An 88,506-nucleotide genomic window follows, 5' to 3' on the forward strand; every position below is an offset into this window, starting at 1 on the left:
CGAATCGCTACGATCTGCTCGTCGTCGGCGGCGGCATCAACGGCGCGGGCATCGCGCGCGATGCGGCCGGCCGCGGCCTGTCGGTTTTGCTCTGCGAGCAGGACGATCTCGCATCGCACACGTCGTCGGCCAGCACGAAGCTGATTCACGGCGGTCTGCGCTATCTCGAGTACAAGGAATTCGGGCTCGTGCGCAAGGCGTTGCAGGAGCGCGAGACGCTGCTGCGCGCGGCGCCGCACATCATGTGGCCGCTGCGCTTCGTGATGCCGCACATGCCGAACCTGCGTCCGGCCTGGCTGATCCGCATCGGCCTGTTCCTCTACGATCACCTCGCGAAACGCGAGCTGCTGCCCGGCTCGCGCGGCATCGACATGCGCCGCCATGCGGCCGGCGCGCCGCTCGTCGATTCGATCCGGCGCGGCTTCGTCTATTCGGACGGCTGGGTCGACGATGCGCGCCTCGTCGTGCTGAACGCGCTCGACGCGAAAGAGCGCGGCGCCGAGATCCTCACGCGCACGAAGCTCGTGTCGGCCGAGCGCCGCAGCGACGAATGGGAAGCGCGGCTGCAGCGGCCGGACGGCGCGATCCGCGTCGTGCGTGCGCGTGCGATCGCGAACGCGGCCGGCCCGTGGGTCGGCGACGTGCTGCACGGCGCGCTCGGCCGCGGCGCGCATCACAGCGTGCGGCTCGTGAAGGGCAGCCACATCGTGACGCGCCGGCTGTTCGATCACGACCACGCCTACATCTTCCAGAACCCCGACAAGCGGATCATCTTCGCGATCCCGTACGAGCGCGACTTCACGCTGATCGGCACGACCGACGTCGAATACACGAGCGATCCGGCGCGCGTCGCGATTGATCGCGACGAAACGCAGTATCTGTGCGATTCGATCAACCGCTACTTCAAGCGCAAGATCTCGCCGGCCGACGTGCACTGGACCTATTCGGGCGTGCGGCCGCTGCTCGAAGACGAAAACGCCGCGAACGCGTCGGCCGTCACGCGCGACTACCGGCTCGAGATGGACGACGGCGAAGGCGCACCGCTGCTGTCGGTGTTCGGCGGCAAGATCACGACGTTCCGCAAGCTCGCCGAAGAAGCCGGCGACATGCTGTGCCGCGCGCTCGGCCGCGACGCACCGGCATGGACGGCCGGCGCCCCGCTGCCGGGCGGCGACATCGCGAACGCCAAATTCGATGCGTTCGCCGACGCATTCGCGAAGCGCCATCGCTGGCTGCCCGCGCCGCTCGCGCGCCGGTATGCGCGCGCTTACGGCACGCGTGCCGCGCGCGTCGTCGGCGATGCGCAGTCGCTGGCCGATCTCGGCGCCGAGATCGTGCCCGGCCTGTTCGAGGCCGAGCTGCGCTACCTGCGCGATACCGAATGGGCGACCTGCGCACAGGACGTGCTGTGGCGCCGCTCGAAGCTCGGGCTGCACGTCGCGCCGGGCACGCTCGACGCGGCGAGCGCCGCGCTCGATGCGTGGTTCGCGGCCGCGCACGCGCCGCACGCGTGAGCAATCGCCCGTGCAATTTGCTTGACCGACGTTGATTCACCGACGCGCCGCGGCATACGGCGCGCATCACAACTAATCCACGGATGGAGATGAGAGACATGCAGGACCAGTACATCCTCGCGCTCGACCAGGGCACGACGAGCTCCCGCGCGATGCTGTTCGATCGCCAGGGCAACATCGTGTCGATCGCCCAGAAAGAGTTCGAACAGATCTACCCGCAGCCCGGCTGGGTCGAGCACGACCCGCAGGAAATCTGGTCGACGCAGGCGGGCGTCGCCGCCGAAGCCGTTACGCGCACCGGCCTGAACGGCACGTCGATCGCCGCGATCGGCATCACGAACCAGCGCGAGACGACGATCGTCTGGGATCGCGAAACGGGCCAGCCCGTCTACAACGCGATCGTCTGGCAGGACCGCCGCACCGCCGACTTCTGCGATTCGCTGAAAAAGCAGGGGCTCGAAGCGAAGGTGCGCGCGAAAACGGGCCTGCCGATCGACTCGTACTTCTCCGCGACGAAGATCCGCTGGATCCTCGACAACGTGCCGGGCGCGCGCGACAAGGCGCGTCAGGGCAAGCTCGCGTTCGGCACGGTCGACAGCTGGCTCGTGTGGAACTTCACGAAGCACGAGCTGCACGTGACCGACGTGACGAACGCGTCGCGCACGATGCTGTTCAACATCCATACGCGCCAGTGGGACGACGAGCTGCTCGAACTGCTCGACATCCCGCGCAGCATGCTGCCGGAAGTGAAGGCGTCGTCGGAGATCTACGGCCATACGAAAACCACCGTGTTCGCGTCGAAGATTCCGCTCGCGGGCATCGCGGGCGACCAGCACGCGGCGCTGTTCGGCCAGATGTGCACGACGTCCGGGATGGTGAAGAACACGTACGGCACCGGCTGCTTCCTGATGATGAACACCGGCGACAAGCCGATCGAGTCGAAGAACAACCTCGTGACGACGATCGCCTGGCAGATCGGCGACGACGTGCAGTACGCGCTCGAAGGCAGCATCTTCATCGCGGGCGCGGTCGTGCAGTGGCTGCGCGACGGCCTCGGCATCATCAAGACGGCCGCCGAGATCGAAGCGCTCGCCGCGAGCGTGCCGCACAGCGACGGCGTCTATCTGGTGCCCGCGTTCGCCGGCCTCGGCGCGCCGCACTGGAACGCGCGCGCACGCGGCTCGCTGTTCGGCGTCACGCGCGGCACGCGCGACGCGCATCTCGCGCGCGCGGCGCTCGACGCGATCGCGTATCAGTCGCTCGACGTGCTGGCCGCGATGGAAGCCGATTCGGGCATCAGCATCGGCGAGCTGCGCGTCGACGGCGGCGCGAGCGCGAACAACCTGCTGATGCAGTTCCAGGCCGACCTGCTCGGCGTCGATGCGGTGCGTCCGCAGATCACCGAGACGACGGCGCTCGGCGCCGCGTATCTCGCGGGCCTCGCGATCGGCTATTGGAAGAACCTCGACGAAGTGCGCAGCCAGTGGCAGCTCGATCGCCGCTTCGCGCCGTCGATGCCCAAGCAGCAGGTCGAGCGCTGCATGGCCGGCTGGCAGCGCGCGGTGCGTGCGGCAAAGGCCTGGGCCGACGACGCGCAGTAAGCGCCGCGTCGCGAACGACACAACAACAACGCCGGCGGACCGCGCACTGCGCGAGTCCGCCGCGATCTACGAGAGACAAACATGTCACCCTATATCGCAGAATTCATCGGCACGGCGATCCTCGTGCTGCTCGGCAACGGCGCGGTCGCGAACGTCCTGCTCGCGAAGACCAAAGGCAAAGGCGCCGATCTGATCGTGATCGTGATGGGATGGGCGATGGCCGTATTCGTCGCCGTCTACGTGACCGCGTCGTTCAGCGGCGCGCATCTGAACCCGATCGTCACGATCAGTCTCGCGCTCGCCGGCAAGTTCCCGTGGGCGAAAGTCGGCGGCTACGTGCTCGCGCAGATGCTCGGCGGGATGGCCGGCGCGCTGCTCGTCTGGCTCGCGTATCGTCAGCACTTCGCGAAGGAAGCCGATGCGGACCTGAAGCTCGCGGTGTTCTGCACCGCGCCCGCGATCCGCAGCGTCACGCATAACGTGCTGACCGAAGCGATCTGTACCTTCGTGCTGATCCTCGGCGTGCTCTATCTCGCGTCCCCGCAGGTCGGGCTCGGTGCGCTCGACGCGCTGCCGGTCGGCCTGCTCGTGCTCGGCATCGGCATCTCGCTCGGCGGCCCGACCGGCTATGCGATGAGCCCCGCGCGCGACCTGTCGCCGCGCATCATGCACGCGCTGCTGCCGATCCCCGGCAAGCGCGACAGCGACTGGCGCTACGCATGGGTGCCGGTGATCGGCCCGCTGCTCGGCGGCGCCGCGGCCGCCGCACTGTATCTGCATCTGCACGCGACGGTCTGAGCGACGTCGTACGTGCGTCGAAGCGCGCGGCGCCCAGTGTGCCGCGCGCTTCGGCCACCCACGCTCCCTTCTCCGCGGCCGGCGCCGCACGCGCCGCCGCTCGTTCACCTCAGCGCAGCAGCGATTTCAGCTTCACGCCGGTGTCCGCGACGTCGGCGGGCGTCACGTCCGCCGCGCGCTCGACCAGCATCCTCGCGACCCGCATCTCCTTCACCCACGCGGACGCGCAGCCGAACCCGCTCGCCGCGACGAGCCGCGCCTGCGCGTCGAAATGGAAGCGGATTTCCGCGTCGTCGTCGAGCACGCGCGCGACGGTCCGCTCGCCGAGCGCGGGCTCGCCGACGACCTGCAGCTGCGCGTCGTACTGATCGGACCAGAACCAGCGCACGTCGCGATACGGTTCGCCGGCGCCCAGCATGTTGCGCGCGGCGACGCGCGCCTGCGTCTCGGCGCCGTGCCACGTCTCCTGTCGCACGCGACGTGCCGACGGGCCGCCAGGAAACACCGCGACGTCGCCGGCCGCGTAAATGCCGCGCGCCGACGTCTCGAGCCTCTCGTCGACGACGATCCCGCGGTCGACCGCGAGCCCCGCGTCGCGGGCAAGTTCGTCGGCCGGCTCGATGCCGATCCCGACGACGACCGTATCGGCGATCAGCATGTCGCCGTCGTCGAGCACGACCGCGAGCGCGCCGCCCGCCGTGCGCTCGATCGCGACCGGCGCGCGATTGAGCCGGATCGCGACGCCGTGCCGAACGTGCAGCGCATGCACGCGCGCCGCGATCGTGTCCGGCACCGCGCGGCCGAGCACGCGCGCCGCGGCGTCGAGCACGGTCACGCGACAGCCGCGCCGGCGCGCCGACGCCGCGACTTCCAGCCCGATGAAGCCGCCGCCGATCAGCACGATGCGTGCATCGCGCACGAGCCGCGCGCCGAGCGCCGCGGCGTCGTCGAGCGTGCGCAAGGCGAGCACGCCGTCGAGATCGGCACCGGGAATCGCGAGGCGCCGCGCGCGGGCGCCGGTCGCCAGCAGCAGCGCGTCGTACGCGAACGCGCGGCCGTCCGACACGCGTATTTCGCGCGCCGCCGGATCGATCCGCTCGACGGTTGCGACGATCGGCTCGATCGCGTCCGCACGCCAGGCGTCGCGATCGCGCAACGCGCATTGCGCGGCACTGCGCTCGCCGGTCAGCACGCCTTTCGACAGCGGCGGCCGTTCGTACGGCAGATGCGGCTCCGCACCGATCAGCACGATGCGCCCGCGCCAGCCGTGTTCGCGCAGCACCTGCGCCGCACGGCCGCCCGCGTGGCCCGCGCCGACGATCGCCATCACGCGGTCGTTCGTCATGCCGTCATACCTCGATCAGCACACGGCCGTCCTCGACCCGCGCGCGATACGTGCGCAAGCGCTCACATGCGGGCGCCGACAATGCGCGGCCGTCGCGCACGTCGAAGCGGCCGTTGTGCTTCGGACATTCGATCACGTGGTCGATCACGAGGCCGTCCGCGAGATGCACGCGTTCGTGCGTGCACATCCCGTCGCTCGCGTACACGTGTCCGTCGATCCGGTAGATCGCGTACGTGCGGCCGTCATGGTCGAAGCGCACGACGTCCTCGTCGTCGATGTCGTCGAAGCCGACGGCGTCGATCCATTGCGTCATGATGCGTGTCTCCTTCGTTGGTAGTTGAATGAACGTCACGCGCGCGCCGCATCGGGCACCGGCCGCACGACGTGATGGGACGGGTCGCGCGTCTGCCGGATCAGCGCCGGCACGATCTCCGCGTAGGCCGCGAGCGTGCTCGGATACGGCGGCGGCATGTCGGCCTTCACGGCGTCGTGCAGCTTCGGCAGCGCGTGGAACGGCACCATCGGAAACATGTGATGTTCGACGTGGTAGTTCATGTTCCAGTACAGAAAACGGAACACCGGATTCATCATCACCGTCCGGCAATTGCGCCGATGATCGAGCACGTTCTCGGGCATGCCCGCGTGCTGCGTGAGCCCGAAGTACAGGTACAGCCACGCGCCGTACAGGCTCGGCAAGCCGACATACAGCAGCGGCAGGATCGTTCGCGCATACAGCGCCGCGCCGATCGCGAGCGCATGGATCGCGAGGTGGATGCGCGCCTCGCGCACGACCTTCGGCCATTCCGATTCGCGCACGTAGGTCTGCTCCTCGGCGTCGAGCCGGCCCTTGAGCGCGGCCGCGATCATCTTGCGCAGCTCGCTCGCGACATGCTTGAGCGCTATCACGTTCAGCGCGAGCGCAAGCCAGTCGGTCGGCTTCGGTGCGGCGATTTCCGGATCGCGGCCGACGACGAGCGTGTCCGTGTGATGGCGTGCATGGCTCCAGCGCCACACGGTTGCGCGGCGAAATACCTGGAACGACGCGACCTGATAGAGCACGTCGTTCATCCAGCGCGTGCGAAATGCGGTGCCGTGCCCGCACTCGTGCCAGCGCGAATCGGCCGGGCTGCAGTAGAGCGTGCCGTACAGGAAGAACGCCGGAATCGCCCACGCCGAATGCGCGCGCCACGCGAACCATGCGAGCACGCCGCTCGCGACGATCGACGCGTACCAGATCAGCGTGTCGCGTATCGCGCGTGCATCGCTGCGCTGCATCAGCTGCTTCATCAGCGGCCGCGGCACCGCGCACCGGTACCACTCGGCATTGGCGAGCCCGGCGGCACGCGCGCGCTCGCCCGCGCCGCCGATCATGCGGTATGCGTGACGGCGTGCCGCCGCGGGGTGCCGGTGCAGGTCGTCGTCGGTATGGGTCACGCGTGTCTCCCGATTCTCGTTCGCCGGCATGCGCACCTTGCGCACCGGCATGGAAGCGAAATTAGGCGACCGCCCTGCCCCGCTCAATCGAAACGTTGACGAAATTTCGCCATCGCTTTAGCGTTGGCGCACAACGCCACGCCATGCTGGCGACGACAACGATGGAGACGACCATGGCCGAACCTTCCGGTCCGCGCTGGCGCAAGCGCACCGCGCGCTTCGACGAGATCGCCGCGCTCGCGGGCGTCAGCACGACGACCGTCGACCGCGTGCTGAACGAGCGCGGCAGCGTGTCGGCCCGCGCGCGCGAACGCGTGGTGGCGGCCGCGCGCCAGCTCGGCGTGCCGCGCCAGCTGCCCGACACGCGGCACGGGCTCATCCACGTCGACGTGCTGTTGCCCGACACCGACGCGCCGTTCTTCCACCGGCTGCAGCAGGCGCTGCAGCGCTCGCTGCAGATGCTCGACCGGCGCGTCGTCGTGCACCGGACCATCGTCGCCGCCGCCGACGACGCGCGCGCCGCCGCGCTGATCGAACGTCCCGCATACCGGCGCGCGGCGCTGATCGTCACCGCGCATGACACGCCGCGCGTGCGCGACGCGCTGACCGCCGCGATCGCGCGCGGCGAGCACGTCGTGACGATGGTGACGGACATCGGCGGCATTGCGCGCGTCCACTATGCGGGCATCGACAACTACCGCGCCGGACGCACGGCCGGCTACTACATCGGCCGGCTCGCCGCGCGGCCCGGACGCGTGCTGCTGCTCGGCGGCCGCATGGCTTACCGCGCGCACGCGCAGCGCATGGCCGGCTGCATGGATCAGCTCGGCGAAGCGTTCGGCGCGTTGCGCTGCGATGCGCCGATCGAAACGCTCGACGACGACGACCGCTGCTACCGCGCGGTCACGAACGCGTTGCGCGCGGGCGACGAGGTCGCCGCGATCTACAACAGCGGTGCCGGGTCGGCCGGCATCGAAGCCGCGCTGCGCAACGCGGGCGCGGCCGGCCGCGTCGTCTGGATCGGGCACGAGATGCTCGATCAGCACCGCGCGTATATCGAGGCCGGTTCGATGGACATCGCAATCGACCAGGACCCGGACGGTCAGGCGATCTCCGCGCTGCAGCACGTGCTGCATGCGTGCGGCATCGTCGAGCAGCGGCCGCCCGCCGACCCCGTCGAATTCCGCGTGTTCTGCGCCGCGAACGTGCGCACGAGCGCGTATCTGCAGGCCTGACGCGGCCGTGCCGCGCGCGTGATGCCGCGCGCGAAAAAATCGACGGCCGCGTTGGCGATTTTTCGTCAACGTTCGTCATGCAATGCGCGCCGCGCGGCCGTACAGTTGGCAGCCATCCAGTTCAACACGGTTCGACACCGGCTCAACGACGGACGGCAGACGATGGCTGACACGATCCTCATCGGCGTGAATCTCGACGGCGTGCTCGAGCACGACGGCCTGCCGCCGCCGACGCCGGCCGAGCGGTTCCGGATGATCGCCGACGCGCGCGTGTTCGACTACGTCGAGAAGAACCCGGTGCGCGGCGAAGATCTGACGCCGTACTTCGCGCTCGTCGAGCGCCATGCGCTGCCGATTCGCGTGATCGGCGGCATCTGGCGCGCGGGCCGCGACGATGCGCACGTGGCCGAGATCGTCGATGCCGGCGCGCGCTTCGGCAGCACGGTGCTCAACTGCCAGCTGCATGCGCATCACGCCGACGGCCATCCGCTGTCGGACCGCGAAGTCGCCGACTTCTACCTGCGCACGTACGAACGCGGCGAGCGCGTCGGCTGCCTGCCGTGCCTCGAAGTGCACGTCGACATGTGGAGCGAACGCTTCATGCGGATCGCACGCGTCGCACGGCACGTCGAGCAGGCCGGCGTGCCGTTCCGGCTCACGCTCGACCATTCGCACCTGCTGTTCAAGATCGGCAATCGCGCGGAACTCGATGCATCGGGATTGCACGGCACGGCCGAGCGCATGCGCGAGAGGCTGGACCCCGCGTCGCCGTCGGCCGTCTACACCGAATGGCTCGCACGCGGCTGGGTCCGGCATGCGCATGCGCGCAGCGTGATCCCGAACAATCCGGACAACCGCTCGATGCGCCGTGCGGACGGCCGGCCGGGACGCGGCATCCAGTATCCGTTCGTCGCACCCGCGCCCGGCACCTATCACGATGCCTGGCATGCGGGTGCGCTCGACACGTGGAAGGCCGCGCTACGCGCGCTGCTGCAGTCGCAGGTGCACGCACGGCCCGCGCAGGTCGAGCAGATCAGCTGCGAATTCATTCCGTTTCCCGACTACGGCGGCGGCGCGCGCTATTCGATCTTCGACAACAACGTCGCGTGCGCGCAGTGGCTGCGCGACACGTGGCACGCACTCGCCGCGACGCCGGCCGATACGCACGGCGATGCGGCCGCGCACGACGTCACCCGTTTCGCTCACGCTTCCGTTCGACACCCGAGGACCGCACGATGACGCAAGCCTTCCATTTCTCGCTGAACCGGATCTGCGCGCCGCACATCCCGTTCGATCGCTATGTCGCGCTGTGCCGGCAGCTCGGCATCGACGCGATCGAGATCCGCAACGATCTCGACGGCGCGGAGCTCGCCGACGGCACGCCGGCCGCCGCGATCCGTGCGACGGCCGAAGCCGCCGGCGTGACGATCCTGACGATCAACGCACTGCAGCGCTTCGACCAGTGGAGCGCAGCGCGCGCGGACGAAGCGACGCAGCTCGCCGACTACGCCGCGCAATGCGGCGCACGCGCGCTGGTGCTGTGCCCGACCAACAGCCGCGACGATGCGCGCGATGCCGCGACGCGACATGCCGATCTCGTGAACGCGCTGCGCGCATTGAAGCCGATCCTCGAAGCGCGCGGGTTGCTCGGCTTCATCGAGCCGCTCGGCTTCGAAGAATGCGCGCTGCGCCGCAAGTCGGACGCGGTCAAGGCGATCTACGCGGCGGCCGGCGAACCGGTGTTCCGTCTCGTGCACGACACGTTCCATCATCACCTCGCCGGCGAGGCGATCTTCTTCCCGAATCTGACGGGACTCGTTCATCTGTCGGGCGTCGAGGACGACGACTTGCCGGTCGAGCGGATGCGAGACGGCCATCGTGTGCTCGTCGGCCGCGCGGACCGGCTCGGCAACGTGCGGCAAGTGCGTGAGCTGCTGGCGCGCGGCTATCGCGGCGCGCTGTCGTTCGAGCCGTTCGCCACCGAGATCGCGCAAGCCGACGATCTCGACGCGCGGCTGCGCGCGAGCATCGACTACGTGCAGGGCGAACTCGAACGCCGCTGAGCGTGCGCCCATGCGCGCAACCGACAAGACAAGACACGACAGGAGAACACGATGATCGAATTCGCACTGTTCGGCGCCGGCCGAATCGGCAAGATCCACGCAGCGAACCTCGCGCGCCATCCCGGCGCGACGCTGAAGTACGTGGTCGACCGGCACGCGCCGTCGGCCGACGCGCTCGCACGTGCGCACGGCGCGCAAGTCGTCGACGTCGAACGCGCGCTCGGCGACGTGTCGGTCGGCGCGGTCGTCATCGCGTCGAGCACCGACACGCATGCGGATCTGATCGTCGCGGCCGCGAACGCCGGCAAGGCGGTGTTCTGCGAGAAGCCGGTCGACCTCGGCGTCGAACGCGCGCGCGAATGCGCGCACCGCGTTCGGCACAGCGGCATCACCTGCATGATCGGGTTCCAGCGCCGCTTCGATCCGACCTTCGCCGCGCTGAAGGCGCGCGTCGAACGTGGCGAGATCGGCGATCCGGAAATGCTGATCGTCACGAGCCGCGATCCCGGCGCACCGCCGGCCGACTACATCCGCAGCTCGGGCGGCATCTTCAAGGACATGCTGATCCACGACTTCGACGTGTTCCGCTGGATGCTCGGCGACGAAGCGCAAACGCTGCATGCGACCGGCAGCTGCCTGACCGATCCTGCGGTGCGCGATGCGGGCGACATCGATTCGACGGCCGTGACGATCCGCACACGGCGCGGGCTGCTGTGTCAGATCAACACCTCGCGTCGCGCCGCGTACGGCTACGATCAGCGCTTCGAACTGCTCGGCAGCCGCGGGATGCTGCAGGCCGGCAACGTGCGGCCGACCGAAGTGAGCGCGTGGTCCGCGCAGGGCATCGCGACGGACGTGCCCGAGCCGTTCTTCCTCGAACGCTATCGGCATGCCTACGCGGCTGAACTCGCGCATTTCGTCGACGCGCTGCGCGACGGCACGCCGGTGCGGACGACGATCGACGACGGGCTCGCGGCGCTCGAACTCGCCGAAGCGGCAACGACGTCGTGGCGCACGGGGCGCGCGATCGACCTGTGATGTGTGCAGTGCGGGCGCCCCGTCGCGGATCGGTCGCGCATTGCATGCAGTGCGGGGCACCGCTCACGGCGCGTCGGCGAAAGCACGTATCATGTGCGGGACGATCGGCGCCGCCGACTCCCCCGCTTCTTCACCATCATGCTCGATCACCTCATCTGCGACTGCGACGGCGTGCTCGTCGACAGCGAAGTCATTGCCGACCGCGTACTGCTCGACACGCTGTCCGCCACGGTTCCCCATCTCGATTTCGAAGCCGCCGCGAAGACCGCGTTCGGCCAGCAGACGTCGCGCTTCCTCGCCGGGCTCGAAGCGCGCTTCGCGATCCGGATGCCGGAGAACTTCCTCGAAACGATCGAGCACAACATCGAAGTCGCGCTCGCGCAATCGCTCGCGCCGATCGCGGGTGTCCGCGATGCGCTGCTGAAGGTCACGCTGCCGGCCGCCGTCGTGTCGAACAGCCGGCTCGCGCGCGTGCGCAATTCGCTGAAGCGCGCGTCGCTCACCGAGATCTTCGGCGATCGCGTGTTCAGCTCCGAACAGGTCGCACGGCCGAAACCCTATCCCGACGTGTATCTGTATGCGGCGCAGACGCTCGGCGTCGCGCCCGAGCGCTGCATCGTCGTCGAGGACAGCGTGTCGGGGCTGAATGCCGCACGTGCGGCCGGGATGAAGACGATCGCGTTCGTCGGCGCGAGCCACATCCCCGACAACTACGCGGACGTGCTGCGCGGCATGGGCATGACGCGGATCATGCGCGACATGCGCGAGCTGCCGGCGCTCGTGGAGGCCGGGATGCGCGGCGAATTCGGCGACGTGCAGTCCTGAACGGACGCGCGCCGGCCGGCGCCGGGGTTGGCCGGCCGCCGTCGGCGCAGGCACGCTGTTTCGATGGGCGCGCGCCGACGCGCGCGCCGTTCCCGCTTCAGGCCGGTTCGCAGCAGCGTTCGCGTGCGGCCGCGAGCGCCGACCGGAATTCGACGAGTTCCGCGATGGTCAGCATCGGCAATCCATGCTGCCTGGCGAAGCGCTCGACGTCGTCGCCGCGCGTCATCGTGCCGTCCGGATTCATCAGCTCGCAGAGCACGCCGGCCGGCTTCAGCCCCGCGAGGATCGCGAGGTCGACGGTCCCTTCGGTATGGCCGCGGCGCGCGAGCACGCCACCCGGTTGCGCGCGCAACGGAAAGACGTGGCCGGGGCGCACGATGTCGTGCGGCCTGGCGTCGTCGGCGATCGCGGCGCGGATCGTCGTCACGCGATCGGCGGCCGACACGCCCGTATGCACGCCTTCGCGCGCCTCGATCGATACGGTAAACGCCGTTCCGTTGCGGCTCTCGTTGGTCTGCACCATCGGCGGCAGCTCGAGCGCGCGCACCTTGTCGTCGGTCAGGCAGAGGCAGACGATCCCGCTGCATTCGCGGATCAGCAGCGCCATCGTTTCGGGCGTGATGCGCTCGGCCGCGACGATCAGATCGGCCTCGTTCTCGCGGTCGTGGTCGTCCTGCAGCACGACGGCGCGGCCTGCGCGCAACGCGTCGAGCGCAGCGGCGATGCGCGGCGGCACCGGTTCGGCATCGAGCAACGGGAGATCGGCAAAGGCGTCGGCCGGTGCCGACGAAAGGGACATCAAGGACATGTGAAACGCTCCTCGCAAATACGATTTGGGCGAAAAACGTTTCAGGGCATTGCAAACAGACAGAACGACAACCCGCTTCGCATGCGACGCGAAGCGGCCCTGACGGACGTGACTATCTGCACATCTTCTCTCATCCGGACTGTGACCGTCGGCTCTGGCATTCGACCAGATCTGCTGACCCCGCGCGGTTGCGCGGGCGCTCGCGGGCTCGTCGGCTGGCGCCGACCTACCGCCGGTGGGGAATTTCGCCCCGCCCTGAAGACGCACTGATTGCCGGCTGCGGCCCGCGATCGAACAAGGCGGGGCGGCCGGCGGGGCCAAGCATACAACAGCCGCGCGCACCGCGCAGCGAATCGCGGACAAAACCCTACCGACGACGACGTCTAACCGCGTCGCCCGATCGATCGAGCCTCGTTCCGCGCAACGACATTCAAACGGCAGCGTGCGCGGCGTCCGGCACGAGCCAGCGCGGCGGCACCTCGGGGCTCACCGTCACGCGGAAGGCGCGCGCATCGCTGTCGCCGGGATTGCGCAGGCTGTACGGCTGATCGGCGTCGAACACGATCGCGTCGCCGGTCGCGAGCAGCTGGCGCCGGTCGTGCACGACGACTTCGAGCGTCCCCTCGCTGACGACGAGGTTCACTATCGTGCCGGGCGCGCGACGCACGCCGGGCTCGGTATGCAGCGGCGCGATCCGCAGTTCGTGGAATTCGGCCGCAACGGGCTCGCCTTCCGGATAGAGCGCACGCGCCGAAAAGCGGCCGTTCGAGCTGACCACGCGCGACGCACGCTCGGCCGGCAGATGCTCGAAGCCGTTCACGGCGTGACGGCGCAGGAACGCGGCGACCGACACTTTCAGCGCGGCCGCGACTTTGCACAGCACCTTGATCGACGGCACGCTGCGCGCCGACTCGATTTGCGCGAGCATCGCGCGCGACACGCCGGACAGCCGCGCGAGCGCGTCGAGCGACAGTTGCCGCTCCGCGCGCAGCCGCGCGAGATTCACGCCGACGATCCGCTCGAGCGCGTCGAACGACGCGGACGTCTGCGCGTCGGCCGCCGCGCCGGACTCGAAGGAAGACACATCGCGCACGAGCGCCAGGGGTGAAGACATAACGTTGCCTCCGGGCCGCGGCGCGGCCCTGCGAATGGGTAAGCCGGAATCGACATGGCGCCCGTCAGGACGCGTATCGACACGCTATCACCGCGCTTCGCACGGCCAAACGAAGTTATCTTCACACCGTTATCAGCATCGCGGAGGAATGCGTTTCGGCGGCGTCGGTTTGCCTGCGAAACGGGCGCGAGGCGAGCGGGCCCCGCTTGGCCGGCCGCACCTCGCCGCCTGCACCTCGCCAACCGCACCTCGCCGGCCACACCTCGCCGGCCGCACCGCGCCACCTCCGCCGGCCGCCCTATTGCGCCGTTGCCGCGCAGTCGCGTGCCGGCCCGCGCGCGTCGAGCCGCATCGCGAGCCACGTGACGACGAGCGCCGAGAAGGTCACCGCGACGGCGACCCACGGCAGCGCATCGAGCGCGAGCCCGTGATCGAGCGCCAGCCCGCCGAGCCACGCGCCGCCCGCATTGCCGACGTTGAACGCGCCGATATTCAGCGTCGACGCGAGATGCGGCGCGCTCGCCGCCTTCTCGACGACGCGCGCCTGCAGCGGCGGCACCGTCGCGAACGCGGCGATTCCCCACACGAATACGGTGACGGCGGCCGCGACGGGCAGATGGCTCGTCTTCGCGAACACCGCCATCACGGCCATCAGCGCGACGAGGATCGCGATCAGCGACGGCATCAGCGCGCGATCGGCGAGCCGGCCGCCGAGCGTGTTGCCGACCGTGAGCCCCGCGCCGAACAGCACGAGGATCAGCGCGACCGCGCGCGGCGAATAGCCGGACACGCTCTCGAGGATCGGCGCGATATACGTGAACACGACGAACACGCCGCCGAAGCCGAGCACCGTCATCAGCAGCGCGAGCCACACCTGCGGCTCCTTCAGCACGCGCACTTCGTGGCCGAGCCCGACGGGCCCGCTATCGTGCCGGTTCGGCACGAGCGCCGCGATGCCGGCCAGCGACAGCACGCCGAGCGCGGCGACGATCCAGAACGACGCGCGCCAGCCGAGCAGCTGCCCGACGAACGTACCGAACGGCACGCCGAGCACGTTCGACAGCGTGAGGCCCGTGAACATCAGCGCGATCGCGCTGGCCCGCTTGTCGGCCGGCACGAGCGATGCGGCGACCACGGCGCCGATCCCGAAGAACGAGCCGTGCGCGAACGAGGTGACGACGCGCGCGACCATCAGCATCGCGTAGCCGGACGCGGTCGCGCACAGCACGTTGCCGACGATGAAGATCGCCATCAGCAGCTGCAGCGCGGCCTTGCGCGGCATGCGGCTCGTCAGCACGGCCAGCAGCGGCGCGCCGACCGCGACGCCGAGCGCGTAGCCCGTCACGAGCAGGCCCGCCGAGGGCAGCGACACGGCCAGATCGTGCGCGACTTCGGGCAGGAGGCCCATGATGATGAATTCGGTGGTGCCGATGGCAAAGGCGCTGATCGCGAGCGCCAGCAACGGAATGGGCATGAGGGTTCTCCGGTAAGGGGCGGACGCGGCACCGGGGCCGATGCCGCATCGCACAAGTTCGTGCGCGCATTGTCCCGAACGCGCCGATATTTGATAATTGGCGCGACGTTTGAACCATTTTCAAAAGATTCTGGAAAATCGCATGGATCGACTCGGCGACATCCGGCTGTTCGTGGAAGCGGCCGAACTCGGCAGCCTGTCGGCGGCCGGACGCAAGCTGAACCTGACGCCGGCGGCGGCCAGCGCGCGACTCGCGAAGCTCGAGGCGAAAATCGCGACGCGGCTGTTCGAGCGTTCGACGCGGCAGTTGCGGCTCACCGACGAAGGGCGGCTGTACCTCAACTGCTGCCGGCAGGCGCTGCAGGCGCTCGACGACGCCGACGCGATGCTGCAGGAGGGCCGCAACGTCGTCGGCGGCAAGGTGCGGCTGTCGTCGACGTCCGATTTCGGCCGCAACCAGTTGCTCGACTGGCTCGACGAATTCACCGCGCGGCATCCCGACGTCACGTTCTCGCTGACGGCGTCCGATTCGTCGTCGAATCTCTGGCAGGACGAGATCGACCTCGCGATCCGCTTCGCGGCGCCGCCCGACGGCGCGCTGATCGCGCGGCGGCTCGCCGCGAACCGGCGCGTGCTGTGCGCGGCGCCGTCGTTCATCGAACGCTATGGAACGCCCGTCGACCCGAACGATCTGGCCCGCTTTCCTTGCAACGTGATCACGATCGCATCCGGGCCGATGAACACCTGGCGCTTCACGCGCGGCGACGAGGTGCAGACCTACACGGTGCCGATGTCGAACGCGTTCGAGACCAACGACGGCGGCCTCACGCGCGAATGGACGCTGCGCGGGCACGGCATCGCGCTGAAGTCGCTGTGGGACATCGCCGACGACGTGCGCGCGGGCCGCCTGCGCGTGCTGCTGCCCGAGTGGCGCCATCAGGACGCGCCGCTGCACGCGATCTATCACAGCAAGCGCTACATGGCGCCGCGCGTGCGCGTGCTGCTCGACTTTCTCGCCGAGCGCTTTGCGCGCGAGGAAGCGGCGCTCGAGGATCTGCTGAACGCATGCCGGTGATGGCCCTGCGTGCGGATGCGCGAAGGGTCGGAACGCCAATCCGGGTGTCGCGCGGCCACCACCGGGCGGCCGCCTCGGCCCGCGCGAAAAGCTATAATGGAAGGCTTTCCCGACGGCTTTTCCTGCGCCCCGCGCGACCTGCGCAACGGGCGCCGCGACGCGCTGCCGTCCCGATTCACCTTTGACACGCCCCCAGGTCAACCACTGCGAACGGCGAACCCCATGACGAAGAAAGTTTACGTAAAGACCTTCGGCTGCCAGATGAACGAGTACGACTCGGACAAGATGGTGGACGTACTGAATGCGGCCGAAGGCCTCGAGAAGACCGACTCCCCGGAAGACGCGGACATCATCCTGTTCAACACCTGCTCGGTGCGCGAAAAGGCGCAGGAGAAGGTGTTCTCCGATCTCGGCCGCGTGCGCGAGCTGAAGGAAGCGAAGCCCGATCTGCTGATCGGCGTCGGCGGCTGCGTCGCGAGCCAGGAAGGCGCGTCGATCGTGTCGCGCGCGCCGTACGTCGACCTCGTGTTCGGCCCGCAAACGCTGCACCGCCTGCCGCAGATGATCGACGCACGCCGCACGAGCGGCCGCGCGCAGGTCGACATCACGTTCCCCGAAATCGAGAAGTTCGATCACCTGCCGCCCGCGCGCGTCGAAGGGCCGACCGCGTTCGTCTCGATCATGGAAGGCTGCTCGAAGTACTGCAGCTACTGCGTCGTGCCGTACACGCGCGGCGACGAAGTCTCGCGCCCGCTCGACGACGTGCTGACCGAAGTCGCGGGCCTCGCCGATCAGGGCGTGCGCGAAGTCACGCTGCTCGGCCAGAACGTGAACGCATATCGCGGCGCGCTGACGGCCGGCTCGTCGGAGGTCGCCGATTTCGCGACGCTGATCGAATACGTCGCCGACATTCCGGGCATCGAACGGATCCGCTACACCACGTCGCATCCGAAGGAATTCACGCAGCGGCTGATCGACACGTACGCGAAGGTGCCGAAGCTCGTGAACCATCTGCACCTGCCGGTGCAGCACGGCTCGGACCGCATCCTGATGGCGATGAAGCGCGGCTACACGGTGCTCGAATACAAGTCGGTGATCCGCAAGCTGCGCGCGATCCGTCCCGACCTGTCGCTGTCGACCGACCTGATCGTCGGCTTCCCCGGCGAAACGGAAGAGGATTTCGACAAGATGATGGCGCTCGTGCACGACATGCGCTACGACACGAGCTTCTCGTTCATCTACAGCCCGCGCCCCGGCACGCCGGCCGCGAACCTGCACGACGACACGCCGCGCGACGTGAAGCTCAAGCGGCTGCAGCTCGTGCAGGCGACGATCGAGGAAAACGTCGCGCGCATCAGCCAGTCGATGGTCGGCAAGGTCGAGCGTATCCTCGTCGAAGGTCCGTCGCGCAAGGATCCGAACGAACTCGCGGGCCGCACCGAGAACAACCGGGTCGTGAACTTCCCGGCGCCGCTCGCCGCGCATCCGCGCCTGATCGGCCAGATGATCGACGTGAAGATCAACCACGCGTATCCGCACTCGCTGCGCGGCGAACTCGTGCTCGTCAGCGACGACGCGAGCGCAGCCACGCACTAGGCCCGGTGCGCGGAAACGCATGCGTTTCCGCGCCGCCGGCCGCCAGCCCAACAGGAGCCCGACGCCACTTTGAAGCCCGCTCAAGCACTGGAATTCACCGCGCCGCGCGACGACAACGCGCGCCTCGCGAATCTCTGCGGCCCGCTCGACGAAAACCTGCGGCAGATCGAACAGGCGCTCGATGTCACGCTCGCGCGACGCGGGCACCGGATCGCGATCCGCGGGCGCGGCGCCAAGCTCGCACTCGCCGCGCTCGAAAACTTCTACAACCGCGCGCGCGATCCGCTGTCGGTCGACGACATCCAGCTCGCGCTCGTCGAAGTGCGCCACACGAGCGGCAACGGCCGCCAGGACACGCTCGACGTGCGCTTTCGCGGCGACCCCGATCATCCGTTCGACGAGCCGACCGTCCAGCTCGACGACGATGAGGCGCTCGAGGAGCCGGCGCCGAAGCTCTACACGCGGCGCGCCGATCTGCGCGGCCGCACGCCGGCGCAGCGCGAGTATCTGAAGCAGATCCTGTCGCACGACGTGACGTTCGGCATCGGGCCGGCCGGTACCGGCAAGACCTATCTCGCGGTCGCATGCGCGGTCGACGCGCTCGAGCGCGATCAGGTCAAGCGCATCGTGCTGACGCGCCCGGCCGTCGAGGCCGGCGAGCGGCTCGGCTTCCTGCCGGGCGATCTCGCGCAGAAGGTCGATCCGTATCTGCGCCCGCTGTACGACGCGCTGTACGACCTGCTCGGCTTCGACAAGACCGCGAAGATGTTCGAGCGCCAGATGATCGAGATCGCGCCGCTCGCGTACATGCGCGGCCGCACGCTGAACCATGCGTTCATCATCCTCGACGAAGCGCAGAACACGACGCCCGAGCAGATGAAGATGTTCCTCACGCGGATCGGCTTCGGCTCGAAGGCCGTCGTGACCGGCGACACGAGCCAGGTCGACCTGCCGCGCGGGCACAAGAGCGGCCTCGTCGAGGCGCAGCAGGTGCTTGGCGGCGTGCGCGGCATCGCGCTCACGCGCTTCACGAGCGCGGACGTCGTGCGCCACCCGCTCGTCGCGCGCATCGTCGAGGCGTACGACGACTTCCACGCGCAGCACAAGGACGCCTGACGAGGCGCGCCGAACGCGTCGAACGCGCGAAGCCCGACCGGACCCGGCCCGCTGGTGCGCGCCGGGTCTTTTTTCGTCGACGCAGGGGCCGCCGGAATTCGGGCGCAATCGACCGTTTGGTGTATCCTCATCGCGTTCCAATCGCCGTACGCGTCATGAAATCCACCCGTTCTCGCAAGTCGGGGCGCGCCGAGTCCGCCGCGTCCGAATCCACCCGCGTGTCGCTGTTCGATGCGAAGGGCAAGGCCCGCACCGTGAAGGCGCAGGGGCTGCGAATCGACTTTCCGGACGGCCGCAGCCTGATGTTCGACCTGTCGGGCAGCTCAGGCGACGCCGCCGTCGCGATCGTCGCGCAGCACAACGATCCGGCGATGCGCGCGAAGCTCGCGCTGCAGCCCGAGCATTACGACAGCCTCACGCTGCACGTCGGCGCCGAGCCGGCGCCGCGCGACGAAGACGACGATGGCGAGCAGCGCGAGCAGGAGCTCGACCTGTCGGTGCAATACGGCGACGAAATCACGAGCGAGGTGCGCAAGACGCTGCCGAAGCGCAAGCTGATCGCCGAATGGCTCGAGCCGGCGCTGTTCGCGAACGCGCAGATCACCGTGCGCTTCGTCGGCGAAACGGAAGGCCGCACGCTGAACGCCGGCTATCGCCACAAGGACTATCCGACCAACGTGCTGACGTTCGCCTACGATCCGGCGCCGGACGGCACCGTGATCGGCGATCTCGTGCTGTGCTGCCCCGTCGTCGAGAAGGAAGCGCGCGAGCAGGACAAGCCGCTCGCTGCCCACTACGCGCACCTGCTCGTGCACGGCGCGCTGCATGCGCAGGGCTACGATCACGAGACGAGCGACGAGGACGCCGCCGAGATGGAAGCGCTCGAAGTCGACATCCTCGCGAAACTGGGCTTTCCGAACCCGTACCGGTAATCCGGCCGAACGATGCAGAACGCCGCGACGCTCCCGCCCGCCTACCCGCCGTCGATCGGCGAAGGCCGTCTGCTGACGGAAGAGGAGCTTGCGGCATCGCTCGCGCAGACGATGCGCGACTGGGACGGCCGGCAGGATCTCTGGCTGTTCGGCTATGGCTCGCTGATCTGGAATCCCGGCCTGCCGACCGTCGCGGCCGTGCGCGCCAAGGTGCATGGCTATCATCGCGGGCTCTATCTGTGGTCGCGCGTGAACCGCGGCACGCCCGAGCGGCCGGGCCTCGTGCTCGCACTCGATCGCGGCGGCTCGTGCGCCGGCATCGCGTTCCGCCTCGCGGGCGCGACCGCGCAACCGCATCTCGAAACCCTGTGGAAACGCGAAATGCCGATGGGCTCGTACCGGCCCGCGTGGCTGCCGTGCTCGCTCGAAACCGGCGAACGCGTGACGGCGCTCGCGTTCGTGATGCGTCGCGACGCGCCGACGTACACGGGCAAGCTGCCCGATGCGGTCGTGAAGGAAGTGTTCGGCTGCGCGGCCGGCCGCTACGGCACCACGCTCGATTACGTGAGCCGCACCGTCGAAGCGCTGCGCGCGAGCGGCATTCCGGACCGCGCGCTCGAAAGCCTGCTCGCGCGATGCCGATGATGCGCCGCGCTGCCCGTCCCGCCTGTCCCGTCCCCACGGCCCGCACTGCCGCGCCGCTGCGCGCGGACGGCCGCCGTGCGGGGTCGACCGATGTTGCGGCCCTCAATTCGAGGCGAGTGCGCGCCGGTTTCGCTTTTCGTCTGCGCACGGTCGCGCTGATCGCCGCCGCCAGCGTCGCGCTGTCGGGCTGCGGCGTGTTCGGCTGCGGCGGCGCCGCGACCAACGGCGCGGCGCTCGGCGGCTGCTCGGCCGGCATGCGGTTCTGAACGGTGCGCGGCACGGCACCGCGCGCGCGTGCGGCGGAATGTCGCCGACGGGAGCCGATCGGCATCCGGCGCGGCACTTCGGCCGCCGCCCTGCGGCTTTGGCCGGCCTCTCCCGTTCCGCGGCCGCACGTCGCCGCATGGCGCCGCGGCTACGCGGGCGCACTTTTCTGAGATAGGATGGGAAGCAGGCCGACGCCCCGCCCGGCGCGGCCGTTTCCCGAGCGGGGCTGCGCGGCCGCGCGCATCGGCCGGACGGCCGGTGCGACACGGACGTGCCATCCCCTTGGTGTATCCTTGCCTACTCCGTGACAGCGCGCCCCGGCACGACCCGGGCGCACCACCATGAACGATTCGTATCCCAGTCGAAAGCCAACCGACAAACCGCAAGAAAAGCGCTCGCTGCTCGAGCGCCTGACCGACTTCATCTCGCCCGAGCCCGAATCCCGCGGCGAGCTGCTCGAAATCCTCCAGGACGCGCACGAACGCAACCTGATCGACGCCGATTCGCTGTCGATGATCGAAGGCGTATTCCAGGTATCCGACCTGTGCGCACGCGACATCATGGTGCCGCGCGCCCAGATGGACGCGATCAACATCGCCGACAAGCCCGAGGATTTCATCCCGTTCGTCCTCGAAAAGGCGCACTCGCGCTACCCCGTGTACGAGGAGAACCGCGACAACGTGATCGGCGTGCTGCTCGCGAAGGACCTGCTGCGCTTCTATGCGGAAGAGGAATTCGACGTGCGCGGGATGCTGCGCCCGGCCGTGTTCATTCCCGAATCGAAGCGCCTGAACGTGCTGCTGCACGACTTCCGCGTGAACCGCAACCACCTTGCGATCGTCGTCGACGAATACGGCGGCGTCGCGGGCCTGATCACGATCGAGGACGTGCTCGAGCAGATCGTCGGCGACATCGAGGACGAATACGACTTCGACGAGGAAGCCGGCAACATCATCTCGGGGCCGGACGGCCGCTACCGCGTGCGCGCGCTGACCGAGATCGAGCAGTTCAACGAGGTGTTCGGCACCGATTTCTCCGACGAGGAGGTCGACACGATCGGCGGGCTGATCACCCATCATTTCGGCCGCGTGCCGCACCGCGGCGAAAAGCTGCAGCTCGGCAACCTCGTATTCGAGATCCAGCGCGGCGACGCGCGCCAGATTCACGTGCTGCTGGTGCGCCGCAACCCGCTCGCGAGCCGCCGCGCCGAAACCTCGCACGAGGACTGATCCGACCGTCGCGCATCGGCCGCGCCCTTTCCAACCGCTTCGCCCACTTCCGCTTCACATGGACGACCCGATCCCGTCCCGCCCGGCTGGCGGCATTCCCGCGTCGGCGCCCGGCCGTGCGTTGCCGCGCTGGCACTATCCGGCCGCGCTGCTCGCCGGCGCGGCGAACACGCTGTGCTTCGCACCGACGCCGCACGGCGGCTGGCTGCAGCTCGTCGTCTTCGTGTGGTTCTTCGCGCAGCTCACGCGCACGGCGAGCTGGCGCAGCGCCGCGCTGACCGGCGGCGCGTTCGGCTTCGGCAACTTCATCAGCGGCATCTGGTGGCTCTACATCAGCATGCACGTGTACGGCGAGATGGCTGCGGCGCTCGCGGGCTGCGCGCTCGTGCTGTTCTCGCTGTATCTGTCGCTGTATCCGGCGTTCTCGGCCGGGTTGTGGTCGTTCTGCGCCGGTCATGCATGGCATCGCCGCGCGCCCGATCCGCGGCCGTTCTCGCCGAGCTGGCACGGCGCGTTCGCGTTCGCCGGCGCGTGGGCGCTCGGCGAGTGGCTGCGTGGCACCGTGTTTACCGGCTTCCCGTGGCTTGCGAGCGGCTATCCGCAGGTCGACGGGCCGTTCGCGGGCTTCGCGCCGGTCGTCGGCGTATACGGTATCGGCTGGGTGCTCGCGCTGTTCGCCGCGCTGATCGTGCAGGCGCTCGCGGCCGCGCGGCCGGCGCAGTCGCCGGCGGCCGGCGCCGCACCGCGCGCGCGCGTGCGGGTCGTCGCGCCGGCTGCCGTCGCGATCGCGCTGGTCGCGGTCGGCGTCGCGCTGTCGCAGGCGACGTGGACGGTACCGGCGAACGCGCCGCTCACCGTGCGGCTGCTGCAGGGCAACGTGAAGCAGGACATCAAGTTCGAGCAGGCCGGTATCGACGCGGCGATCAAGATGTATCAGCAGATGATCACCGAGAAGCCGGCCGACCTGATCGTCACGCCGGAGACCGCGATCGCGGTGATGATCCAGGAACTGCCCGAACCGTTCGCCGTCGCGATCCGCAAGTTCAGCGACACGACGGGCTCGGCGGTACTGTTCGGCGCGGTCGGCGCGTCGGTGACGGAGGACGGCCGCTACGTCGACTACACGAACAGCCTGTACGGCGTGACGCCGAATTCGCGCGACATCTATCACTACGACAAGCATCACCTCGTGCCTTTCGGCGAATTCATTCCGTGGGGCTTCCGCTGGTTCGTCGATCTGATGAAGATGCCGCTCGGCGATTTCGCGCGCGGCGCGCCGGTGCAGAAGCCGTTCCTCGTGCGCAATCAGCCCGTGATGGCCGACATCTGCTACGAGGACATCTTCGGCGAGGAAATCGCCGCGACGATCCGCGACAATCCGCAGCCGCCCGGCGTGCTCGTCAACGTGACGAATCTCGCCTGGTTCGGCGACACGATCGCGCTCGACCAGCATCTGCAGATCGCGCGGATGCGTGCGCTCGAAACGGGCCGGCCGATGCTGCGCGCGACCAATACGGGGATGACGGCCGCGATCGACGCGCACGGTCGTGTGCTCGGGCAGTTGAAGCCGTTCACGATCGGCTCGCTCGACGTGCGCATCGAAGGCACGAGCGGTTTCACGCCGTACGTGACGAGCGGCAACGTCACCGTGCTCGTGGTATCGCTCGTGCTGCTCGCGTTCGGCTTCACGTTCGGGCCCGGGTTGCGGCGACGCAAGTAGGCCGCAACGAAGCCGCGCAATCGGCCGACGCGTGGCGGCCCACGCGCAAGTGTCAGCGCGCGGGCGAGGTAGCGTGCCGCTGCGTCGCAGCCAGCTGTTGCAAGTCGCCCGCCACCGCGTCCATCACCGGTTGCCAGTCGCCGAACGTGCGCTGCCGATACAGCGTCGCAGTCGGATACCACGGACTGTCGCTGCGCTCGAGCAGCCACGGCCAATGCGGATTCACGTCGAGCAGCACCCAGGTCCGTGCGCCGAGCGCACCGGCCAGATGCGCAACCGACGTGCAAACGGTAATCACGAGATCCAGCGCGCCGATGAACGCGGCCGTGTCGTCGAAACTCTTCAGCTCGGACGTGCAGTCCTCGATCGCGAAACCGCTCGCGCGCGCGGCCGCGACGTCCGCATCCGCGCCCGGCTGCAGCGAATAGAACGCGACGCCGTCGATCCCGCGAAACGCATGCGCATATCGTTCGATGCCGACGCGCCGGAACGGATTGCGCTGATGCCCGGCACTGCCCGTCCACACGAGGCCGACTTTCAGCCGCTGCTCGCGCGCGAGGCGGGCGCGCCACGCACCGATGGCGCGCGCATCGGCCCGCAGGTACGGGACCGACGACGCGAGCGTGTCCTCTTCCATTCCGAGCATCAGCGGCAGTCCGATCAGCGGCACTTCGTAGTCGAACGCCGGCAGCGCCGCGATGTCGCCGCCCGCGCCGAATTCGTCGGCATGCGCGCCGAGGCTGCGCTGCAGCAGCGTGCCGAGCGGCGGGAAGGTATTCCACACGAGCCGGCCGCCCTCGCGGTGCACACGTTCGGCAAGCGGCGCGACGAAGCGGCAGAACTGCAGCACGTCGCCGAGGCCCTGCTCACCCCACAGCAACAGCGTCTTGTCCTTGAGCGGCTCACCCTGCCAGCGCGGGCCGGGCAGCGCCGGCCGCCGGCCGCGCAGTTCGCCCGCGCCGTCCCATCGCGCTTCGTGCCCGCGCCAGCCGGCCGCGTAATTGCCGCGCACGAGCTGGACGATCGCGAGGTTGAAACGGTACGACGGATCCTCGGGCGCCAGTTCACTGGCGCGCGCCGCGTAGCGCTCGGCGTCGTCCCAGCGCTGCGCCTCCTTCATCGCCATCGCGACGTTGTTCATCGCGAGCGCATTGTCCGGCGCCAGTTCGACGAGCCGTGCCGCGCAGACGAGCGCGCGGTCGAGATTGCGCATCGCGAGCTGCGCGACGACGAGATTGATCCACGCCTGCACGTCGCGCGCATCGGCGTGCACAGCCGCTTCGAGCAGCGCGATTTCTTCCGCGCGAGCGCCGCCCGACAGCCGCACCGCGATGGCGAGGTTGTTGCGCAGCGACGGCCAGTCGGGATCGAGCGCGAGCGCGGCGCGGTACGGCGCGACGGCGTCCGCATGGCGGCCCGCCATCTGCAGCGCATAGCCGTGATTGAAGTGCGCCGCGGCATCCGCGTGCACGCGCGCCGCGCATGCGGCCAGCGCGATCGCATCGCCGATGCGCTGCCGCGCGACGAGCGCCGACGTCAGTTGCGACAGCGCGGCCGCGTCGACCGGATGAAGGTGCGCCGCAGCGGCGAGCCACAGCGCGCGCGCGTCGTGCTCGCCGCGCGACTGCGCGTCGGCGGCCCGTTCGAGCAGGGCCGTCAGCGGCGGGAGCAGCGGAATCAGGAGGTCGTTCGAATCGTTCATGCAGTCGGAATCGGCAGTCGGATGCGCGATGCGCGCCCCGCAATACGCGCATCTTAACGTCCGCGCGGCACGACGCCGCGACTGCCGCGCAACGCACGCGTACGATCGCGAACGACGCGCGCCGTACCGCATGTACGGGCCGCCCGACCCGCTCGGGCAGCGTTCCGGCCGCATCTGCGCGCCGATCCGGTAAAATTGCGCGTTTCAGCACACTAACAAGCCGCGCCGCCGCGCGAGCCGCCCCTCCGGGCCCTGCCCGGAACGCCGCCCGCAACGGAGCGCCAGCGCCACGAAGGCTCTTCATGCTTACGTTTCAGCAAATCATCCTGACGCTGCAGTCCTACTGGGACCAGCAGGGTTGCGCTCTGCTCCAGCCCATCGACATGGAAGTCGGCGCGGGCACGTCGCACGTCCACACGTTCCTGCGCGCGGTCGGCCCCGAGCCGTGGCGCGCCGCTTACGTGCAGCCGTCGCGCCGCCCGAAGGACGGCCGCTACGGCGAGAATCCGAACCGGCTGCAGCACTACTACCAGTACCAGGTCGTGCTCAAGCCGGCGCCGGAGAACATCCTCGACCTGTACCTCGGCTCGCTGGAAGCGCTCGGCTTCGATCTGAAGCAGAACGACGTCCGCTTCGTCGAGGACGACTGGGAAAACCCGACGCTCGGCGCGTGGGGCCTCGGCTGGGAAGTGTGGCTGAACGGGATGGAAGTCACGCAGTTCACGTACTTCCAGCAGGTCGGCGGCCTCGACTGCAAGCCGGTGCTCGGCGAGATCACGTACGGCCTCGAGCGCCTCGCGATGTACCTGCAGAAGGTCGAGAACGTATACGACCTGATCTGGACCGAGTGGGAGGAACAGGGTCCGAACGGCCCCGAGATCCGCCGCCTTACGTACGGCGACGTCTATCACCAGAACGAAGTCGAGCAGTCGACGTACAACTTCGAGTACGCGAACGTCGATCTGCTGTTCACGTTCTTCAACAGCTACGAAGCGGAAGCGAAGCGGATGATCGAAGCGCAGCTCGCGCTGCCCGCGTACGAGCTCGTGCTGAAGGCCGGCCACACGTTCAACCTGCTCGATGCGCGCGGCGCGATCTCGGTCACCGAGCGTGCGGCGTACATCGGCCGCATCCGCGCGCTGTCGCGTCTCGTCGCGCAGGCGTACTACGACTCGCGCGAGAAGCTCGGCTTCCCGATGCTCGGCAACCCGCCGGGCGTGCCGGGCCTCACCACCGATGCCCAGGATGCCGCGCAGCCGGCGTGGGCGCCGCCGCTGAAGGTCGAACGCAAGATCGATCAGGACTGACGAGACGAGATTTCTTCACACCATGACGCACAATCATCCCGCCCCCCTCCTCGTCGAGCTGCTGACCGAAGAGCTGCCGCCGAAGGCCCTCGCGCGCCTCGGCGACGCATTTGCCGAAGGCCTCGCGCAACGCCTCGCCGCGCGCGATCTCGTCGAAGGCGAGCTCGTGTTCGAACGCTATGCGACGCCGCGCCGCCTCGCGGTCGTCGTGCAGAACGTGCGCGCGGTCGCACCGGACCGCCAGGTGCGCGAAAAGGTGCTGCCGGTATCGGTCGCACTCGACGCGCAAGGCAATCCGACCGCCCCGCTCGCGAAGAAGCTCGCGGCGCTCGGCCATCCGAACCTGACGATCGCCGAGCTCGAACGCGCGCAGGACGGCAAGGCCGAAGCGTTCTTCATCAACTATTCGGCCGCCGGCGCGACGCTCGCCGACGGGCTGCAGGCCGCGCTCGACGAGACGCTCGCGAAGCTGCCGATCCCGAAGGTCATGACCTATCAGCGCCCGGACGGCAGCGACGTGCAGTTCGTGCGTCCCGTGCATCGGCTGACGGTGCTGCACGACGATCGCGTCGTTCCCGTCACCGCGTTCGGCATCGACGCCGGCGACACGACGCTCGGCCATCGCTTCCTGTCCGACGGGCTCGTCGCGATCCGGCATGCGAGCGCGTACGCCGAGACGCTGCGCGACAAGGGCCGCGTGATCGCGCATTTCGGCGATCGCAAGGAAACGATCCGCACGCAGCTGAACGAGCATGCGAACGGCGACACGGTCGTGATGCCCGATGCGCTGCTCGATGAGGTGACGTCGCTCGTCGAATGGCCGGTCGTCTATCCGTGCCGCTTCGAGGACGAATTCCTGCAGGTGCCGCAGGAATGCCTGATCCTCACGATGCAGACGAACCAGAAGTATTTCGCGCTGACCGACATCGGCGGCAAGCTGCGCTCGCGCTTCCTGATCGTGTCGAACATCGAGACGAAGACGCCCGGCGAAATCGTCGAGGGCAACGAGCGCGTCGTGCGTCCGCGCCTCGCCGATGCGAAGTTCTTCTTCGAGCAGGACAAGAAGAAGCCGCTCGCCGCGCGCGTGCCGCTGCTCGCAAACGTCGTCTATCACAACAAGCTCGGCTCGGCGCTGGCGCGCGTCGAGCGCCTCGAAGCGCTGGCCGGCGAGATCGCGCCCGCGATCGGCGCCGACGTCGCGCATGCGAAGCGCGCCGCACGCCTCGCGAAGGCCGACCTGCTGACCGACATGGTCGGCGAGTTCCCGGAACTGCAGGGCACGATGGGCACGTATTACGCGCGCCACGACGGCGAGCCCGACGATGTCGCGCTCGCGTGCGCCGAGCACTACCAGCCGCGCTTCTCGGGCGACACGCTGCCGACCACGCCGGTGTCGACGGCCGTCGCGCTCGCGGACAAGCTCGAAACGATCGTCGGCATCTGGGGCATCGGCCTCGCGCCGACCGGCGAGAAGGATCCGTTCGCGCTGCGCCGCCACGCGCTCGGCGTGCTGCGCCTGCTGATCGAGAAGCAGCTGCCGCTCGATCTGGTGTCGCTGCTGCGCACCGCGTACGCGCGCTTCGAAGGCGTGCCGGGCGTCGCGGAATCGACCGACGCGATCGTCGCGTTCTTCATGGACCGCCTGCGCGGCCTGCTGCGCGAGCGCGGCTACTCGGCCGGCGAAGTCGACGCGGTGCTGAGCCTGAACCCGACGCGCCTCGACGATCTCGTCGCGCGCCTCGACGCGGTGCGCGAATTCACGCGTCTCGCGGAAGCCGAAGCGCTCGCGGCCGCGAACAAGCGGATCTCGAACATCCTGAAGAAATCGGAAGGCGGCGCGAACGGCGCCGTGCAGCCGACGCTGCTCGTCGAGGCGGCCGAGAAGGCGCTGCACGAACAGCTCGCGGCCGTGACGCCGCACGTGCAGTCGCAGCTCGAGGCACGCGCGTACACGGGCGCGCTGTCGGCGCTCGCCGCGCTGCGTGCGCCGGTCGATACGTTCTTCAACGACGTGATGGTCAACGCCGACGATCCGGCGCTGCGCGCGAACCGTCTGGCGCTGCTGTCCGCCCTGCATCAGCAGATGAACTGCGTCGCCGACATCTCGAAGCTCGCCGCATAAGGGCCGCACGATGCCGACCAGCCCCAACCGCAAGCTCGTCGTCCTCGATCGCGACGGCGTGATCAACGTCGATTCGGACGCGTTCATCAAGACGCCCGACGAGTGGATCGCGCTGCCCGGCGCGTTCGAGGCGATCGCACGGCTGAACCATGCCGGCTATCGCGTGGTCGTCGCGACCAACCAGTCCGGCATCGGCCGCGGGCTGTTCGACATGGCCGCGCTCAACGCGATGCATTTGAAGATGCATCGCGCGGCGGCCGCGGTCGGCGCGCGCATCGACGCGGTGTTCTTCTGCCCGCACACGTCCGAGGATCACTGCGAGTGCCGCAAGCCGAAGCCCGGCATGATGCAGATGATCGCCGAGCGTTTCGAGATCGATCCCGATCACACGCCCGTCGTCGGTGATACGCTGCGCGACCTGCTGGCCGGCGTCGCGGTCGGCTTCCAGCCGCACCTCGTGCTGACCGGCAAGGGCAAGAAGACGCTCGCCGCGGGCGGGCTGCCGCCGGGCACGAAGGTCCACGACGACCTGCGTGCGTTCGCGCTCGATTTCCTTTCACACGATTACGAGTGATGCGGCCGCCGCGCGCATCCTCCCCAACGCTACACTCACGCCGATGCGCTTCGTCCGTTCGCTGCTGCTGCTGATCTATTTCATCGTGTACACGGTGCCGTATGCGACCGCATGCTTCATCGCGTTTCCGTTCCTGCGCCCCGACGCGCGCTACTGGATGGCGGCCGGCTGGTGCAAGTCGACGCTCTGGGTCGTGCGCTGGCTGAACGGCATCCGCTACCGGATCGAAGGGTTGGAGAACCTGCCGGACGGTCCGGCCGTGCTGCTGTCCAAGCACCAGTCGGCGTGGGAGACGCTCGCGTTTCCGGCGCTGATGCCCAAGCCGCTTTGCTACGTGTTCAAGCGCGAGTTGCTGTACGTGCCGTTCTTCGGCTGGGCGCTCGGCATGCTGCACATGGTCCACATCAACCGCAAGGAAGGCAAACACGCGTTCGACTCGGTGATCCGGCAGGGCAAGAAGCGTCTCGCCGAAGGCGCGTGGGTGATCATGTTCCCCGAAGGCACGCGCACGCCGGTCGGCAAGCAGGGCAAGTACAAGACGGGCGGCGCGCGCTTCGCGATCGAAACCGGCACCGCCGTCGTGCCGATCGCGCACAATGCCGGTCATGTATGGCCGCGCAACTCGTTCACGAAGTATCCGGGCGTCGTCACGGTATCGATCGGCAAGCCGATCGACGTGACCGGCCTCACGCCCGACGTATTGAACTCGCGCGTCGAAGCGTGGATCGAAGCGGAAATGCGCCGCATCGATCCCGATGCCTATCGACAGGCGGGCAACGCCGACACGCGCGACGCGGCACGTGTCTGATTCGTCCGGACAGCCGCCGTTGCGTACGACAAAACGAAGCGAACTGATGAAGAAGCGTCCGCGGCCACGACCCGCCGTCGTGGCACTCGATCATCGCCAGCTCGACCTGCCGCTCTTCGACGGGCCGGCCGCTGCGCCTTCGGCACCCGTGTCGCCGCCGGCGCCGCCCGACGCTGCGCCCGCGTCGCCGATCGCCCCGCTCGCGCCGCCCGACACGGCGCCCGCGCCCGACCGCTCGCGCATCCGCACGCTCGCGCTCGACAGCCGCGTCCTCGAATACCGGCTGAAGCGTTCCGCACGGCGCACGATCGGCTTCACGATCGACGGCAGCGGCTTGTCGATCACCGCGCCGCGCTGGGTCACGCTCGCCGACATCGAGGCCGCGATCGCGGAGAAGCAGCGCTGGATTTTCGCGAAGCTCGCGGAATGGAAAACGCGCACCGAACAGCGCGCGCTGCCGCAGATCGACTGGCGCGACGGCGCGCAGCTGCCGTATCTCGGCAAGACGATCACGATCGCACTCGGTGCGGGCGCCGTCGCGTTCGACGCGCTCGCGCAGCGGCTGTCGCTGCCGCTGCCCGCGCAGGCCGACGCGCAGCAGATCAAGGATCGCGTGCAGGGCTGGCTGCAGGGCGAAGCGAAACGGATCTTCGTCGAACGCCTCGCGGTGTATGCGGAAAAGCTCGGCGTCACGTATTCGATGGTCGCGCTGTCGTCGGCCGCGACGCGCTGGGGCAGTTGCTCGAGCGACGGCAAGATCCGCCTGAACTGGCGGCTGATCCATTTCCCGATGTCGATCATCGACTACGTCGTCGCGCACGAGCTCTCGCATCTGCGCGAGATGAATCACAGCCCGGCATTCTGGCAGACGGTCGAATCGATCTTCCCCGAGTTCCGCGAAGCGCGGCATACGCTCAAGCATCACCCGCCGGAGTTGCTGCCGTCGCTGTGATGCGGCGCGGCGCGCGATGCAAAACGGGCGATGCAGGTCGCCCTGCACCGCCCGTTCGCGTGCCGCGACACGCGTCGCGGCCCGTCCGACGCTCAGTGCGTCTTCTTCTGGATGAACTCGATCTTGTAGCCGTCCGGATCCTCGACGAACGCGATCACGGTCGTGCCGTGCTTCATCGGGCCCGCTTCGCGCGTGACCTTGCCGCCTTGCGCCTTGATCTTCTCGCAGGCCGCGTATGCATCGTCGACTTCGATGGCCAGATGGCCGAAACCGTTGCCGAGATCGTAGGACGGCGTGTCCCAGTTGTGGGTCAGCTCGATCACGGTGCCGGTGCTTTCCGCTTCATAGCCGACGAACGCGAGCGTGAACTTGCCTTCCGGATAGTCCTCGCGACGCAGCAGCTTCATGCCGAGCAATTCGGTGTAGAACTTGATCGAACGGTCGAGATCGCCGACTCGCAGCATCGTGTGCAACAAACGCATGGGGTGTACTCCTGTGGGGACTTTCCTGAACCGGAAACTCTACCAGAGTCGTGGGAAATGCGTTGGGCGTGGCCGGCGAGGTGCGGCCGGCCAGGCGCGGCCGGCGAGGTGCGGCCGGCGAGGTGCGGCCGGCGAGGCACGCACGACAAGGACCGCCCCCATCCGCCGCTTCATCGGGAAAGCGCCCCTGCCTGCCGGCGCACCGATCGGGTAACATCGCAGCACCGCGCACCAAAAGCGGGCACGGCCTCCGATACCGAAACATCCAGGCCGCGCCCTTACCGCGCGATCATCCCCACTCCGCTCACACCGCCGTGCGATACCGTCGATTCGAGCGCGCACGACGCGCCGCCCGCCCTGCCTGTCCCGAGCCGCGCATGCGCGGCGCCGAGGTACGCCGATGAACGCGCTTGCCGCCGCACCCGCGCGTCGCGCGCTCGATGCGCGCGCCGTCGGTCTGATGCTGCTGCTGTGCGCGATCTGGGGTTTTCAGCAAGTCGCGATCAAGAGCACGAACGCGGCGATCCCGCCGATCTTCCAGGCCGGGCTGCGCTCGGTGATCGCCGCATTGCTGCTGTGGGCCTGGGCGCGCTCGCGCGGCACACCGCTGTTCCGCGCGGACGGCACGTTCGGCGCCGGTCTCGCAGCCGGCGCGCTGTTCGCCGGCGAATTCATCTGCGTGTTCTTCGGGCTCACGCTGACGAGCGCGTCGCATATGGCGATCTTCCTCTACACCGCACCGTGCTTCACCGCACTCGGCCTGCATCTGTTCGCGCCCGGCGAGCGGCTGCAGCGCGTGCAGTGGGCGGGTGTCGGCATCGCGTTCGCCGGCATCGCGCTCGCATTCGCGGACGGCTTCCTGAAACCGCTCGCGCCCGGCGCATCGGTGCTGGCCGGGCTTGCCGGCGATGCGCTCGGCATCCTCGGCGGCGCGATGTGGGCCGCGACGACGGTGGTCGTGCGCTCGACGTCGCTCGCCCGCGCGAGCGCGAGCAAGACGCTGTTCTACCAGCTCGCGGTGTCGGCGGTCGTGCTCGTCGCGCTCGCCGTGCTGCTCGGCCAGGCATCGTTCGCGCATGTGACGCCGGTCGCCGTGGCAAGCCTCGCGTATCAATCGGTGATCGTCGCGTTCGTCAGCTACCTGTCGTGGTTCTGGCTGCTCACGCGCTACAGCGCATCGCGGCTGTCGGTGTTCACGTTCCTGTCGCCGCTGTTCGGCGTCGCGTTCGGCGTGCTGCTGCTCGGCGAATCGGTAGGCTGGCGCTTCATGTCGGCGGCCGCGCTCGTGCTGACCGGCATCGCGCTCGTCAATGCGCCGACGCGCCGGCGCATGTAATCAGCCCCAACGCCGCGATCGAAGCACGCGCGCCGTTCGATGCGGTGCGGGAACACCGCACGCGCATCGCCGCGCGTCACGGCATCACCGCATCACTGCGCGTTGCGCGCGGCCGCGAGCGCCTGCGCGACGCCGACGTATTCGGCAACGCTGACGTCCTCCGCGCGTCGCGCGAGATCGAAGCCGAGCGCGTCGAAATCGATCGTCTCGCGATAATCGCCGAGCGTATTGCGCAGCATCTTGCGGCGCTGCGAGAACGCGGCCGTCACGATTTCGCCGAGCAGCACCGGATCGACGTCCGGCAACTCGTGCGGCGCGTACGGAATCATCCGGACGATCGCCGAATCGACCTTCGGCGGCGGCTGGAACGACTCGGGCGGCACGTCGATCAGCTTGTCCATCACGTAGCGATACTGCAGCATCACCGACAGCCGCGAAAACGCCTTCGTGCCGGGCTCCGCGACCATCCGCTCGACGACTTCGTTCTGCAGCATGAAGTGCTGATCGACGACGACGTCCGCGAACGTCATCAGATGAAACAGCAGCGGGCTCGAGATGTTGTACGGCAGATTGCCGACGATCCGCAGCGACGGCGCATCGCCGGGCGCGGCGAGCGAGCGGAAGTCGAACGCCAGCGCATCGCCCGCATGCAGTTCGAGCAAGGCGCCGAAGCGCTGCTTCAGACGCGCGATCAGGTCGCGATCGAGCTCGACTGCATGCAGCGGCGTTTCGGGCGTCGCGAGCCGCGCGATCAGCGGCTCGGTCAGCGCGCCGAGCCCGGGGCCGATCTCGACCATCCGCTGGCCGCGCGCGGGGGCGATCGTCGCGACGATCGAGTCGATCACGCCATGATCGACGAGGAAGTTCTGCCCGAAGCGCTTGCGCGCGAAATGGCCTTGATGCTGTCTGCTGTTCGACATCGGCTGAAGAAAAAACCAAAAATGCGATGAGTAAGGAAGCGGCGGCCGCGAGCGACACTGGCCGCGCCAGGCCGGGCCGGGTCAGGCATGCCGCGTCAGGCCGCGCGCCGATGCCGCGCCATCGTCACGGCCGTATCGAGCGCCGCGATCATGCTGCCGGGATCGGCGCGGCCGGTGCCGGCGAGGTCGAGCGCGGTGCCGTGGTCGACCGACGTGCGGATGATCGGCAGCCCGAGCGTCACGTTGATGCCTTCGCCGAACGTCGCGTATTTCAGTACCGGCAGCCCCTGATCGTGGAACATCGCGAGCACGCAGTCGGCGTCGGCGAGATAGCGCGGCTGGAACAGCGTGTCGGCCGGATACGGGCCGCGCGCGTCGATCTGCTGCGCCCGGGCGCGCGCGAGCGCCGGTGCGATCACGTCGATTTCCTCGCGGCCGAGATAACCGTTTTCGCCCGCATGCGGATTGAGGCCCGTCACGAGGATCCGCGGCCTGGCGAGCCCGAAGTCGCGCCGCAGGTCGCGGTCGATGATCGCGAGCGTCTCGACGAGCCCGTCGATCGTCAGCGCGGCCGACACGTCCTTCAGCGGCAGATGCGTCGTGGCGAGCGCGACGCGCAGCGGCGTCGCGCCGGTGCCCGCGAGCATCATCACGACGCGCGCCGTATGCGTGCGCTCGGCCAGATATTCGGTATGGCCGGTGAACGGCACGCCGGCATCGTTGATCGTGCTCTTCTGCAGCGGCGCGGTGACGATCGCGTCGTAGCGGCCGGCCACGGCGCCATCGATCGCCGCATCGAGCAGCGCCAGCACGTAGCGGCCGTTCGCCGCGTCGAGCCGGCCCGCATGCGCGGGCGCCGCGAGCGCATGATGCGCGATCGACACGCGCGAACCGCCGACCAGCGCGGCCCAGTCGGCGCCGACGGCCGCCGCGCGCGCTTCGAGCAGCGCGGCGTCGCCAAGCACCGTGAACTGCGCATCGGGCCAGCGCTCGCCGGCGTCGCGCAGCGCCTGCACGGTCAGCTCCGGACCGACGCCGGCCGGCTCGCCGGTCGTGATCGCGATCTGCAAGGCGCGCGCGCTCATCGTCGGCTCAGTTCGACGGCAGGCCGCCGATCTTGTACTGCACGTAGGACGAATCGCGCAGTTCGCGCAGCCAGTCCGCGTACGCCTGCTCGGCCTTGCGCTGGCCGATCGCCTGACGCGCGATGTCCATCTGCTGCTGCACTGAGCCTTCCGCTTCGCGGCGGCCGACGACCTGGATCAGGTGATAGCCGTACTCGGTACGAATGGGCTGGCTGATCTGGCCGTCCTGCAGCGCGTTCATCGCGCGCTCGAATTCGGGCACCGTCTCGCCGGGGCTGATCCAGCCGAGATCGCCGCCCTGCGACGCGGAACCGTCCTGCGAATAGGTACGCGCGAACTTCTCGAAGTCGCCGCCGGCCTCGATCTGCCGGCGGATGTCGATCAGTTGCTGGCGCGCCTGCCCTTCGGACTTGCCTTCGCCGACGCGCAGCAGGATGTGGCGCACGTGCGTCTGCACGATCTTCGGCGCCGCGGCCGTCGCACCCTGGCTCTGCCGGCGATCGACGAGGCGGATGATCTCGAAGCCGTCCGGCACGCGGATCAGCGTCGGGTTGACCTGCCCCGGACGCAGCTTCGCCGCGGCGTCGACGACGTCGGCCGGCAGCGCGCTCGGCGACTTGAAGCCGAGATCGCCGCCCTTCTTCGCATCGTCGGCTTCCGAATTGTTCTTCGCGAGCTTCTCGAAATCGGCACCCGACGTCGCCTGCTGCAGCAGCGCCTCGGCCTTCTTCTGCGCGGCTTCGATCTGCGTCTGCGGCGCGTTGGTCGGCGCCTTGATGAAGATGTGCTGGAAGCGCAGGTCCTGCTGCTGCGAGGCGTTCGGCCCGCGCTGGCTCGCGATGTAGCTTGCGACTTCGGCGTCCGACACGGTGATCTTGCTGTCGACCTCGCGCTCGCGCAGCTTCGACAGCATCAGTTCGGTACGCGCATCGGCCGTGAAGATGCTCCAGGGCACGCCTTGCGCTTCGAGACGCGAGCGATACTGGTCGAGCGTCATCCCGTTCGCCTGCGCGAGGCGCTGCAGCGTGGCCTGCACCGTCGCGTCGTCGACGCGGATCCCGTCGTCCTTCGCCTTCTGCACCTGGATGCGCTCGAGCACCATCTGGTTCAGCACCTGCGCGCGCAACTGGTCGATCGGCGGCACGGGCGCGTTCTGCTGCTGCAGCCGACGCGAGATCAGGCCGACGCGCTGGTCGAGTTCGCGGCCCGTGATGACGTCGTTGTTGACGACCGCGACGACTTCGTCGGCGAGCTGCGCGCCTTGCGAACCGAGCGCCTGCGCCGCGGCCGGCGCGGCGGCGAGCAGCGCGGCGGACGCGGCGAGGCTGGACACGACTGCCGCGAAACGAAGGGTTTTCTTCATTGCCACTGATACTCCATTGAAATCGGCTGACCGGTCAGACAGGCCGCGTTACTCGTAGTTGCTGAAGCGGGACATCGGCGGCGGTGCCGACGGCAGCGGCGTGTAGCCCGGCACGCCGGCGCGGAACGCCGCGACGAGGCCGTTGTCGACGGTCGACAGCCCCTTGAGCGTGAGCTGCATCATGAAGCGCGTCGACGAGTTCCGCTGTCCGGACGAATTCACGCCGTTGGCGAACCGCTGCACGCCGACGCCGAGCGCCCAGCAATCCGCGTCGTATTGTAAGCCGAGCAGACCGTCGACAAGCCGGTCGCCGGCCAGATCGTAGTTGAAGCGGCCGACCGCGTACAGGCGCCGCGTGAGCGGCCATTGCGCGGACACCAGGAACTGGTTGATCGGCTGTCCGTCGAGCGTCGTGCTGGCGCGCGTGTAGCGGTACGCGGCGTTGATGACCTTGCGCTCGCCGGGACTGAAGCCGAAACCGATGCTCGACTTCACGAGCTGGTTGTTGTTCTGGTTGTACTGGAACGCCGTTTCCGACATGAAGCCCGAACCGAGCTTCAGCGCAGCGCCGACGATCAGGTCGGAGTGGCGCGCCTGCGCGGCGGACTGCCCGGTGTTCAGCGTCACGCGCTGATCGGCGAAGTAGTACTGCTGCGCGATGACGAAGCGCGCGCGCTCGTCGCCGGTGCGCGGATCGATGAAGCGCGAGGTCAGGCCGGCCGTGATCCGGTTCGCGTCCGCGACGCGGTCGTTGCCGACGAACGTGTTCGGCTGGTAGATCTCCGCGAGGCCGAAGTCGGATTCCGCGGTATCGAACAGCGGCGCGTTCGACTGGTCGCGGTACGGCGTATACACGTAGTAGAGCCGCGGCTCGAGCGTCTGGATGAAGTCCTGGCCGAACAGGCGCACCGAGCGGTCGAAGATCAGCCCGGTGTCGAAGCTGACGGTCGGAATCGATTCGGTGAAGCGCTTCGGGCTGTTCGGCGTGCTCGACGACAGGTAGTTCAGGTCGTACGACGCGAAGTGGTACTGCACCTTCGGCACGACGAAGTAGCCGGGGCCGTACACGCCGTACGCGATGTACGGGTTGAAGACGATCCGGTCGCCCTGCGTCGAGTCGGCGGTCGTGATGCGGAACCGCGAGTAGTCGGCTTCCGCGCCGAAGTCGAAGCCGCCGACGTTGTACTTCGTGTACTTCACATTCAACTGCGGCTCGCGGCTGTACGGCGCGATCGACGGCGGCAGCGTCTGCCAGTGCTGGTAGCGCGCGAGCACCGACCACGGGCCCTTGTTGTACGTGAGGCCCGCTTCCTGCTGATAGAGCGTCTGCGTCCCGTTGATGAACTGGTTCATCGACCCAAGGTCTTCGGGATAGGTATTGTCCGAGACCTTGTTGTAGTAGACGTAGCCGCCGAAGCCGCCGCCGAAGTTCTGCTGGTGCTGCCAGTAGATCGCGTAGCGGTTGCGGTGCGCGAGCCGGTCGTCCGGCAGGTAGTTCGCGGTGAACGTGCCCGAGTACGTCGGCGACAGATAGCGGAACGTCGCTTCGGTCTGCACGCCGCGCCGCGAGATGATGCGCGGCGTGATCGTCAGGTCGCGGTTCGGCGCGATGTTGAAGTAGTACGGCAGCGACAGCTCGAACCCGTTGTTCGAGTTCATCGAGAACGTCGGCGGCAGCAGGCCGCTTCTGCGATCGCCCGACAGCGGGAACGTCATCCACGGGCTCGCGAAGATCGGCACGCCCTGGAAGAACAGCACGCCGTTGCGCGCGGTACCTTCGTCGGCGCCCGTGTCGAAGTCGAAGCGGCTGCCCTTGATGTACCACGCGGGATGCGTGGCGCACGCGCACGCGGTGTACGTGCCGTTCACGAACACCGAGCGCTCGCTGTCGAGCATGTCGACGCGCTCGGCGCTGCCGGAGCCGCCCGTCACGTTGAAGTGATACTTCGGCGCCGCCATGAAGCCCTGGCTCGCCTCGATCTTCAGGTGCGCTTCGGGGCCCGCGAACGACGTGCCGCCGTTGATCACCCTGACCTGGCCGTATGCATCGGCCATGTCGGTATCCTGATCGTAGTGGATCGCGTCGGCTTTCACGACCGCGTCGCCGCGCCGCAGTTCGGCCGAGCCTTTCGCGGCCATGTCCTGCTCGGCCGTGCCGCTCGTGTGGTCGGCGATCACGAACGCGGCGGGCTTCGCGCCGTCCTTCAGCGGATGTTCCTCGAGCTGCGGCGCGAGACGCAGATCCCACGGCGAATCGAGCGGCTGCGGCTGCGCGGCCGCGCCCGTCAGCTGCGCGTGCGACACGGCCGGCACGAGGCCGGGCACGGCCAGCAGTGCAAGCGCGAGCCGCCGTTTGCGCGGCGCCCCGTCAGCGGGGAAGACATTCGGGAATAGCGGTTTGGGCGGCATCTATCGTTTGGCGAATCGCCCCTTGTCAACGGCGCCTTCGACGCACGGCTGCCTGCGCCGTCGAACCGCGACTGCGGCTGAGCGCAAACCGGGGAGGCGATCGGGCGGACGGCGCGACAGGCGACGGGCCTGCACGGCGGAAGCTGACGCGGGGCGCGTCAAAAAAGTCGTGGGGTATTATATGGCAAGACGTTCCCCCCTCCGCCGAGTTTCATGACGCCCCCATCCACCGCCGCTCATCCCGACGCCCGCCTCGACGCGCTCGCCGCCTGGCTGCGCCCGCTCGCCGATCGCTACGCACTCGATCTCTCCACGCTCGCGCCGGCATCGTCCGACGCCAGTTTCCGCCGCTATTTCCGCGTCGCGTCGGCCGCGAGCGCCGGCGGCTCGCTGATCGCCGTCGACGCGCCGCCGCCCGAGAAATGCCGCGAGTTCGTGCAGGTCGCGCAGCTGCTCGCGGCGGCCGGCGACCATGTGCCCGAGGTGCTGGCGCACGATTTCGACGCCGGTTTCATGCTCGTGACCGACCTCGGCCGCACGTCGTACATCTCGGTGCTCGACCCGGCCGATCCGGTCGCCGCGCGGCCGCTGATGCGCGATGCGTTCGACGCGCTGATCCGCTTCCAGCTCACGTCGAAGCCCGACGTGCTGCCGCCGTTCGACGAAGCGTTCCTGCGCCGCGAAATGGAGCTGATGCCCGAGTGGTTCATCGGCCGCCATCTCGGCAAGCCCGTCACCGACGCGATGCGCGGCACGCTCAAGCGCACCTTCGCGCTGCTGGTCGCGAGCGCGCACGCGCAGCCGCAGGGCTTCATGCTGCGCGACTTCATGCCGCGCAACCTGATGGTCTGCGAGCCGAATCCGGGCATCCTCGACTTCCAGGACGCCGTTTACGGGCCGCTGACCTACGACGTCGTGTCGCTGCTGCGCGACGCGTTCATCAGCTGGGACGAGGAATTCGAGCTCGACTGCTTCGCCTACTACTGGGAAAAGGCGAAGAAGGCCGGCCTGCCCGTCGATCCCGATTTCGGCGAGTTCTACCGCCAGCTCGAATGGATCGGCCTGCAGCGCCATATCAAGGTGCTCGGGCTGTTCGCGCGCATCAACTATCGCGACGGCAAGCCGCACTACCTGAACGACCTGCCGCGCTTCCTCGGCTACGCGCGCAAGGTCGCGCTGCGCTACCGTCCGCTCGCGCCGTTCGCGAAGCTGCTCGACGAGCTCGAGGGCCGCACCGACGACGTCGCCTATACGTTCTGACCGCCCGACCACCACGCTGCCGAACATGAGCACCTTTCTGACCACGGCGATGATCTTCGCCGCCGGACGCGGCGAACGCATGCGCCCGTTGACCGACACCTGCCCGAAACCGCTGCTCGAAGCGGGCGGCAAGCCGCTGATCGTCTGGCAGATCGAGCGGCTCGCGCAGGCCGGCATCGAGACGATCGTGATCAACCATGCATGGCTCGGCGCGCAGATCGAGCAGGCGCTCGGCGACGGCGCGCGCTGGGGCGTGCGGCTCGTGTACTCGGCCGAAGGCGAAGCGCTCGAGACGGCCGGCGGCATCGCACAGGCGCTGCCGCTGCTCGAGCGCGACGGCCGGCCGACGGTGTTCGTCGCCGTCAGCGGCGACGTGTTCTGCGCGTTCGATTACCGCACGCTCGCGCCGCGCGCCGCGCGGATGGCCGAACTCGACGCGCCCGCGCTGCACCTCGTGATGGTGCCGAACCCGCCGTTCCACCCGGCCGGCGATTTCGCGCTCGGCGACGACGGGCGCCTGACGCTCGACGGCGCCGCGCGCCTCACATTCGGCAACATCGGGCTGTACGACACGCGGATGTTCCGCGATCTCGCGCGCGGCACGCGCCGCGCGCTGACGCCGTACTACCGCGCGGCCATCGAGGCCGGCCGCGCGAGCGGCGAACTGTACGAGGGAATCTGGGAGAACGTCGGCACGCCCGCGCAGCTGCACGAACTCGACGCACGGCTGCGCGCCGCGGGCCGCTAAGCAAGCACGGGCACGGCGCTGCGCTTCACCGCCCACGCACGGCGGCAATCACGCCGCTTCGGCCGCCTCGTCGCCGGCGGCCGCGCGCTGCTGCTGCAGCGCCCACATCTGCGCATAGAGCCCGTCCGCGCGCACGAGTTCGTCGTGCGTGCCGCGCTCGACGATCCGGCCGTGATCCATGACGAGAATCTGCTGCGCATGCACGACCGTCGACAGCCGGTGCGCGATCACGAGCGTCGTCCGATGCCGCGCGATCTGGTCGAGCTCGTGCTGGATCGCGCGCTCCGAACGCGAATCGAGCGCCGACGTCGCCTCGTCGAACAGCAGGATCGGCGGATTCTTCAGCAGCGTGCGCGCGATCGCGACACGCTGCTTCTCGCCGCCCGACAACTTCAGCCCGCGCTCGCCGACCGGCGTGTCATAGCCGTTCGGCAAGCTTTCGATGAAGTCGTGGATATGCGCGGCGCGCGCGGCCGCGATCACCTCGTCGCGCGTCGCGCTCGGCCGGCCGTATGCGATGTTGTAGTAGATCGAGTCGTTGAACAGCACGGTGTCCTGCGGCACGATCCCGATCGACGCGCGCAACGAGTCCTGCGTGACGTCGCGGATATCCTGCCCGTCGATCCGGATCGCACCGCCCGACGCGCGATCGAGATCGTAGAAGCGGAACAGCAGACGCGACAGCGTCGACTTGCCCGACCCGCTGTGCCCGACCACCGCGGTCGTCGTGCCGGCCTCGATCGTGAACGTCACGTCGTGCAGGATCGGCCGCGCCGGCTCGTAGGCGAAATTCACGTGCTCGAAGCGCACCTGCGCGCCGGCCACCGCGAGCGGCCGCGCATCGGGACGATCGGCGACTTCCTTCGCGGCCGACAGCAGGCCGAACATGCGATCCATGTCGGTGAGGCTCTGCTTCAGCTCGCGGTACACGACGCCGAGGAAGTTCAGCGGAATGTACAGCTGCAGCATGAACGTGTTGATCAGCACGAGATCGCCGAGCGTCAGCTTGCCGGCGAGCACGCCTTGCGTCGCGCGCCAGAGGATGAACACGAGCCCCGTGCCGATGATCGCCTGCTGACCGAAGTTCAGCAGCGACAGCGAGTTCTGCGAACGGATCGCGGCCTGGCGGTAGCGCTTGAGGTTCTCGTCGTAGCGCTGCGCCTCCCACTCCTCGTTGCCGAAATACTTGACCGTTTCGTAGTTGATCAGCGAATCGATCGCGCGCGAGTTGGCCCGCGAATCGAGCTCGTTCATCGTGCGGCGAAAGTGCGTGCGCCAGTTCGTGACCTTCACGGTGAACACGATGTAGGCGATCAGCGCCGCGAACGTCACGTACGCGTAATACGCGTCGTACTTGACGACGAAGAAGCCGAGCACGAGCCCGACCTCGACGAGCGTCGGCAAGATGCTGTACAGCGAATACGAGATCAGTTGCTGGATGCCGCGCGTGCCGCGCTCGATATCGCGCGACATGCCGCCCGTCTGCCGCTCGAGGTGAAAGCGCAGCGACAGTCCATGCAGATGGCGAAACACCTGCAGCGCGAGCCGACGCACCGCGCTTTCGGTGACTTTCGAGAACAGGATTTCGCGCAGCTCGGTGAACAGCGACGTCGACAGCCGCACGAGCGCATACGCGATCACGAGCAGCCCGACGCCGCCCGCGAGCACGATGCCGGCCGACTGCTCGGCGCGGCCGAGCGCGGTCAGCTGCTGCACGGACGCGAGATGATCGACGATGCGCTTCATCACGATCGGCACGCCGAGGTTCGCGACTTTCGCGCCGATCAGGCACGCGAGCGCGAGCGCGACGCGTAGCTTGTAGGTCGCGAGATACGGCAGCAGTGAACGGATCGTCTGCCAGTCGTTGCGGGGCCCGGTCGGAGCCGGCGCGGGCTCGCCGGAAGCGGAATATCGGCGCATGGGGGAAGGAACGGGCGGCGGTGCCGGGCGCCGAGCGACGGCCGGATCGCGCACTTTCTCGTACAATTTGCGGACGTCGTATTGTCGCAGAAGCCGCTTCGCGCCGCTGCCGGCGGCCTCGCAGGCCGGCGGCGCGCGGGCGGCCTATTTCTTACAGGATGAAAGCCCCGCCATGACCGAACCGACCCTCGAACTCCCGCAGAAGCAGCCGGCGCTGCGTGTCGTCCCGCAACCGCACGACGCGAACGTCCACGGCGACGTGTTCGGCGGCTGGATCATGTCGCAGGTCGACATCGCCGGATCGATTCCGGCCAGCCAGCGCGCAAACGGGCGCGTCGCGACGGTCGCGGTCAATTCGTTCGTGTTCAAGCAGCCGGTGTTCGTCGGCGATCTGCTGAGCTTCTACGCGACGATCACGCGCACCGGCAACACCTCGGTCACGGTGGACGTCGAGGTGTACGCGCAGCGCATGCGCCTGATGGGCGAAGTCGTGAAGGTCACGGAAGCGACGCTCACGTACGTCGCGACGGGCCCGGACCGCAAGCCGCGGCCGCTGCCCGCGCTGTAACGCGCGCGCGGGCCGGCACGCCGGCGCCGGGCGCGACCGCTCAGTGCGTGGCGGTCAGCCCGAACTCGCGCATCGCCGGCACGAAGTCGTGATTGAGCGTCGGCTTGCGCGACAGCTTCATCAGCACGTAGCGCTGGAACGGCGCGAGCTGCTGCCATTGCGCGACGGCCGGCACCGGCAGCCCGGCCAGTGCGCACTGCTGCGCGAGCGCATCGGGCACCGCGTCGGTCGTGCGCCACGCCGGCTGCTCTTCCGGCTGAAACCACGACGGCTCGAGATTCGCGTGCGTGCGCAGCATCTCGAACAGCGCATGGTCGAAGTTCGGTTCGATCGCCGTGTCGTCGTCGGCCGGAAAGCGCGCGAGCAGCCGGCGATCCTCGAGCGGCAGCAGCTGCCACTGCTCGAGCGAGATCCGCAAGCCGAAGCGGTCGAGATTGAAACGCACGATCATCGGAATGTAGGTGAGATTTTCCGACGATTCGTGTTCGAAATTGAATAGCAACGGTGCGTCGCTGAGTCCCATGGTCGTTACCCGAGTGGCGAACGCCGGCGCGGCCGGCCTGCCTGGGGTATTTTAGAACCTCTGCGCGCGGCCGGCGGCGACGATCGCCGCCGCCGCTGCCTCGAATCAACGGGAGTGCTCGTGAATCCGACCGAAACAGCCGAACCGCGCGGCGCGATCGAACTGTCCGTACGCCGCATGCGCGGCGGCGTCGCCGAAACGGCCCAGGACTACGTCGGCCAGGAATGGCCGGTCGCGCTCGTGTTCAACGGCATCTCGCACGCGGTGATGATGTGCACGCCGCGCGACCTCGAAGCGTTCGCGGTCGGCTTTGCGATGTCGGAAGGGATCGTCGCGCGCGGCAGCGACATCAAGGACATCGACGTGATCCTGCATGCGGACGCGCCGCTGCCGCACGCGGAAGTGCACCTCGACGTCGTCCAGCAGGCGTTCGCCGCGCTGAAGGACCGCCGCCGCGCGCTTGCCGGCCGCACCGGCTGCGGCGTCTGCGGCATCGAAAGCATCGATCTGCTCGATCTCGCGCCCGAACGCGTGCCCGACACCGGCTTTCTCGCACGGCTTGCACCCGACGCGCTCGCGCGCGCCGCGCACGCGCTGCCGGCTCACCAGACGCTCACGCAGCTGACCGGCGGCCTGCACGCGGCCGCCTGGTGCGATGCAACAGGCGCGATCCGCATGGCGTTCGAGGATGTCGGCCGTCACAATGCGCTCGACAAGCTGATCGGCTCGCTCGTGCTGTCGCGCGCGGAGCCGACCGACGGCTTCGTGTTCCTGTCCAGCCGCGCGAGCTACGAGCTCGTGCGCAAGGCTGCGCGCGTCGGCATCCCGATGGTCGCGACGATCTCCGCGCCCTCTTCGCTCGCGATCGAGATCGCGAAGGCCGCCGGGCTGCGGCTCGTCAGCTTCTGCCGCGAAACCGGCTACGTCGACTACGGCACCGCATGACCGCCGGCGGCGGCCCGACCGCGGCGCGGTCGCCAGGCCGGCACGCGCGGCGCGTCAGTCGAACTGGCGGAAATCGGGCTTGCGCTTCTCGAAGAATGCCGTCATCGCCTCGCGCGCTTCGGGCGCGCGCAGCATCGCCGAGAAATGGCCGGCCTCTTCGGCCATCCGTGCGGCCACCGTCACGCCGCCCGTATCCTTGAGCAGCGCTTTCGTCACACGCAGCGACGAGGCCGGCAGCGCCGCGAGCTTCGCGGCCTGCTTCGCGGCGAACGCGTCGAGCTCCGCGGCCGGCAGCACGCGATTGACGATCCCGATGCGGTGCGCTTCGAGTGCGTCGAACGGTTCGCCGAGCAGCAGCTTCTCCGCAGCGATCTGATGGCCGGTGAGCCGCGGCAGCAGCATGCTCGACGCGGCCTCGGGACACAGCCCGAGCTGCACGAACGGCAGCGAGAACGTCGCGGTGTCGGCCGCGTAGACGAGATCGCAGTGCAGCAGCATCGTCACGCCGACGCCGACCGCGATGCCCGGCACCGCGGCGACGATCGGCTTGCTCGCGCCGCTGATGCGCGCGAGAAACTGAAACACCGGCGCGTTCTCGTCCTTCGGCGGCGCCTTCAGGAAATCCTCGAGATCGTTGCCCGCGCTGAAATTGCCGTCGCTGCCGCGCAGCAGGATCGCGCGGACCGCGCTGTCTTCCTGCGCATCGGCGAGCGCATCGGCCATCGCCTGATACATCGCCGCCGTCAGCGCGTTCTTCTTCGCCGGCCGCGCGATCGTGATCGTCAGTACACCGTCGGCGCGTTCCACTTGAATGTCGGCCACCATCGTCTCCTTTGATTTGCCCCTACCGGAATGAAAAACGGTGCGCGAGCTCGCCGCCCGCGCACCGTCGTGGCGTTTCGTCGCGTCCCGCTTACAGGCGTTCGATGATGCCCGCCGCGCCCATGCCGGTGCCGACGCACATCGTGACCATCCCGTACTTCAGGTTGCGGCGACGCAGCCCGTGCACAACGGTCGCCGCGCGAATCGCGCCGGTCGCGCCGAGCGGGTGGCCGAGCGCGATCGCGCCGCCGAGCGGGTTCACCTTCGACGGATCGAGGCCGAGATCGCGGATCACGGCGAGCGACTGCGCGGCAAATGCCTCGTTCAGCTCGATCCAGTCGAGATCGTCCTGCTTCAGGCCCGCGGCCTTCAGCGCGGCCGGAATCGCTTCCTTCGGCCCGATGCCCATGATTTCCGGCGGCACGCCGCGCACCGCGAAGCTCGCGAAGCGCGCGAGCGGCGTCAGGTTGAATTGCTTGAGCACCTTCTCCGAGACGACGAGCAGCGCGCCCGCGCCGTCCGACGTCTGCGAGCTGTTGCCGGCCGTGACCGAACCCTTGTTCGCGAACACCGCGCGCAGCTTCGCGAGGCCTTCGAGCGACGTATCGGCACGCGGGCCTTCGTCGAGCGCGATCTCGCGCGTCTTCACGTCGATCTCGCCGCTCGCGAGATTCGGGAAGCGCTCGGTGATCGTGTACGGCGCGATTTCGTCCGCGAACTCGCCGGCCTGCTGCGCAGCGAGCGCCTTGCGGTGCGACTCGACCGAGAACGCGTCCTGGTCTTCGCGGCTTACCTTCCACTGGTCGGCCACGCGTTCGGCCGTCAGACCCATCCCGTACGCGATGCCGATGTCTTCGTTGCGATCGAAGATGTGCGGCGACATCGACGGCTTGTTGCCCATCATCGGCACCATGCTCATCGATTCGCAGCCGCCGGCGAGCAGCGCGTCCGATTCGCCGACGCGAATGCGGTCGGCCGCCATCGCCAGTGCGGTGATGCCCGATGCGCAGAAGCGGTTGACCGTGACGCCGCCGACCGTTTGCGGCAGGCCCGCGAGCAGCGCGCCCATGCGCGCGACGTTCAGGCCCTGCTCCGCTTCCGGAATCGCGCAACCGATGATCGCGTCCTCGATCAGCTTCGTGTCGAAGCCCGGCACCTGTGCGACCGTCGACTTGATCGCGTGCACCAGCAGCTCGTCCGGACGCGTGTTCTTGAAGACGCCGCGCGGGGCCTTGCCGATCGGCGTGCGGCTGGCGGCGACGATGTATGCGTCTTGCAGTTGTTTGCTCATTTGAAACTCCTTGCCTTATCGCTCGCTCAGTTACGCACCGGCTTGCCGGTCTGCAACATGCCCATGATCCGTTCCTGCGTCTTCTGCGTGCCGAGCAGCTCGACGAACGCACGACGCTCGAGCGCCAGCAGCCATTCCTCGTCGACGAGGCTGCCCACCTCGACGTCGCCGCCGCACACCGCTTCCGCGATGCGGCTCGCGATCAGGAAGTCGTGGTCGCTGATGAAGCGCCCGTCGCGCATGTTCACGAGCTGCGCCTTGATCGTCGCGATCGCCGAGCGGCCCGCGACCGGCACGTCCTTCGCACGCAGCGGCGCACGATAGCCGGTGTCGGCGAGCGCACGCGCTTCCTTCTTCGCGGTGTCGAGCAGTTCGAACACGTTGAAGACGATCGTGTCGGACGGCTTCACGTAGCCCATCGCGCGTGCATCGTGCGCGGACGACGACACCTTCGCCATCGCGGCGTTCTCGAACGACTTCGTCACGAACTTCAGCAGGTCGGTGGTGGCGTTCGCGGCCGCGGCGGCGTCCGCCGCGCGCAGTGCCGCTTCCTTCAGCCCGCCGCCGGCCGGCACGAGGCCGACGCCCACTTCGACGAGGCCGATGTAGCTCTCGACGTGCACGACGCGCTTCGCGCTGTGCAGCATCAGCTCGCACCCGCCGCCGAGCGCGATGCCCGACACGGCCGCGACGACCGGCACGTTCGCGTACTTCACGCGCAGCATGCCTTCCTGGAACTTCTTCACGAACGGCTCGATGCCCTTCGCACCGCCCATCATGAAGGCGGGCATCGCCTCTTCGAGGTTCGCGCCGGCCGAGAACGGGCCGCCCGGCGTACCGAGCTTCAGCGAGGTCGGCTGCCAGATCACGACGCCCTTGTAGTCCTTCTCGGCGAGTTCGATCGCCTGCACGAGGCCGTCGATCACGCCCGGGCCGATCGTGTTCATCTTCGACTTGAACGAGACGATCACGACGTCGTCCTCGCCCGCGCGATCGTCGACCCACGCACGCACCGAGTCGGTCTCGAACAGCGTCTTGCCGTACGTCTTCGGATCGGCGCCGGCTTCGCCAAGCAGCGGCGCGCGGAACACCTGCTTGCGATACACCGGCAGATCCGAACGCGGCACGAAGCGCTTCAACGCCGGCACCCACGAGCCTTCGGCCGTGTGCACGCCGCCCTTCTCCGCGACCGGCCCTTCGAGCACCCATGCGGGCAGCGGCACGTTGGCGAGCGCCTTGCCGGCCGCGATGTCGTCCTGCACCCACTCGGCCACCTGCTTCCAGCCGGCCGCCTGCCAGCCTTCGAACGGGCCTTCGTTCCAGCCGAAGCCCCAGCGGATCGCGAGGTCGACGTCGCGCGCGTTGTCGGCGATCGACTCGAGATGCACGCCGATGTAGTGGAACACGTCGCGGAAGATCGACCAGAGGAACTGCGCATGCGGATGGTTCGTTTCGCGCAGCAGCTTCAGCCGCTCGGCCGGCGGACGCTTCAGGATGCGCGCGACCGTTTCGTCGGCCTTCGCGCCCGAATCGACGTAGCTGCCCGTCTTCGCGTCGAGCACCTTGATCGCCTTGCCTTCCTTCTTGTAGAAGCCGGCGCCCGTCTTCTGGCCGAGCGCGCCCTGCTTCACGAGCTCGGCGAGTACGGCCGGCGTCTGGTAGACCGGGAAGAACGGATCGTCGGCGAGGTTGTCCTGCATCGTCTTGATTACGTGCGCCATCGTGTCGAGGCCGACCACGTCCGCGGTGCGGAACGTCGCCGACTTCGCGCGACCGAGGCGGCTGCCCGTCAGATCGTCGACTTCGTCGAAACGCAGGCCGAACTTCGCGGCTTCCGTGATCACGGCGAGGATCGAGAAGATGCCGACGCGGTTCGCGATGAAGTTCGGCGTATCCTTCGCGCGCACGACGCCCTTGCCGACGACGCTCGTCAGGAACGTCTCGAGCTGGTCGAGAATCTCCGGACGCGTATGCGCGGTCGGGATCAGCTCGACGAGGTGCATGTAGCGCGGCGGATTGAAGAAGTGCACGCCGCAGAAGCGCGCCTTCAGTTCGTCCGAAAACCCTTCGGACAGCTTCGTGATCGACAGGCCCGAGGTGTTCGTCGCGAAGATCGCGTTCGGGCCGATGTGCGGCGCGACCTTCTTGTAGAGGTCGTGCTTCCAGTCCATCCGCTCGGCGATCGCCTCGATCACGACGTCGCACTCGGCGAGCTTCGCGATGTCGTCGTCGTAGTTCGCGGCTTCGAGGTATTTCGCGTCGTCCTTCACGCCGAACGGCGCGGGCGACAGCTTCTTCAGATTCTCGATCGCCTTCAGCGCGATCGCGTTTTTCGGGCCTTCCTTGGCCGGCAGGTCGAACAGCAGCACGGGCACGCGCGCGTTGACGAGATGCGCGGCGATCTGCGCGCCCATCACGCCGGCGCCCAGCACGGCCACCTTGCGAATCAGGAAATTGCTCACGGGATGTCTCCGATAGTGTCGTGCAGCGCGAATCGGAACGGCTGCACGGCGAAACGAGTACCAGGAACCGTTGCGGCCGGGCGGCGCAGGTCGCGCGCCGCCCGGCGTCGCGTCAGAACAGCGATTCGTCGACTTCCATCAGCGTCTTCGAACCGGCGCGCGCAGCGCGGATCGTCGCGGCCGTTTCAGGCAGCAGGCGCGCGAAGTAGAAGCGTGCCGTCGCCAGCTTCGACTTGTAGAACGGATCGCCGGACGCTTCATTGTCGAGCGCGATGCGCGCCATGCGCGCCCAGAAGTACGAGAACACCAGATGGCCGACCGTGCGCAGGTACGGCACGGCCGCGGCGCCGACTTCGTCCGGGTTCTGCATCGCCTTCATGCCGATTTCCATCGTCAGCTTCTGCACCTTCTCGCCGATGTCCGCGAGCGGGTTGACGAACTCGGCCATCTCCGGCTTCACGCCTTCGGCTTCGACGAAGTCCGACACGATCTTGCCGAACTTCTTCAGCTTCGCGCCCATGTCGCCGAGCACCTTGCGGCCGAGCAGGTCGAGCGACTGGATCGAGTTCGTGCCCTCGTAGATCATGTTGATCCGCGCATCGCGCACGTACTGCTCCATGCCCCACTCGGAGATGAAGCCGTGGCCGCCGTAGATCTGCATCGCATGGTTGGTCGACTCGAACGCGTTGTCGGTCAGGAACGCCTTGATGATCGGCGTGAGCAGCGCGACGAGATCGGCCGCTTCCTTGCGCACCGCTTCGTCGGCGTGCGACAGCTCCTTGTCGATCTGCAGCGCCGACCAGTACGTGAACGCGCGCGCGCCTTCCGCATAGGCCTTCTGCGTCAGCAGCATGCGGCGCACGTCCGGATGCACGATGATCGGATCGGCCGGCTTGTCCGGTGCCTTCGGGCCCGTCAGCGAGCGCATCTGCAGACGCTCCTTCGCGTAGGCGAGCGAGTTCTGGTAAGCGACTTCGGTCAGGCCGAGACCCTGCATGCCGACGCCGAGACGCGCGGCGTTCATCATCACGAACATCGCGTTGAGGCCCTTGTTCGGCTCGCCGACCATCCAGCCCTTCGCGTTGTCGAGGTTCATCACGCAGGTCGCGTTGCCGTGGATGCCCATCTTGTGCTCGATCGAGCCGCACTTGATGCCGTTGCGCTCGCCCGGCTCGCCCGATGCATCGGGGATGAACTTCGGGACGATGAACAGCGAGATCCCCTTCGTGCCCTGCGGTGCGTCCGGCAGGCGCGCGAGCACGAGGTGGACGATGTTCGACGCCATGTCGTGCTCGCCGCTCGAGATGAAGATCTTCGTGCCGGTGATCGAATACGAGCCGTCGCCGTTCGGTTCGGCCTTCGTGCGCAGAATGCCGAGGTCGGTGCCGCAGTGCGGCTCGGTCAGGCACATCGTGCCGGTCCATTCGCCCGACACGAGCTTCGGCAGATAGGCCTGCTGCAGTTCCGGCGAGCCGTGCGCGTGCAGGCATTCGTAGGCGCCGTGCGACAGGCCCGGATACATGGTCCATGCCTGGTTCGCCGAGTTCAGCATTTCGTACAGCGCGTTGTTCACGAACGCGGGCAGCCCCTGGCCGCCGTACTCGGGGTCGCAGCCGAGCGCCGGCCAGCCGGCCTCGACGTACTGGCGATAGGCTTCCTTGAAGCCGGTCGGCGTCGTCACGACGCCGTCGCCGACGTACTTGCAGCCCTCACGGTCGCCGACCTGGTTCAGCGGGAACAGCACCTCGGCGCAGAACTTGCCCGCCTCTTCGAGGACCTGGTTGATCGTGTCGGCATCGAGATCCGCATGCTTGGGCATCTGCTTGAGCTCGGCCTCGACGTTCAGAAGCTCGTGCAACACGAATTGCATGTCGCGCAGCGGCGCGGCGTACTGTCCCATGACTCTCTCCAAATGTGGGCAAACGGCTCGAGCGCCGGGCGGGCGGATCGCGCGCCGCTAGCGACTCTCGCTCTGATACGAAACGATCGTCTTTTCCAGCGCGGCCCACGTGAGACGCACCGCGTCCGGCAAATGCAGGAAGCGCGCGTCGTGATGCAGGCCGAGCGTGAAGCTGTACAACTCGAAGAGCATCAGGTCCGGATCGGAATCCGCACGCAGATGGCCTTCTTCCTTCGCCTGCGAAATGGCACGCAGCAACGCGGCACGCCAGGCCGTCACGCTCGCGATCAACTGCTCGCGCACCGGGCTGTCCGGCCGGTCGTCATATTCGACGGCGCCGCTGATGTAGATGCATCCCGTCGTCACCTCCTGGATGCGCTTCTCGATCCAGCGCGCCAGCATCGCCCGCAGACGCGGCAGACCGCGCGGTTCGCGCAGGCTCGGAAAGAACACCTCGTTCTCGAAACGATGGTGATACTCGCGCACGACCTCGACCTGCAGGTCCTCGCGCGATCCGAAGTGCGCAAACACGCCGCTCTTGCTCATCTGCATGCGCTCGGCCAGCAGGCCGATCGTCAGCCCTTCCAGCCCGTCACGGCTGGCAAGATCCAAAGCAGCTTCGAGTATCGCGGCACGCGTCTGTTCGCCTTTTCGCATAGCTTTTTCAGTAACCGTTCGGGGTTCAAATAAAATCGAACGGCCGTACTATTATTGAGTGCGACCGCCCGCGGAAACAAGGAAATTATTAGAAACCGGTGTCTAACCGAGCCGCTATTTTGCGCGATTCCGGCGGCGCCGGAGCGGCTTTTCCGCACGAACGTGCGGACGTTTTGAAATGGTATGCGCGTGCACGACGCGTGCCGAGCGGCGACCGACGCGTCGCGGCGCCGGCACCGCGCCGCGCCCGCCTAGTCGTAACCGCCGACCGTCAGCGCCTTCATGACGATCCGGTAGGTCGTATAGGCGAGCCAGCTCAGCAAGCGTTCGCCGAGCGGCCGCGCCGCGTACCACGCGGGATCGATCTCGCGGCCGTCCGCGAATGCCGCCTCGATCGCATCGCGCAGCTCGTTCGTGACCGCGTCGTAGCGCACGAGCACCACGTTGGCCTCATTGTTCAGCATCAGGCTCAGCGCGTCCAGATTCGACGAACCGACCGTCGCCCAGTTGTCGTCGATCACCGCCACCTTGCCGTGCAGGATCGTCTTGTCGTATTCGGCGACGCGCACGCCGGCGCGCAGCAGCGCGCGGTAAAGGAACGGCACGGCCGTGTCGAGCGCCGCGAATTCCTTGCGGCCGACCAGAATCCGCACGTCGACGCCGCGCCGCGCGGCGCCCGTCAGCGCGCGGCGCAGCTTGCGGCCCGGCATGAAATACGGATTGGCGAGCCGGATCTGATGGCGCGCGCGGCCGATTGCCGCGAGATACGCCTTCTCGATCGTGCGCCGGTTCACGACGTTGTCGCGCGCGACGAACGCGACGCTCGGCTCGGTCACGACGCGCAGCGCGCCGGCCTTGATCCAGCGGTGGCTGCGAATCCAGCGCCGGAACATCTCGGGGAACGGCTCGCCGCCGTGCAGCCCGGCCGCGTACTGCGCGTACGGCTTGTGACCGAACTGGATGCGGTGCCACTGCAGCTCGAATGCCGCGCGTACGTCGGCGACGGCCGGCCCCGCGAGCTCGAGCGCGAAGTCCCAGCGCGGATACTGCAGCGGCGCACCGTTCTGCTCGTAATCGTCGACGATGTTGATGCCGCCGCAGAACGCGGCCGACCGGTCGATCACGGCAAGCTTGCGATGCGTGCGCGAAAAACCGAAACGGCCGAACAGATAGCGGTTGTAGATGCAGTGCTCGATGCCGGCCTCGGTCCACGCATCGAACAGCGGCAGGCGCGCGGTGCCGACGCCGTCGGTGATCACGCGCACGCGCACGCCGCGCAGCGCGGCGCGGATCAACGCGTCGGACACCGGCCGGCCGGCCGCGTCGTCGCAGAAGATGTAGGTTTCGAGCATGACCTGCTCGCGCGCGGCGTCGATGCGGTCGATCAGCGCGCGGAAGAACTCGCCGCCGCCTTCGCACAAGCGCACCGTGTTGCCGGTCGTGAACGCGAGCCGCGACGCGGAGCCGCGCTCCTGCAGGAACATCTGCCGCAAGTGCGCGAAGCGCTTGCGGGTTTCCGCATTCATGCGGACGAGCCGTGCGGCAGGTGCACGAGCGACGCGCGCACCGGAAGCTGCAGGATCGCGTCGGCGTTCGACGGCGAGAAGCAGCGCGCGGCCGCGTCGCGATACGGCAGCCACGCATAGTCGACGTGCTCGCGCGGCGACAGCGTGACGTCGACGCGGCGCGGTACGCAAAGCCCGAACCAGTGCTCGGTGTTGCGCGTGACGCCCGGCGCATAGCGGTGCAGGTATTGCGGATAGATGGTGTATTCGATCCGGTGCTGCCAGTCGACGAGCGCCGCGGCCGGCACGTCGGCCGTGCCGATCACGATACCCGTCTCTTCCGCGACCTCGCGCGCGGCCGTGACGGCGAGCGGTTCGTCGAGCGTGTCCTTCGACCCGGTCACCGATTGCCAGAAATCGGGCTGATCGGCACGTTTGATCACCAGCACGTCGAGTTCGGGCGTGTAGATCACGACGAGAACGGATTCGGGAATTTTCGGCGGCTTCGTCATCTTTGTTTCATACGGCGCGAGGCGGCCGCGCGTCGGGCGAGCATCGTCGCCGAGCACGCAGCAGGTGCTGCGACTGTACCGCAAAAAACGAAAAAGGCGCACGATGGCGCCTTTTTCTTCAGACGGCGTGCGCGTGGCCGCACACGCCGCGATGCAGTTCGCGCATTACGATGCCGGCTGCTCCGGCTGACGCAGACGGATGTGCAGTTCGCGCAGCTGACGCTCGTCGACCGGGCTCGGCGCCTGCGTGAGCAGATCCTGCGCACGCTGCGTCTTCGGGAACGCGATCACGTCGCGGATCGAATCGGCGCCGGCCATCATCGTGACGATGCGGTCGAGACCGAACGCGATACCGCCGTGCGGCGGCGCGCCGTATTGCAGCGCGTCCAGCAGGAAGCCGAACTTCGCCTGCGCTTCTTCCGCGCCGATCTTCAGCGCACGGAACACCTTGCTCTGCACGTCCTCGCGGTGGATACGCACCGAGCCGCCGCCGATTTCCCAGCCGTTCAGCACCATGTCGTATGCCTTCGCGAGGCAGCGGCCCGGATCGCTCTCGAGATACTCGAGGTGCTCGTCCTTCGGGCTCGTGAACGGGTGGTGCGCGGCCACGTAGCGTGCGTCTTCGTCGTCGTATTCGAACATCGGGAAGTCGACGACCCACAGCGGCTTCCAGCCCGCCTCGACGAGGCCGTTCGCCTTGCCGAACTCCGAATGACCGATCTTCAGGCGCAACGCGCCGAGGCTGTCGTTGACGACCTTCGCGCGATCGGCCGCGAAGAAGATGATGTCGCCGTCTTCCGCGCCCGTGCGCTCGAGGATCGCGGCGATCGACGCGTCGTGCAGGTTCTTGACGATCGGGCTCTGCAGGCCGTCGCGACCCTTCGCCTTCTCGTTGACCTTGATCCACGCGAGACCCTTCGCGCCGTAGATGCGCACGAATTCCGTGTAGCCGTCGATGTCGCCGCGCGACAGCTCGGCGCCCTTCGGCACGCGCAGCGCCGCGACGCGGCCGTCCTTCGCGTTGGCCGGCGTGCTGAACACCTTGAAGTCGACGTCCTTCATCGCATCGGTCAGCTCGGTGAATTCGAGCTTCACGCGCAGGTCCGGCTTGTCGGAGCCGAAGCGCGCCATCGCTTCCGAGTACGGCATCACCGGGAATTTCGCATCGAGCTCGACGTCGATCGTCGTCTTGAAGATGTGACGGATCATGTCCTCGAACAGGTCGCGGATTTCCTGCTCGCCGAGGAACGACGTCTCGCAGTCGATCTGCGTGAATTCCGGCTGGCGATCGGCGCGCAGATCTTCGTCACGGAAGCACTTCGTGATCTGGTAGTAGCGGTCGAAGTTCGCGACCATCAGCAGCTGCTTGAACAGCTGCGGCGACTGCGGCAGCGCGAAGAACTGGCCCGCGTTCACGCGCGACGGCACGAGGTAGTCGCGCGCGCCTTCCGGCGTGCTCTTCGTCAGCATCGGCGTTTCGATGTCGATGAAGCCCTGCTCGTCGAGGTACTTGCGCGCTTCGATCGCGACGCGGTAGCGCAGGCGCAGGTTGTGCTGCATCTGCGGGCGGCGCAGGTCGAGCACGCGGTGCGTGAGGCGCGTCGTTTCCGACAGGTTGTCGTCGTCGAGCTGGAACGGCGGCGTGATCGACGGGTTCAGCACGTTCAGCTCGTGGCAGAGCACCTCGATCTTGCCGCTCTTCAGGCCCGCGTTCACCGTGCCTTCCGGACGGTTGCGCACGAGGCCCTTCACCTGCACGCAGAATTCGTTGCGCACGCCTTCGGCGGTCGCGAACATCTCGGCGCGATCCGGGTCGCACACGACCTGCACCAGGCCTTCACGATCGCGCAGGTCGATGAAGATCACACCGCCGTGATCGCGGCGGCGCTGCACCCAGCCGCACAGCGACACGGTTTGGCCCAGCAGGTGTTCGGTCACGAGACCGCAGTATTCAGTACGCATCGACATGATGTTTGCTTTCGTTCGGTTTGATCAACGGGCGCCGCAACGCGCGGCCCGGGCGATGATTCTTGGCTTACAGCGGCGGCTCGACGGGACGGCGGGCGGGCACCGGAACCGGCGCCGGCGGCGCCACGACACCCATCGAGACGATGTACTTGAGCGCGGCATCGACCGACATGTCGAGTTCGATGACTTCGCTCTTCGGCAGCATCAGGAAGAAGCCCGACGTCGGGTTCGGCGTCGTGGGCACGTACACGCTCACGTACTCTTCCGTCAGATGGTTGACCACGTCGCCGCCGGGCGTGCCGGTCAGAAACGCGATCGTATATGAGCCGCGGCGCGGGTATTCGATCAAGAGCGCCTTGCGGAATGCGTTGCCGCTGCTCGACAGCAGCGTGTCCGACACCTGCTTGACGCTCGTGTAGATCGGCCCGACGACCGGGATGTGCCGCACGACGGCGTTCCACCACGTGACGAGCTTCTGGCCGATGAAGTTCTGCGTCGCGAGCCCGACGACGAACACGAACGCGAGCGTCAGCACCGCGCCGATCCCCGGCAGGTGGAAGCCGAGCATGCGCTCGGGCTGCCACGATTCCGGCAGCAGCAGCAGCGTCTGGTCCATCGTGCCGATGATGAGGCCGAGCACCCACAGCGTAATCGCGAGCGGGACGAGAACCAGCAGGCCGGTCAGAAACACCGATTTCAGGGTCGTCTTTTTCATCATCTGCCGTCAATGAACCGCGCCGGCGGCGCGGAGTGAGCGCGGCCCGGCCGGGCCGCGGCGGTCAACTGCCGGCGGCGGGCGCCGCGGCCGGGGCGGCGGCGCTCGTCGTCGTGCTTTCGGCGGCCGGCGCGGCCGCAGCGGGTGCGGCCGGCGCCGCGTCGCCCGACGACGCGGCCGTCGCCGGCGCGCTGGCGCCGCCCGAGCCGCCGCGAAAATCGGTGACATACCAGCCCGAGCCCTTCAGCTGGAAGCCCGCGGCGGTCACCTGCTTGCGGAAAGCATCCTTCCCGCATTCCGGACACTGCGACAGCGGCGCGTCGCTCATCTTCTGGAGCACGTCCTTCGCGAAACCGCACGCTTCGCATCGATAGGCGTAGATCGGCATGATATTTTTCCCGCAGAAACTGGAAACGGCTTGCAAAACCTTGAATTATAGCCGAAACCCCGGCGCGCTCCGGCAACCGCCGCGACGCATGCGCGTCAGCGGCGGCGCCATGCGAGCCAGCGCTCGTGCCCTTCGAACACCGGCAGCGAATCGCTCACCGGCGCGTCGTCGATCAGCTCGAAATGCGCGCCGAGCAACGCGTCCAGTTCGCCGCGCGTGATGCCGAACGGCGGGCCCTTCTGCTTGTCGGCCACGAAGAAGTAGCCGGCGAGCAATCCTTGCGCGGGCAGCAGCGCGGCCATGGTCGCCGCATAGTCGGCGCGACGCGCGGGCGGCAACGCGCACAGGAACGCGCGCTCGTAGATCCACTGGACGTCGAACGGCGGCCGGTACGCGAAGAAATCGGCCTGCTCGACGACGTCCGCATGCGCGCCGAGCTGCGCCTTCGCAGCGGCCACCGCCTGCGCGGAGAAATCGAGCGCACGCACCGGCCAGCCGGCCTGCGCAAGCCAGCCGGCTTCGCGGGCGCTGCCGCAGCCCGGAATCAGCACCGCGCACGGCGGCCGCGCGCTTGCGAATGCGCGAAAGCCGGCCGGCACGCCGCCGAATTCCCACGGCGTCATCCCGCGCGCGAAACGCTCGTCCCAGAACGACGCGTCGCCCGGATCGCGCGTTTCGAACGAGGCGGCAGCCGGCGCGGCAGCGTGTTTCGGATCGGACATCGCGTCGCTCCTGTCGGTCACGCGCCGTACGCGAGCGCGAGCAGCACGCGGGCGACGAGCGCGCCGACGCCGACCGCGAGACCGAAGATCAGCAGCGCCTGCAGCAGCCGGTTGGTCCGCTTCTGCTCGATCAGGATCTGCCGCATCAGGTCTTCGCTGGCCGCGCGCGGCGCATCGTGCCGGGCCGCGAGCGCGTGGTGAATGAGACGCGGCAGTTGCGGCATCGTCTTGCTCCACTGCGGCGCTTCGACCTTGAAGCGCTCGTACCAGCCGCGCAGACCGATCTGCTCGGTCATCCAGCGCTCCAGGTACGGCTTCGCCGTTTTCCACAGATCGAGCTCGGGGTCGAGCGAACGGCCGAGCCCTTCGACGTTCAGCATCGTCTTCTGCAGCAGCACGAGCTGCGGCTGGATTTCGACGTTGAAGCGGCGCGACGTCGAGAACAGCCGCATCAGCACCTGGCCGAGAGAAATGTCCTTCAGCGCGCGGTCGAAATACGGCTCGCAGACCGCGCGGATCGCGCTTTCGAGTTCCTCGACGCGCGTTTCGGGCGGCACCCAGCCGGACTCGAGGTGCAGCGTCGCGACGCGATGATAGTCGCGCTTGAAGAACGCGAGGAAGTTCTGCGCGAGATAGTTCTTGTCGAAGTCGGACAGTGCGCCGACGATCCCGAAGTCGAGCGCGATATAGCGGCCGAACGTGTTCGGATCGAGGCTCACCTGAATGTTGCCGGGATGCATGTCCGCATGGAAGAAGCCGTCGCGGAACACCTGCGTGAAGAAAATCTCGACGCCTTCGCGCGCGAGCTTCTTGATGTCGACGCCGGCCGCGCGCAGCGTCTCGACCTGGCTGATCGGCACGCCCGACATGCGCTCCATCACGAGCACGTGCGACGTCGAGAAATCCCAGAACATTTCCGGCACGAGCAGCAGATCGAGGCCCGCAAAGTTGCGGCGCAGCTGGCTGCCGTTCGCGGCCTCGCGCATCAGGTCGAGCTCGTCGTGCAGATACTTGTCGAATTCGGCCACGACCTCGCGCGGCTTCAGCCGGCGTCCGTCGGCCCACATCCGCTCGGTCCACGTCGCGATGTCGCGCATCAGCGCGAGATCCGAATCGATCACCGGCAGCATGTTCGGACGCAGCACCTTGACCGCCACGGCCTTGCCGGCGTGCACGCCCTGCTTCAGTTTCGCGAAGTGCACCTGCGCGATCGAGGCGCTCGCGACGGGCTCGCGCTCGAATTCGTCGAACAGTTCGTCGACCGGCGCGCCGAGCGACTTCTCGATGATCGCGATCGCAACCGACGAATCGAACGGCGGCACCTGGTCCTGCAGTTTGGCGAGCTCGTTCGCGAAGTCGACCGACAGCAGATCGCGCCGTGTCGACAGCACCTGGCCGAACTTCACGAAAATCGGACCGAGGCTTTCGAGCGCATGACGCAGCCGCACGGCGGGTGGATCGGAATAGCGGCGGCCGATCGTCGTGATCCGCAGCAGCAGTTTCACGCGGCGGTCGTCGATCCGGGACAGCATGACCTCGTCGAGCCCGAAGCGGATGACGGTATAGACAATCTTGATGAAACGGAAAATGCGCATGCGCTGCGGCCCTCAGTGCGCGCCGCGCGGGCCGGAACCCGTGCGCGCGCCGATTTTTTGTTCGAGTCGCTCGACCCGCTTCTCCACACGTGCGAGCGCGTCGCGTGCGCGCGCCAGTTCGGCGTCGAATCCCCCGAGCGACGCGCGCCGGACGACTTGCGGGTTCTCGTCAAGCCAGTACTCGGCGATCGAGTCGAGCACGTTGCGGCCGGTACGGCGTGCGCGCGCGCCGGCGTCGCGCACGATCGTCGCGATCCGGTGCGCCGCGGCATCGCCGACCAGCTTTGCGAGATCTTCTTCCGGCTCCCAGCGCAGATGCTCGGCGAGCTTGGCGATCTGCGTCGCGAACTCCGCGTCGCCGTCGATCTTCACGTGCTTCATCACGGCCGCCTGGCCGCCCTGAAGGAACGCGGCGACCGTGTCGCCGGCCAGCGCGATCGATACGTCGACCTGTCGCGCATCGTGCTCGTCGACGGCCGACAGATAACCGTCCGGCTGCACGAGCAGCACAAGCGTGACGGGCGGCACGTCGAGACGGGCGGTCTTGCCCGCATAGGGAATCAGGCGATCGCGCGCCCACGATTCGCGTGCGAGCAGGTGATTGACGGCAGCAGCAAAAGGCTTGGCAGCAAAGGTCATCGGCTGGGAAAGAAAAAACCCGCGCAGGCCGGGCGCCCGCGCGGGTTCCTATTGTAACGTCGGATCGTCGGCAGACCGCGCCCGACCGCACGCCTCGGCGGCAAGCGGTCGCAGTGCGACCGCCGCCGGCGCTCAGTGCGCGTTCTGTTGCTGAATGCCCGCGAGCAACCAGCCCTGACCGCCCGACTTCGACAGGTTCCACACCTCGTCGAACGGTTCGGCCGCGGCGTTCGCCGACTCGCGGATCAGCCCGTGGAAGCGCACGCTCGCCGACTGCTCGATGCCGCGATCCTCGAGCGCGACCAGTTCGGCATCCAGCTGCACGACGTCGGTCTGGTTCGGCTCGTTGCCGCGCGAATCGAGGTCGATCTTGATCTCGGCGAACATCTCGGGCGTCGTGAATTCGCGGATGTCGGCCAGGTTGCCCTGGTCCCACGCGGCCTGCAGCCGCACGAACGACACCTTCGCGCTGCGCAGGAACGCATCGGTATCGAAGCCGGCCGGCACCTGAACCGGTGCGGCCGCCGCTGCGCCCGCGGCCGGTGCGCCGCCGTTGAACACGCGCTGCGCTTCGTTCGCATAGTTGCTGCCGCTACCCGAGTACTGGCTCGTGCTGCCCGGCTGGAACGACGGGCTCTGCGCGTAGCCGCCCGACGACGACGGCGCGCTGCCGACCGAGTACGCCGGCTCCTGCGGACGACGGCGATTCATGAACTTGCGGACCAGCCAGATGCCGATCATCGCGAGCAGGGCGATCACGATGAGGTTCGACATCATCCCGGCGAACGCCTCGCCGAGGCCGAAGTGCGACAGCAGCGCCGCGATGCCGAGACCGGCCGCGAGGCCGGCGATCGGCCCGAGCCAGCGCGAGCGGTTCGGCTGCGCGGCCGGCGCCGGCGCCGCCGGGTTCGCGCGCTGTGCCTGCGCCGGTGCGGCCTGCTGCATCGGCTGCTGCGCGGGCGGCGTGGCCTGCCGCTGCGTGACGGTGGAGTTCTGGCGCCCGAAGCTGCGCCCGCCGCCCATGCGCTTCGCTTCCGCATCGAGCGATGCGAACGTGCCTGCCGTGAGCAGGCCGACCATCAGCAGCGTGCCGACCCGTCGAGCCCACGGCTTCGACGGCTTGCTACGGTTGAACAACGATCGCGATTCGGACATCAGCTTCTCCAGATGTAAGACAAATGTATGGAAAGAACCCCTTAGTACTTGGTTCCGAGGTGTAAAGCTACCACGCCACCTGACAAATTGTAATATTTGACGGCATCGAGGCCCGCTTGTTCCATCATCGTCTTCAGCGTGTCCTGATCCGGGTGCATCCGGATAGATTCGGCAAGATACCTGTAACTGTCGGCATCTTTCGCGAACTTGTCACCAAGCCACGGTAATACTTTGAAAGAATACAAATCGTACGCTTTTTTCAGCGGTTCCCACACTTTCGAGAATTCCAGCACCATCACGCGGCCGCCCGGCTTCGCGACGCGGCGCATCTCGGCCAGCGCGACGTCCTTGTGCGTCATGTTGCGCAGCCCGAACGCGACGGTGACGACGTCGAAGTAGTTGTCCGGAAAGGGAATTTTCTCCGCGTCGCAAAGCAGCGACGGCGTCACGATGCCCTTGTCGAGCAGCCGGTCGCGGCCGACGCGCAGCATCGATTCGTTGATGTCCGTGTGCCAGACTTCGCCCGTCGGGCCGGCCGCCTTCGCGAACGCCTTCGTCAGGTCGCCGGTGCCGGCCGCGATGTCGAGCACCTTGTAGCCGGGCCGCACGTTCGCCTGCGCGATCGTGAACGCCTTCCACGCGCGGTGCATGCCGGCCGACATCAGATCGTTCATCAGGTCGTAGTTGTTCGCGACCGAATGGAACACGCCCGCCACTTTCTTCGCTTTATCGGTTTCCTCGACGGTTTCGAAGCCGAAGTGGGTTTTGCTCATCGCGTTGATCCTCAGTAAATGGCAAGACGGCGCCGAACGGGCGCCGTCGATTTCAGTGGCAGTGGCCGTGCGGCGCGCTCGCCGCCGGCATCGGCGCATCGCGATCGACGCCCGCCGCCTTCAGTTTGTCGAAATAGTCGCGCCACAGCGCATCCTGCTGCGTCGCCAGTTCGTACAGCAGATCCCAGGAATAGATGCCGGTCGAATGGCCGTCGGAGAAGGTCGGCTGCAGCGCGTAGTTGCCCACGCCCTCCAGCGCGGTGATCGTCACCTCGCGCTTGCCGGTCTGCAGCGTTTCCTGGCCGGGCCCGTGGCCGCGCACCTCGGCCGACGGCGAACAGACGCGCATCAGCTCGAACGGAATCCGGTAGCTCTCTCCGTTCGGGTACTGCAATTCGAGCACGCGCGACACCGCGTGCACGACGACGCCGGACGGAATCGGCGTCGTGGAAGTCAAACCGCTCATGGTTGCCTCGGATCGTTCGTTCGTTGGATTTCCTCGCGCACCGCATTGTGCAGCAGCGAGGCCTGCGCGGCGCGCGTGCGCAGCAGCGCCTCGGACACGCTGCGCTGGCGCGGCGCCCAGACCGGCTGCGGAAAATGCGCGTCGTTCGAGAAGCGCGGGATCACGTGCCAGTGCACGTGCGGCACCATGTTGCCGAGGCTCGCGAGATTCACCTTGTTCGGCTGCATCACGCGGCGCACCGCGCGCTCGACCGCGTAGACGACGCGCATCAGATGTGCCCGCTCCTCGTCGCCGAGATCCGAGAACTCGGCGACGTGCGCGCCCCAGATCACCCGGCAGAAGCCCGGGTAGTCGTGCTCGCCCGTCGCGAGGACGACGCGCAGCCGGTCGTCCTGCCACAGCACTTCGCCGCCGTCTTCACGGCAAAACACGCATTCCATCGTCGCTCCCATGTGGGCGAGCGCCGGCACGATCGTGCCGGCGCCCGCTCATCCCAAGCCCGGTCGGGCGGTCGTCATCCCCGCATTAGACCAGTACGCGCTCGATCCCGCCATTGTTCGCGCGTGCGACATAGTCGACCATCCAGTTCTCGCCGAGCACCTGGCGCGCGATCTCGACGACGATGTAATCGGCTTCGAGGTTCGCGTCCTCGCTGTAGCGCGACAGCCCCTGCAGGCAGGACGGGCAGCTCGTCAGGATCTTCACGTCCGGGCCGTTCGCCGGCGCGGCGACGGCGGCGGCCGCCGGTTCCGCCGCGCTCGCGACGACCGGAATGCTGCGCAGCTTCGCGGCGCCCTTGCGGATTTCCTCTTCCTTGCGGAAGCGGACCTGCGTCGACACGTCGGGGCGCGTGACCGCGAGCGTGCCGGACTCGCCGCAGCAGCGGTCGTTCTTCTCGATCTTGTAGCCGTCCTTCTCCGAGCCCATCAGCTCGTTGACGAGCTTCACCGGGTCCATCGTCTTGATCGGCGTGTGGCACGGATCGTGATACATGTAGCGCGTGCCCGTCACGCCGTCGAGCTTCATGCCCTTCTCGAGCAGGAACTCGTGGATGTCGATGATGCGGCAGCCCGGAAAGATCTTGTCGAATTCGTAGCCCGCGAGCTGGTCGTAGCAGGTGCCGCACGACACGACCACCGTCTTGATGTCGAGGTAGTTCAGCGTGTTCGCGACGCGGTGGAACAGCACGCGGTTGTCGGTGACGATCTTTTCGGCCTTGTCGTACTGGCCCGCGCCGCGCTGCGGATAGCCGCAGCACAGGTAGCCCGGCGGCAGCACCGTCTGCACGCCGGCTTCCCACAGCATCGCCTGCGTCGCGAGACCGACCTGCGAGAACAGGCGCTCGGAGCCGCAGCCCGGGAAGTAGAACACCGCTTCCGAATCGACGGTCGTCGTCTTCGGGTTGCGGATGATCGGCACGATCTTGTTGTCCTCGATGTCGAGCAGCGCGCGCGCCGTCTTCTTCGGCAGGTTGCCCGGCATCTTCTTGTTGACGAAGTGGATCACCTGCTCGACCGCGGGCGGCTTGCCGGTCGTCGCGGGCGGATGCTGCGTCTGCTTCGTCACGACCTTCTTCAGCATGTCGTTCGCGAAGCGCTGCACCTTGTAGCCGACGCCCATCATCACGGTGCGCGCCGCGTTGATCGTCTGCGGATTCGTCGCGTTCAGGAAGAACATGCCCGCGGCCTGGCCCGGATTGAACTTCTTCTTGCCCATCTTGCGCAGCAGATTGCGCATGTTCATCGTGACGTCGCCGAAGTCGATCTTCACCGGGCACGGCGTCGCGCACTTGTGGCAGACCGTGCAGTGATCGGCCACGTCGTTGAACTCGTCCCAGTGCTTGATCGAGACGCCGCGGCGCGTCTGCTCTTCGTACAGGAACGCCTCGACGAGCAGCGAGGTCGCGAGGATCTTGTTGCGCGGGCTGTACAGCAGGTTCGCGCGCGGCACGTGCGTCGCACACACCGGCTTGCACTTGCCGCAGCGCAGGCAGTCCTTCACCGAATCGGCGATCGCACCGATGTCGGACTGCTGCATGATTAGCGATTCATAGCCCATCAGCCCGAAGCTCGGCGTATAGGCGTTGCGCAGATCGGCGCCGTCGAGCAGCTTGCCCTTGTTGAAGCGGCCGTTCGGATCGACGCGCTGCTTGTACGCGCGGAATTCGGCGATCTCGTCGTCGGTGAGGAACTCGAGCTTCGTGATGCCGATCCCGTGCTCGCCGGAAATCACGCCATCGAGCGAACGCGCGAGCGTCATGATGCGCGCGACCGCGGCGTGCGCGTCCTGCAGCATCTCGTAGTTGTCGGAGTTGACCGGGATGTTCGTGTGGACGTTGCCGTCGCCCGCGTGCATGTGCAGCGCGACGAACACGCGGCCGCGCAGCACGCGCTTGTGGATCGCCTGCGCTTCGTCGAGGATCGGCTTGAACGCGCCGCCGTTGAAGATCGCACGCAGTTCCGCGCGGATCTCCTGCTTCCACGAGATGCGCACGGTGCGGTCCTGCGTGACGTGGAACAGCGTCGCGCCCGGCTGCTCGTCCGCGCGATCGGCGAATTTCTCCGCGAGCGCTTCGTAGCCGAGCTGCACGAGATAGTGCTGCGCCTCGCGCAGCGGCTGGTCGAGCCGGTCGCGCACGAACTCCCAGCGCGCACGCACGCGCTTGAGCAGCTCGAGCGCCTGCTGCACGCGGTCTTCCAGCAGCTCCGCGCTCGGGATCTCGTTCGCGTCGTCGGTCTTGCCGAGCGGCAAATTGCCGCCGCGGAAGAACGCTTCGAGCGCGTCGACGAGCTGCAGCTTGTTCTTCAGCGAGAGCTCGATGTTGATCCGCTCGATGCCGTCGGTGTACTCGCCCATCCGATTCAGCGGGATCACGACGTCTTCGTTGATCTTGAACGCGTTCGTGTGCTTCGCGATCGCGGCCGTGCGGCTACGGTCGAGCCAGAAGCGCTTGCGCGCCTCCGCGCTGACCGCGACGAAACCCTCGCCGCTCTTGCCGTTGGCCATCCGGATCACTTCGGACGTCGCCTGCGCGACTGCATCGGCATCGTCGCCGACGATGTCGCCGATCAGCACCATCTTCGGGAACGCGTTGCGCTTGCTCTTGGTCGCATAGCCGACCGCGCGCAGATAGCGCTCGTCGAGGTGCTCGAGGCCGGCGAGGATCGCGCCGCCCTGCTTCGACGTCTCGAACAGGTAGTCCTTGATCTCGACGATGCTCGGGATCGCCTCGCGCGCCTGGCCGAAGAACTCGAGGCAGACGGTGCGCGTATGCGCGGGCATCTTGTGCAGCACCCAGCGCGCGGACGTGATGAGCCCGTCGCAGCCTTCCTTCTGCACGCCCGGCAGACCGGCGAGGAACTTGTCGGTCACGTCCTTGCCGAGCCCTTCCTTGCGGAAGCGGCGCCCTTCGATCTCGAGCATTTCGGTGCGCAGCAGCTTCTCGCCCGGCGCGTACGCGCCGTCGAACCACTTCAGCTCGAAGCGCGCGACCGCGATGTCGTGGATCTTGCCCTGGTTGTGCTCGAGACGCGTGACTTCGAGCCAGTTGCCGTCCGGGTCGACCATCCGCCACCACGCGAGGTTGTCGAGCGCGGTGCCCCACAGCACGGCCTTCTTGCCGCCCGCGTTCATCGCGACGTTGCCGCCGATGCACGATGCGTCGAGCGAGGTCGGATCGACCGCGAACACATAGCCGGCCGCCTCGGCCGCCTCGGTCACGCGGCGCGTGACGACGCCCGCGCCGGAGAAGATCGTCGGCACCTTGTGCGGCACGCCCGGCAGCTCGGTGAGCTCGACCGCGCCGAGCTGCTCGAGCTTCTCGGTGTTGATCACGGCGGAAAACGGCGTGAGCGGCACCGCGCCGCCCGTATAGCCCGTGCCGCCGCCGCGCGGAATCACGGTCAGGCCGAGCTCGAAGCAGGCCTTCACGAGGCCGGCGATTTCGGCTTCGGTGTCGGGCGTCAGCACGACGAACGGATATTCGACGCGCCAGTCGGTCGCGTCGGTCACGTGCGACACGCGCGAGAGCCCGTCGAAGCGGATGTTGTCCTTCTGCGTGCAGCGGCCGAGCGCCTTCGTCGCGCGGCGGCGCAGGTCGGCCATCTTGTCGAATTCGTCTGCAAATTCGTCGACGGCGCGCTGCGCGGCGGCTTCGAGCATCTCGACGCGCGCCGCGCGTTCGCGGCCCGCTTCGTCGTGATGCTCGGTCAGATCGGCGCGGCGGCGTTTGCCGATTTCGGTCAGACGGTGGTTCAGCGCCTCGATCAGCAGCGCGCGGCGCTTCGGATTGTCGAGCAGGTCGTCCTGCAGGTACGGGTTGCGGCGCACGACCCAGATGTCGCCGAGCACTTCGTAGAGCATGCGCGCCGAGCGGCCGGTGCGGCGTTCCGCACGCAGCTCGTCGAGCACCGCCCACGCCTCTTCGCCGAGCAGGCGGATCACGATCTCGCGATCCGAGAACGACGTGTAGTTATAGGGAATCTCGCGCAGACGGGGCGCGGGGTCGGCGGCGACGGCGACGGCCGCGCCATGCGGATCGAAAACTTGTGGTGCGTTCATGTTCGGACGACTCGGAGGGCCGATACACCGTGCACGGGCGTCGGCAAGCGCGTGGGCGCAATCTTGGGGAAATCTGTTCTATTGCCAGGCGCGCGACGATCTCGCTGCGGGCCGGAACGGGTCGGGACTCGCCGCCCCGGGCCGGCACCCTGCGTCGGACCGGTGCCCGCGCAAATGCGCGGCGCCGGATCGACCGGGCCTGGCGGCACTCGGAGCCATCAGCACGATCGCGCGCGGCGCGCATGCCGTTCCGCCGCGGGGCTGGCTGCGCGCGGCGTCGGCTTCAACGGGGCGATCCGAGGGTGCCTCTGCATCTTCCGATCCTTGATTCAAAACGGAATTCTAACCCATGATCGCGCGACGCGTGGCACGCCGGACAGCGCGTGGGGATATCGCGGCAACCCGCGCCGGACGTGGCTCGCCGCGATTTCGCACGCCCATTCGCCGCCCGGCCGGTCGGTAACCGCCCGGTTAAATCGGTAAAAACGACGGTCGCGCCGAAAAACCGCGCGGCCCACGCGCGCCGATCGGGCCCGCGCGGCGCCGCGTTTGCGTGCAGGCAGACCCTTGGCGCTATCATTGACCCTTTACCGTCCGCTTCCGCACCGCACGCGAGCATCCATGGCCTCCCACGATTACCTGAAGAAAATCCTGACCGCGCGCGTCTACGACGTCGCGTTCGAGACCGAACTCGAACCGGCCCGCAATCTGTCCGCGCGACTGCGCAACCCCGTGTACCTGAAGCGCGAGGACAACCAGCCGGTGTTCTCGTTCAAGCTGCGCGGCGCATACAACAAGATGGCGCACATTCCCGCCGATGCGCTCGCGCGCGGCGTGATTACCGCATCGGCCGGCAATCACGCGCAAGGCGTCGCGTTCTCGGCGGCCCGGATGGGCGTGAAGGCCGTGATCGTCGTGCCCGTCACGACGCCGCAGGTGAAGGTCGACGCGGTGCGCGCGCACGGCGGCCCGGGCGTCGAGGTGATTCAGGCCGGCGAATCGTACAGCGACGCGTACGCGCACGCGCTCAAGGTGCAGGAAGAGCGCGGCCTCACGTTCGTGCATCCGTTCGACGATCCGTACGTGATCGCCGGTCAGGGCACGATCGCGATGGAGATCCTGCGCCAGCACCAGGGTCCGATCCACGCGATCTTCGTGCCGATCGGCGGCGGTGGGCTCGCCGCGGGCGTCGCCGCGTACGTGAAGGCCGTGCGTCCGGAGATCAAGGTGATCGGCGTGCAGGCCGAGGATTCGTGCGCGATGGCCCAGTCGCTGCAGGCCGGCAAGCGCGTCGAGCTCGCCGAGGTCGGCCTGTTCGCGGACGGCACCGCGGTGAAGCTCGTCGGCGAGGAAACTTTCCGGCTCTGCAAGGAATATCTCGACGGCGTCGCGACCGTCGATACCGACGCGCTCTGTGCGGCGATCAAGGACGTGTTCCAGGACACGCGCAGCGTGCTCGAGCCGTCGGGCGCGCTCGCGGTGGCCGGCGCGAAGCTCTATGCGGAACGCGAAGGCATCGAGAACCAGACGCTCGTCGCCGTCACGTCGGGCGCGAACATGAACTTCGACCGGATGCGCTTCGTCGCCGAACGCGCGGAGGTCGGCGAGGCGCGCGAGGCCGTGTTCGCCGTCACGATTCCCGAGGAGCGCGGCAGCTTCAAGCGCTTCTGCTCGCTCGTCGGCGACCGCAACGTGACCGAGTTCAACTACCGGATCGCCGATGCGCAGTCCGCGCACATCTTCGTCGGCGTGCAGATCCGTCGCCGCGGCGAATCGGCCGACATCGCCGCGAACTTCGAGTCGCACGGCTTCAAGACGGCCGACCTCACGCACGACGAGCTGTCGAAGGAGCATATCCGCTACATGGTCGGCGGCCGCTCGCCGCTCGCGCTCGACGAGCGCCTGTTCCGCTTCGAATTCCCCGAACGGCCGGGCGCGCTGATGAAGTTCCTGTCGTCGATGGCGCCGGACTGGAACATCAGCCTATTCCACTACCGCAACCAGGGTGCGGACTACAGCTCGATCCTCGTCGGGCTGCAGGTGCCGCAGGCCGATCATGCCGAGTTCGAACGCTTCCTCGCGGCGCTCGGCTATCCGTATGTCGAAGAGAGCGCCAATCCGGCGTATCGCCTCTTCCTGTCGTAAAGGCACTGCCATGAATCCCGAACATTCCCCGCTCGGCAAGGCGACCGTCTACGCATCGCAGTACGACGCGTCGCTGCTGTTCCCGATCCCGCGCGCGGGCGCGCGCGAGCAGATCGGCATTACGTCCGCGCTGCCGTTCTTCGGCACCGACATCTGGAACGCGTACGAACTGTCGTGGCTGAACGCGCGCGGCAAGCCGCAGGTCGCGGTCGCGACGTTCTACGTGCCGGCCGAATCGCCGAACATCGTCGAGTCGAAATCGTTCAAGCTCTATCTCGGCTCGTTCGCGCAGTCGAAGTTCGACTCGGTCGACGCGGTGCGCGACGTGCTCAAGCGCGACGTGTCGGCCGCGTGCGGCGCGAGCGTGTCGGTGCAGCTCGTGTCGCCGCACGACTTCGGCAAGCTCGAGATGGACGAGCTCGACGGCTTGTCGCTCGACCGGCTCGATCTCGATGCCGACGTGTACGAGCCCGATCCGTCGCTGCTGTCGGCGGCGGAGGACGAAGCGCCGGTCGAAGAGACGCTCGTGTCGGATCTGCTGAAGTCGAACTGCCCGGTCACCGGCCAGCCGGACTGGGGCAGCGTGCAGATCCACTACGTCGGCCCGCAGATCGACCACGCGGGGCTGCTGCGCTACATCATCTCGTTTCGCAATCACACGGGCTTTCACGAGCAGTGCGTCGAGCGGATCTTTCTCGACATCCTGCATCGCTGCAAGCCGGTGAAGCTGGCCGTGTATGCGCGGTATACGCGCCGCGGCGGGCTCGACATCAATCCGTTCCGGACCAACTACAACCAGCCGATGCCGGACAACGCGCGGACGGCGCGGCAGTAAGGGCCGGTGAAGGGCCAAACGAAACAGCCCGGTCGAATCGACCGGGCTGTTTTCATTTCACCGCGACGAATTTCACCGCGACAACCGCGCGCCGCCTTACTTCGCCGGTGCCTTGTACGCGATGCAGTCGACCTCGACCTTGCAATCGATGACCATGCTCGACTGCACGCACGCGCGTGCCGGCGGATGCTCGCCGAAGTACGAGATGAACACCTTGTTGAACGACGCGAAATCGCGCGCGTCGTCGAGCCACACGCCGCAGCGCACGACGTGCTCGAGGCCGTAGCCGGCTTCCTTCAGGATCGCGATCATGTTCTCGATCGCCTGCTTCGATTGCGTGACGATCCCGCCTTCGACGACTTCGCCGTTCACCATCGGCGTCTGGCCCGACACGTACAGCCAGCCGTCGGCCTCGACCGCGCGCGCGAACGGCATCACCTGACCGCCCGTCCCCTTCGCCTCGCCTACGCCATATCGCTTCATCGTTTCACTCCTGTTTCAGTTCCGTTTCGGTTGCGAATGCGCGCGCTGCAAGCAGTGCGCGCGGAATATCGGCAAATCGGCCGCGCTCAGAACGCGGCATCCGCGCTCGCCTGCGCGCGTTCGCCGCGCGCGACGAAGCCGCCCGCGCGTTCGCCGGTCGGCCGCCCGTTTTCATAGGTCAGCACGCCGTTCACCCAGACCGCGTCGATCCCGTGCGCGGGCTGCTGCGGCTTGTCGAACGTCGCGGCGTCGATCACGCGCGCCGGATCGAACAGCACGAGATCCGCGTGGTAGCCGACGTGCACCTCGCCGCGACGCGCAAGCCCGAAGCGGCGCGCGGACAGCGACGTCATCTTGCGGATCGCCTCCTCGAGCGGCAGCAGGTTCGTGTCGCGCACGTAATGGCCGAGCACGCGCGGGAACGCGCCCCACAGCCGCGGATGCGGCAGCGGATCGTTCGGCAGCCCGTCCGAGCCGACCATCGTCGCCGGATGCGAGAGGATCCGGCGCACGTCGTCTTCGGACATGTTGTGGTACACGGCGCCCGCCGGGCGGATCCGCTGCGCGGCCTCCTGCTCGGTGACGCCCCAGTCGGCCGCGATCGCCTTCAGCAGCTTGCCGGCGACTTCCGGATGCGGCTCCGACCAGGTGATCGTGATGTCGATGTCGCCCGTCACCTGCTTCAGGTCGAGCGTCGACGAGCTGCGGCTGTACGGATAGCAGTCGCAGCCGACCGGCTGATAGCGGCGTGCGCCTTCGAGCGACGCGAGCACTTCGGTGCTGCGCCCCCAGTTCGACGGGCCCGCACATTTCAGATGCGAGATCACGACCGGCACGCGTGCATGGCGGCCTACCTGGTAGGCCTCGTCCATCGCGTCGAGGATCGCGTCGAACTCGGTGCGCATGTGCGTCGTATACAGCGCGCCCGCATTCGCGAGCGGCTCGGCGAGCGCCATCACTTCCTCGGTCGGCGCCGCAAACGCGGAGCCGTACGCGAGGCCCGACGACAATCCGAGCGCGCCGTTCGCGAGCGCTTCCTCGAGCTGCGTGCGCATCGCGGCAATCTCGGTCTCGGTCGCCGCGCGATCGAGGCGGTCCATCTGGTTGTTGCGCAGCGCCGTATGCCCGATCAGCGCCGCGACGTTCACCGCCGGCCGTGCGTCGTTGACGGCCGCGACATAGTCGGCGAAGGTCGGATAGCGAAACGCGTCGCGATCGCCGAGCAGGTTCATCGGATCGGGCGGGTCGCCCGCGAGCGTCACCGGCGACGCGCTGATCCCGCAGTTGCCGACGATCACGGTCGTCACGCCCTGCGAAATCTTCGGCAGCATCTCCGGCGCGCGGATCACGTGCGTGTCGTCGTGCGTGTGAACGTCGACGAAGCCCGGCGCGAGCGCGCGGCCGTTCGCATCGACGACGGTTTCGGCGAGCCAGTTCGACAGGTTGCCGATCGCCGCGATCATGCCGTTGCGGATCGCGACGTCGCGCGTGACGGGCGGCGCGCCGGTCCCGTCGTACAGTTGCGCGCCGACGATCAGCGTATCGGCAGCTTCGGGATGCGAATGCATGGTCAGTCTCCTACCGGTTGACGGTCGCCGCCGCCGCGATGCGCGTCGAGCGCATGCTTGATACGGCGCAGCGATTCCCGGCCCGCATCGCCGAGCCGCAGCGCGACCCCCGTCACGAGCACGTCGATCGCCATCATCATCGCGTAGCGCGACGTCGACGGCTTGTAAATGAAATCGGTCTCGAAGGCGACGACCGGAATCAGGTGGTCGGCCAGCTTCGCGAGCGGCGACGCGGGCGCCGTGATCGCAATCAGCGTCGCGCCGTAGCGTTTCGCGAGCCGGCAGTTCTCGAGCAGCTCGGGCACGCGGCCGCTCACTGACAACGCGACGACGACCGCGTCGCGCGACAGCGTGGCCGACACCATCCGCTGCAGCAGGCTGTCCTGATACGTCGCGACCGGCCGCCCGAAACGCACGAGCCGAAAGCGCAGCTCGTCGGCCAGCGCGGTCGAGCCGCCGCCCTGCCCGTACACGTAGATCATTTTCGCGCCGACGAGCAGGTCGGCCGCCGCGTCGAACGACGCGTTGCGCAGCAGCTGATGGTTGTGCGCGAGCGCGACGCGGATCTCGTCGTAGACGACCGTCGCCGGGTTCGCGTCTTCTTCGGCAGGCACCTGCTCGGCCGGCACGAGAAAGCGACGACCGACGGCCGCCGCCTGCGCGACGAGCAGCTTCAGTTCGCGCACGTCGCGACAGCCGACCGCCTTCGCGAAGCGCGTGACCGTCGCGACGCTCACGCCGGTGTCGCGCGCGAGCGCGCCGATGCTCGCATGCGCGGCGCGGGCGAGATCGGCGAGGATGAATTCGGCGACCTTGCGCTCGGCATCGCGCAGCTCGGGCGCGCATTCGGCGATGCGCGCGACGATGTCGAGGACGGGCTGCGCGACCGACGCCGATTCCGGCGTGGCCGCGCGCGACGCGGAACGGACAGCGCGCGTATTCATCTGCGGAAACGGGGATAAGGGTTCATGTTACTAAATAACATCACCGCGCCGATGCTACTTTCTGTACCATCTGACTGTCAACTTCAGTGCAATGCATAGTGATGATGGAGCCGGATGACATGAAAGTTACAAACTATCAGGAACCGACGATCGATCCTTTCGGCAAGGGCCTCGGCAACCTGCCGGGCGCGAGCGTGCCGCTCGACGAGGCCGGCCGCCTCGAATGGAATCTGCTCGCGGAAGACATCAGCCTGCCGGCGGCGGTGCTGTACGAGGAGCGCATCGAGCACAACCTGAACTGGATGCAGGCATTCGTCCAGCAGTATGGCGTGCAGTTCGCGCCGCACGGCAAGACGACGATGGCGCCGCAACTGTTCCGCCGCCAGCTCGCCGCGGGCGCATGGGGCATCACGCTCGCGACCGCGCACCAGACGCAGGCCGCCTATCACGGCGGCGTGCGCCGCGTGCTGCTCGCCAACCAGCTGGTTGGCCGCCAGAACATGACCATCATCGCGGCGCTGTTGTCCGACCCCGACTTCGAATTCTTCTGCTGCGTCGATTCGGCCGACAACGTCGATCAGCTCGGCCGCTTCTTCGGCGCCGCGAACAAGTCGCTGAACGTGCTGCTCGAGCTCGGCGTGCCGGGCGGTCGCACCGGCGTGCGCGATGCCGCGCAGCGCAAGGCCGTGCTCGACGCGCTCGCGCGCTATCCCGATACGTTGAAGCTCGCCGGCATCGAACTGTACGAAGGCGTGCTGAAGGAGGAAGGCGAGATCCGCGCGTTCCTGCAGGACGCGGTCGCGCTGACGCGCGAGCTCGCGGCCGCCGGCCGCTTCGCGCGCACGCCGGCGATCCTGTCCGGCGCGGGCTCGGCGTGGTACGACGTGGTCGCCGAGGAATTCGCGAAGGCCTCCGATGCAGGCTTCGCGGAAGTCGTGCTGCGGCCCGGCTGCTACCTCACGCACGACGTCGGCATCTACAAGAAGGCGCAGACGGACGTCTTCGCGCGCAACCCGATCGCGCGCAGGATGGGCGAAGGGCTGCTTCCGGCGCTGCAGCTGTGGGCATACGTGCAGTCGGTGCCGGAACCCGATCGCGCGATCGTCGCGCTCGGCAAGCGCGACGCCGCGTTCGACGCGGGGCTGCCCGAGCCGGCGCGCCACTTCCGCCCGGGCCGCGACAGCGCACCGCGCGAGGTCGCCGCGAGCGAAGGCTGGGCCGTCACGGGCATGATGGATCAGCACGCCTACCTGCAGATTCCGCCCGGCGCAGACGTGAAGGTCGGCGACATGGTCGCGTTCGACATCTCGCACCCGTGTCTGACGTTCGACAAGTGGCGCCAGCTGCTCGTCCTCGATCCGCAATTCCGCGTGACGGGCGTGATCGAAACGTTCTTCTGACGCACCGCGCGATGCGCCCCGCCGCGATGCGGGGCGTACCGACGCCCGACGTACCGACGCCCGGCGTATCGACGCGCGCCCGCTTGTCACGCGCGCGTCGAGCTGCCGGAGTACACTGCGCTTTCGCCCTCGCGGCCGCTTGCGGCTGCGCGAGCGCGCCTCGACGTTTCTTCAATGGAGAAAGCCATGGCAGCGAAGAAGATCCTGTTCCTGACCGGCGATTTCGCCGAAGACTACGAAACGATGGTGCCGTTCCAGGCGCTGCAGGCGGTCGGCCATCACGTCGACGCCGTATGCCCGGGCAAGCGCGCCGGCGACAAGGTCAAGACCGCGATCCACGATTTCGAGGGCGACCAGACCTACACCGAGAAGCCCGGCCACCAGTTCACGCTGAATGCGACGTTCGACGACGTCGATGCGTCGCGCTACGACGCGCTCGCGATCGCGGGCGGCCGCGCGCCGGAATATCTGCGCCTCGACCCGAACGTGATCGCGCTCGTGCGGGCCTTCGCCGAAGCCGGCAAGCCGATCGCGGCGATCTGTCACGCCGCGCAGCTGCTCGCGGCCGCCGACGTGATTCGCGGCAAGCGCATCTCGGCCTATCCGGCCTGCGCACCCGAGGTGAAGCTCGCAGGCGGCGAATATGCGGACATTCCGGTCGATGCGGCCGTCACCGACGCTCCGTTCGTCACCGCGCCCGCATGGCCAGCGCATCCGGCCTGGCTGTCGCAGTTCCTTGCGCTGCTCGGCACGCGCATCGAGTTGTAAGCGGTCGCGCAGTGCGATAGATCCGATGAAATGAAGCGCCGCCGGCGGCGGCGCGCGACGGGATGCCGGCGTGGCGTGCGGGCCTGTCCAGGCTAGCGACAGCGCCGCTAGAGCGCGCGCGTTCAGCGCTCCACGACCGTCGAACCGACGTCCGCGATCTTCGACTCGAGCATGGCCAGCGCACCCGACAGCGCATTGAGCACGTCGTCCGGCACCTGCGCCATCGTCCGCTCGAGAAACGCCTTGCGGCGCGGCAGGCACGCGTCGAACGCCGCGCGGCCGGCCTCGGTCAGCGTCACGTTGGTCACGCGGTTGTCGCGCGCGTCGGCTTCGCGTTCGATCCAGCCGAGCGCATCGAGCGACTTCAGCTGACGCGTCAGCGCGCCCGGATCGATGCGCAGCACTTCGACGAGCCGCTTCTGCGACGAATGCCCGCCCATCGTGTGCAGCGCGACCATGATCCGCCAGCGCGGCATCGGCTGCCCGACGTGCGTTTCGAATGCGGTCATGAACGCGCGATACGTGCGTCCGAATTGCTGCAAGATCGCGACGCGGTCCTGTTCTTCCATGCGCTGAATTCGTTTCCGGTCAATCGGTCAATCGGTCAATCGGCCGCGACATGCGGCTCGATCTTGCGCCGCAACGCGATGGGCGGCACGCGGCGGCACTGCCACACCGAATACACGGCGACGACGGCCGCCATCGCGACGCCCAGATGAATCGCACCGACGAGCGATTCGCGGGCCGCTTCCAGCAGCAGCGCGCCATTATGCCCGGCGCGCGTCAGTTCCGCGACCAGCCCGCCCTGCGCGGCGCGATCGATCAGGATCTGCGGATCGGCGAGCCGCGCATGCCACTGCAGCGCGTGATCGGCGGCGAGCGCATCGTGCACGCCGCTCGAATACATCTGGTTGACGAGCGTGCCCGTCAGCGCCGTGCCGATCATCCCGCCGACCATGCGCAGCGACTGCAGCAGCGCGGTCGCGATCCCGAGATGCTGGCGGCCGGCCGTCTGCTGCGCGAATACAGTGAGGTTCGGCAGCACGAAACCGAGGCCGATGCCGCCGGCCACCATCAGCGCCATCAGCACCCACGTCGGCGTGGTGTGCGTCGAGACGACGATGCCCGCGCACGCGATCGCGAACAGCACGAAGCCGACGTGCAGCATCGCGTTCGGCTGGCGGATGCGCGTGACGACGCGCCCGTTCATGATGCTGCCGATCGTGATGAACACGACGAGCGGCGTGATCACGAGCCCCGCCTCCTTCGGCGACATCCCGAATCCGCCCTGGAACAGCAGCGGCGCATAGAACAGCAGCGAGAACATCGCGAAGCCCGCGAGGATGGCGAGCACGAACAGCGCCGACAACGCACGGTTCGCGAACATGTCGAACGGCAAAATCGGCTGCGCGCAGCGCTTTTCCCAATGCCAGAGGCCCGCACCGGCCGCCACCGCGACGACGAGCAGCAGCGTCGCCCAGCTCGCGATTCCGTATTTCGGCAGCCATTCGACGAACAGCTGCAGCGCGCCGAGCGACGCCGCGATCAGCAGCGCGCCGGGCCAGTCGAGCCGCATCTTGCTCTCGTGCTCGACCTGGCGCAGATGCGGCAGGTAGCGCCACACGAAGACCAGTGACAGCAGGCCGACCGGCAGATTCACGTAGAACACCGAGCGCCAGCCGAAGGTCTGCGTCAGCACGCCGCCGAGCGACGGCCCGACCGCGTTCGCGATCCCGAATGCGGAGCTCATCAGCACCTGCCAGCGCAGCCGCACGACGGAATCGGGAAACAAGTCCGGAATGCATGCGAACGCGGTGCCGACCAGCATCCCGCCGCCGATGCCCTGCAGCCCGCGCGCGAGCACGAGGTAGAGCATGTCGTTGGCCATGCCGCACAGCACGGAGGCGCCGGTGAACACGACGATCGACGCGATGACGAACGGCTTGCGGCCGTAGTAGTCGCCGAGGCGGCCGAAGATCGGCACGGTGATCACGGAACTGAGCAGATACGAGGTGGCGACCCACGCATAGAGGTCGAACCCTCTGAGTTCGGCGACGATGGTCGGCAGCGCGGTGCCGACGACGGTCTGGTCGAGTGCGACCAGCATCGTGACGAACGAGATTCCGAGCATCGCCAGCAGCGACTCGCGAAACGGCAGGACTTGCCCGCTCGAATGGTGGGCGGCAGTATGGACGGCCATTTTTTGTTGGTGCAACGTTTGACGGGTCAAACAATCTCGAAATTGTAGCACGCAGGAGTACCCTAGGCCGACGACGGTCGCCCTTCCGCCGGCCGCCAAGGAGAATGATGGAACCGATTTCAATCACGCCCGACGCGGCGCCGCTCTCACCGCAGGATCGCGACGCGCTGCGGCGCGCGAAACAGGTGCTGGAAAGTCCGTCGCTGACGATGAAGCTGACCGGCGTGCTCGGCGCGCCGGTCGAGAAGATGATCGCCAGATTGCCGGATTTCGCGACCGGCAAGATCAACGACGCGACGCAGCTCGCGCTGCGCAAATGTCTGAACATCGCGCTGCGCACGCTCGGCAAGCCGCCGGCGCCGGACGCCGAGCCCGACAAGCCGAGCAACCTGCTGCACAAGCTCGCGGTCGCGACGACGGGCGCGGCGGGCGGCGCGTTCGGCTTTCTCGCGCTGCCGGTCGAACTGCCGGTGACGACCACGCTGATCTTCCGCTCGGTCTGCGACATCGCACGCAGCGAGGGCGAGGACCTGACGTCCGTCGATACGCAGCTGCAGTGCCTCGCGGTGCTCGGAATGGGCGGCAATCCGGACAAGGACGCCGAAGACGCCGATCTCGGCTACTTCGTGCTGCGCGGCGCGCTCGCGCAGGCGATCTCGAAGGCGTCGCAGGACATCGCGACGAAGGGGCTCGCCGCGCATAGCTCGGCGGCCGTGTTCAAGCTCGTGCAGGCCGTCGCGTCGCGCTTTTCGGTTCAGGTGACCGAGCAGATGGCCGCGAAATCGGTGCCGGCGATCGGCGCGGTGCTCGGCGCGACCGTCAACACGCTGTTCATCGATCACTTCCAGCAGATGGCGCACGGCCACTTCACCGTGCGCCGGCTCGAACGCAAGTACGGGACCGAGGCCGTGCAGGCCGCCTATCAGGCGATCGACGGCTCGCCGACGCGCTGAACCGCGCGCTCGACCGCCACGCGACGCAGGAACGCGGCCGCGCGATCGAGCGCCTGGCGCGACTCCGGCAGCATCGGCGTGTACAGCTGCCACACGTGCGGCATGCCGGGCCAGATCTCGATCTCGACCGGCACGCCGGCGGCCCTCGCCTTGTCGGCGACGCGGCGCGAGTCGTCGAGCAGCACCTCGGTACTGCCGACCTGGATGTAGAGCGGCGGCAAGCCCGAGAAATCCGCGTAGAGCGGCGATGCGTACGGATGCGTCGCGGGCGTATCGCCGAGATAGAGCTTCGCGGCCTTCGGCAGCGCCGCGCCGGCGAACATCGGGTCGATGCCGTCGTGCGTGCGCAGCGTGTCGCCGCTGCCCGCGAGGTCGGTCCACGGCGAAAACAGGATCGCGCCGGCCGGCAGCGGTTCGCCTGCATCGCGCAGCGCGACGAGCGTCGCGAGCGCGAGGCCGCCGCCGGCCGAATCGCCGCCGAGCACGATCGACTCGGGCCGCGTGCCGAGCGCAACCAGCCGACGGTATGCGGCGAGCGCATCGTCGAGCGCGGCCGGAAAGCGGTTCTCGGGCGCGAGCCGATAGTCGAGCGAGAACGAACGCACGCGCGCCCGCTTCGTCAGCCCGAACACGAGCGCGCGATGCGTCTTCGTCGAACAGAAGTAGTAACCGCCGCCGTGGAAGTACAGCAGCGTCGGCCCCGTCGCGCGACCGGCCGGCACGTCCGCGCGCTCGAGCCATTCGCCGCGCAGCGGCGCATCGCCGGCGCCGTAGCATTCGCGCAGCCGATAGCCGGACGGCGCACGGCGCGGCACGATCGTCCGCATCCGCAGATCGGTGAAACGCCGCGCGCGGGCCGGGTCGAGCACCGGGCGCAGCGTCTCGGGACGGAACTGCCAGCGCAACAACCAGCACGCGACTCTGCTTTGCCAACTCATCGGACACACTCCGCAATCGTAGTGTGACGATGGTACGTGCGATCGTTCGCGCGTCGCTGGACAGGAGGCTCTATATCAAACGGCGGCGCTCAGTTCGCCGGCAGCATCTGCCCGCGGATCTCGCCCGACGGATGCGCGCTCGTATGAACGTTGAAATACCATTTGCCGCCCATCAGGTCGGTGACCTGCGCGTCGGTGAGCTCGGCCGAACCCTTGATCGGGCTCGCGAGCGCGTCCTTCGGAATCGGCACCTGCACGCCCGCGTTCTGCCCGACCGGCGCCGGCCCGTGAAAGTGGGCGGCCGTCGCGGGGCCCGTCAGGTTCGCGTAGGTGACCGTCCAGCGCAGCGTATGGGACACCGTGTCGTAGCGCGCGTCGACCGTGCCCGAGCCGTGGCTCGTCGTCGGCGGCACCTCGCTCGACGGCTGGAGATTGGCGGACAGACGCACCGTTTCGGCAGCCGCGCCGCCGGCGACGAACGCGCCCGCGAGTAACGCGACCTGGAGCAAACGCAGCTTCGGCATGGAACCTCCTCGAACGACGTTGCGCACCGCGCGGCCGCGGCGCTCCGTGATGGTAGTCGATTGCCGACGATTCGGCAGCCGTCTCGGCGCGACGCGGTGCGAGCCTGCCGCAACGAGGAACAGACCTTTGCAGCGCCGCACCTGAATCCGCACGCGGCCTTTCGCTACACTTCGTTCCACAGTTGCTTGTTTCCTTCGTCCGAAGGAGTCTGCGAGTATTCACGCGGCCGCCCGGCCGCGTTTTTTTTCGTCATCGCGTCGCCGCGCGGACGTCTGCGCAGCGGGCCGTTTCATGTGACCTGAAACGTATGCCGAATCGCACAGCGCACGCCGCGTGCACGGCCGCCGCACCAAAGACCGGAACGATACTGTGCGCGCGCTCGCAGACGGTCGTCGTCACGATCGGTAATAGCCTGTTGTGCAAAGCCGCGTCGACATGCGGCGCGTCGCGCGGGACAATGGCGCGTTGTCGTCGTGACCTGAAAGAACCGTGCCGGCCCGTCTCCCGATGTCCCTCCCGCACCGATCTGTCCGTGTCCGCCCGATGCTGGCAGGCCTCTGTTCCGTCGCCGCGCTCTACGGCGCGCCTGCCGATGCGCAGGAATTCTCGCTGTTCGCCGGCTCGCTATGGGGCGCCGGCAACCGCTCGTACGCGTGGGCGTTCGACTATCAGGAAGGACTGAGCCCGCATACCGCGCTCGGCTTCACGTGGTACAACGAAGGCCACATTCCCGACCATCACCGCGACGGCCAGGCGATCCAGTTCTGGGGCCGCGTGCCGCTCGAGGATCGGCGCTTCGTGCTGTCCGCCGGCGTCGGTCCCTATCGCTACTTCGATACGGTGCCGGCCGCCGCCGGACGCGGCTATTCGAACTCGCACGGCTGGGGCGTGCTGATGAGCGTGCGCGCCGCGTACTACACGTCGCATCGCTGGATTGCGCAGCTTCAGCTCAATCGTGCGCAGGTGTTCAGCGGCCCCGACACGACGTCGGTGATGTTCGGCGTCGGCTATCAACTCGATGCACCCGACACGCCGGGCCCGCGCGACACCGCGCTGCCGCGCACGCGCAAGGTCACGAACAACGAGATCACCGCGATGCTCGGCGAAACGATCCTGAACAGCCGTTCTTCGCCGTCATCGCTCGGCGGCAGTCTCGAATACCGGCGCGGCCTCACGCGCACGGTCGACTGGACCGCGACGTGGATGTACGAAGGCGCGAAGCAGGCGATCCGCCGCAACGGGATCGCGTCGCAACTGTGGCTCACGCGCGCGTTTCTGAACGACAAGGTCACGCTGGCGGCCGGCGCGGGCGCGTACCTCACGGTCAACCAGCGCAACCGCGACGGTCAGCCGGGGCCCGGCGACGGCCGCCTGTCGGGAATCGTCTCGATCTCCGCGAGCTACCGCCTGTCGGACCGCTGGCTCACGCGCCTGACCTGGAACCGCGTGGTCACGCGCTACAACCGCGACACCGACGTGATCCAGGCCGGCCTCGGCTACCGTTTCTGAGCGCCGCGCTGAGCCTACGCGCGGTAGCCGGGATCGATCCGATCGACGATGCGCTGCAGCGCGTCGAACGCATCCTGCCCCGCGCCGTGCCTCGGATCGAAATTCAGCGAGTCGCGCACGCAGGCTTCGAGCACCGGCGGCGCGATCGGCAGCGCGTCGCCGATTGCATGCGTCGCGATCTGCACCTCGCACGCGCGGTTGAGCAGCCACATCAGCGAAAACGTCTGCGCGAGCGTCGCGCCGATCGTCACGGGGCCATGATTGCGCAGCAGCAGCACGGGCCGCCCGCCCGCGCTCTCGACGATCCGGCGCCCCTCGTCGAGATGCACGGTGATCCCTTCGAAGTCGTGATACGCGATCTTTCCGTACAGCTGCGCCGAATAGAAATTCGAGAACGACAGGCCGTCGCGCGAGCAGCACACGGCCATCGTCGGCGTCGTATGCACGTGCATCACGCAATGCGCGTCGGGCAGCGCCGCATGGATCGCCGCGTGGAACGTGAAGCCGGCCGGATTGATCGGCCAGTCCGAATGCCCGATCACGTTGCCGTCGATGTCGATCTTCACGAGATTCGACGCGCAGACCTCGCGGTAATGGAGCCCGAACGGATTGATCAGGAAATGGCCGTCCTCGCCCGGCACGCGCAGCGAGATATGGTTGTAGATCAGCTCGGTCCAGCCGAGATGATCGAAGATCCGGTAAGCGGCCGCGAGCTGCACGCGCGCTTGCCATTCGGCTTCGGAGAAACGGGCGGGACGCGTAAACGGCTGGTTCGGTACACGTTGCATGGGAAGCTCCGGTTGCATGCGCGAGCGCCGCGCGTGCGGCTTCGCGGCTGTCGAACGAGGCCGCCGCCGCGGCGCCCGTATCGTTGCGCACACAACCATAGCACCGATTGCCGCGCGCCGGTATCGCGGTTTTCGCCGACACGCTCGCGCCCCTTTAAAGCTGGTCGTCGACCGGCAGCAGCGTGAAGATGCCCGTCATGATGTTGCGCAGCAGCCCTGCGTGCGGATCGATGTGATAGGTGCTCGGCTGCCCGTTGTCGACGCCCGTCCATTCGAGCGACGGCGGCCCGCCGCCGGCCGATTTCACGAGCGTCACGCGGTAGCTTTCGTCCGGCTGCGTCGCGCGCGTGAACAGTGCGGCGGTCTGCTGCGCGAGCGCCGGGCTGTGGATCACGAGCGCCAGTTCGGTGTTCAGATGTGCGGAGCGCGGATCGAGATTCAGCGAGCCGATCACGAGGATCTTGCGGTCGATCACGTACGCCTTCGCATGCAGGCTCGCGCGTGAACGCGAGCCGAACAGGCGCGCCCGCGGCTGATCCGGCTGCGCCTTGAACTCGTACAGCTCGATGCCGCGCTGCAGCAGCGGCACGCGATACGGCGCGTAGCCGGCCTGCACGGCCACCGCGTCGGTCGCGGCGAGCGAATTCGTCAGGATCGCGACGCGTACGCCGCGCGCGGCCGTATCGCCGAGAATCTTCACGCCCGCATCGTGCGGCACGAAGTACGGCGAGAACGCGAGGAATTCCTGCTGCGCGGCGCGCGTGAGTTCGACGAGACGCTGCATCGGCGGGCTCACATACTGATCGTTCGGCCGCGCGATCTTGTCCGGCGCGTCGACCTTGAACTCGGCCGGCGCCCATACGAGCCCGAGCTCGTCGCGCGCGATCTGCTGCGACAGCGGCGTCGCGTTCAGCGGCTTCGCGTTGTATGGATCGGCGTTCTTGCGCCAGTGCTCGCGCAGCTCGTCGCGCATCGCGTCGAGCTCCTTCGGCTTGAACGTCTGGTGATTCAGCACGCGCAGCGGATAGCTGCTCGCGCTCGCCCAGTACGTGTCGAAGCTGTGCGAGATGTCGCCGGTCACGGGGCCGGCCGCGAGCACGTCGAGATCGCGGAACTGCAGCGTCGCGCTCGCGCTGAAATACTCGTCGCCGAGGTTGCGGCCGCCGACGATCGCGATCTGGTTGTCGGCGATCATCGCCTTGTTGTGCATGCGGCGCGTGAAGCTGTCGATGCGCGTGAGGAAGTCGGTCGTGCGCTGCATGACGCCCTGCCGCGACGCGCCGAACGGATTGAACACGCGGATCTCGATGTTGTCGTGCGTGTTCAGCGCGGCCATCACGCGGTCGATGTCGTGGAAGTTCAGATCGTCGACGAGCATCCGCACGCGCACGCCGCGGTCGGCCGCGTAGAGCGCCGCGCCGAGCAGCAGCTTGCCGGTCGTGTCCTCGGTCGCGATGTAGTACTGCATGTCGAGCGTCTTCGTCGCCGCGCGCGCGAGCGCGATGCGCATCTGCAGCGCCTCGGCGCCGTCGGCGAGGAGCCGGAAGCCCGACTGGCCCGGATGCGCGGCCTCCGGCGCGACGAGCGCGTCGCGCAGCGGCGTCGCGGTGCTCTGCGGCAGCGCGTGCGACACCGTACGTTCGAGCGAAGTGGCAGGCGGATGCGTCGCGCATGCAGCGACGAGCGGCAGCAGCGCGAACAAGGTCAGCAGACGCGCGATGCGCGTGCGCACGCAACGGACGGCCGGCGATGCACCGACGGGCGAACCGGCGGCCGGTGCGCGCCGGATAAGGGAGATGAGCACGAGCTTCCTCGACGGGCTGATCAATGGGTCGCACTCGCCGCGGCGCGCGGCTGACGGGCGGTTTCGGCCGATTCTAGTGGGCGCCCGGCGAAGCGGTCAATGTCGCACGCCCGGTGCCGCGAGGCGACGGCGCGCGGGCGCACCGTCCGCGGCGTGCTGGCGGTGGCCCGCGGCCAAAAAGAAAACCCCGCGTTCCGGAGAACGCGGGGTGTGCGCATGATCGCTGTGCCGGCACGCATGCGGCCGGCGCGCGACTGCGATCGATCAGTTGCCCTTCGCGATGCGCTGCTCGATATGCTGCGCACGGCTCGCCGACGACGGATGCGAGCTCAGCATCGAGCTCTTGCCGCCGTCGAGCTGCGCGAGCTTCTGGAACGCGGTGACGAGGCCCTTCTGGCTCATCCCCTTCTGCTTCAGCAGATCGAACGAATAGTCGTCGGCCGCGCTTTCCTGCGATTGCGAGAACTGCGCGTTGATGAACTTCTCGGTGATGTCGCCGAGCTGCGAGCTCGTCAGCGCCGCGACGCCCGGCGATGCCGCGCCGGCCGCGCTGCGCGCCGCGCTGACCGCGTAGGCCGCCTGCATCGCCTTCTTCGAATGACCGAGGGCGACGTGGCCCATTTCATGGCCGATGACGCCGCGCAGCTCGTCGTCGTTCATCATGTCCATCAGGCCGCTGTACACGCGCACGCAGCCGTTGCCCATCGCCCACGCGTTGACGTCCTTCGTCTGGTAGACCTTGTAGTCAATCTTGCGGCCGTTCAGCGTCATGTCGCCGAAGCCCTTCATCACCTTCGCCAGGCGCTTCGCGTACGCGCTGTTCGGCGCGGCGATCTTCGATTCGGCGTCGCTCGCCTTGCACGCGTCGTTCGACAGCGCGGCGATGTCCGCGTCCGACAGCGTGGCGGCCTTGAACAGGTTCGTGCCGGCCGACGTCAGGCCGTTCGCGTCGAGATTCTGTACTCCGCCGCACGCGCTCAGCAAAAACGCGACGCCGCACGCCGCCACCGCTTTGTTCAATTGCATCCCGGATCCCTCGTTCGTTGTAATTGGGACCGGCGATTGTGCAGAATCCGGGCAAAAATTACCAGACGTTTACGTCAAATGACGTTTTCCTTACCGATCGCGTGAAACGAACGGGGCGATTGGTGACGAGCGCGTCGTCAATCGCGCGATCGCGGCCGGTGCGCGCCCGCGCCGCACGCGCGTGGCCGGCCGGCGCACGATGCATTTGCCGTACGCGACGAGCCAGCAGTCGTGATGATCGAAGTCCCGCAGCCGCCGCGCACGGCGCCGCTCGAGCCAGTGAAGTGCGATCGCGACCGTCAGCGCGACGGTCAGCGCCGATCCGCCGATCGCGAGTCCCATCCAGGTTTCACTCATGCGTCCTCCGGAACACGACGCCGGCGCCGACGAACGGCGCCGGCACGGGATACAGCACGAACGCGGCCCGCGCGGCGGGCCGTTATGCGTCAGTGCATGTGCTGGCCGCCGTTGATCGCGATGTTCGACCCCGTCACGAAGCCCGCTTCCTCCGAGCACAGATACGCGACGAGCGCCGCGACTTCCTCGGGCTTGCCGAGCCGCCCGGCCGGAATCTGCGGGAGGACCTTCGTGTCGAGGATGTCCTGCGGGATCGCCATCACCATCTTCGTCGCGAGATAGCCGGGCGAGACCGTGTTGACGGTCACGCCCTTGCGCGCGACTTCGAGCGCGAGCGACTTCGTGAAGCCGTGCATGCCGGCCTTCGCGGCCGCATAGTTGGTCTGGCCGACCGATCCCTTCGAACCGTTGACCGACGAGATGTTGACGATGCGTCCCCAGCCGCGCTCGATCATCCCTTCGCAGATCGGCTTCGTCATGTTGAACACCGAGTCGAGGTTCGTGCGGATCACTGCGTCCCAGTTGACCTTGTCGAGCTTGCGCAACGTCATGTCGCGCGTGATGCCCGCGTTGTTCACCAGGATGTCGATCGGGCCGACGTCGCGCACGATCTTCTCGACGCATTGCTGGCACGAGTCGTGATCGGCCACGTCGACGGGATAGGCGTCGAACTCGCGGCCGGCCGCCTGCATTTCGGTCAGCCAGCGATCCGCGCCCGTGTTGTTCGGCGAATACGTGACGACAACGCGGTGGCCCGCTTCGTGCAACCTGATGCTGATCGCCTCGCCGAGACCGCCCATCCCACCTGTCACAACTGCAATTCGCTTAGTCATCCTATTATTTACCAACAAAAAAAGTAATCGATGAGGCGGGACCGCGACGTGGCACACGCCGCCGCCCGCCGCCTCGGCACGCCGCCGCCCGATGATCGGGCGGCGGGCGCGCCGGAATGCGCGCCTGTTGTTCTGTATTGGTCAGACGCGCGAAGCCGTTGCCTGCATTCGCGACGCGCTATCGCGCCGCGCACGCAGGACGGCGCCTGGTCTCCTGCTAATCTCGTTCGACCGCCAGCGCGACGCCCATCCCGCCGCCGATGCAGAGCGACGCGAGTCCGCGCTTCGCATCGCGCTTGACCATCTCGTGCAGCAGCGTCACCAGGATCCGGCAGCCCGATGCGCCGATCGGGTGACCGATCGCGATCGCCCCGCCGTTCACGTTCACCTTCGACGTGTCCCAGCCCATCTGCTTGTGCACCGCCAGCGCCTGCGCCGCAAACGCCTCGTTGATCTCCATCAGATCCAGATCGCCCGGCGTCCAGCCCGCACGCTCCAGGCATCGACGCGACGCCGGCACCGGGCCCATCCCCATCACGCTCGGATCCACGCCCGCGTTCGCATACGCCTTGATCCGCGCGAGCGGCGTCAGGCCCAGCGCCTGGGCCTTCTGCGCCGACATCACGAGCACCGCCGCCGCGCCGTCGTTGATGCCCGACGCGTTGGCCGCCGTCACCGTGCCGTCCTTCGCGAACGCCGGCTTCAGCCCCGCGAGCGACTCCGCCGTCACGCCGTGACGCACGAACTCGTCGGTCGCGAACTGCAGCGGCTCGCCCTTGCGCTGCGGAATCGACACCGGCACGATCTCGTCATTGAAGCGCCCCGCCTTCTGCGCCGCTTCGGCCTTGTTCTGCGACAGCGCCGCGAACGCGTCCTGCTCTTCGCGCGTGATGCCGTATTCCTTCGCGACGTTCTCCGCCGTGATGCCCATGTGGTACTGGTTGTACACGTCCCACAGGCCGTCGACGATCATCGTGTCGACCAGCTTCGCGTCGCCCATCCGGAACCCGTCGCGCGAGCCCGGCAGCACGTGCGGCGCCGCGCTCATGTTCTCCTGCCCGCCCGCCACGACGATCTCCGCGTCGCCCGCGACGATCGCGTTCGCAGCCAGCATCACGGCCTTCAGCCCCGAGCCGCACACCTTGTTGATCGTCATCCCCGGCACCGCGCTCGGCAATCCGGCCTTGATCAGCGACTGGCGTGCCGGATTCTGGCCCGAACCCGCGGTCAGCACCTGCCCCATGATCACTTCGCTGACCTGGTCCGGCTTCACGCCCGCGCGCTCCAGCACCGCGCGGATCACCGTCGCGCCCAGTTCGGGCGCCGCCACCTTCGCCAGCGCGCCGCCGAATTTGCCGACCGCGGTCCGCGCGGCCGATACGATTACTACGTCCGTCATGTTCAATCCCTGCATCAAATCGTTTGGTCCGGCGCCGGCACGAGCGATCGGCGAACGATGCAAACTGCACACGCTCGCCGCCTCGCGTCGCGATACGCCACGTACGGATGCGCGCCGACACACCGCAGCGCGAGCGCGCGCGATTCCCGGCACGGTCGCGCCGTGCGCCAGCGTCATTGAGGCAGCCGGACGGTTGGCACCCGCGTGGCACACGCGGGGCTTCAATCGTCCGGCGCCGTTTCGGTTGCGTCGCGCGAACGCGCGACGCGGGCTCAGGCCGCCGTTTCGCGCCCGCTCGCTTCCTTGCGAGCGGTCGCGGCAACCTGCTTGCCGGTGCGGGCGGCCGTCTCGCCGGCCGTCTCGAAGCTGCTCTGGGCGGCCTCCATCGCCTGCCCGGCGGCGGCGCGCACCGACTCCGCGGCCGCGCTCGCTGCGGACAGCGCCGAATTCAGCACGGCCACGACCGGTGCCGAACCGGCCGGTGCATGCTTGGTCAGTTCGCCGATCACGTCCTTCATCCGAAGGTCGGCCTGTTCGTATTGTTCATGCGCGACCTTCGTCCATTCGACCTGCGTCGACACCGCGATGTCGAACAGATGGCGGCCGTACGCGACCGCCTTGCCGGCCGCTTCCTGCGGCGCGGCGACGCGCTGCGCGAAGCCCGCGATCGGGTTCGTCGTGTTGAGCGCGTCCTTCAGCTTGTCCTCGTATTCCGCGAGCGCCGTCTTGGTCGCCTGCAGATTCAGTTCGACGACGGCCTCGAAACCGCGGATCGCCGGGCGGGCAATCGCAAACCAGGCGGCGACACCGGATTGATAATCGGCAACGAGTTTTTCGGGGGCAAATACAGACATCGGACACGCTCCTGTTGGCAATGCGAGAGGCGAGGAAAAGAAAATGGAAGCCAGATCAAGGGCCGGCTCCTTTATTTAACCACCGCTGCTAATTGGGCACCGGAAGTTCGAGAAGGCATTCTAAATCGATTAATTGTCGATTAAGGGAAACGCTGATCAATGGACCAACTTCCGAAGTTGCAGGCGAGATGGCT

78 protein-coding genes, 1 pseudogene and 1 riboswitch (1 of these 80 cut by a window edge) are annotated in these 88,506 nt (G+C 67.9%); of the genes and pseudogenes, 33 read left to right on the forward strand and 46 right to left on the reverse strand.

Translation table 11 applies throughout. The annotated features are described in order from the left end of the window. From glpD to ACSHSS_RS02790, 3 genes are all read left to right on the forward strand, one after another. Positions 1 to 1,514 carry the 3' portion of a glycerol-3-phosphate dehydrogenase gene (gene glpD, locus ACSHSS_RS02780; RefSeq protein WP_445544544.1) on the forward strand. 10 nt of this gene lie to the left of the window's left edge, so 1,514 of the gene's 1,524 nt are visible here — the last part of the coding sequence; its start codon lies off the left edge, out of view; it ends in the stop codon at positions 1,512 to 1,514. Between the two features lie 98 nt (positions 1,515 to 1,612). Then, positions 1,613 to 3,115, forward strand: a complete 1,503-nt coding sequence (gene glpK, locus ACSHSS_RS02785; protein WP_006406533.1) for a glycerol kinase GlpK — start codon at positions 1,613 to 1,615, stop codon at positions 3,113 to 3,115. Between the two features lie 81 nt (positions 3,116 to 3,196). Continuing rightward, positions 3,197 to 3,913: an MIP/aquaporin family protein gene (locus ACSHSS_RS02790; RefSeq protein ID WP_445544545.1), complete on the forward strand. Its 717-nt coding sequence runs from the start codon at positions 3,197 to 3,199 to the stop codon at positions 3,911 to 3,913. Between the two features lie 109 nt (positions 3,914 to 4,022). Here the strand turns inward: ACSHSS_RS02790 and ACSHSS_RS02795 are convergent, their stop codons facing one another. The 3 genes from ACSHSS_RS02795 to ACSHSS_RS02805 are packed head-to-tail and all read right to left on the reverse strand — an operon-like array spanning position 4,023 to position 6,722. Then, positions 4,023 to 5,258 carry an NAD(P)/FAD-dependent oxidoreductase gene (locus tag ACSHSS_RS02795; RefSeq protein ID WP_445544546.1) on the reverse strand — a complete coding sequence of 412 codons (1,236 nt, stop codon included), beginning with the start codon at positions 5,256 to 5,258 and terminating at the stop codon, positions 4,023 to 4,025. A gap of 4 nt (positions 5,259 to 5,262) precedes the next feature. Further along, on the reverse strand, positions 5,263 to 5,571 hold the full coding sequence (locus tag ACSHSS_RS02800; RefSeq protein WP_006398353.1) for a non-heme iron oxygenase ferredoxin subunit: 309 nt from the start codon (positions 5,569 to 5,571) through the stop codon (positions 5,263 to 5,265). Positions 5,572 to 5,606: 35 nt separating this feature from the next. Beyond that, a complete protein-coding gene (locus ACSHSS_RS02805) occupies positions 5,607 to 6,722 on the reverse strand; it encodes a fatty acid desaturase family protein (protein WP_371441571.1) in 1,116 nt (371 codons plus the stop codon). Between the two features lie 143 nt (positions 6,723 to 6,865). Here ACSHSS_RS02805 and ACSHSS_RS02810 point away from each other — a divergent pair, with 143 nt between their 5' ends. From ACSHSS_RS02810 to ACSHSS_RS02830, 5 genes are all read left to right on the forward strand, one after another. Then, a complete protein-coding gene (locus tag ACSHSS_RS02810; RefSeq protein WP_445544547.1) occupies positions 6,866 to 7,927 on the forward strand; it encodes a LacI family DNA-binding transcriptional regulator in 1,062 nt (353 codons plus the stop codon). Positions 7,928 to 8,089: 162 nt separating this feature from the next. Continuing rightward, positions 8,090 to 9,166, forward strand: coding sequence for a xylose isomerase (locus tag ACSHSS_RS02815; RefSeq protein WP_445544548.1), 1,077 nt, complete (start codon positions 8,090 to 8,092; stop codon positions 9,164 to 9,166). Continuing rightward, positions 9,163 to 9,990 (forward strand): TIM barrel protein, encoded by an 828-nt coding sequence (locus ACSHSS_RS02820; RefSeq protein ID WP_445544549.1) that lies wholly within the window; start codon positions 9,163 to 9,165, stop codon positions 9,988 to 9,990. The genes ACSHSS_RS02815 and ACSHSS_RS02820 overlap by 4 nt, the downstream gene beginning before the upstream one ends. 51 nt (positions 9,991 to 10,041) lie before the next feature. After that, positions 10,042 to 11,028: an inositol 2-dehydrogenase gene (iolG, locus tag ACSHSS_RS02825; protein WP_445544550.1), complete on the forward strand. Its 987-nt coding sequence runs from the start codon at positions 10,042 to 10,044 to the stop codon at positions 11,026 to 11,028. A gap of 138 nt (positions 11,029 to 11,166) precedes the next feature. Next, on the forward strand, positions 11,167 to 11,853 hold the full coding sequence (locus ACSHSS_RS02830) for an HAD family hydrolase (protein ID WP_445544551.1): 687 nt from the start codon (positions 11,167 to 11,169) through the stop codon (positions 11,851 to 11,853). Positions 11,854 to 11,950: 97 nt separating this feature from the next. Here ACSHSS_RS02830 and ribB read toward each other — a convergent pair whose 3' ends face one another. The 3 genes from ribB to ACSHSS_RS02845 all read right to left on the reverse strand — a co-directional run bounded on the left by ribB (position 11,951) and on the right by ACSHSS_RS02845 (position 15,249). Further along, positions 11,951 to 12,661 carry a 3,4-dihydroxy-2-butanone-4-phosphate synthase gene (gene ribB / locus ACSHSS_RS02835; protein WP_105853763.1) on the reverse strand — a complete coding sequence of 237 codons (711 nt, stop codon included), beginning with the start codon at positions 12,659 to 12,661 and terminating at the stop codon, positions 11,951 to 11,953. A 118-nt stretch (positions 12,662 to 12,779) separates the two neighbouring features. Next, positions 12,780 to 12,928: riboswitch (FMN riboswitch) on the reverse strand. A 163-nt stretch (positions 12,929 to 13,091) separates the two neighbouring features. Next, positions 13,092 to 13,775 carry a helix-turn-helix domain-containing protein gene (locus ACSHSS_RS02840; RefSeq protein ID WP_006412517.1) on the reverse strand — a complete coding sequence of 228 codons (684 nt, stop codon included), beginning with the start codon at positions 13,773 to 13,775 and terminating at the stop codon, positions 13,092 to 13,094. A 298-nt stretch (positions 13,776 to 14,073) separates the two neighbouring features. After that, the gene (locus tag ACSHSS_RS02845) at positions 14,074 to 15,249 is read right to left on the reverse strand and encodes an MFS transporter (protein WP_006398343.1); all 1,176 of its coding nucleotides are present in this window, start codon (positions 15,247 to 15,249) and stop codon (positions 14,074 to 14,076) included. A gap of 142 nt (positions 15,250 to 15,391) precedes the next feature. On the opposite strand from ACSHSS_RS02845, the gene ACSHSS_RS02850 reads away from it, so the two are divergent. From ACSHSS_RS02850 to lnt, 8 genes are all read left to right on the forward strand, one after another. After that, entirely contained in the window at positions 15,392 to 16,324 is a 933-nt protein-coding gene (locus ACSHSS_RS02850; RefSeq protein WP_012212750.1) for a LysR family transcriptional regulator, read from the forward strand. 222 nt (positions 16,325 to 16,546) lie between these two features. Then, positions 16,547 to 17,920: a tRNA (N6-isopentenyl adenosine(37)-C2)-methylthiotransferase MiaB gene (miaB, locus tag ACSHSS_RS02855; RefSeq protein ID WP_006406545.1), complete on the forward strand. Its 1,374-nt coding sequence runs from the start codon at positions 16,547 to 16,549 to the stop codon at positions 17,918 to 17,920. 69 nt (positions 17,921 to 17,989) lie between these two features. Next, positions 17,990 to 19,036, forward strand: a complete 1,047-nt coding sequence (locus ACSHSS_RS02860) for a PhoH family protein (protein WP_006398340.1) — start codon at positions 17,990 to 17,992, stop codon at positions 19,034 to 19,036. A gap of 155 nt (positions 19,037 to 19,191) precedes the next feature. Further along, entirely contained in the window at positions 19,192 to 19,968 is a 777-nt protein-coding gene (ybeY, locus tag ACSHSS_RS02865; RefSeq protein WP_012467705.1) for an rRNA maturation RNase YbeY, read from the forward strand. A 12-nt stretch (positions 19,969 to 19,980) separates the two neighbouring features. After that, positions 19,981 to 20,613 carry a gamma-glutamylcyclotransferase gene (locus ACSHSS_RS02870; RefSeq protein ID WP_006398338.1) on the forward strand — a complete coding sequence of 211 codons (633 nt, stop codon included), beginning with the start codon at positions 19,981 to 19,983 and terminating at the stop codon, positions 20,611 to 20,613. Further along, positions 20,604 to 20,879, forward strand: a complete 276-nt coding sequence (locus tag ACSHSS_RS02875) for a hypothetical protein (protein WP_181146470.1) — start codon at positions 20,604 to 20,606, stop codon at positions 20,877 to 20,879. The genes ACSHSS_RS02870 and ACSHSS_RS02875 overlap by 10 nt, the downstream gene beginning before the upstream one ends. Before the next feature lie 342 nt (positions 20,880 to 21,221). Next, the gene (locus ACSHSS_RS02880) at positions 21,222 to 22,109 is read left to right on the forward strand and encodes an HlyC/CorC family transporter (protein ID WP_006398336.1); all 888 of its coding nucleotides are present in this window, start codon (positions 21,222 to 21,224) and stop codon (positions 22,107 to 22,109) included. Positions 22,110 to 22,167: 58 nt separating this feature from the next. Then, entirely contained in the window at positions 22,168 to 23,829 is a 1,662-nt protein-coding gene (gene lnt / locus ACSHSS_RS02885; protein ID WP_445544552.1) for an apolipoprotein N-acyltransferase, read from the forward strand. Positions 23,830 to 23,881: 52 nt separating this feature from the next. Here lnt and ACSHSS_RS02890 read toward each other — a convergent pair whose 3' ends face one another. Beyond that, positions 23,882 to 25,531 carry a tetratricopeptide repeat protein gene (locus tag ACSHSS_RS02890; RefSeq protein ID WP_369714270.1) on the reverse strand — a complete coding sequence of 550 codons (1,650 nt, stop codon included), beginning with the start codon at positions 25,529 to 25,531 and terminating at the stop codon, positions 23,882 to 23,884. Between the two features lie 302 nt (positions 25,532 to 25,833). On the opposite strand from ACSHSS_RS02890, the gene glyQ reads away from it, so the two are divergent. The 5 genes from glyQ to ACSHSS_RS02915 are packed head-to-tail and all read left to right on the forward strand — an operon-like array spanning position 25,834 to position 31,294. Continuing rightward, the gene (glyQ, locus tag ACSHSS_RS02895; RefSeq protein ID WP_445544553.1) at positions 25,834 to 26,838 is read left to right on the forward strand and encodes a glycine--tRNA ligase subunit alpha; all 1,005 of its coding nucleotides are present in this window, start codon (positions 25,834 to 25,836) and stop codon (positions 26,836 to 26,838) included. A 22-nt stretch (positions 26,839 to 26,860) separates the two neighbouring features. Continuing rightward, positions 26,861 to 28,960, forward strand: a complete 2,100-nt coding sequence (gene glyS, locus ACSHSS_RS02900) for a glycine--tRNA ligase subunit beta (RefSeq protein WP_006398331.1) — start codon at positions 26,861 to 26,863, stop codon at positions 28,958 to 28,960. Positions 28,961 to 28,970: 10 nt separating this feature from the next. Further along, positions 28,971 to 29,534, forward strand: coding sequence for a D-glycero-beta-D-manno-heptose 1,7-bisphosphate 7-phosphatase (gene gmhB / locus ACSHSS_RS02905; protein ID WP_006398330.1), 564 nt, complete (start codon positions 28,971 to 28,973; stop codon positions 29,532 to 29,534). A 43-nt stretch (positions 29,535 to 29,577) separates the two neighbouring features. After that, complete coding sequence (locus ACSHSS_RS02910; RefSeq protein WP_105798821.1) at positions 29,578 to 30,342, forward strand: lysophospholipid acyltransferase family protein; 765 nt, start codon at positions 29,578 to 29,580, stop codon at positions 30,340 to 30,342. A 46-nt stretch (positions 30,343 to 30,388) separates the two neighbouring features. Further along, entirely contained in the window at positions 30,389 to 31,294 is a 906-nt protein-coding gene (locus tag ACSHSS_RS02915) for a M48 family metallopeptidase (RefSeq protein ID WP_006406552.1), read from the forward strand. A gap of 92 nt (positions 31,295 to 31,386) precedes the next feature. Here ACSHSS_RS02915 and gloA read toward each other — a convergent pair whose 3' ends face one another. After that, positions 31,387 to 31,776, reverse strand: a complete 390-nt coding sequence (gene gloA / locus ACSHSS_RS02920; protein WP_006398327.1) for a lactoylglutathione lyase — start codon at positions 31,774 to 31,776, stop codon at positions 31,387 to 31,389. 400 nt (positions 31,777 to 32,176) lie between these two features. Here gloA and ACSHSS_RS02925 point away from each other — a divergent pair, with 400 nt between their 5' ends. Beyond that, positions 32,177 to 33,112: a DMT family transporter gene (locus ACSHSS_RS02925; RefSeq protein ID WP_088925233.1), complete on the forward strand. Its 936-nt coding sequence runs from the start codon at positions 32,177 to 32,179 to the stop codon at positions 33,110 to 33,112. A gap of 92 nt (positions 33,113 to 33,204) precedes the next feature. On the opposite strand, the gene rsmA is transcribed toward ACSHSS_RS02925, so the two are convergent. From rsmA to ACSHSS_RS02945, 4 genes are all read right to left on the reverse strand, one after another. Next, positions 33,205 to 34,032, reverse strand: coding sequence for a 16S rRNA (adenine(1518)-N(6)/adenine(1519)-N(6))-dimethyltransferase RsmA (gene rsmA, locus ACSHSS_RS02930; RefSeq protein WP_006406555.1), 828 nt, complete (start codon positions 34,030 to 34,032; stop codon positions 33,205 to 33,207). A gap of 95 nt (positions 34,033 to 34,127) precedes the next feature. After that, positions 34,128 to 35,117, reverse strand: a complete 990-nt coding sequence (gene pdxA, locus ACSHSS_RS02935) for a 4-hydroxythreonine-4-phosphate dehydrogenase PdxA (RefSeq protein WP_445544554.1) — start codon at positions 35,115 to 35,117, stop codon at positions 34,128 to 34,130. Between the two features lie 7 nt (positions 35,118 to 35,124). Beyond that, complete coding sequence (locus ACSHSS_RS02940) at positions 35,125 to 36,480, reverse strand: peptidylprolyl isomerase (protein WP_012212741.1); 1,356 nt, start codon at positions 36,478 to 36,480, stop codon at positions 35,125 to 35,127. Positions 36,481 to 36,528: 48 nt separating this feature from the next. Further along, the gene (locus ACSHSS_RS02945) at positions 36,529 to 38,889 is read right to left on the reverse strand and encodes an LPS-assembly protein LptD (RefSeq protein ID WP_445544555.1); all 2,361 of its coding nucleotides are present in this window, start codon (positions 38,887 to 38,889) and stop codon (positions 36,529 to 36,531) included. A gap of 213 nt (positions 38,890 to 39,102) precedes the next feature. Between ACSHSS_RS02945 and ACSHSS_RS02950 the strand changes: the two genes are divergently transcribed. Together ACSHSS_RS02950 and murU are read left to right on the forward strand one after the other, a co-directional pair. Then, positions 39,103 to 40,149 (forward strand): aminoglycoside phosphotransferase family protein, encoded by a 1,047-nt coding sequence (locus ACSHSS_RS02950; protein WP_445544556.1) that lies wholly within the window; start codon positions 39,103 to 39,105, stop codon positions 40,147 to 40,149. Positions 40,150 to 40,174: 25 nt separating this feature from the next. Beyond that, the gene (gene murU / locus ACSHSS_RS02955; protein ID WP_217261919.1) at positions 40,175 to 40,897 is read left to right on the forward strand and encodes an N-acetylmuramate alpha-1-phosphate uridylyltransferase MurU; all 723 of its coding nucleotides are present in this window, start codon (positions 40,175 to 40,177) and stop codon (positions 40,895 to 40,897) included. A 48-nt stretch (positions 40,898 to 40,945) separates the two neighbouring features. Here murU and ACSHSS_RS02960 read toward each other — a convergent pair whose 3' ends face one another. After that, positions 40,946 to 42,817, reverse strand: coding sequence for an ABCB family ABC transporter ATP-binding protein/permease (locus ACSHSS_RS02960; protein WP_006415987.1), 1,872 nt, complete (start codon positions 42,815 to 42,817; stop codon positions 40,946 to 40,948). A 172-nt stretch (positions 42,818 to 42,989) separates the two neighbouring features. Here ACSHSS_RS02960 and ACSHSS_RS02965 point away from each other — a divergent pair, with 172 nt between their 5' ends. Beyond that, a complete protein-coding gene (locus ACSHSS_RS02965) occupies positions 42,990 to 43,385 on the forward strand; it encodes an acyl-CoA thioesterase (RefSeq protein WP_006398318.1) in 396 nt (131 codons plus the stop codon). A 40-nt stretch (positions 43,386 to 43,425) separates the two neighbouring features. Here the strand turns inward: ACSHSS_RS02965 and ACSHSS_RS02970 are convergent, their stop codons facing one another. Then, positions 43,426 to 43,908 (reverse strand): nitrate reductase associated protein, encoded by a 483-nt coding sequence (locus ACSHSS_RS02970; protein WP_006406561.1) that lies wholly within the window; start codon positions 43,906 to 43,908, stop codon positions 43,426 to 43,428. Positions 43,909 to 44,022: 114 nt separating this feature from the next. Here ACSHSS_RS02970 and fdhD point away from each other — a divergent pair, with 114 nt between their 5' ends. Next, positions 44,023 to 44,853 (forward strand): formate dehydrogenase accessory sulfurtransferase FdhD, encoded by an 831-nt coding sequence (gene fdhD, locus ACSHSS_RS02975; RefSeq protein WP_006398316.1) that lies wholly within the window; start codon positions 44,023 to 44,025, stop codon positions 44,851 to 44,853. A 54-nt stretch (positions 44,854 to 44,907) separates the two neighbouring features. On the opposite strand, the gene ACSHSS_RS02980 is transcribed toward fdhD, so the two are convergent. From ACSHSS_RS02980 to ACSHSS_RS03065, 18 genes are all read right to left on the reverse strand, one after another. Then, entirely contained in the window at positions 44,908 to 45,675 is a 768-nt protein-coding gene (locus ACSHSS_RS02980; RefSeq protein ID WP_080512312.1) for an enoyl-CoA hydratase, read from the reverse strand. Positions 45,676 to 45,766: 91 nt separating this feature from the next. Beyond that, the gene (locus tag ACSHSS_RS02985; RefSeq protein WP_445544557.1) at positions 45,767 to 46,966 is read right to left on the reverse strand and encodes an acetyl-CoA C-acyltransferase; all 1,200 of its coding nucleotides are present in this window, start codon (positions 46,964 to 46,966) and stop codon (positions 45,767 to 45,769) included. A 26-nt stretch (positions 46,967 to 46,992) separates the two neighbouring features. Further along, positions 46,993 to 49,428, reverse strand: coding sequence for a 3-hydroxyacyl-CoA dehydrogenase/enoyl-CoA hydratase family protein (locus ACSHSS_RS02990; RefSeq protein WP_445544558.1), 2,436 nt, complete (start codon positions 49,426 to 49,428; stop codon positions 46,993 to 46,995). Between the two features lie 112 nt (positions 49,429 to 49,540). Next, positions 49,541 to 51,328: an acyl-CoA dehydrogenase C-terminal domain-containing protein gene (locus tag ACSHSS_RS02995; protein ID WP_105853747.1), complete on the reverse strand. Its 1,788-nt coding sequence runs from the start codon at positions 51,326 to 51,328 to the stop codon at positions 49,541 to 49,543. Between the two features lie 57 nt (positions 51,329 to 51,385). Then, on the reverse strand, positions 51,386 to 51,985 hold the full coding sequence (locus ACSHSS_RS03000; RefSeq protein ID WP_006398311.1) for a TetR/AcrR family transcriptional regulator: 600 nt from the start codon (positions 51,983 to 51,985) through the stop codon (positions 51,386 to 51,388). A gap of 251 nt (positions 51,986 to 52,236) precedes the next feature. After that, positions 52,237 to 53,511 (reverse strand): phospholipase D-like domain-containing protein, encoded by a 1,275-nt coding sequence (locus tag ACSHSS_RS03005; RefSeq protein WP_445544559.1) that lies wholly within the window; start codon positions 53,509 to 53,511, stop codon positions 52,237 to 52,239. After that, entirely contained in the window at positions 53,508 to 54,002 is a 495-nt protein-coding gene (gene nudB, locus ACSHSS_RS03010) for a dihydroneopterin triphosphate diphosphatase (RefSeq protein WP_012212731.1), read from the reverse strand. The genes ACSHSS_RS03005 and nudB overlap by 4 nt, the downstream gene beginning before the upstream one ends. Positions 54,003 to 54,167: 165 nt before the next feature. Further along, the gene (gene aspS, locus ACSHSS_RS03015; protein WP_006398307.1) at positions 54,168 to 55,970 is read right to left on the reverse strand and encodes an aspartate--tRNA ligase; all 1,803 of its coding nucleotides are present in this window, start codon (positions 55,968 to 55,970) and stop codon (positions 54,168 to 54,170) included. Positions 55,971 to 56,037: 67 nt separating this feature from the next. Continuing rightward, positions 56,038 to 56,688: a DUF502 domain-containing protein gene (locus ACSHSS_RS03020; RefSeq protein ID WP_006398306.1), complete on the reverse strand. Its 651-nt coding sequence runs from the start codon at positions 56,686 to 56,688 to the stop codon at positions 56,038 to 56,040. Between the two features lie 61 nt (positions 56,689 to 56,749). Continuing rightward, complete coding sequence (locus ACSHSS_RS03025) at positions 56,750 to 57,073, reverse strand: FmdB family zinc ribbon protein (protein ID WP_006406567.1); 324 nt, start codon at positions 57,071 to 57,073, stop codon at positions 56,750 to 56,752. A gap of 95 nt (positions 57,074 to 57,168) precedes the next feature. Further along, positions 57,169 to 57,795, reverse strand: coding sequence for an SAM-dependent methyltransferase (locus ACSHSS_RS03030; RefSeq protein WP_445544560.1), 627 nt, complete (start codon positions 57,793 to 57,795; stop codon positions 57,169 to 57,171). A gap of 17 nt (positions 57,796 to 57,812) precedes the next feature. Continuing rightward, on the reverse strand, positions 57,813 to 59,390 hold the full coding sequence (gene ubiB / locus ACSHSS_RS03035; RefSeq protein ID WP_006398303.1) for a ubiquinone biosynthesis regulatory protein kinase UbiB: 1,578 nt from the start codon (positions 59,388 to 59,390) through the stop codon (positions 57,813 to 57,815). A 12-nt stretch (positions 59,391 to 59,402) separates the two neighbouring features. After that, positions 59,403 to 60,029, reverse strand: coding sequence for a ubiquinone biosynthesis accessory factor UbiJ (locus ACSHSS_RS03040; RefSeq protein WP_006398302.1), 627 nt, complete (start codon positions 60,027 to 60,029; stop codon positions 59,403 to 59,405). 132 nt (positions 60,030 to 60,161) lie between these two features. Beyond that, positions 60,162 to 61,184, reverse strand: coding sequence for a Tim44 domain-containing protein (locus ACSHSS_RS03045; RefSeq protein WP_445544561.1), 1,023 nt, complete (start codon positions 61,182 to 61,184; stop codon positions 60,162 to 60,164). A gap of 41 nt (positions 61,185 to 61,225) precedes the next feature. Further along, entirely contained in the window at positions 61,226 to 61,957 is a 732-nt protein-coding gene (gene ubiE / locus ACSHSS_RS03050) for a bifunctional demethylmenaquinone methyltransferase/2-methoxy-6-polyprenyl-1,4-benzoquinol methylase UbiE (RefSeq protein ID WP_006398300.1), read from the reverse strand. Positions 61,958 to 62,009: 52 nt separating this feature from the next. Then, entirely contained in the window at positions 62,010 to 62,423 is a 414-nt protein-coding gene (locus tag ACSHSS_RS03055) for a gamma-butyrobetaine hydroxylase-like domain-containing protein (RefSeq protein ID WP_445544562.1), read from the reverse strand. Further along, positions 62,420 to 62,863, reverse strand: a complete 444-nt coding sequence (locus ACSHSS_RS03060; protein WP_035952368.1) for an HIT family protein — start codon at positions 62,861 to 62,863, stop codon at positions 62,420 to 62,422. The genes ACSHSS_RS03055 and ACSHSS_RS03060 overlap by 4 nt, the downstream gene beginning before the upstream one ends. A gap of 85 nt (positions 62,864 to 62,948) precedes the next feature. Beyond that, positions 62,949 to 66,983, reverse strand: a complete 4,035-nt coding sequence (locus ACSHSS_RS03065; protein WP_445544563.1) for a DUF3683 domain-containing protein — start codon at positions 66,981 to 66,983, stop codon at positions 62,949 to 62,951. Here ACSHSS_RS03065 and ACSHSS_RS03070 point away from each other — a divergent pair. From ACSHSS_RS03070 to queF, 3 genes are all read left to right on the forward strand, one after another. Then, positions 66,969 to 67,466, forward strand: a complete 498-nt coding sequence (locus tag ACSHSS_RS03070; RefSeq protein WP_006398296.1) for a hypothetical protein — start codon at positions 66,969 to 66,971, stop codon at positions 67,464 to 67,466. The genes ACSHSS_RS03065 and ACSHSS_RS03070 overlap by 15 nt on opposite strands. Positions 67,467 to 67,604: 138 nt before the next feature. After that, positions 67,605 to 69,128, forward strand: a complete 1,524-nt coding sequence (gene ilvA / locus ACSHSS_RS03075; RefSeq protein WP_217104161.1) for a threonine ammonia-lyase, biosynthetic — start codon at positions 67,605 to 67,607, stop codon at positions 69,126 to 69,128. 10 nt (positions 69,129 to 69,138) lie between these two features. Continuing rightward, positions 69,139 to 69,963, forward strand: a complete 825-nt coding sequence (queF, locus tag ACSHSS_RS03080; RefSeq protein WP_006398294.1) for an NADPH-dependent 7-cyano-7-deazaguanine reductase QueF — start codon at positions 69,139 to 69,141, stop codon at positions 69,961 to 69,963. A 96-nt stretch (positions 69,964 to 70,059) separates the two neighbouring features. Here the strand turns inward: queF and ACSHSS_RS03085 are convergent, their stop codons facing one another. From ACSHSS_RS03085 to ACSHSS_RS03095, 3 genes are all read right to left on the reverse strand, one after another. Then, positions 70,060 to 70,446, reverse strand: a complete 387-nt coding sequence (locus ACSHSS_RS03085) for a RidA family protein (RefSeq protein ID WP_006398293.1) — start codon at positions 70,444 to 70,446, stop codon at positions 70,060 to 70,062. Positions 70,447 to 70,532: 86 nt separating this feature from the next. Then, entirely contained in the window at positions 70,533 to 72,014 is a 1,482-nt protein-coding gene (locus ACSHSS_RS03090) for an N-acyl-D-amino-acid deacylase family protein (protein ID WP_039220065.1), read from the reverse strand. A gap of 2 nt (positions 72,015 to 72,016) precedes the next feature. Beyond that, a complete protein-coding gene (locus ACSHSS_RS03095; protein WP_105779558.1) occupies positions 72,017 to 72,958 on the reverse strand; it encodes a MurR/RpiR family transcriptional regulator in 942 nt (313 codons plus the stop codon). A 119-nt stretch (positions 72,959 to 73,077) separates the two neighbouring features. On the opposite strand from ACSHSS_RS03095, the gene ACSHSS_RS03100 reads away from it, so the two are divergent. Together ACSHSS_RS03100 and ACSHSS_RS03105 are read left to right on the forward strand one after the other, a co-directional pair. Further along, positions 73,078 to 74,358 carry an amino acid deaminase gene (locus ACSHSS_RS03100; protein ID WP_261511929.1) on the forward strand — a complete coding sequence of 427 codons (1,281 nt, stop codon included), beginning with the start codon at positions 73,078 to 73,080 and terminating at the stop codon, positions 74,356 to 74,358. Positions 74,359 to 74,544: 186 nt separating this feature from the next. Beyond that, a complete protein-coding gene (locus tag ACSHSS_RS03105; RefSeq protein WP_006398289.1) occupies positions 74,545 to 75,126 on the forward strand; it encodes a DJ-1/PfpI family protein in 582 nt (193 codons plus the stop codon). 122 nt (positions 75,127 to 75,248) lie between these two features. On the opposite strand, the gene ACSHSS_RS03110 is transcribed toward ACSHSS_RS03105, so the two are convergent. After that, the gene (locus ACSHSS_RS03110) at positions 75,249 to 75,695 is read right to left on the reverse strand and encodes a MarR family winged helix-turn-helix transcriptional regulator (protein WP_006406580.1); all 447 of its coding nucleotides are present in this window, start codon (positions 75,693 to 75,695) and stop codon (positions 75,249 to 75,251) included. Between the two features lie 35 nt (positions 75,696 to 75,730). Further along, a complete protein-coding gene (locus ACSHSS_RS03115; protein ID WP_006398287.1) occupies positions 75,731 to 77,326 on the reverse strand; it encodes an MDR family MFS transporter in 1,596 nt (531 codons plus the stop codon). 107 nt (positions 77,327 to 77,433) lie between these two features. Between ACSHSS_RS03115 and ACSHSS_RS03120 the strand changes: the two genes are divergently transcribed. Then, the gene (locus ACSHSS_RS03120) at positions 77,434 to 78,279 is read left to right on the forward strand and encodes an EcsC family protein (protein WP_039220067.1); all 846 of its coding nucleotides are present in this window, start codon (positions 77,434 to 77,436) and stop codon (positions 78,277 to 78,279) included. Here the strand turns inward: ACSHSS_RS03120 and ACSHSS_RS03125 are convergent. Beyond that, complete coding sequence (locus ACSHSS_RS03125; RefSeq protein WP_261511926.1) at positions 78,249 to 79,217, reverse strand: alpha/beta hydrolase; 969 nt, start codon at positions 79,215 to 79,217, stop codon at positions 78,249 to 78,251. The genes ACSHSS_RS03120 and ACSHSS_RS03125 overlap by 31 nt on opposite strands. A gap of 89 nt (positions 79,218 to 79,306) precedes the next feature. Then, positions 79,307 to 79,741: a CHRD domain-containing protein gene (locus ACSHSS_RS03130; RefSeq protein WP_006406584.1), complete on the reverse strand. Its 435-nt coding sequence runs from the start codon at positions 79,739 to 79,741 to the stop codon at positions 79,307 to 79,309. 508 nt (positions 79,742 to 80,249) lie between these two features. Here ACSHSS_RS03130 and ACSHSS_RS03135 point away from each other — a divergent pair. Continuing rightward, on the forward strand, positions 80,250 to 81,251 hold the full coding sequence (locus tag ACSHSS_RS03135) for a hypothetical protein (protein ID WP_060040681.1): 1,002 nt from the start codon (positions 80,250 to 80,252) through the stop codon (positions 81,249 to 81,251). 14 nt (positions 81,252 to 81,265) lie between these two features. On the opposite strand, the gene ACSHSS_RS03140 is transcribed toward ACSHSS_RS03135, so the two are convergent. The 7 genes and pseudogenes from ACSHSS_RS03140 to phaP all read right to left on the reverse strand — a co-directional run bounded on the left by ACSHSS_RS03140 (position 81,266) and on the right by phaP (position 88,312). After that, the gene (locus ACSHSS_RS03140; protein ID WP_059843974.1) at positions 81,266 to 82,039 is read right to left on the reverse strand and encodes a class II aldolase/adducin family protein; all 774 of its coding nucleotides are present in this window, start codon (positions 82,037 to 82,039) and stop codon (positions 81,266 to 81,268) included. 154 nt (positions 82,040 to 82,193) lie between these two features. Beyond that, complete coding sequence (locus ACSHSS_RS03145) at positions 82,194 to 83,843, reverse strand: phospholipase D family protein (RefSeq protein WP_155819564.1); 1,650 nt, start codon at positions 83,841 to 83,843, stop codon at positions 82,194 to 82,196. 264 nt (positions 83,844 to 84,107) lie between these two features. Continuing rightward, on the reverse strand, positions 84,108 to 84,869 hold the full coding sequence (locus tag ACSHSS_RS03150) for a M48 family metalloprotease (RefSeq protein ID WP_261511919.1): 762 nt from the start codon (positions 84,867 to 84,869) through the stop codon (positions 84,108 to 84,110). Between the two features lie 162 nt (positions 84,870 to 85,031). After that, positions 85,032 to 85,226 (reverse strand): annotated as a pseudogene (locus ACSHSS_RS03155) (hypothetical protein); the annotation flags it as partial. Positions 85,227 to 85,315: 89 nt separating this feature from the next. After that, a complete protein-coding gene (gene phbB, locus ACSHSS_RS03160) occupies positions 85,316 to 86,059 on the reverse strand; it encodes an acetoacetyl-CoA reductase (RefSeq protein ID WP_045594263.1) in 744 nt (247 codons plus the stop codon). 217 nt (positions 86,060 to 86,276) lie between these two features. Then, the gene (locus ACSHSS_RS03165; protein WP_445544564.1) at positions 86,277 to 87,458 is read right to left on the reverse strand and encodes an acetyl-CoA C-acetyltransferase; all 1,182 of its coding nucleotides are present in this window, start codon (positions 87,456 to 87,458) and stop codon (positions 86,277 to 86,279) included. A 272-nt stretch (positions 87,459 to 87,730) separates the two neighbouring features. After that, a complete protein-coding gene (gene phaP / locus ACSHSS_RS03170) occupies positions 87,731 to 88,312 on the reverse strand; it encodes a TIGR01841 family phasin (protein ID WP_006398274.1) in 582 nt (193 codons plus the stop codon). Positions 88,313 to 88,506 lie beyond the last annotated feature (194 nt).

This window comes from Burkholderia sp. BC1 (genome assembly GCF_052683555.1).

Excerpts from the sequence above, each read along its gene's own strand:
- aspS (WP_006398307.1), bottom strand. The coding sequence starts at position 55,970 with ATGTCGATGCGTACTGAATACTGCGGTCTCGTGACCGAACACCTGCTG.
- ACSHSS_RS03085 (WP_006398293.1), bottom strand. The coding sequence starts at position 70,446 with ATGAAGCGATATGGCGTAGGCGAGGCGAAGGGGACGGGCGGTCAGGTG.
- nudB (WP_012212731.1), bottom strand. The coding sequence starts at position 54,002 with ATGACGAAGCCGCCGAAAATTCCCGAATCCGTTCTCGTCGTGATCTAC.
- ACSHSS_RS03005 (WP_445544559.1), bottom strand. The coding sequence starts at position 53,511 with ATGAATGCGGAAACCCGCAAGCGCTTCGCGCACTTGCGGCAGATGTTC.
- queF (WP_006398294.1), top strand. The coding sequence starts at position 69,139 with ATGAATCCCGAACATTCCCCGCTCGGCAAGGCGACCGTCTACGCATCG.
- ACSHSS_RS02965 (WP_006398318.1), top strand. The coding sequence starts at position 42,990 with ATGACCGAACCGACCCTCGAACTCCCGCAGAAGCAGCCGGCGCTGCGT.
- ACSHSS_RS03130 (WP_006406584.1), bottom strand. The coding sequence starts at position 79,741 with ATGCCGAAGCTGCGTTTGCTCCAGGTCGCGTTACTCGCGGGCGCGTTC.
- gloA (WP_006398327.1), bottom strand. The coding sequence starts at position 31,776 with ATGCGTTTGTTGCACACGATGCTGCGAGTCGGCGATCTCGACCGTTCG.
- glyS (WP_006398331.1), top strand. The coding sequence starts at position 26,861 with ATGACGCACAATCATCCCGCCCCCCTCCTCGTCGAGCTGCTGACCGAA.
- ACSHSS_RS03165 (WP_445544564.1), bottom strand. The coding sequence starts at position 87,458 with ATGACGGACGTAGTAATCGTATCGGCCGCGCGGACCGCGGTCGGCAAA.
- ACSHSS_RS02925 (WP_088925233.1), top strand. The coding sequence starts at position 32,177 with ATGAACGCGCTTGCCGCCGCACCCGCGCGTCGCGCGCTCGATGCGCGC.
- ACSHSS_RS02850 (WP_012212750.1), top strand. The coding sequence starts at position 15,392 with ATGGATCGACTCGGCGACATCCGGCTGTTCGTGGAAGCGGCCGAACTC.
- ACSHSS_RS03060 (WP_035952368.1), bottom strand. The coding sequence starts at position 62,863 with ATGGAATGCGTGTTTTGCCGTGAAGACGGCGGCGAAGTGCTGTGGCAG.
- ACSHSS_RS03125 (WP_261511926.1), bottom strand. The coding sequence starts at position 79,217 with ATGAGTTGGCAAAGCAGAGTCGCGTGCTGGTTGTTGCGCTGGCAGTTC.
- ribB (WP_105853763.1), bottom strand. The coding sequence starts at position 12,661 with ATGTCCTTGATGTCCCTTTCGTCGGCACCGGCCGACGCCTTTGCCGAT.
- ACSHSS_RS03135 (WP_060040681.1), top strand. The coding sequence starts at position 80,250 with ATGTCCCTCCCGCACCGATCTGTCCGTGTCCGCCCGATGCTGGCAGGC.
- ACSHSS_RS02910 (WP_105798821.1), top strand. The coding sequence starts at position 29,578 with ATGCGCTTCGTCCGTTCGCTGCTGCTGCTGATCTATTTCATCGTGTAC.
- ACSHSS_RS03045 (WP_445544561.1), bottom strand. The coding sequence starts at position 61,184 with ATGTCCGAATCGCGATCGTTGTTCAACCGTAGCAAGCCGTCGAAGCCG.
- pdxA (WP_445544554.1), bottom strand. The coding sequence starts at position 35,117 with ATGAGCGCGCGCGCCTTGCAGATCGCGATCACGACCGGCGAGCCGGCC.
- ACSHSS_RS02830 (WP_445544551.1), top strand. The coding sequence starts at position 11,167 with ATGCTCGATCACCTCATCTGCGACTGCGACGGCGTGCTCGTCGACAGC.
- phaP (WP_006398274.1), bottom strand. The coding sequence starts at position 88,312 with ATGTCTGTATTTGCCCCCGAAAAACTCGTTGCCGATTATCAATCCGGT.
- ACSHSS_RS02820 (WP_445544549.1), top strand. The coding sequence starts at position 9,163 with ATGACGCAAGCCTTCCATTTCTCGCTGAACCGGATCTGCGCGCCGCAC.
- ACSHSS_RS02970 (WP_006406561.1), bottom strand. The coding sequence starts at position 43,908 with ATGGGACTCAGCGACGCACCGTTGCTATTCAATTTCGAACACGAATCG.
- ACSHSS_RS02915 (WP_006406552.1), top strand. The coding sequence starts at position 30,389 with ATGAAGAAGCGTCCGCGGCCACGACCCGCCGTCGTGGCACTCGATCAT.
- ACSHSS_RS02845 (WP_006398343.1), bottom strand. The coding sequence starts at position 15,249 with ATGCCCATTCCGTTGCTGGCGCTCGCGATCAGCGCCTTTGCCATCGGC.
- ACSHSS_RS03040 (WP_006398302.1), bottom strand. The coding sequence starts at position 60,029 with ATGACCTTTGCTGCCAAGCCTTTTGCTGCTGCCGTCAATCACCTGCTC.
- ACSHSS_RS02950 (WP_445544556.1), top strand. The coding sequence starts at position 39,103 with ATGACGCCCCCATCCACCGCCGCTCATCCCGACGCCCGCCTCGACGCG.
- ACSHSS_RS03110 (WP_006406580.1), bottom strand. The coding sequence starts at position 75,695 with ATGGAAGAACAGGACCGCGTCGCGATCTTGCAGCAATTCGGACGCACG.
- ACSHSS_RS02995 (WP_105853747.1), bottom strand. The coding sequence starts at position 51,328 with ATGGGACAGTACGCCGCGCCGCTGCGCGACATGCAATTCGTGTTGCAC.
- ACSHSS_RS03000 (WP_006398311.1), bottom strand. The coding sequence starts at position 51,985 with ATGCGAAAAGGCGAACAGACGCGTGCCGCGATACTCGAAGCTGCTTTG.
- ACSHSS_RS02945 (WP_445544555.1), bottom strand. The coding sequence starts at position 38,889 with ATGCCGCCCAAACCGCTATTCCCGAATGTCTTCCCCGCTGACGGGGCG.
- rsmA (WP_006406555.1), bottom strand. The coding sequence starts at position 34,032 with ATGTCGAACAGCAGACAGCATCAAGGCCATTTCGCGCGCAAGCGCTTC.
- ACSHSS_RS02960 (WP_006415987.1), bottom strand. The coding sequence starts at position 42,817 with ATGCGCCGATATTCCGCTTCCGGCGAGCCCGCGCCGGCTCCGACCGGG.
- ACSHSS_RS03120 (WP_039220067.1), top strand. The coding sequence starts at position 77,434 with ATGGAACCGATTTCAATCACGCCCGACGCGGCGCCGCTCTCACCGCAG.
- ACSHSS_RS02875 (WP_181146470.1), top strand. The coding sequence starts at position 20,604 with ATGCCGATGATGCGCCGCGCTGCCCGTCCCGCCTGTCCCGTCCCCACG.
- ACSHSS_RS02810 (WP_445544547.1), top strand. The coding sequence starts at position 6,866 with ATGGCCGAACCTTCCGGTCCGCGCTGGCGCAAGCGCACCGCGCGCTTC.
- ACSHSS_RS02815 (WP_445544548.1), top strand. The coding sequence starts at position 8,090 with ATGGCTGACACGATCCTCATCGGCGTGAATCTCGACGGCGTGCTCGAG.
- ACSHSS_RS03140 (WP_059843974.1), bottom strand. The coding sequence starts at position 82,039 with ATGCAACGTGTACCGAACCAGCCGTTTACGCGTCCCGCCCGTTTCTCC.
- ACSHSS_RS02795 (WP_445544546.1), bottom strand. The coding sequence starts at position 5,258 with ATGACGAACGACCGCGTGATGGCGATCGTCGGCGCGGGCCACGCGGGC.
- ACSHSS_RS03020 (WP_006398306.1), bottom strand. The coding sequence starts at position 56,688 with ATGATGAAAAAGACGACCCTGAAATCGGTGTTTCTGACCGGCCTGCTG.
- ACSHSS_RS02985 (WP_445544557.1), bottom strand. The coding sequence starts at position 46,966 with ATGAGCAAACAACTGCAAGACGCATACATCGTCGCCGCCAGCCGCACG.
- ACSHSS_RS02800 (WP_006398353.1), bottom strand. The coding sequence starts at position 5,571 with ATGACGCAATGGATCGACGCCGTCGGCTTCGACGACATCGACGACGAG.
- ACSHSS_RS02890 (WP_369714270.1), bottom strand. The coding sequence starts at position 25,531 with ATGAACGATTCGAACGACCTCCTGATTCCGCTGCTCCCGCCGCTGACG.
- glpK (WP_006406533.1), top strand. The coding sequence starts at position 1,613 with ATGCAGGACCAGTACATCCTCGCGCTCGACCAGGGCACGACGAGCTCC.
- ACSHSS_RS03065 (WP_445544563.1), bottom strand. The coding sequence starts at position 66,983 with ATGAACGCACCACAAGTTTTCGATCCGCATGGCGCGGCCGTCGCCGTC.
- ACSHSS_RS03055 (WP_445544562.1), bottom strand. The coding sequence starts at position 62,423 with ATGAGCGGTTTGACTTCCACGACGCCGATTCCGTCCGGCGTCGTCGTG.
- phbB (WP_045594263.1), bottom strand. The coding sequence starts at position 86,059 with ATGACTAAGCGAATTGCAGTTGTGACAGGTGGGATGGGCGGTCTCGGC.
- iolG (WP_445544550.1), top strand. The coding sequence starts at position 10,042 with ATGATCGAATTCGCACTGTTCGGCGCCGGCCGAATCGGCAAGATCCAC.
- ACSHSS_RS02790 (WP_445544545.1), top strand. The coding sequence starts at position 3,197 with ATGTCACCCTATATCGCAGAATTCATCGGCACGGCGATCCTCGTGCTG.
- ilvA (WP_217104161.1), top strand. The coding sequence starts at position 67,605 with ATGGCCTCCCACGATTACCTGAAGAAAATCCTGACCGCGCGCGTCTAC.
- miaB (WP_006406545.1), top strand. The coding sequence starts at position 16,547 with ATGACGAAGAAAGTTTACGTAAAGACCTTCGGCTGCCAGATGAACGAG.
- ACSHSS_RS02870 (WP_006398338.1), top strand. The coding sequence starts at position 19,981 with ATGCAGAACGCCGCGACGCTCCCGCCCGCCTACCCGCCGTCGATCGGC.
- lnt (WP_445544552.1), top strand. The coding sequence starts at position 22,168 with ATGGACGACCCGATCCCGTCCCGCCCGGCTGGCGGCATTCCCGCGTCG.
- murU (WP_217261919.1), top strand. The coding sequence starts at position 40,175 with ATGAGCACCTTTCTGACCACGGCGATGATCTTCGCCGCCGGACGCGGC.
- ACSHSS_RS02880 (WP_006398336.1), top strand. The coding sequence starts at position 21,222 with ATGAACGATTCGTATCCCAGTCGAAAGCCAACCGACAAACCGCAAGAA.
- ubiB (WP_006398303.1), bottom strand. The coding sequence starts at position 59,390 with ATGCGCATTTTCCGTTTCATCAAGATTGTCTATACCGTCATCCGCTTC.
- ACSHSS_RS03115 (WP_006398287.1), bottom strand. The coding sequence starts at position 77,326 with ATGGCCGTCCATACTGCCGCCCACCATTCGAGCGGGCAAGTCCTGCCG.
- ACSHSS_RS03095 (WP_105779558.1), bottom strand. The coding sequence starts at position 72,958 with ATGAATACGCGCGCTGTCCGTTCCGCGTCGCGCGCGGCCACGCCGGAA.
- ACSHSS_RS02805 (WP_371441571.1), bottom strand. The coding sequence starts at position 6,722 with ATGCCGGCGAACGAGAATCGGGAGACACGCGTGACCCATACCGACGAC.
- ACSHSS_RS03030 (WP_445544560.1), bottom strand. The coding sequence starts at position 57,795 with ATGTCCGATCCGAAACACGCTGCCGCGCCGGCTGCCGCCTCGTTCGAA.
- ACSHSS_RS03100 (WP_261511929.1), top strand. The coding sequence starts at position 73,078 with ATGAAAGTTACAAACTATCAGGAACCGACGATCGATCCTTTCGGCAAG.
- ACSHSS_RS03025 (WP_006406567.1), bottom strand. The coding sequence starts at position 57,073 with ATGCCGATCTACGCCTATCGATGCGAAGCGTGCGGTTTCGCGAAGGAC.
- ybeY (WP_012467705.1), top strand. The coding sequence starts at position 19,192 with ATGAAATCCACCCGTTCTCGCAAGTCGGGGCGCGCCGAGTCCGCCGCG.
- ACSHSS_RS02940 (WP_012212741.1), bottom strand. The coding sequence starts at position 36,480 with ATGAAGAAAACCCTTCGTTTCGCGGCAGTCGTGTCCAGCCTCGCCGCG.
- gmhB (WP_006398330.1), top strand. The coding sequence starts at position 28,971 with ATGCCGACCAGCCCCAACCGCAAGCTCGTCGTCCTCGATCGCGACGGC.
- ACSHSS_RS02840 (WP_006412517.1), bottom strand. The coding sequence starts at position 13,775 with ATGTCTTCACCCCTGGCGCTCGTGCGCGATGTGTCTTCCTTCGAGTCC.
- ubiE (WP_006398300.1), bottom strand. The coding sequence starts at position 61,957 with ATGAGCAAAACCCACTTCGGCTTCGAAACCGTCGAGGAAACCGATAAA.
- ACSHSS_RS03090 (WP_039220065.1), bottom strand. The coding sequence starts at position 72,014 with ATGCATTCGCATCCCGAAGCTGCCGATACGCTGATCGTCGGCGCGCAA.
- glyQ (WP_445544553.1), top strand. The coding sequence starts at position 25,834 with ATGCTTACGTTTCAGCAAATCATCCTGACGCTGCAGTCCTACTGGGAC.
- ACSHSS_RS03150 (WP_261511919.1), bottom strand. The coding sequence starts at position 84,869 with ATGCAATTGAACAAAGCGGTGGCGGCGTGCGGCGTCGCGTTTTTGCTG.
- ACSHSS_RS03105 (WP_006398289.1), top strand. The coding sequence starts at position 74,545 with ATGGCAGCGAAGAAGATCCTGTTCCTGACCGGCGATTTCGCCGAAGAC.